Raw genomic sequence first — 95722 nt, forward strand, 5'->3', positions numbered from 1 at the left:
CCAGATCGACATAGCTGAACAGCGATCCGCTCGTCTCGTCCATCCCGCGCATCATCACCCCCGCCGTTACCGTGCTGAGGGTGAATCATGTTCTCAAACCGCTGTCGAGACAGGAGTATTTCAGCAGCCTGCTAAAGCCCCGCCGTTTCGAGGACGAGCGCGTTGACGGCGTTCATGTCGTAGAAGCGCAGCGCGAGGCGGCGCGATTCCTCCGCCATCAGCGGCATGAGGTCGGGCCGTTGCAGGAGCTGGATCATCGCGCGGACGAGCGCTTCCGGGTCGCGGACGGGCACCTTGTAGCCGTTCAGCCCCTGCTGCACGAAATCGCGGCAGCTCCGCGTGTCGGTCGTGATCATGGGCCGCCCGAGCGCCAGCGCCTGAAACAACGTCCGCGGCGCGCCATTGCCCCAGGAGGGGGCGACCAGCACATGACAGCGCGAGATGAGCGAGCCCGCGTCGTCGACCGGGCCGATATACTGCACGAATTCGCGGTATTGCTTCAGGATCGCGGTGCCGACCGGCGCGATCGCCTCGCCGGGCGTCGACGCAAGGAAGAACCGCGCGCGGCGCGCCTTGAGGCGCATGGTTTTCGCCGCCTCGCAATAATCGAGAAGGCCCTGAAGCTGATCGAGCGGCGCGGCCATCAGAAACAGCACGCCGCGATCGAGCGGCGGCAGCGGCCGCTGCACATGGCGGTGCAGATCTTCACCCCAGCCGCCAACCGCGACCGCCGGTTTCGACGGCGGAAGCAGCTTCGTGTCGTCAGCGAATTTCATGTCATGCGCGCTGTGGAACACCACCGCATCGCTCCATGAGAACACGGTGCGGAAAACGGTCTTCATCGCCTGCCGGTGGCTCCACGCGGACGCGCCCGCAGCCCCTTCCATGAAGGCCGGTCCGAAACTCGGCACCACCGTCACGACATGGGCGATTTTCGCCATCTTCGCCGCGGCGACGCTGACCATGCCGTTGCGCGCGGATTCGACGAGAAGCACGTCCGGCGCGAGATCGCCGAACAGGTTCGAGAGTTCGCGCATGCGCCGGTACTTGTCCCAGAGCGCGAGCTGCGGCGGCAGGGAATAGGCTTCCGCGCCGATATGCGAAAGGATGCGCATGTCGCTGTTCGCCAGGTCGGGCGCGAACGCGAAAACGCGGTGCCCGCGATTGACCATGTCGAGGATCAGGCCATGGCAGAAATTGATCAGCGCGCCAGCCGAGGACGCGGTCACGGCAACGCGCTTCCGATGTGAGGGCAGCGGCAGGTAGGGTTGCGCGGGATATGCGGCGTGTTCGATGGCGGAGAATTCGGCAGGAGGGAGATTTTCAGAAGCGAAACGCATCACTGGCAACGCACCGGGTCAAATGGCCTGTGCCGCCGATCATGCGGCCTGAAGCGTTGAATTTTAGTATGTTTGCGCCATTGCGTCAAAGTCTCAGGCGAGCTGAAACCGGGGCATCGCAGCGCGGGCGACGCTTTCGACGTGCGGGCCACGGGTGCGGCAACCGCCGCCTTTCGCCGTCGCGCCGCTACGAATCCGTTCTAATGCACAGCCGCCGAGGTCTCGGCGCCGGACGCGGCGAGCGCATCGCGCTTGATACGCTGCACCATCGATGCAAGCCCATTCGAGCGTTGCGGCGTCAGATGATCGTTCAGCCCAAGCGTCTTGAAAACGGCCCTCTCGTCCGTCGTGAGGATCTCGCGCGCAGTCCGGCCGGAATACATGGCCAGCACGACCGCGATCAGCCCCTTGACCAGATGCGCGTCGCTGTCGCCGCGCAGATCGATCACCGTGTCGGGACCGGAGCCTGTCGCCTTGCTGACAACCCACACCTGGCTCGCGCAGCCGCGTACCTTCGTGACGTCGTTGCGCTCGGCGTCGTCGAGCGGCGCAAGCGCGCGGCCAAGCTCGATCAGATATCGGTAGCGGTCCTCCCAATCGTCGAGGAAACCGAAATTCTCGACGAGTTCGTCGATTTTGGTTGAGCCGGTCATGAGTCTGTCCTCCGGGCGTTCGCCCAAAAATCGCTGGTGCTCCCTGATGCAAATATCTTGCCGCCACCGCGTTTTCGCAAGGCGACCGGCCTCAATAGGGCTTGATCAGGCGTTCGAGGTAATCGAGTTCGAGCATGGGCCGCGTCGGCTCGCCGAGACGCTTGCGAAGCTCGTCCATGATGGCGCGCGCGCGCTGGCCGCTCGATTCGTCGGGAATTTTCACGTCATCGCCCGAATTGTCGAGCGGGCCGTTCTGCTTGCGCCCCAGCGGGTCGCGGTTGGCCTGATTGCCCGCTCCCGTCCCGCCCGCCGATCGCATCATCTGCTCGGCAAGCGCGCGCGCGCCCTGCCTCAGGCTTTCGACCGCGCGCCCTTCGTCCTCGCCAGCCTCGCCGAACTGCTTCTGACGGAGCGAGCCGACGGCGTCGCCCATCGCCTCTTCCGCCTCGCGAAGCTTCTGCTGCACGGGATCTTTACCGTCGGCGTTCATGCCGGAAAGAAGCTCCTGCAACTGCTGCAGCAAGTCTTCCTGGCGCTGGTCGAGTTCGGCGGAGCTTTTCGGAGTGCCTCGCCCCTGTTTCTGCCCCTGCTGCGGCTGCGCGCTTTTCTCGTCGTCGCCGTTCTCGTCCTGATTTTGCTGCTGGCGGAATGTATCGTCGAGAAGTTGTTGCTGCTTGCGCAGGAGATCGGTCATCTCGTCGAGCTTCTGGAGGCTCTCGGCGTCCTCTTCCTGGCTCTGGCCGCTGCCCTGCGCGGTTTGCAGCGACTCGAGGATGTCGCGAAGCTGGTTCAGCATTTGCGCGGCGGCGTCGGCGGAGCCCGATTTCGCGAGGTTTTCGATCCTGTCGAGAAGCCGGGCGAGATCTTGCGGCGAGATCGTCTTTGCATTCGGCGAGGCGGCCGCCCGGTCGGCATTCTTGTTCTGCTGCTGCCGGAGCGCCTGCAAATAGCTGTTCAGCGCTTGCCGAAGCTCGGCCATCAGCTTCTGGATTTCCTCACGCGACGCGCCCCGTTCGATGGCGTCTTTAAGGCGCTCCTGCGCGGCGCGAAGCTCGCGCTCCGCCGCCGACAAATTGCCGTCCTCGATGCGAATGGCGACGTCCCAGAGTTGTCCGACCACGTCTTCGATGTCGGCGATGTCCGGATTGTTTTTCAATCGCCAGAACGTCGAGCGCAGGCCGAGATAAATCGGGGCGCTCGCCCCCTCGTCCTGAGCGGCGGCGGCCAGCGCGTCGAGATTGTCCGCGACGCGTGCCGTGTCGGCGGGGTTCTGTACGAGCGAACGGCGCTGGTCGATGGTGCCGCGCGCGAGCGTCTTGGTGAATTTCCGCTCGGGAAGGATCATGCCGCGCGGCGCACTCAACCCTTCACGCCCCACCTCGTCCTTCGCCGCGAGCGTGATGACCACCGGCAGGCCCGCCCATGGATGCGATGTCAGATCCTTGTAGGTCTTCGCTTCGGCGGCCTTCACCGGCGCATGCGGAAGCGAAAGCGGGAACACGGGCGGCTTGCCGATCTGCGGAAGGCTCGGCGGCGGGCCTTCCACGGCCTCGCTGTCCCTTTCGCCGACGGACGGGATGATGACCCGCTCCACGCGCGCTTCCGCGTTTGCGACGCCGTAATCGTCGTCCACCTTGTATTTCAGCAGCATGACCGCGCGCGGCGACACCTCGATCGGCCCGTGAAACGCGATCCGGGGCGCGCTGTCCGGAACGACGCTCAAGCGCCACGACCGCTCGGAGCCGAGCGTCCAGCCGATGGAAAGCGTCACATCCTCATCGATAGCGCTCGTATATTCGGCATAGGTGTCGGTCGACTGCGCGGTTGGCGTAACCGGCTGCTTGCCGCCGCCGGGCGACGCCAGCGCAACGCTATAGCCCTTCGCGTCGGAGCCATTGATCTTGACGGTGAGCGTAGAGCCCTGCGGTACGGGCACCGCGTCCGTTGCCGACGCGGTCGCGGTTAGCACGAACGGTTCCTTGCGCGTGTACGCTGGCGGGGAAATCCACGCGTCGATGCGCAAACCGTTCCCGATGAGGGGAAGATCGGGCACCGTGAAAGCGGCGCGGATGCGGTTCGGCAGGTTTTCCTGCGTCGATGCCAGCGCGCCGACGAGCAGGAGCACGAGCAGCGCGCGAAGGGCGAAAGGGTCGTAACGGTCGACACGGGGCCGAGCTTCGCCGGTCTTGAGCTTCGTGAGCGACCGGGCCGCGCGCGCTTGATGCGCCTCCCACAGCGCGCGCGTCGCGGGCGGGGCATCCTGCGAAAGTGTATCCTCAAAGGCCGTCAGCGGGCGATGATCGAGGGCCGAGGCGCGTTCGATCCGGTCGAGCGCGTCCTGCCGCGACGGAGGCCGCCAGAACACGAGCGGCACCAGCGACAAGACGAACCCCGCGCCGAAGCCCCACAAAAGGCCGAAATGCGCGACCGGCGGCAGCATCTGCCACACCTCGAACGCCGAGAGCAGCACGAAGACTCCGGCCACCGCGAGCGGCAGCCAGACGCGCGGCCACAGCTTTTCGAACAGCATCGCGCGACGCGCGGCGCGCACCTTCCGCCTCAGCAGGCGTTCCTCGGCGGACGGCGATGCCTCGATGCCGATCCCGGCCCCGGCCTCGTTTTCGGATTTGCTGCCTTGCGTCGTCATTCCAACACGATACCACAGGAAAGAAAGCGACCGTAAGGCCGTTACATCGGCTGGCGAAGCTTGATCGCGGCGGCGAGCGTGCCTTCGTCGAGATAGTCCAGTTCGCCGCCCACCGGCACGCCGCGCGCGAGACGCGTCACCTTCAGCGGCAAGCCATCCAACTCAGCCGCAATGTAATGCGCCGTCGACTGGCCTTCCACCGTTGCGTTGAGCGCGAGGATGATTTCGTTAACGCCGGGCGCCCGCGCGCGCTCCATCAGCTTCGCGAGCGTGAGGTCGTCCGGCCCGCGCCCGTCGAGCGGCGACAGCGTGCCGCCGAGCACGTGATAGCGGGCCCGCACGATGCCCGCCCGCTCCAGCGCCCACAGATCGCCCACCTCCTCCACCACGCAGATCGTGGAGGCGTCGCGGCCCGCATCCGCGCAGATGGCGCAGGGCTGCTGCGTGTCGATGTTGCCGCATTCCTTGCAGATGGCGATCTTCTCGGCGGCGATGCCGAGCGCGCGGGCGAGCGGCAGCAGAAGCTGCTCGCGCTTCTTGATGAGGTGCAGCGCCGCGCGTCGCGCCGAGCGCGGCCCGAGGCCGGGCAGCTTCGCGAGCAACGCGATCAGATCTTCGATTTCGGCGCCGGAGGATTTCTTTTGCGGTGGCAGCATGGCGATCAGATAACGAAGCCGCGCGCGATCCGCAACCGAAACGGCGCGGCTATTTCTCCGTGAGTTTCAGCTCGATGCGGCGGTTCTTGCGCAGATCGTCGTCGGTGAAGCCGCCCGTGAGCGGCTGATATTCGCCGAAGCCCGCCGCGACGAGCCGGTTCGGCGGCACGCCCTTCGACACGAGATATTTCACCACCGAGATGGCGCGCTGCGAGGAAAGCTCCCAGTTCGAGCGGAACGCTGCCGTCGAAATAGGGCGCACATCGGTGTGGCCGTCGATGCGGAGCACCCAGCTTATGTCGCGCGGGATCTTCGTTTCGAGGTCTTTCAGCGCGGTGACGAGCTTGTCGAGTTCGGCGTAGCCCAGCGGCGCGAGATCCGCCGAGCCGCTATCGAAGAAGATTTCGGACTGGAACACGAAGCGGTCGCCCACGACCTGAATGTCGTCGCGGTCGCCGAGCGACTTCTTCAACTCGCCGAAGAACGTCGAGCGATATTGCGAAAGCTCCTGCACGCGCTTCGCGAGCGCCACATTCAGCCGCTGACCGAGGTCCGCGATCTGCGTCTGGGCCTGCTTGTCGCGCTTGTCCGAATCTCCGAGCGAGTTTTCGAGCGCGGCCATCTGTTTGCGAAGCGCGAGGATCTGCTGGTTGAGAAGCTCCACCTGTGCCAGCGCCTGCGCTGTAATGCTCTTTTGCTCGTCGAGTTGCGTCGTGACGGCCGCGACGCGAGCATCGCCGCTCTTGGCCGAGTCGACCGACAGGAGGTTCGTCAGCCGCTTGTTTTCGGCGCTGGCGGAGGCGAGCGTCTCACGAAGCCCGCTCGTTTCTTCCATCGCGGTCTTCTTCTGCGAGCGTTCGAGCGAGAGGAGGTCGGCCATCTGCGCGATCTGGCGCTGAAGCCTGGCGAGCGCGCTGTCCTTGCCGCTCGCGTCCTGCGCCGCGAAATATTGCGCGACCATGAACAGGACCATGAGAAAGGTCACGACGAGAAGCAGCGTCGACAACGCATCGACAAAGCCCGGCCAATAGTCGACGGCGGGCGGGCGGCGGCGCTTCGAAAGGGCCATCGGGTGATCCTCCGGGGCTACCGGTCCACGGGGTCGCGGCGGGCGCGCGCGGCGATCTCGCGAAGCGCGCTGGCGAGGCGGTTCTGCTCCTTCAGCACGGCGGCGAGTTCATTCTGGCCGTGCGACTGCTCATCCACCCATTCGCGCAAGACCTTCTGTTCCGCGCGCATCTGCTGAACGAGCTTGTCGATCCCCTCCGACAGTCTCGCGAGTTGCTCGTTGTTCGCGCCGCCTCCGCGAATGAAGCCGTGCTCGATCTTCTCGGCGAGGTCGGAGATGCTGCGTTGCATGTCGAGCAGCGCGAAGCGGAACTGCGCCTGCGAGCCGGGCGCGTCGGCCGGGCCTTCGGAACGAAGCTCGGTGATGGTCGAGAGCCATTCTTCGAGTTCGTTGTAGAAGCGCGCCTGCGCCTGCCCGGCCTGGAGGTCGAGGAAGCCGAGGATGAGCGAGCCTGCGAGGCCGAACAGCGAGGCCGAGAATGCCGTCCCCATGCCGCGCAACGGCGCCTCAAGGCCGGTCTTCAGTTCCTGAAAGACTTCGGCCGTTTCCTTGCCTTCGGTGTTCAGCGCGGAAATGGTCTGGCCCACCGATCCCGTCGTTTCGAGAAGGCCCCAGAATGTGCCGAGGAGGCCGAGGAAGATGAGCAGCCCGACGAGATAGCGCGTGGTTTCGCGGCTTTCGTCGAGACGGGAGGCGATGGAGTCGAGGATCGAGCGCATCGCGACGGGCGAAATCGTGCCCTGTCCCTGCCGCCGCTTCAACAGCGTCGCCATCGGCGCGAGCATGGCCGGCAGGCGATCCGTCGCCACGGGATCGGAGAGGCGGAAATTGTTCACCCAGCGCACCTCGGGGAAGAGGCGGAATACCTGCTGGAAGGTGTAGAGGATGCCGAAGATCAGCACGCCGACGATCAGCGTATTCAACGGACGGTTGTGATCGAAATTTTCGATGATCTGCTTATGGATGATAAAGCCGATCAGCCCCGCGAGAATCAAGAAGAGAAGCATGCGGCCGACGAACCGCCCGGGGCCGGATAACGTCTTGTAGTAGGGTGATTTACTCATGATCAGCGTGTCCCGCGGTCGCGTCGATCCGTGCAAAACTCAAGCTTTTGGACGCCGTATACACCATTTGTGGAAGGCGCGGAATACAACTTCACACTGAACGGCACAACTTTTCTAAGCTTTAACGGCGATGCGTTTCAAAATCGCCGCATGGATCGACTCGTTGCCGCAAACGACGGTGCCGCTCTTCAGCATGTTCTGGCCGCCATCCGCGTCCGAAACGTAGCCGCCTGCCTCGCGCACGATGACGATGCCCGCAGCCATGTCCCACGGCTGGATGTTGCGCTCCCAGTAGCCATCGAAGCGCCCCTGCGCCACCCAAGCCAGATCGACCGACGCGGCGCCGGTGCGGCGGATACCGGCCGCATCGACCATGACGTTGTAAATCTCGTGCAGGTTCTGCTCCTGCCCCGGCTTGCCGCGATGGGCGATGCCGGTGGCGATGACCGCCGCGTCGAGGTTGTCGCGGGCGGCCACGCGCAGGCGGCGCGAGTCGTTAAAGAAAGCGCCCTTGCCGCGCTCGGCGGTGTAGAGATCGCCATTCGCCGGATTGTAGATGAGGCCCGCCACGAGTTCGCCATCGCGTTCGAGCGCGACGGAGATGGAAAACAGCGGAATGCCGTGCAGAAAGTTTGTCGTGCCGTCGAGCGGATCGATGATCCAGACGTGAGATTTGTCTGGCCCTTCGACGAAGCCGCGCTCTTCCATGAGGAAGCAGTAGCCATGGCGCGCCTTCGACAATTCCTCGTACAGGATCGTTTCGGCGCGATGGTCGGCGGCGGAGACGAAATTCGCCGGGCCTTTCACGCTGACCTGAAGATGTTCGACCTCGCCGAAATCGCGCGCGAGGCTGCGGCCCGCCTTTCGGGCGGCATTGATCATGATCGTCATCAGCGCTGATGCGGGCATGGCGAAAACTCCACAATGTCGACGGCGGGCTTGCCAGCCGGAAAATCGAAACCGATACGTTCGCGGAAGCATGGCACTTTCGCGTTGCGTCTTCGCGACAATGCCGGAGCCCGGCCCGAGGCCGCCCCGGCATTTGCGAAAAATCTGCCCGAAGGCGCTTGTGGCCCTATTCTACTCCGCGCGGCGGATATAGGCGATCTCGTTCGTATCGACGACGATCTTCTCGCCCGAGGAGATGAAGGGCGGGACCATGACACGCACGCCGTTTTCGAGCACTGCGGGCTTGTAGGAGGAAGCCGCCGTCTGGCCCTTCACCACGGGATCGGCTTCCACGATGGCAAGCGTCACCTGATCGGGCAGTTCGATGCCGATGGCGCGGCCTTCGTGCATCTCGACGATGACCTTCATGCCGTCCTGAAGGAAAGCGGAGCGCTCGCCGACGAAATCCTTCGCAAGCTCGATCTGCTCGTAGGATTCGGTGTCCATGAAAACGAGCATGTCTTCCTGAACATACAGGAACTGGAAGTCCTTCTGTTCGAGGCGGACCTTCTCGACCGTCTCGGATGAGCGGAAGCGCTCGTTGAGCTTCGAGCCGTTGATGAGGTTCTTGAGTTCGACCTGATTGTAGGCTGGGCCCTTGCCGGGCTTCACGGCTTGCGTCTTGACTGCAATCCAAAGGCTGTTGTTGTGCTCGATGACGTTGCCGGGTCGGATTTCATTGCCGTTGATTTTCATGGAAGCGCTCGCGCGTGAGAATTCGTTGCGAAAGGTGTGGCGGATGCGTTGGGGTTGTGTCAAGGCCAAGAGGACGAAACACCGCGTACGATGGATGCGCCCCCGGTTGCTGCTAGCAAGGCGCTTCACATATCCGAGCGCGCCGGACCCGAAGCGCTCACTCGCCCGCAGTCAGCTTCCGCCGCACTCCCCAACCCGCAAGCACGTCTTCAATCTCGGCTGCGACAAAATGCCTGGCTGCCGCCTGATCATATCCATCATGCAGCAGCGCGTCGTAATCGGTCAGCGCGTGGCGCACGAAAGCGACCATCGACAGCCACGCGGCCGTTTCCGGCGACGCCTTCGAAAGCCCCGCGCTGTCTATCGCATGATCCGCTATGGCGTTGAATTCAAACGACGGAATTTTCGGTGCGAGCCGCCTCAGCGCGTCTTCGACTTCTCGTCGCGATGCCATGCGAGCCTCGTCGGGCGGCGAGCGTTTTCGGCCCATATCGCACGAAACGCTCCCGAATGCACGTGCACCCTTCACAGAATTGACACGCGCATGTAGTATCCGCGTCAGTGTATAGAGCGACGTACGTGCGAGCGTGGCCCCGACTTAACGGCAATCGTTGAGGTAAGGTGAACGTGACAGCTTTCGCAGCGACCTCTTTAAGGTCTCCGCCGGACAGCTTTCCGGCTCTCGTGCTCAACGCGGATTTTCAACCGCTGAGCTACTATCCCCTGTCCCTCTGGAATTGGCAAGAGACGATCAAGGCGGTTTTTCTCGATCGCGTCAACATCGTTTCCTTCTACGACAAGGTTGTCCGCAGCCCGAATGCGGAAATCAGGTTACCCAGCGTCGTTTCGCTGAAAACCTTCGTGAAGCCAGCGCTTTATCCGGCATTTACGCGCTTCAATGTTTTCCTGCGCGACAAGTTCCAGTGCCAGTATTGCGGCTCTCCACACGATCTTACATTCGACCATGTCATCCCGCGTTCGCGGGGCGGCCTGACGCGCTGGGACAACGTCACCGCCGCCTGCGCGCCATGCAACCTGAAGAAGGGCGGCAAGATGCCCGCCAAGGCGAAGATGTTCCCGGCGCTGAAGCCATATCGGCCGACCGTCCACGAGCTTCATCGCAACGGGCGCTTCTTCCCGCCGAACTATCTGCATCAAAGCTGGCTCGACTACCTGTATTGGGATGTCGAACTGGAGCCGTAAGCGATCCTGTATCGCAACGAAATGCTTCCGGGCCGCCGCAAGGCGGCCTTTTTCCATAGCGCCAAGGCGCGATCGCCGTTCGAATGGATCAGCTTGCCGTGCCGGTCGTCATCGACGAGGCGACTTCAACGCGGGGCAGGGGCTCATCAGAGCCGCAACCCGCACTGCACGCCACCCCGGCGCGGTGAACGGCCCCACGCGGAAAAACGTCAGGCCGCCGCGTCCGCGAATTCCGGGATCTGGTCGAAATTCATGTAACGGTATATGTCGCCCGAGGCTTTGTTCACCGCCTCCACGTGCTCCATGTATTCCGCCATCGTCGGGATGCGGCCGAGCAGCGCGCCGACCGCCGCCAGCTCCGCCGACGAGAGATAAACCCGCGTATCGATGCCGAGCCGGTTCGGGAAGTTGCGCGTCGAGGTCGAAAGCGCCGTCGAGCCTTTGCGGATCTGCGCCTGATTGCCCATGCAGAGAGAGCAGCCGGGCATCTCCATCCGCGCGCCGGACTTGCCGAGCACGGAATAATAGCCCTCTTCCGTCAGGATGCGCGCGTCCATCCTGGTCGGCGGCGCGATCCAGAGCCGCGTCGGGATGTCGGACTTGCCGGCGAGGATCTTGCCCGCCGCGCGGAAGTGGCCGATGTTCGTCATGCACGAGCCGATGAACACCTCGTCGATCTTGTCGCCCGCCACTTCGGAGAGCGTCTTCACGTCGTCCGGGTCATTCGGGCAGGCGAGGATCGGCTCCTTGATGTCCGCGAGGTCGATTTCGAACACGGCGGCATAGTCCGCGTCGGCGTCCGGCTCGATCAGGTGCGGTGCGGCGATCCACGCTTCCATCGCGGCGATGCGACGTGCGAGGCTGCGCGCGTCTTCATATCCGTTCGCGATCATCCACCGCATGAGCGCGATGTTCGAGCGCATATATTCGATGATCGGCTCCTTGTTGAGCCGCACGGTACAGGCCGCCGCCGAACGTTCGGCCGATGCGTCGGTCAGTTCGAACGCCTGTTCAACCTTGAGGTCCGGCAGCCCCTCGATTTCGAGGATGCGGCCGTTGAAGACGTTCTTCTTGCCCTTCTTCTCGACGGTGAGCGCGCCCGCCTCGATCGCGGCGAGCGGGATCGCGTTGACGAGATCGCGCAGCGTAATGCCGGGCTGCATCGTGCCCTTGAAGCGCACGAGCACGCTTTCCGGCATGTCGAGCGGCATGACGCCCGTCGCCGCCGCAAAAGCCACGAGGCCCGAGCCCGCAGGGAAAGAAATGCCGATGGGGAAACGCGTGTGGCTGTCGCCGCCGGTGCCGACCGTGTCCGGCAGAAGCAGGCGGTTCAGCCACGAATGGATCACGCCGTCGCCGGGGCGCAGGGATACGCCGCCGCGCGTGGCGATGAAGCCCGGCAGGTCGCGATGCGTCGTCACATCGACCGGCTTCGGATAGGCCGCCGTGTGGCAGAAGGACTGCATCACGAGATCGGCGGAGAAGCCGAGGCAGGCGAGGTCTTTCAACTCGTCGCGCGTCATCGGCCCGGTAGTGTCCTGGCTGCCGACGGTCGTCATCCTCGGCTCGCAATACGTGCCGGGGCGAATGCCCGTGCCTTCCGGCAGACCGCAGGCGCGACCAACGATCTTCTGCGCGAGCGTGTAGCCCTTGCCGGTGTCGTGCGGCACGGCGGGGAGGCGGAACAATGTCGAGGCCGGAAGCCCGAGCGCCTCGCGCGCCTTCGCCGTGAGCCCGCGCCCGATGATGAGCGGAATGCGGCCGCCCGCGCGCACCTCGTCGAAGATCACGTCGGACTTCACCTTGAATTCCGCGATCACCTCGCCGTTCTTCAGCGCCTTGCCGTCATACGGGCGAAGCTCGACCACGTCGCCCATGTCCATGGCGGACACGTCGAGTTCGATCGGCAGCGCGCCCGCGTCCTCCATCGTGTTATAGAAGATCGGCGCGATCTTGGTGCCTAGGCACACGCCCCCGAAGCGCTTGTTCGGCACGTGGGGGATGTCTTCGCCCGTGAACCACAGAACCGAGTTCGTCGCCGATTTCCGCGAGGAGCCGGTGCCGACCACGTCGCCGACATAGGCCACGGGGTGGCCCTTGGCCACGAGCGCCGCGAGTTGTTTCAGGGGGCCGCGCGCGCCCGGCTCGTCCGGCTCGATGCCGGGGCGCGGGTTCTTCAGCATGGCGAGCGCGTGGAGCGGGATGTCGGGGCGCGTCGAGGCGTCGGGCGCGGGCGAAAGGTCGTCCGTGTTGGTCTCGCCGTTCACCTTGAACACCGTGACCGTGAGCGAGGCTGGCACTTCGGGACGCGACGTGAACCATTCCGCATCGGCCCAGCTTTGCAGCACGGCCTTCGCGTTGGCGTTGCCGCGCTCGGCCTGCTCCTTCACATCGTGGAAGAAGTCGAACACGAGCAGCGTCTTTTTAAGCGCGTCCGCCGCGACGGCACCCACTTCAGCATCGTCGAGAAGATCGATCAGCGGCTTGACGTTGAAGCCGCCGAGCATGGTTCCAAGTAGCTCCGTGGCCCGCGCCCGCGAAACGAGCGCGTTCGCCTCCTCGCCCGTCGCGACTGCGGCGAGAAACGCCGCCTTCACCCTCGCCGCGTCGTCAACGCCCGCCGGGACGCGATATGCGATGAGATCGAGGAGAAAAGCCTCATCGCCCGCCGGAGGGCTACGCAACAGCGCAACGAGGTCTTCCGTCTGCTGGCGACTGAGCGGCAGGGCGGGAATGCCGAGCGCGGCGCGTTCGGCGGCATGAGCACGGTAGGCTTCAAGCATGGTGTAGTCCTTGGAGGTCGGCGGCGGCGCGGTGCCTTTGTGAGGCAAGCTGCGTCATGAGGCAAGAGTTGCGAGCGCCGCGTTCAAGGTCGCGCTCGGCCGCATGGCGGCGGAGGCCCTCGCGAGGTCCGGGCGGTAGTAGCCGCCGATGTCCGCGGGGTGTCCCTGCGCCGCGGCGAGTTCGTCCACGATCTGCACTTCGTTCTCGGTCAGCGTCTTCGCGAGCGGCGCGAAAAGCGCTTGCAGCGCCGCGTCTTTCGTCTGCTCGGCCAGCGCCTGCGCCCAATACATCGCAAGGTAGAAGTGGCTGCCGCGATTGTCGATGCCGCCGATCCTGCGCGCCGGGCCCTTGTCGTTCTCAAGCACCTTCGCGGTAGCCTGATCGAGCGTTTCGGCGAGGATTTCCGCCTGGCGGTTGCGGTAGGTCTGGCCGAGATGTTCGAGCGAGACGCCGAGCGCGAGAAATTCGCCGAGCGAATCCCAACGCAGATAGCCGTCTTCCTGGAACTGCTGGATGTGGCGCGGAGCCGAGCCGCCCGCGCCCGTTTCGAACAGCCCGCCGCCGTCCATCAGCGGCACGATGGAGAGCATCTTCGCGCTCGTGCCGAGTTCGAGGATCGGGAACAGGTCGGTGAGGTAGTCGCGCAGCACGTTGCCGGTGACGGAAATCGTGTCTTCGCCCTTGCGGATGCGGGCGAGCGTGAAGCGCATCGCGTCGTCCGGCGACAGGATGCGGATGTCGAGACCGCCCGTTTCGTGGTCCTTGAGGTAATGTTGGACCTTCGCGATGACCTGCGCATCATGGCCGCGCTTCGGGTCGAGCCAGAAGATTGCAGGCAGGCCGCTCGCGCGGGCGCGGTTGACGGCCAGCTTCACCCAATCCTGAATGGGCGCGTCCTTCACCTGACACATGCGGAAGATGTCGCCGTGCTGCACTTCCTGTTCGAGGATGACGTTGCCGTCCTCGTCGATGGCGCGCACCTTGCCGTGGCCTTCCACGATCTCGAAGGTCTTGTCGTGGCTGCCGTATTCCTCGGCCTGCTGCGCCATGAGGCCTATATTCGACACGCTGCCCATGGTCTTCGGGTCGAACTGGCCGTGCTCCTTGCAGTCGTCGATCATCACCTGATAAATTGTCGCGTAACAGCGGTCGGGGATCATCGCCAGCGTGTCGGCGGTCCTGCCGTCAGCGTCCCACATCTTGCCGCCTTCGCGGATCATCGCGGGCATGGATGCGTCGACGATCACGTCGCTCGGCACGTGCAGATTGGTGATGCCCTTGTCGGAATTGACCATCGCAAGCGGCGGGCGCTTCGCGGACACGGTCTTGATGTCGGCCTCGATCTCGGCGCGCTTGTCTTCCGGGAGCTTGCCGAGCTTGGCGTAAAGGTCGCCGAGGCCGTTGTTCGGGTTGACGCCGATGTCCTTGAAGGTGTCGGCGTGCTTGTCGAACACGTCCTTGAAGTAAACCGACACAGCGTGGCCGAACATGATCGGGTCGGAGACCTTCATCATGGTCGCCTTGAGGTGCAGCGAGAGCAGCACGCCTTCAGCCTTCGCGGCCTCGATGGCGTCGGCGTAGAACGCGCGCAGCGCGTCGCGGCTGATGAAAGCGGCGTCGACAATCTCGCCCGCCTTGTAGCGCACCTTCTTCTTCAGGACATGCGTGTGCCCGTCTTCGCCGAAGAACTCGATCATGAAGCTGCCATCGGCGGGCAATGTGATGGATTTCTCGCTGCCGTAGAAATCGCCGCCGGCCATATGCGCGACATTCGTCTTCGTGCTTGCCTTCCACGCGCCCATCTTGTGCGGATGGTTACGGGCGTATTGCTTCACCGACGGAGCGGAGCGGCGATCCGAATTGCCTTCGCGCAGCACCGGGTTCACGGCCGAGCCGAGCACCTTCGCATAGCGCGCCTTGATTTCCCGCTCGGCGTCGGTCTTCGGCTCCTCGGGATAATCGGGGAGATCGTAGCCCTGCCCCTGAAGCTCCTTGATCGCGGCCTTGAGCTGCGGCAGCGAGGCCGAGATGTTCGGCAGCTTGATGATGTTCGCCTCGGGCTTCCTGGCAAGCGCGCCAAGTTCGGCGAGTGCGTCCGGCTGGCGCTGCGCGGGCGTCAAACTCTCCGGGAAATTCGCGATGATGCGTCCCGCGAGCGAGATGTCCTTCTCGACGACCGAAACACCGGCTGTCTTCGTGAACGCCTGAACGATGGGCAGGAGCGAATAGCTCGCAAGCGCCGGGGATTCATCGGTCTTGGTCCAGACGATTGTCGGTGCTTCGTTGGTCATGCTGTCAACCTCAGTCTATGGTTCCGGCCAAGCTTAACCGCTCCCCGGCCGAATATCACGAAACAAAGCCGTGGGGCTGGAGCGGAAAGCCTAAAAGTCATCTCGCCGCATGGACGTTTCCGAAAGTCGATGGCGGTTCGCCGCCATTCCGCTTTGGCATTCGCTAGCGCGACCGCTCATCCCGGGGGCTATGAATCGCCGCGTTCCGACCGAATGTATCATGATGTTGTCGCCCGCGACGATCCGAAATCGCGCGGGGAAATCAAGCCCGGCGGGCGCATTCTTGGCGTCAAGCGACGACGCACGGAAGACAAATGCTTGTGAGGCTCGTAATTGCACCATGTCAGCCAAATATGATAGGTTACATGTAACCGGACTATAGACATGCCATTATCTCCAAAGCCCAGGTCGTCTCGCATGAAGGTGCGCGAACATCGCGCGAGGCTTCGCGCGCTCGGCCTTCGGCCGATACAGATCTGGGTTCCGGATTTGAGGACACCCACCTTCAAGAAAGAAGCGCATCGCCAGTCGGCGGCCGTCGCGCGAAGCAGCAGCGCGGCTGACGATCAAGCCTTCATCGACGCCATCACCGACTGGCCGAATGAATGAAACGCGGTGAAATCTGGACCGTGTCTGGCGGTAAGGATTACGCGGGCAAGCCCCACCCCGCAGTCATCATTCAGGAAGACGCCTTCGACGCCACGGATTCGATTACGATCTGCGCCTTCACCTCCGACGAGACCGATGCACCGCTGTTCCGATTATCGGTCGAACCGAACACGGTCAACGGCCTCAGGCAGACCTGTCGCCTCATGGTCGACAAGATGACGACGATTCCGAAATCGAAGCTTGGCGCGCATATCGGGCGCCTCGCCGACGAAGATATTCTCCGTCTCAATCGGGCGATCCTGGTCTTCCTCGGCTTGACCACAGCTCACAGGGTGCGACGTCTCCCCGGAGATTGAACCGCAACGCCTCGTTCCGCTTCCGACGTGTCGGAAATCCGACAAACCGCATCGTCGATCCGCTTCAGATTTGACTTTTATCAAGCCTCGCAGCCACTTGCCGCGTTGGCACGGGCGTTGCTTGTGCCTTGTGCGATTGCAGTCAAGCAGAAGGGCTCCGCCGCATGATCTACCTTACGGAAGCCGCAGCAAACGCCGTTCGCTCCGCCATCAAGGGCGCGAACACGCCCATCGAAGGGTTGCGCCTCGCCGTGGACGCGGGGGGATGCGCGGGCTTCAAATACCTGATGGGGCTGGTGGCCGATCCGAACCCCGATGACATCGTCGTCGAAGAGCGCGGCGTGAAGGTATTCGTGGATCGCGGCAGCGTGCAGATGCTCGAAGGCACCACGGTCGATTTCGTGACCAGTGTGCAAAGCTCGGGCTTCACCTTCGACAATCCACAGGCAACGTCGAGTTGTTCCTGCGGCAAATCTTTCGGCTGACAGAGGGAAATCAAACTATGTTCGAAGTCATGGAACGCGCCGAAAGCGTCGAGCGCGACGCCCCAGCCGAAACGGCCGAGGAAACGAAACTGCGCCTCATCCGCGAAACCATCGAAGATCTGCGCCCGCATCTGAAGCGCGACGGCGGCGATTGCGAACTGCTCGGTGTCGACGGCAATGTCGTGAAGGTACGGATGACCGGCGCTTGCGTCGGCTGTCAGCTCGCGTCGGTCACTGTGCACGGCATTCAGGCGAAGATGATTGCAAAGCTCGGCTATCCGGTGCGGCTCATCCCCACGATGGGCGGCCACTAAAGCTTTAGAAAGAACGGGCAAATGCATCCGGTCTATCTGGATAACAACGCCACAACGCAGCTCGATCCGGCTGTATTGGCGGAGATGCTCCCTTTCTTCACCCAGCATTTCGGCAATGCGTCGTCCATCCACGGCTTCGGCAAGGAAGTCGGTGCCGCCATTCATCGTGCCCGCGAGCAGGTGCGCGCGCTGATCGGCGCGGCGCAAGGCCACGAGATTGTTTTCACCTCGGGCGGCACCGAGTCGGACAATGCCGCGCTTTTGTCGGCGCTGGAAACGCAGACCGGCCGCAGCGAGATCGTGACATCCGCCGTGGAGCATCCCGCGATCCTCGCGCTCGTTCAGTATCTCCAGCGCCATCGCGGCGTCACGGTGCATATCATCGGCGTGGACGGCAAGGGGCGCCTCGACATCGACGCCTATCGCGCGGCGCTTGGTCCGAAGACCGCCATCGCCTCGATCATGTGGGCGAACAACGAAACCGGCACGATCTTCCCGGTGGCGGAGCTGGCGCGGCTAGCTCACGAGGCGGGCGCGCTGTTCCACACCGACGCGGTTCAGGCCGTCGGACGCATCCCCGTCGACGTCAAGGCCGCCGATGTCGACATGCTGTCGCTTTCATCGCACAAGTTTCACGGCCCGAAAGGGATCGGCGCGCTTTACATCAGGAAAGGCGTCGTCTTTAATCAGCTCATTCGCGGCGGCAAGCAGGAGCGCGGACGACGCGCGGGCACCGAAAATACGCCCGGCATCGTCGGGCTCGGCAAGGCGGCCGAGCTGGCGCTGAAGCGCCTGCAAGGCGGTGACAGCGAGCGCGTGCGACAGATTCGCGACAGGTTCGAGGCTGCGGCTCTTGGTCGCATCGATGGTGCGTTCGTCGCCGGGGACATTGAGTGTCGCCTGCCGAATACGTCGAACATCGTTTTCGACAGGGCCGACGGCGAGGTAATCCTGCTGGAGCTGGATAAGGCTGGTATCGCAGCATCTTCCGGTTCCGCTTGCGCTGCGGGTTCGACAGAGCCCTCTCATGTGCTGCGAGCCATGAAGGTGCCTTACGCGGCCGCCTTGGGCGCGATCCGCTTCTCGTTTTCGCACACCAGCGCGGACGAAGACGCGGGGCGTGTCCTTGCAAATCTGCCCGCGATAGTGGAAAAAGCGCGTGAAGCCTCGGGCTTCACTGCATTGGGCGAAACGACGCAGGCTGGGCTCGGGGTTCGATAGGGGAGGGTGCGGTGTATCTGCCGGAAGAAGCGCGGGTTACGGATGGCAGGGAAGCGACCTGCCGGGTGGAAGCGAAACTCCGCGATGCGGGCCTGCGCCCGACGCGGCAGCGGATCGACCTCGCCAAGCTCCTTTTCAAGGAGAAAGACCGCCACGTAACGGCGGAGGAACTCCACGCGGAAGCCGTCTCCAACAAGATGGCGGTCTCGCTCGCAACCGTCTACAACACGCTGAAGCAGCTCACCGAATGCGGCCTTTTGCGCGAAGTGGCGATCGAGGGTTCGAAGAACTACTTCCACACCAAGATTTCGGATCATCAGCACTTCTATTTCGAGGAAGAAGGCCGTCTCGTCGACCTTGAGCCCGAGAACGAGGTCACGGTGACGGTTCCGAAGCTGCCGGAAGGCATGAAGGTCGCCCGTATCGACGTGCTCATCCGGCTGGTGAAGGCGCGCTGATCCCAGCGACATGGGCGGGGGGACGCTGTTGCAAACCTCGCCATCTTCGCTTCGTCCCAGGAGGTGCTCACGGCATTTCCTCTCGACGCAAACCTGTGGCGCAGCGGTTTTCATTCGCTCCGCAATCGGTAGAAGGGGGCATGCTGGCGTCGCAGCAAACGCAACCGCGTCAAACGGGTTCCGCTTTCCGCCGCCTTGATCTAGTTTGCGGACGTCCAAGCCCCGAGCCTCAACCCGTCCGGTTCCTCATGACACCTTTTCGCATCGCCGCGGCCGTGATCGCGGTCGCCTGCATCGCCTTCGGCCTCTGGCGGCTCGAAGGCGCCACGCATGGTCTCGCCGTGACGCAGATGCAGGCCGGTGATACGCCCGTCACCGTGTTCCGCTCGGAGACGCAAGCGAAAGGCCCGGTGGTGCTCATCGCGCACGGCTTCGCCGGATCGCAGCAACTCATGCAGCCCTTCGCGATCACGCTCGCGCGCAACGGCTACGTCGCCGTCACCTATGACAGCCTCGGCCATGGCCGCAACCCCGAGCCTATGCGCGGCGACATCACGAAGGTCGAAGAGGGGCCGACGCCGAGGCTTCTCGCGCAACTCGGCGAAGTGGCGTCACTCGCGAAGACGTTGCCCGAAAGCGACGGCCGCATCGCCGTGCTCGGCCATTCGATGTCGAGCGATATCGTGGTGCGCTTCGCGCAGGCGCATCCCGAGGTGGCGGCGGTGGTCGCCGTGTCGATGTTCTCGCCCGTGGTTACGCCGACGAGCCCGAAGAACCTCGCCGCCATCGACGGCGCGGCGGAATTCGGCATGCTGCATGACGAGGCGCGACGCGTCGTCGGCATGGTGTCGGGCGGCGCGGCCGAACCCGGCGTGATCTACGGCAGTTTCGCGGACGGCACGGCACGCCGCTTCACCCTGTCGCCGGGCGCGGAGCATATCGGCGTGCTTTACAGCGCGGCGAGCATGGAAGCCGCGTTGGACTGGCTGAACCGCGCGTTCGGCCTCAGCGGCAACGCGCCGGTCGAGGATCGCGGCACCGCCCTCGCGCTCCTGTTCTTCGGTGTGACGCTGCTGGCCTGGCCGCTCGCATCGCTTCTGCCGCGCGTATCGCCGACACCGCTCGGCGCGGGGCTGCCGTGGCGGCGCTTCTGGCCCGTCGCCGTCGCCCCCGCGCTGCTCACGCCGCTGATCCTCTGGAAAATGCCGACCGGATTTCTGCCCGTCGTGCTCGGCGACTACATCGCGATGCACTTCGCCTGCTACGGGCTTGTCACGCTCGCGGCGCTCTGGTTCACGACGCGCGGCGAGGGAATGACGCGGCCGCCTGTCAACGTGGCTTTCATCGTCTCGGCGGGGCTCGTCGCGGCCTACTGCATTCTTGCCTTCGGGCTGCTGCTGGATCGCTATGCGCTCTCGTTCTTCCCCATCGCGGAACGCCTGCCGCTCCTGTTCGCGGTGCTCGGCGGCACGATCCTGTTCTTCCTCGCGGATGAATGGCTGACGCGCGGCAGCGGTGCGGCGACTGGCGGCTATCCGGCAACCAAGGCGCTGTTTCTCGCTTCGCTGGCGCTCGCCGTCGCGCTCAACTTCGGGAAGCTGTTCTTCCTTATCCTGATCATTCCGATCATTTTCGTGTTCTTCGTCATCTACGGCCTGTTCAGCGGCTGGGTGAGCCGGCGCACAAACGATCCGCTCGTCGCCGGTCTTGCCAACGCGCTTGCCTTCGCCTGGGCCATTGCGGTGACGTTTCCGCTTGTCAGCCCGTAACCGATGGGCAAGGACGCTGCCCTATAACGGCTGCTATTGTGCACGATATCGCTTATGACAGGACTCGAGAAAACAGCGGCCGGTGGTTCGTTCATGAAGTGTCTCCCAATGCCCTCGGTGTCCGCGATATCCGGCTGGCTTGTTCTGTCCCTCTGCTTCGCGCTGTCGTGTTCACCCGCCCGGGCAAATGAAAAACCGGCCGAGGCGATCGAACTTGCCCCACATCGGGCGATATACGACCTCGTGCTCGAAAGAACCGGCGCCGGCTCCAACATCAGCGACATTCGCGGCCAGTTGATCTACGACTTCACCGGCTCCGCGTGCGAGGGATACAAGCTCAACACGCGGCTGGTGACGGAAATCTACGACCGCGAAGGCAAGCAGAGCACCACTGATACGCGCTCTGAAAGCGTCGAGGACGGAAAAGGCCGCCGGTTCCGCTTCAACACGTCGCAGTACATGAACAAGAGCCCGAAGCCGGTCGACGCCACGTCCGGGCTCGCAGTCCGCGCGTCGCGGGGCGGCCGTGAGAGCGTAAAGGTGACGCTTTACAAGCCGAGGAAAGGCTCGTTCACGCTTCCCGGAAACATCTATTTCCCGACGCAGCATTCCATCGCGGTCCTGAAGGCGGCAAAGGCCGGAGAAACACGGCTTCAGGCCGATTTTTTCGACGGCTCCGACAAGGGCACGAAAGTTTACGAGACAACCACCGTGATCGGCGCACCGCTGCAACTCGCCGCAAACTCGCAGTTGCCACACCTCAAGAATGCGGAGGTGCTGGACGCGATCCAGTCATGGCCCGTGGTCGTCAGCTATTATGAGCAGAACGGCAAGAAGGACGGCCTGCCGACCTACGAGGTCTCGTTCCGCATCTATGCCAACGGTGTCAGCCGGAAACTCATGCTCGACTACGGAGCGTTCGCACTCAGCGGCGAATTGTCGGCCATCGAATTCCTCCCACTCACGCCTTGCCGCTGATCTGAACAGCCGTTTCGCTCGATCGCTGGCGCGTCGCGGGATTTGCGGCGCGCTCCAAGACGCGTCGCTCTGAAACAGCCGCCCCCGCCTGTGCGTCTCACAGCCCTTGTTAAACCCCGCGATAACCATTGAGCGAGTTACCCACCGCGCGAAAAATCGAATTAAATGCGTGTTAAATCTTGTGCCTCTAACTTGCGTGGAGACGCCGCTTCCATGGAGGCGATGTCCGTATCGTCGGAGGTGTGTAATGCGTGCGAAGCTTGAAGAATTCTGGATGGACGAACAGGGCGCGGCCGCCATCGAACTTGGCCTGATCGCCGCCGGTTTTTGCGTGGCGCTGATCACGCTCGCGGGCCAGATGAACGACGAGGTGAAGATCATGTTCGAGCGCGTGCGCGAAATGCTGCGCTCGTTCAACACGCTGCAATAGCCCCGTTCAGGTGAGCGCGATGGACTCGTCCCTGACGTCGACGGTCGCGGCGGCCCTTCCCGTCTTGCTGGTATGGGCCGCCGCCGTCGATCTCCTGACGCGCGTGATTCCGAACAGGCTGGTGCTCGTGCTGGCCACATGCTTTGCCGTTTTCGCGCTCATCGCCGGGCTCGATGCCGCTCGCGTCGCCTCCCATGCCGGGTGTGCGCTTCTCGTTCTCGTCTGCGCCTACGCGCTTTACGCGGCTTCCCTTCTCGGGGGAGGCGACGCGAAGCTTCTGGCCGTGGCATCCCTCTGGATCGGCCCGGATGCGCTGCTTCCGTTTCTCGCGGGTACGGCTCTGGCGGGCGGGGTTCTGGCGCTCGTCTATCTCGCGGCCGATCTTGCGGGCGATGTGCTTCGCTCCGACGCGGTCACGCGCAATCACGCAACCGCGATCCCCTACGGCGCTGCCATCGCTGCGGGCGGCCTTGCCGTGATGCCGGACTGGCTTGCCTCAATTTAGCGGCTTTCTTGCACCGAAATTGTCGTTCTCCGCCGTTTTCGCGTCCGGATCGCGCGCCAGGACTCCTGCACGTTATAGGGGTGCATTTTTGCGGCCGATCCCCTATAGGTTCAAGGCATGACGATTTCCTACGAAACGATTCACGACGACATTTCCGAGCTTCTGGCGATCCATGGCAAGACCGCTATCAAGATCCGGGCTCTTCCCGGTGCAGAGCTTCGGGACGATTTCACACGCTTCGTAACGCCCGCGCAGGCCGCCTGGCTCGACGCCATAGGCTGGAAGGCGAAGCCCGGCACGCACGCGCTTCTGCCGGGCGAGAACGGGATCGCCGAAGTCGTGTACGCGCTTGGCGGCGAGGAGCCTTCTCCCGCATCCGCGCTTGCGCTCGGTGCGCTGCCCGCCATCTTGCCCGAGGGCACCTACGAACTGTCGGGCTTTCCCGGCGCGCCCGAAGACGCGGTCCTTGCGTGGCTTCTCGGCGCCTACGAGTTTCGCCGCTACTTCACGCGCGATCCGAAGCCTGTCCGCGCGCTCGTCCTTCCGCAAGGCGTCGACCGCGCGGCGGTGATCGCCCGCGCGCAGGCCGTGTGGTTCGCGCGCGAACTCATCAATAGTCCCGCCAACGATCTCGGCCCCTCCGACCTTGCCGACGCCTTCGCGAGTATGGGGCGCGCCTTCAAGGCCGAGGTGAAGATCCTTCGCGGAGCGGCGTTCCTCGAAAAGAACTTCCCGCTTCTGCAAACGGTCGGCCGCGCCTCCACGCGGGAGCCCTGCCTTGCCGAACTCCATTGGGGCAACACGAAGCATCCCAAGGTGACGCTCGTCGGCAAGGGGATCTGCTTCGATACCGGCGGCCTCGACATCAAGCCGTCGTCGGCGATGACGCTGATGAAAAAGGACATGGGCGGCGCGGCGAGCGTGATCGCTCTCGGCGCCATGATCATGGCCGCGAATCTGCCGGTGCGGCTGCGCATGCTGGTGCCCATCGCCGACAACCACATTTCGGGCAACGCATTTCGGCCGGGCGACATCATCAAGAGCCGCGCGGGGCTCACCGTCGAGATCGGCAACACCGACGCGGAAGGCCGCCTCGTGCTCGCCGATGCGCTCGCCTATGCCGACGAGGACGGCCCGGACCTGATGATCGACATGGCGACCTTGACAGGCGCGGCGCGCGTGGCGCTCGGCCCCGATCTGCCGCCGTTCTATACCGAGGATGAAGACCTCGCCGCCGCCGTTCACAAGGCGGGCGCGCATGTGGGCGATCCGTTGTGGCGCCTGCCGTTCTGGATGCCCTACGACCGCGACCTCAAGAGCAAGGTCGCCGACGTGAACCACATTTCGAACAGCCCGTTTGCCGGGTCGATCACGGCGGCGCTGTTCCTGAAGCGCTTCGTGAAGAATGCGCGCCGCTATGTCCACCTCGACATTTTCGCCTGGACGCCGCGCGCGCTGCCGGGCAAGCCGATGGGCGGCGAACCGCAAGGCGCGCGTGCCTTGTTCGAGGTGATCCGCAACGAATATGGGAGAGACGCATGACGCAGCTCGATCCTCGCCTCCACGCTTACCGGGAAGACCTCGCCGCCGCGTCGCTGCAAGACCGCGTGCGCGCGCAACGCTACGTTCACGGTGAGGTGCGGCAAGTTGCAGCGCCCTCCGCGCCTGTGCGTGTCGCGCCGAAATTCGAGGCCGAACAGGCGACCGAGGCGCTGTCAGGCGAACTCGTGACGCTTTATGAGGTCCGCGACGGGTTCGGCTGGGTACAGCTGCACGAGGACGGCTATGTCGGCTACATGCAGCTCGATGCGCTCTCCTCGCTGGTCGAGGACAACACGCACCGGGTCAGCGCGCGCCTCACCTATCTCTATCCCGTGCCGGACATGAAGCGCCCGCCGATCACGAAGTTGAGCTTCTCGTCGACCGTGCTGCCTATCAGTCGCGCGGATGGCCGCTTCCTTGAGCTGTCGCGCGGGGGCTATATCTTCGCCGACCATCTGGTGGGCATCCGCGAGCGCGCGCGCGAGTTTGTACGGGTGGCCGAGCGCATGGTCGGCGTGCCCTACCTCTGGGGCGGCAAGACTTCGCTCGGGATCGACTGTTCGGGCCTCGTGCAGGTTTCCTTGCAGGCGGCGGGCGTGCCCTCGCTTCGCGACACCGACATGCAGATGGCGAGCGCGGGCGAAGCGCTCGATCCGTCCAATCTCGACGCTATCCAGCGCGGCGACCTTATCTTCTGGAAAGGCCACGTCGCCATCGCGCAATCGCCGGACTGGATGATTCACGCGAGCGGCCATCACATGGAAGTTGTGGTCGAGCAGATCCGGCGCGCCGTGGAGCGTTACGCCGAAGCGGGAGCCCCGGTTCTCGCGATTATCCGCCCGAACCTTGAGACGAAATCTGCGCCTGAGCCGGAAATCGCCGCGCCTTCCGAAAGCCCTCGGGCGGCAGAGCCAGCGGCGCAGCCGCAACACGCTTCGGTCGCGGAACAGGGCAACGAAGCCGTTCGCGCAGCCCATGCCGCGAGTGCAGCTGCGGCCCCGGCTCAACCCATTGCCGCTCAAGCGCAACGCTCTGCAACAGCGCCTGTACCGCCTTCACCGCCGCGCGGCGAAAGGCAACGCGCCGCGCTGACGCAGGCGGTTGCCCCTCAGGCATCGGAACCGCATGCCGCGCCCGCGCAGGCGCAACTCGAATCCGCAGCCAAGCGCGCGGCGCAGGAACTTTCGCGGCGCGTGACGCAGGATGATGGACGGCAGGCGCAGGCTACCGGTCCGCGCGCGCTCGACGCCAAGAAGGACGGCGCTTGAGACACGCAAGCGGATCCGCCCCGGACGGGCGCGCCGCGGCCGCCGCAAGCGTCAGAATACCGGGAACGGGAAATATTTCGCGTTGATCTTCGCGTAGGTGCCGTCCTTCACGATGCCGTCGAGAGCGTCGTTGAAGCGCTTCACCAGCGCCTCATCGCCCTTCCGCAGCGCGATTCCCACGCCGGAGCCGAAATATGCCTCGTCGGCGAGTTCGGTCGGCGCGATCTCGCAGCATTGGCCCTCGGGGGTCTTCAGCCAGTCGTAGACGGCGAGCTTGTCATACAGCACGTAATCCACCCGCCCCGCTGAAAGGTCGCGATAGGCGTCGGCCACCGTGTTGTAAAGCCGCACGATGGAGCGGCGATATTTGTCTTCGAGGAAGGCCGAATGGTTCGTCGCCGTTTGCACGCCGACGGGCTTGCCGGTGAGTGCCCTTGGCGAAATGTCTGTCGCGTCGAAGCCCTTGCGCACCACGAACACGCTCGGCGAGCGGTAATAAGGCGTGGTGAAAGCCACCACCTTCTTGCGGTCTTCGGTGATGTTGAGCGACGCGACGATGGCGTCGTATTTCTTCGCGAGGAGCGCCGGCATGATGCCGTCCCAATCCTGCTCGGTAATCTCGCACTCGGCTTGCATCTTCGCGCACAGCGCCTTCGCGATATCGACATCGAAGCCCTGCACCTCGCCGCTCGCGTCGATGATACTGAACGGCGGATTCGTGCCTTCGGTCGCGATGCGGATTTTCGTTTGTGCGAAGGCGGAAAGCGGAAGGAGGCAGACGAGAATGACGAGCGCTAGAAGGCGCGAGAGCGGGGCTTTGACCATGGTTTCGCCGGGCGGTTAGAGTCCGTTGTCCTCTAACGTAGGCAGCGGAGTTTCGCGCGTAAAGCCGCCCGCGCGGAAAGCTTCGAGGAATTGAACGAGGCGCGGGCTTCGCGGCGCGGCGAACAGGTCGACGGACGGCCCTTCTTCCTCGATGCGGCCATCGGCGAGAAACAGGGTGCGGGCCGACACGTCGCGGGCGAATGCCATCTCGTGCGTCACGATGACGAGCGTGCGGCCTTCGTCGGCAAGCCGCCGGATCACGGCGAGCACTTCGCCCACGAGTTCCGGATCGAGCGCAGAAGTCGGCTCATCGAACAGGATCACATCGGGATGAACGGCGAGCGCGCGGGCGATGGCGGCGCGCTGCTGCTGCCCGCCGGACAGTTCGGCGGGGTAAGCATCGGCGCGGTGCGCAAGGCCTACCTTCTCCAACAGCGCGCGCGCTTCCTCGACGGCTTCGGCGCGCGACCGGCCATGCACATGGACCGGCGCCTCGATCACATTTCCGAGAACGGTCATGTGATGCCACAGGTTGAAGCTCTGGAAGACCATCGCGACGCGGCGACGCAGCCGCTCCACCTGCCGCGCTTCGGGCTTCTTGCCCGGTTCGATGCGCACATGCTCGCCGCCCGCGACGATCTCGCCCGCGTCCGGCGTCTCAAGCAGGTTGAGGCAACGCAGGAACGTGCTCTTGCCGGAGCCTGACGAACCGATGATCGAGATCACCTCGCCCTTCTCGGCGGCGAGCGAAATCCCCTTCAGCACCTGAACGGCGCCGAAACTCTTGGTGATGCCTCGTGCTTCGAGTGCGATCATGCGAGCCGTCCTTATGCCGGATTGTCGAGACTGATCATCCCCCTCTCGCCGTCATAGGCAAGCACTTCCGCATAGCGCGCCCAGTTGATGACGGTGTGAAGGGTGCGCTCGGCATCGTCCTCCGGCATGTTGTCTTCAAGCTCGTCCTGAAAGCGGATGATCGAGGCGCGGCGGCTCGAACGCTCCTCAAGGATGCGCCGGATATGAGCCGCGAGCGGTACATAGGCGAGAAGATGCTGCGCGAACTGCGCCTTGCGTTCGTCGACGCCCGCATCCACGAAGCGGCGGCCCGCGTCGGTGATCTTGAGGTCGCCTTCCGCGAGTTCGGCGAAGCGCAGAAGTTGCAGCGTCTCGGCGGCGGGGAACAGTTCGTCCACCTCCATTTGCGCGCGCTCGGCCAGCGGCGGCAGGTCTGCGCGGCCGTTGAACGGCGGCTCGGCCAGCGTTTCAAGCAGGCCCGCCAGCGTGTTCGTGGACACATCCGGCAGGCTCATGTTGATGCCGGAGCCGGGGAATATGCCTTCGCCGCGCGAGGGTGTGGCCGTGGGCTTGGCGGTCATGCGCGCATAGATGTCGTCCACCATGGCGCGGAAGGCCGGATCGACGCGATTTCTCGGCTGCGGCAGGTTCACCTTGATCTCGGCGATGACGCGGCCAGGGTTCGACGAGAAGACGAGGATGCGGTCGCTCATCAACACCGCTTCCTCGATGTTGTGCGTGACGAGCAGGATGGACTTTATCGGCATGCGGGCTTCCGCCCACAGGTCGAGGAGGTCCGTGCGGAGCGTCTCGGCGGTCAGCACGTCGAGCGCGGAGAAGGGCTCGTCCATCAACAGCACCTTCGGATCGACGACGAGCGCGCGCGCAAGGCCGACGCGCTGGCGCATGCCGCCGGACAGCTCCTTCGGATAGGCGTTCTCGAAGCCGTCGAGGCCGATGAGGTCGATGGCGGCCAGCGCGCGCTTCCTGCGCTCCTCGGCGCCAACGCCCTGCGCTTCGAGGCCGATTTCCACGTTTTCCTGTACCGTGAGCCATGGGAACAGCGCGAAGCTCTGGAAGACCATGGCGAGACCGTCGGCGGGGCCGGACACGCGCTTGCCTTCGACCAGGACTTCGCCTTCGCTCGGCGCGAGGAGGCCGGAGATGATGCGAAGCAACGTCGACTTGCCGGAGCCGGAGCGCCCCAGCAGCGCGACGATCTCGCCGCTGTAGAGCGTGAGATTCACGTCTTCGAGCACGAGCAGATTGCTGCTTGTGCCGCGCTTGTAAAAATGGCGAACATCCCGCACGGTGACGAGCGGCGTGCGGCCGTTGCTGCGCGGCGTGACGACTCCCATGGCCCTCTCCTGTTTTCATCCCGCGATCCACGGGGCGCATACGCCCCGCGAAGATAGTTCCGGAATCAAGGTCTCGCTTCAGGTTCAGATACGCAGACGGCGGTCGGCAAACCCGTACAACCGTCGCCACAAGACACGGTTGAGCACGACGACGAAAACCGACATCACGCCGACGCCGAGCACGACGCGGTGGAAATCGCCCGCAGCGGTCGCGTTTGCGATATAGGCGCCAAGGCCCTGAGCCTCCACCTTCGTATCGCCCCAGCTCACAGCCTCGGCGATAATGCTGGCGTTCCAGGAACCGCCGGACGCCGTGAGCGCGCCCGTCACGTAATACGGCAGGATGCCGGGCAGCATCACCTTGCGCCACCAGAGCCACCCCCTCACCCGGTATAACTCCGACGCCTCGCCAAGGTCGCGCGGGAACACGCTCGCGCCCGCGATCACGTTGAAGAGGATATACCACTGGGTACCGAGGATGATGAGCGGAGAAAGCCAGATGTTCGGATCGAGCTTCCATGCGACGATGCCCATCACCACGAATGGAAACAGCACGTTCGCCGGAAAGGCCGCGAGAAACTGCGCCAGCGGCTGGATGCGCTCGGCGAGTTTGGGGCGAAGGCCGATATAGACGCCGACCGGCACCCAGATAAGGCTGGCGATTGCGATCAGGATCATCACGCGCACGAAGGTGATGCAGCCGTCCGTCACAGCCTGAACGAGGTCGGAAAAGCCGAGCGTCGCGCGGATATACTCGACGATGGACCACAACGCCCAGACGACGACGCCCGCCAGCGCGATGTTGAACGCGATGTCGAGCGCCTTCCTCGCCACGCCTCCAACCTTCGGTTCGGGGATTTGCCGCGACAGCGTGCTTACGCCGCCGCCGAACAGGCCCGCGACCTTGCTTAGAAGGCCGTTGATGACCTGAATAAGCCGCGTGCGCCGCACAAGGTCGAGCACCCACGAGCGCGGCTGATCCTGCGAAGCGACGAGTTCCACTCGGAATTTATCCGACCACGCCACCACGGGGCGGAACAGAAGCTGGTCGTACAGCAGGATGACGACCGCCATCGCGCCGACCGCCCAGCCCACCGCCCCGATGTTCTTTTGCTCGATGGCAAGCGCGATGTAAGAGCCGATGCCGGGCAGCGTGACGGTCGTGTCCCCGACCGAGATGGCTTCCGACGCCACCACGAAGAACCAGCCGCCCGACATCGACATCATCATGTTCCAGACGAGGCCGGGCGTCGCGAAGGGCACTTCGAGCTTCCAGAAGCGCTGCCACGGCGTGAGGCGGAATTGCGCCGTCACCTCCTCCAGATCGCGCGGCACGGTCTTGAGCGACTGGTAGAACGAGAATGTCATGTTCCACGCCTGACTCGTGAAGATCGCGAAGATCGCCGCGAGTTCCGCGCCAAGCTGGCTACCGGGAAACAGGTTCAGGAAGAAGATCACGGTAAAGGTGAGGAAGCCCAGCACCGGGACCGATTGCAGGATGTCGAGCGCCGGAATGATGACGCGCTCGGCCTTGCGGCTCTTGGCGGCGAGCGGCGCGACGATGAAGGTGAACAGGAGCGAGAAGCCGAGCGCCGCGAACATGCGAAGTGTCGTGAGCAGCGCGTATTGCGGCAGATTTGCCGGATCGAGCGAGACGGGGTGCGCTTCGAGCCCCGTCAGCGGCTGCTGCATCGTCTTCGCGCCGTGCGCTATGGCGACGAGAACCGCGCCGACCGCCAGAAACACCACCACGTCGTAGCGATTCGGCCACGCCTGCGCGACGGTCGCGGAAATAGTGGCAATACGGCGGTTGCCGGCGGACTGTGGCGTCGTCATCATCGCGCCTCGCTTCCATGTTTGAGGCTGTCGGCTTCGGATCGAAGCGTCGCCCCCTGACCTTGCCTGATGGGTTCCGCCGACCGGGAGCCGGGAAAGTGACAGATGATTGCGTAGGAGGTGTCGCACACTCGCGCAAAAAGTGTGTGAAGCCGAAGCTTTTCTGGAAGGCGATGAATGCGCCGTGCTTTTCTGTCAACTCCGTATGTGCGCGATCCGTAGGGAGCGAGTGCGACGATGTGCGGAAAAGGCTGTCTTGTTGCAGCCGGAATCTCGTTGCCTTCTACCAGGGGAGACCGTCAGCCCAGTTGAATCTGCCATTTGCTTCGTCCTCGCTGTCCTCCCTCACATCAAATACCAACCTCAACTGCACTGGATTCAATGTTGTGTTGCTGGTGCTCAGGCGCAGGCGTTTGTTGAACGCGCGCAGCAAGATCGATCGACCGTTTCGCAAGAGCGCCAAGCGTTTCAACGAAAGGTGGGCGAGCCGCCTCGCCGCCGTGATGGCGATTGCGGTCGGTGTTTCCCTCACGGCCCACGGCTCGTTCGCCGCGCAAAGCGTGGCGCCGGCCTTGGCGATAAACCTCGCGGATAACGCACCCGACGACCTGACCGATGGTGCGGCTGATTCGTTCCCCCGCAAGCGTCTGGTCGTCCCGGTACGCCATCAAAGGCTGACATCCGGCAACAACGAGCGCGCCGAGGCAGGAAGAAACTTCGCCTCTCGCCTCAAGCGCAAGCAGGGCCGAAGCATCGCGCGCAAGAAGCGTCGCTTCCGCCAACAGCAGGCATGGCTTGTAAGGCAGCGGCGCATCATGAGGCAGAAGCGGGCGGCGGCGCGGGCACGCCAGTACGCGGCCGCGCGTCGTCATGCCGGGAAGCGGTACCGAAAAGCCCCGCGCAGGATTCGCGCGCTGAAATGAGGCTCGTCCGCCCGCGGCGAAGCAGCGGCCGACGCGGATAGGCGCAGCCGCTGATTTCGCTTGAAAGTTTTCGCGGGCCTCACCAAGGTTCTTGCTCGCCGCACAGGCGTTAAGGACAAGTCGAGACATGACCGGTACAGGCCAGCAATTCATCATCGTGGGCGAGCGGACGAATGTCACGGGCTCCGCCAAATTCCGCAAGCTCATCGAGGCAGGCGATTACGACGCGGCGCTTTCGGTCGCGCGCGAGCAGGTTGAAAGCGGCGCAAACGTCCTCGACGTGAACATGGACGAGGGTCTTCTCGACAGCGAGAAGGCGATGACGACCTTCCTCAATCTCATCGCGTCGGAGCCCGATATCAGCCGCGTGCCGGTGATGATCGATTCGTCGAAATGGACGGTGATCGAGGCCGGGCTGAAGTGCGTGCAGGGCAAGGCCATCGTCAACTCGATCAGCCTGAAGGAAGGCGAGGAGCCGTTTCTCGACCACGCGAAGAAGATCATGCGCTACGGCGCGGCCGCCGTGGTGATGGCCTTCGACGAGACCGGGCAGGCCGACACCGAGGCGCGCAAGGTCGAGATCTGCCGCCGCGCGTTCAAGCTTCTCACCGGGAAGATCGGCTTCGCCCCGGAAGACATCGTCTTCGACCCGAACGTGTTCGCTGTCGGCACCGGCATCGACGAACACAACAATTACGGCGTCGACTTCATCGAGGCGACCCGGCGCATCCGGCAGGAAATGCCGCTGTGCCACGTGTCGGGCGGCGTGTCGAACCTGTCGTTCTCGTTCCGTGGCAACGAGCCCGTCCGGCAGGCGATGCACACCGTGTTTCTCTACCATGCCATCAAGGCGGGCATGGACATGGGCATCGTGAACGCCGGGCAGCTCGGCGTCTACGACGACCTCAACCCCGAGCTTCGCGAACTCGCCGAAGACGTGGTGCTGAACCGCCGCGCGGACGCGACCGACCGGCTGCTCGAAGTCGCCGACCGCTTCAAGGGCGGCGGCTCGAAGAAGGCGGCGCCGGACCTTGCATGGCGCGAGCGCTCGGTGGCGGACCGGCTGAAGCACGCGCTCATTCACGGCATCACCGACTATATCGACGCCGACACGGAAGAAGCGCGCGCCGCGCTCGCCCGCCCGATCCACGTTATCGAAGGCCCGCTGATGGATGGCATGAACGCCGTCGGCGACCTGTTCGGCGCGGGCAAGATGTTCCTGCCGCAAGTGGTGAAATCCGCGCGCGTGATGAAAAAGGCCGTGGCTTATCTCATGCCGTTCATGGACGCGGAGAAGGCGGCGGGCGGCGAGGAGGCGCAGGCAGCGGGCCGCATCATCATGGCCACCGTCAAGGGCGACGTCCACGACATCGGCAAGAACATCGTCGGCGTCGTTCTCCAGTGCAACAATTACGAAGTCATCGATCTCGGCGTGATGGTGCCTCCGCAGCAGATCCTCGACGCCGCGCGCGAGCACAAGGCGGACGTGATCGGCCTGTCCGGCCTCATCACGCCGAGCCTCGATGAAATGGTGTTCGTGGCGTCCGAAATGGAGCGGCAAGGCTTCGAGGTGCCGCTTCTGATCGGCGGCGCGACCACGAGCCAGGTGCATACCGCCGTCAAGATCGCGCCGAACTACGCGCGCGGTCAGGCGGTCTATGTCACGGATGCGAGCCGCGCCGTGGGCGTGGTGTCGAGCCTGCTCGGCGGCGAGCGCGACGTCTATATCGGCACGATCCGCGAGACCTACAGCAAGGTGGCGCTGGCACATGAGCGCGGGCGCGCAGCGAAATCGCGCCTTACGCTTGAACAGGCGCGCGCCAATCGCTTCGATCCGGGCTGGCAGGGCTATGTGCCGCCGAAGCCCTCCTTCATCGGCGCGCGCGCGCTCGAAAACTATGACCTCGCGACGCTCGTGCCTTATATCGACTGGACGCCTTTCTTCTCGGCGTGGGAGATGAAGGGCACCTATCCCGGCATCCTCACCGACAACAAATATGGCGAGGCGGCGTCATCGCTCTATCGCGATGCGCAGGCGATGCTCGCCCAGATCGTCGAAGAACGCTGGTTCAGAGCGAACGCCGTATACGGCTTCTGGCCTGCGAACGCGCTCGAAGACGACGACATCGCCATCTATGCCGACGATAACCGAACGGAAACCGCCGCCGTCTTCCGCACGCTCCGCCAGCAGATCGCGCGCGACAGCGGCCGCGCCAACATCGCGCTGTCCGACTTCGTCGCGCCGCGAGCAACCGGCATCTCGGACTATATCGGCGGCTTCGCGGTCACGGCGGGAATCGGCGAGGACGTCATCGCGGAGCGCTTCTCGCGCGCGAACGACGACTATTCCCGCATTCTCGTCAAGGCGCTCGCCGACCGGCTGGCCGAAGCCTTCGCCGAGCATCTCCACGCGCGCGTGCGCCGCGAGTTCTGGGGCTATGCCGCCGACGAGTCGCTCGCGCCGCATGAGCTTCTCGCCGAGACTTATCGCGGCATCCGGCCCGCGCCGGGCTATCCCGCCCAACCCGACCACACCGAGAAGACGCCGCTGTTCGACCTTCTCGACGCGACACGCGCGACGGGCATCGCGCTCACCGAGAGCTATGCGATGACGCCGCCCGCTTCGGTGTCCGGCCTCTATTTCTCGCATCCCGAAAGCTATTATTTCGGCGTCGGCAAGATCGAGCGCGATCAGGTGGAAGACTACGCCCGCCGCAAGGGCTGGACGCTCGCCGAGGCGGAACGCTGGCTCGCGCCCATCCTCAATTACGAGCCGGGGCGCAATACGCTGACGGGCGAGGCGGCTTGATGGGCCGCCCACTCAGTCAGTGCGGACTTTCCGGATCAGGCCACTGAACAGCGCGACCGCCAAAATGCTCACAATCGCGCCGAAAGCGAGTTCCGCATAAACAACAAATTCGGTGGCTTGTTCGTACGTTTTGATAGAACCGATATACGGCAATGTAAGTGTGACCTCCTGCCTTACGGGCACCCAGCTTTTCTCCTGAAAAAGATCGATGACGGGAAGAAGAACGTTAAAGGAATATATATACGGATCGAAGCGTGGGTATTCCTTAACGTGTTTTTCGAGACACTCGTGCCATGTTCCCGGTTGTTTGCCAACTTGCTGCGGATGCACGCAAGTTCGCACCTCATATTGGAGCAAGACCTGTGAATCTCTGGGCGCGAAAGCGCCCTGTTCTCTTCCATAATCATAAAAAAAACCACATAGGATTGCGATCGGGATCATAAACCACAAGACGCGTAGCGGTCGGTAGCCGTATCCCATCAGCCATCCGGCTGTAACTGCAGAAAAAATTGCAGATAAGGCAGGGATCAACCTCCACCATTTAGCCCATCTGCTCCGATGCAGGCGCTTCTCGCGCTTAATTGCCAATACCCGAACGTCTTCCGGATGCCCCATGTTTTTCAGAACCTTGATCAGCTGTTCGAACGGTTGTGGCCGAAAGTCCTTTCCCATATGCCGCTTTGGCTGGCGATTTAACCACTCCATGCGCGTCTTTGCGTCTCGTGGAGCATCACCGCCTAGTCTTTCATAAGTAAACCCATCCATATGGATAACATTGGGCAACTCCTTATCTTTGGTAATTTGAGGCCAGCTTTGTTTGCTGTCCACCAGAAGGCGAACGGACGTCCCTTTCAGGTCTAGCGATCCGGCGAAAAAAGCTGGGGTTGCGTGCTCGTCATCTTCAGGTTCACCCGCCCTCGTTAGCTTGAGCGCTGCTCTTATGTCGGCGTTAACAAGCGACAAAGCATCCATTGCGACATTCTGTTCGTCGGATCCGAGATCTGTTCCTTTGATGCCCGGAATCACTCTGAATGCACCACCGACACAATTCATTGCCCCCGAAATTTTGGTGCCGTTGAATTCGACTTTCCCAACGCTTTCGAAGCCGCGGTTAAGATAGACATTCCCGCCGATTTGGGATCGCGAGAACCTCAGCGAAACCGGCGCTATTTCCGAGTTATGCTTGAATCTTCCCCCGCCGCAGTCCACATCGCCCCCGATGTCGGCTCCAGTGAATGTCAGTTCACCTGTGCTTGTTGCCGATCGAAAAACGACATTTCCGCCGATTCTGGCGCGGTAGGCGCTCAACGCGCGCACAGTATTTGTCTTCGGATCTTCTTCGGGAAACGACCCAAAATGCCCATTCTCGCAATCCAGAGATCCAGTAATAGTTGCATCGTCCATAATTACATTAAACTCAGTATTGATACCTTTAAGATATAGTTTACCGCCGATAAATGCGGTTTCCAATAGGATCGAGAATTTTTTGTCTTTATTGCCGTCTTCGTATTTTCTTATCGTGGAATTAGCAAAGCTTAGCGATCCTGTCACCTTGATACCAAAAAGATGCGCCCCTGAGTCGACTGTACTAGTCCAGACAAGAAGATCTCCGTTAACTTTCGCACCATATCCGCGAATCGCCTTGACGTAACAGCAATCGAGATGGATCGTTCCCGTTTCGGCGTCGGCAAAGGAAAGATCTCCGTTGATCGTGGTTTTCACCATATGCAGCGGTCTCAGCTTCGATACGCCATCAAGATTGATGGATCCTTCGATGTAACCTCCAGTTATTTGAACCCCGCTTTCGTGATTCCCTATCTGGAGAAGAAGCGCACGCACCAATTCGGCGCGGATCGTGTTATTTTGACCGGCTTGGTCGGGGCGTTCCTCTCCGAGTTCGCACCACTTCCCTTTTCTCGCGCATGCCAACAATTTCACTTCCGCCTGCGAACGAGGTTTTAAAGCGCTAAATGTGGACAAAATGCCCCCCCCCAACAAAATGCTTATATAAATGCCCTACCATCTTTTAACTCAGTATACGGAAACCTGCAACCTGGATCGGGAAAGTAGATGAGTAAGAGCACCTTAGCTTTCGGCCACTGGCCCTCGCCCATCACCGCCGAGGCTGTCGCGGCGGGCGCGCTGCGCTTCGGGCGCGTCGAGGCGAAGGACGGCGCGGTCTACTGGAGCGAAAGCCGCCCTGCCGAAAAGGGCCGCTCGCCCGTGCTGCGGTGGGCGGCGACGGACGGCGTTACGGAACTTCTGCCGCCGCCGTGGTCGGCGCGCTCGCGCGTGCATGAATATGGCGGCGGCGAGTTTACCGTGGCGGGCGGCGCGCTCTATTTCGTGAACGACGCCGACCAGGATCTTTTCGAAGCTCGGCTGACGCCGGAGGGCGCCGCCGCGCCGCGCCGCCTCACCGAACTGCCGGATACGCGCTTCGCCGACATGACGCTCGACGCGGGCCGTGAGCGGCTCATCGCCGTGGGCGAGACGCATCGCGGCGCTGGCGAACCTGTGAACGCGCTGTGGTCGATACCGCTCGATGGCAGCGGCCCGCGCGTCCTCGTCGAAGGGCACGACTTCTACGCTAGCCCGCGCATCAGCCCCGACGGCTCGCTTCTGGCATACCTCGCGTGGAAACTGCCGCATATGCCGTGGGACGCGGCGGAATTGTACGTCGCGCATCTCGCGCCCGATGGCGCGGTTTCCGGCGTGGTGAAGGTGGCGGGCGGCGGCGGCACGGCGTGCTTTCAGCCGGAGTGGACGGGCGAGGCTCTGCTCTTCGTTTGGGATACGGGCGGCGCGGGCAATCTGTGGCGCTGGATGGAGGCGTCCGCTCCGATCCGGATCACGCGGCTCGACGGCGATCTTTCGTTGCCGCTGTGGGTGTTCAATCAGGCGAGCTATGCGCTGCTCGGCGGCGGCAAGGCGCGGCTGTCCTATGTCGACAAGGGCGAGACGCGCGCGGCGCTGTTCGACCTTGAAACCGGCGCGCTTGCGCCGCTCGCCTCGCCGTTCACCTCGGTTGGCGCGGTATCGGCCGACGGCGACCTGACCGCGTTCGTTGCCATGGCCGACGACGAACCGCTGTGCGTCGTGGCCGAGGCGGGCGGCGCCGCGCCCGCTATCATACGTCGAAGCTCGATGCTCGCCATCGCCGCAGGCTTCATCCTGCCACCGCAGCGCCTTGAAATTCCGAGCCCTTCCGGCCCGGTCTACGGCCTCTATTATCCGCCCGCCAACCCGGACGCCCTTGGGCCGGACGGCGCGCAGCCGCCGCTCATCGTCAACCTGCATGGCGGCCCGACAGGCGCCGCGCAGCGGGGGATGAAGGCAAAAACGCTGTTCTACACCTCGCGCGGTTTCGGTTGGCTCGACCTCGACTATTCGGGCAGCGTCGGCTATGGCCGCGACTATCGCGACCGGCTCAAGGGCGCGTGGGGCGTTGCCGATGTCGCCGACACGGTCGCCGCGGCGGAATACGCGGCGGCGAGCGGCCTCGCCGATCCACGCGCGATCTTCGTCACGGGCGGCAGCGCGGGCGGCTTCACGGTTCTGATGGCAATCGCAACGTCAAACGCGTTTCGCGGTGCCGCGAGCTATTACGGCGTGGCCGATCTCATCGGCTTGCAGGAGACGACGCACAAATTCGAACAAGGCTATCTCGAAACGCTGCTTGGCGCGACGCTCAAAGCCGACCCCGACCTCTATCGCGCGCGGTCGGCGCTGACGCATGCCGACGCGATCGAGACGCCGCTGATCCTGTTTCAGGGCGCGGAAGACAAGGTCGTGCCGAAAGCGCAGTCGCTCTCCATCGCCGACGCGCTTCGGGCGAAAGGCGTGCCCGTCGCGTATCACGAGTTCGAAGGCGAAGGGCATGGCTTTCGGCGGGCGGAGACGATCACGACGTGCCTTGAGCTTGAGCTGGATTTCTATCGCGGGCTGCTCGTGGGGTGAGCGCAGTTTACGAAAGGTCGATCGCGTGGCGCTTCAGATCGGCGAGCGAAACGATGTCCAGCGCGTTCTGATGCGTGGCCGCCAGCACGACTTTCGGCGCCTTGCCCGCCGATAAAGCCTGTGCCCATCGCGCCGCGCACAGACACCAGCGGTCGCCCGCCTTGAGGCCGGGGAAGCCGAATTCCGGAACGGGCGTGGACAGGTCGTTTCCGGCCGCCTTCGAGAAGGCGAGAAACTCGTCGGTCATCACCACGCAGACGGTGTGCGATCCGACATCCTCGGGGCTCGTGTTGCAGCATCCGTCGCGGAAATAACCGGTCAGCGGCGACAGCGAGCACGGCGATAGCGGCTCACCGAAGACGTTTTTCTGCGGGTCCGGCCTTTGATTGAGCATGTCACGCACGATTCGCTCCGTGTGATGGGGACGAGGCATCGCACGCGCCGTCGATTTTGACTGGTTTCCTGCAGGCGGCTTCACCGATCTGATCGCGATTCCATCAGATCGGAACGGGCTCTAGCCGCTCTTCTTCCTCGTCGGTTCCAGCCTGACGAGAACGTCGATCCTGGCGATCTGCGTGCCCGCTGGCGGCTCCGGCAGATGTTCAACCTTGATATCGGCTGTATCGATATCGACAAGGGAGCCGTTTTTTTCGAAGAAAAAGTGAAAGTGATCGTTAATCTTGGTATCGAAATACGTCTTCGAGCTTTCGATGGCTACTTCGCGCAGGATGCCCGCTTCGACGAACTGGTGCAGCGTGTTGTAAACGGTTGCGAGAGAGACGGGCACACCGTTCCTGACCGCCTCGGCATGAATATCCTCGGCGGTGAAATGCCAGTCTCCTCGCCCGAAAAGCAACTCCGCGAGCGCGACGCGTTGACGCGTCGGGCGCAAGCCCGTGAGGCGCAATCTTTCTATGGGGAGTTCCGGTATATTGTCAGACATCACTTGGCATTCCGTCGCGATCCACCTTGTAGTATAGGTAGCGACGCCTTAACTCGCAAGCGCCGCCCAAGGCCCGGAAGGCCGATTGCAACGATGGCGTGGGGTTGCGAGCACCGAAAGGTGTGATAGTTACGGGATGTGACAGTTTAGCGACGGCCTGCCGCCGAGCAGGCATGATGACTATCTAAAGAGGAAATATGTCCGAGCGGCGCCACAGCTACGACTATGAGGACTTGCTCGCCTGCGGTCGCGGCGAACTATTCGGGCCCGGAAACGCACAATTGCCGCTTCCGCCCATGCTGATGTTCGACCGCATTACGAGCATCTCCGAAACCGCTGGAGAGCACGGCAAGGGGCATGTCATTGCCGAACTGGATGTCCGGCCGGACCTCTGGTTCTTCGATTGCCACTTCAAGGGCGACCCTGTGATGCCCGGTTGTCTCGGCCTCGACGGACTTTGGCAATTGCTGGGCTTCTTTCTCGGCTGGGGCGGATCGCCCGGTCGCGGCCGCGCTTTCGGTTGCGGCGAAGTGAAGTTCACGGGCATGGTCGTGCCGACGGTGAAGAAGCTCGAATATATCGTCGACCTGAAGCGCGTCATCCGCCGCAAGCTGACGCTCGGCGTTGGCGACGGCATTCTCAAGGCCGACGGCGCGATCATTTATTCCGCCAAGGATCTCCGCGTGGGCTTGTTTACCGACGCGAACGTAGGCATTGAAGCGGCGGCTGGCTGAGTCTCCGCGCCGAGCCTTTCAACAAATGCGACAACGTGGGGTCAAGACATGAGACGTGTTGCTGTCACGGGAATGGGCATCATCTCGTCCATCGGTAACAACACCCAGGAGGTGCTCGCCTCCCTGCGCGAAGGACGCTCCGGCATCGTCAAGGCGAAGGATTACGCCGAGCGCGGCTTCCGGTGTCAGGTGCATGGGGAGCCGACCATCGACTGGGAAGCCGCGGTCGACCGCAAGGTGCGTCGCTTCATGGGCGCGGGCGCGGGATGGAACTACATCGCGATGCAGCAGGCCATCGCCGACGCCGGTCTCCAGGACAAGGACGTTTCGAACGAGCGCACGGGCCTCATCATGGGGTCCGGCGGTCCGTCAACGCGCGCCATCGTTGCCGCCGCCGACACCACGCGCGAGAAGGGGCCTCGCAAGGTCGGGCCGTTCGAGGTGCCGAAGGCGATGTCGAGCACCAACTCGGCCACGCTCGCGACCCCGTTCCGCATCAAGGGCATCAATTATTCGATCTCGTCCGCCTGTTCGACCTCCGCGCACTGTATCGGCAACGCCGCCGAAATGATCGCGTGGGGCAAGCAGGACATCATGTTCGCAGGCGGCGGCGAAGAACTCGACTGGACGCTCTCGGTCCTGTTCGACGCCATGGGCGCGATGTCGTCCAACTTCAACGACACGCCCGCCAAGGCGAGCCGCGCCTATGACGCAAACCGCGACGGCTTCGTGATCGCGGGCGGCGCCGGCGTGCTCGTGCTGGAGGAACTGGAGCGGGCGAAGGCGCGCGGCGCGAAGATATACGGCGAACTCGTCGGCTTCTGCGCCAACTCGGACGGCTACGACATGGTTGCGCCATCCGGCGAAGGGGCGGCCCGCTGCATGCGCGTGGCGATGCAAGGGCTCGACCGCAAGGTCGACTACATCAACCCCCACGCAACATCGACGGTTATCGGCGACCTCAAGGAAATCGAAGCCGTCCGCGAAGTCTTCGGTTCGAAGGCGCCGCTGCTTTCCGCCACCAAGTCGCTCACCGGACATTCGCTCGGCGCAGCAGGTGTGCAGGAGGCAATCTATTCACTCCTGATGATGAATGACGGATTTGTGTGTGAATCCGCAAATATCGTGGAGCTTGATCCGGCTTTCTCGGATATGCCAATAGTTCGCGAGAGACTCGACAACGTCGAGCTGAACTGCGTGATGTCGAACAGCTTCGGTTTCGGCGGCACAAACGCGACGTTGATATTCAACCGGTACGACGCCTAGAGCGTCGGACGCATGCCGGATCAGGAAAGGCCACGATCTCATGACTGGGTTTGATGTTGCAAGGCCGGGGCCGTTGATGGCGGGCAAACGCGGGCTCGTCATGGGCGTGGCCAACGACCGGTCCATCGCCTACGGCATCGCGCGCGTGCTCGCCGGACAGGGCGCGGAAATCGCCTACACCTATCAGGGCGACGCCTTCGGCCGCCGCGTCATCCCGCTTGCCGAAAGCCTCGGCGGCAAGATCATCCTGCCGTGCGACGTGGTGGATCTCGCCTCCGTCGACGCGGTTTTCGACGTCCTCAGGGAGAAGTGGGGCAAGATCGACTTTCTGGTTCACGCGCTCGCCTTCTCCGACCGCAACGAACTGAAGGGGCGCTACGCCGATACGACGCGCGACAACTTCATCAACAGCATGGTGATTTCGTGCTTCTCCTTCACGGAGATCGCGAAGCGTGCTGCCGCGCTGATGACGGACGGCGGCTCTATGATCACGCTGACCTACGGCGGATCGACGCGTGTCGTGCCGCGCTACAACGTGATGGGCGTGGCTAAGGCGGCGCTCGAAGCGTCCGTTCGTTACCTTGCCGTCGATTTCGGTCCGCAGGCCATCCGCGTCAACGGTCTGTCGGCGGGTCCGATGCGCACGCTCGCTGGATCCGGCGTTTCGGATGCGCGCGTCATCTTCAATTACCAGAAGATGCATTCGCCGCTTCGTCGCACGCCAACACTCGATGAAGTGGGCGGTGCCGCTCTCTATCTTCTTTCCGGCCTTTCGACCGCTGTCACCGGCGAAACCCATTACGTGGATTCGGGTTACAACATCGTCGCCATGCCACGGCCCGAAATGATCAACGAGAAGGGGGAAGGGCTCGCCACTGAGGCCGGCGTTGCCCCGCAGCGGGAGCCGCGCGCCGCCGAATAAGGCCGCTCGCGTTTTCCGGAAAGGCATGCCGTGGCCATCACTTATCCGCTGACCGCAATCGATCCGTCGGACCGTGACCGGCTTCTGGCCGAAGCTACAGAGATCTTTTTTGCGACGGCGAACACCTCGGCCTTCAACTCGCCGATCGTGAAAACGGCGTTCTATCAGCGCTGGTTCGGCAATTATCTGGACCTCCAGCCGCTCTCCTTTTTCATCGCCCTCGACAATGAACGGCACGCCGTCGGCTATCTCGCCGGATGCCTCGACAGTTTCTCCGACGAATGCCGTCCGATCCTCGACGGGATGGCGTTCTACACGAAGAACTTTCGCGCCGCGCTTCAGGATTTCCCGTCGCACTTCCACATCAACGTGAAGCCGGGTCAGCAGGGCAAGGGCATCGGCTCGCTGCTCGTCGCGCGCTTCTTCGACCAGTGCATCGAGGCGGAATCGCCCGGCGTGCATGTGGTGACAGGCGCCAACTCGCGCGCCGTGCAGTTTTACGAGAGCTGCGGGTTCCGCCGGTTCTTCCCGCTGAAGGAAGCGAGCCCCGATCTCGGGCTTCTGGTGCATCGGTTCGAACCGCGTTAAGGCGCGTCCGCTCCGCCTATTTTTCCTTTTCCGCCGCGCCTTCACTGAGCGGGTGAAAGTCGAACACCGTCTGCCTCAGGCGATCTTCCATGACGTGCGTATAGATTTGCGTGGTCGAAATATCGGCGTGGCCGAGCAGCGTTTGAAGCACGCGCAGATCGACGCCCCTGTCGAGCAAATGCGTCGCGAAAGCATGGCGCAGCACGTGCGGCGAAAGCCGCTCCGCATCGAAGCCGAGGCGAGCGCCGAGCGCCTTCAGATCCTGCGCGAATTTCTGCCGCGTCAGATGGCCGTCCTCGCCCCATGACGGAAACAGCCATTTCGACGCCGAAGCCCCTGCGCCGCCTGCCTTGCCGTCAGCTGCCCGCGCGGTCTCATCCAGCGTCTTCAGCCAGCAATCGAGCACCGTGCGCGCCTTGGGGTTCAGCGGGATGATGCGCTCGCGCCCGCCCTTGCCCCTCACCGTGAGCATCTTGCGGTCGCCTAGAAAGGCGGCGCGCGGCAGCCCGACGAGTTCGGAGACGCGCAGTCCGGTGGCGTAAAGCAGTTCGAGCAGGCAGGCGAGGCGCAGCGCCCGGCGTCCGGCGGGCGTTTGCGGATCGCCAAACGCCGCCGCTTGATGCGCCGCGTCGAGCAGGAGGTCAACTTCGGCGACGGTGAGCGTCATCGGCAGCGTGCGCCGCGCCTTTGCGCCATCGATGAGCCGCGCGGGGTCGTCCTCGCGCACGTGCTCGGCGACGAGGAACAGCATGAACCGCTTGAGGCAGGACAGCTTGCGCGCGGCGGAATTGGCCGATAGCCCGGCCTCGGCGCGATCCGAGAAGAACGCTTCCAGATCGTCGCGCGGGCAAGCAGCAAAGGTTTCGCCGCGCGTTGCCAGGAAGCGCGACATCTCGCGCAGATCGGTCGCATAAGCCGCGACCGTGTTGGCCGATGCGCCGCGTTCGGACCTCATCATGGCGAGGTAGGCTGCGATCAGAGGCTCGTCGGCCGTCGAAGCATGGGAGCCCGGTGGCCGCCCCATGCTACTTGATCTTCGCGTCGCGGATCGACTTCGTCATCTCGTGCGGCGACGGCTCGAAAAAATTCGCCAGAACGAACATCGAGCCATAGAACAGCCCGGCGATCAGACCGACGATTGTCAGAAAGCGAAGAAGTGTCGGCATCTCTCCCTCCGGCTCGGTCGTTCTTTGGTCGTTCCCTATGGGCTGCCGTTCTTCGCGCCCGTTGTCAAGGATGCGATAGAAGCTTAAGTTGCGGCCCTGTTCTTCCATAAGCCAATAAGATGAGCGGTTCGTGACGTCGGAAAACGAAGCAGGCGGTTTGAAGCCGATGGCGAAGGCGGTTCGGCACGCTTTGGGGCGGCAGAGCGTTATTCTCATCGGCATGATGGGCTCGGGCAAATCGTCCATCGGGCGACGGCTGGCCATCGCACTGGACCTGCCCTTCCACGACGCGGACGCCGAGATCGAGACTGCCGCGGGCATGACCATTGAAGAGATGTTCCGCACCCACGGCGAAGGTTACTTCCGCGACGGCGAAGAGCGCGTCATCCGTCGTCTTCTGCAAAGCGGCCCGCAGGTGCTGTCGACGGGCGGCGGCTCGGTCATCTCGCCCGCCACGCGCGCCGAAATCGCCAGAGGCGGCGTGTCGATCTGGCTCCACGCACCGCTCGACCTTCTCCTCCAGCGCGTCTCGCGGCGGGACAATCGCCCGCTTCTCAAGACCGACGACCCGATGGCCGTGCTTCAGCGGCTTCTCACCCAGCGCGAGCCCTACTATGCCGAGGCTGATCTCAAAATCGAAAGCCGCGATGCGCCACACGAAGTCATCGTGGATGAAATCCTCGACCTGATCCTTACCTATCTGACAGCCAAAGAGGCCGGAGGCGGCGAAGCCCGACCGGCCGACATGCAAGGGAGCGAACCGTCATGACGGCACAAGTGAAGCCTTCCGCCCGCGTTGACGTAGAGCTTGGCGAGCGCAGCTATCCGATCCTCATCGGCAACGGCCTGATCGCGGGCGCGCCGCAATTTCTGGCGGAGACGCTGCCCGGAACGCGCTTCGCCATCGTCGCCGACGAGGCCGTGCGGGCTTACGCGGACCAGCTTGAGGCGGGGCTTTCGGGCACCGGCCTGCTGCTCGGCGCGACGATTTATGTTCCATCCGGCGAGGCGTCGAAAAGTTTCGCCTCGCTCGAACGCGTAACGGCTGCGCTGCTCGATCTCGGCGTGGAGCGCGACCATGCGGTGATCGCGCTCGGCGGCGGCGTGATCGGCGACCTCGCGGGCTTCGCGGCGGCGACGCTGAAGCGCGGCGTGCGCGTGGTGCAGGTGCCGACAACGCTTCTCGCGCAGGTCGACTCGTCGGTCGGCGGCAAGACCGGCATCGACACGCCGCACGGCAAGAACCTAGTCGGCGCGTTCCATCAGCCCTCGCTCGTGCTGATCGACCTCGACACGCTGAAGACGCTCCCGCCGCGCGAATTCCGCGCCGGTTATGCCGAGGTCGCGAAATATGGGGCGCTCGGCGACTCGGTGTTCTTCCGCTGGCTGGAAGACAATGCGCCCGCGATCTTCGAGCAGCACACCTATCCGCTGACCGATGCCGTCGAAACGAGCGTGCGCATGAAGGCGGAAATCGTCTCGCGCGACGAGAAGGAGGCGGGCGACCGCGCGCTTCTGAACCTCGGGCACACCTTCGGCCATGCGGTTGAGGCTTGGGCGGGTTATTCCGGCGATGTGCTCCACGGCGAGGCGGTCGCGCTCGGCATGGTGCTGGCGGCGCGCTTCTCGGAGGCGGAAGGCTTCTGCGCGCATACGGTGTCGCGGCGGCTGGAAGACCATCTGGCGGAAGTCGGCTTTGCCACCACCTTCGGCGAACTGCGCCAAACGCTCGGCCGCGCGCCCACGCTCGATGAGCTTGTGAGCTTCATGGAGCAGGACAAGAAGGTGAAGGACGGCAAGATGAACCTCGTTCTCCTGAGCGGCATCGGCAACGCCTTCGTGGCGAAGGACGTCGCGCGCGACAAGATCCGCGCTTTTCTCGCCGCCGAGTTGGAGCGATAGACGTTTGACGCGCGCTAAAGGCGCGCGTCCCTCTGCGCCTGGCGGACCTTCGTCCACTGCGACACTTCCCCGATTTTCGACGGGTGGACGTTCTTCCGGCGGCGACGGCTCGGAAGCGGCGACATGCCTTCATTCGCAGTCACGCCCTGCACCGGGCGGTTGAATTCCGCTGACCGCTTCATCGCAAGCGCGCGCCGCGCATTCGCGCCAAGCTCGGCCTTCGCCTCGAACTTGCGGTGGCGCTCGATCTCCTTGTTCACGCGCTTCAGCGCCTGCGCGAAGACCTGCCTCCTGCGGCGCGGCTGCTCGGATGTGCCGGGGAAACTTCCGCCGCGCGCCTCGCCCGTGCCCTTGGCCTCGCGCCGCTTCGCCTTCATGAGCGTCTTTTCCTTGTCGCGCATGTCGCGAAGCCGTTTCAGCGTGTCCTGAAGATCCTCGCGGGCCACCTCGCAGATCGCGGGATAATGCGTCGCGCGCACCAGCTCGCGCTCGTCATGGTTCAGCAACTGCAATTCGCTCTTGTAAGAGATGGCCATGGCTACTCCTCGACATAGGTGCAGCGAGGATAGCGGTTGTGTCTTACCCGTCCGTCACACACCTGCGGGGCGCTTGTCCGGCGGAGCCATGAAGGCGGGCGACACGGGCTCACGAATGGTCCGCTTCAGGATCGCGTCGATTTCGCGCTTCGCATCCTCGTCTATAGTCCAACCCACGACTTCGCTTACGGTTTCCACCTGCGACGGCTTTCGTGCGCCCCACAGCGCAATCGTCGGCCCTTGATCGAGCACCCAGCGCACCGCGAGCGCGAGCACCGACTTGCCGTAGCGGTCGCGCGCCAGCGTCTTCAGCGCCTCGACCGCAGCGAGATAATCGTGGAAGCGCTCGCTCTGGAACTTCGGATCGCTCTTGCGGAGATCGTCGCCATCGAACGCCGTATCGGCCGTCATGCGCCCGGACAGCAGGCCGCGACACAGCGCGCCGTAGGCGAGTACGGTAAGGCCGTGGTTCTTCGCGTAGGGCAGGACATCCGCCTCGATTTCGCGTTCGAAGAGATTATACGGCGGCTGCACCGCGTCGAGTTGCGCCGCCTTGCGGAAGGCTTCCATCTCGGCGGGTGCGTAATTGCTGACGCCGATGGCGAGGATTTTCCCCTCGCGCCGCAGCTCTTCGAACACGCGGGCCGTGTCCTCGAACGGCGTCTCGCGGTCGGGCCAATGCACCTGATACAGGTCGATGACATCCGTGCGAAGCCGCCGAAGAGAGTCCTCGATCTCGTGGCGGATGCGCTCGGGGCGGGCGTCGCGCCACACCTTGCCGTCGCGCCAGTTCAGGCCGCACTTGGTCGCGATCCGCACCTTGTCGCGCAGAGCCCCCTCGGCGAGCGCCTTGCCGACAATCTCCTCCGACCGCCCGAAGCCGTAAACCGGCGCAGTGTCGATGAGCGTGATGCCGCGGTCGATGGCGGCGCGGATTGTGGCGATGGACTGTGCCTCGTCCGTGCCGCCCCACATCCAGCCGCCGATAGCCCACGTTCCAAGGGCGACGCGCGAGGCTTCGATCCCCGATTTGCCGATTGCGATGGTTTCCATGATCCGTCTCCGCTTCCTTGTCCACCCAATGCACGCGCCGGAAAGCGTGTTCCGGGATCATTATAATCCGCCCGCCTGCGGACACTCCATGCAGACGGGCGAAGACCGCGCGCGAACACGGCGCGGCTTTATTCCTCGCGGATCGCGATGAAGGCAGCGAGCGCGGCTTCCACCGCATTGAAATTGTCGAGACAGACTTGCCATCCGTGCGGCACCGAGACCGGAAGCGGCGCGGCGAAAACTTCCGCGCGCATGGCATCGAGATCCTTCGCGGAGGCGGCGACCACGCGCGCCACATGAGCAACCCGATCCAGCAAGCCTTGGGGCGGTGGCTCCTCGCTCGTCCGCAGCGCCTCCTCAAGCGACTCAGCGAAAAGCAGCGCCGAGGCATAGAGCCGGATGGCGCGCCGGTCGTAGAGGGCAGCCATTTCTCGCACCTGCATGGCCACAAACCGCCCGCGCAAGGTCCAGCGAACGAGGCTTCGCGCGCGGTTGATGCCGGAATCGAGATTGACGAGCGTGGACTGAGCCTCGGTGAACAGGTTCGTCGCGGCTTCCGCCTTGCCTCGGTTCCGCTCGGAAATCGCCGCCTCTGCCTGTGCGAAGCCTTTGGCCAGCCGCCGCAGCAGCGATTTCGCCGCCACATCGATGAGGCGGACGGGGTTCGGCGTCATCAACACCTGGCTGAATATCAGGCCGACCGACGCGCCGACGAGGACGTCCAGCATCCGCGCCACGCCTGCCTTTTCCACACCGAACGACAACAGCAGCACCGTCGATATTCCCGCCTGGATCGGAACGACCGGCGCAAGCCCGAAGAGAGACGCAACCAGCAGGGCTGCGAAGGTCGCAAGCCCCATGCGCAGCAGAGATTCCATCGGCGGCAGGAGCAGCGCCAGTTCGCCGACGACGATGCCGGTCGCCACGCCGATCAGGAGCCCGATGGCCTGTTGTCCCCGACTTGGCAGCGCCGGAGCAAGGCAGATGATGGCCGTGATCGCGGCGAAAATCGGCGTCGGGTGGCCGAGGAGGCGGACCGACAGCACCCACGCGATGCATGCGGCAACGGCGGAGGCGAACGCGTCGCGCCAATTCTCGCTTGCGCGACGCGATAGCGTTTGCGTCCATGTCTGCATGATGTCGCTCCGTGGTCGGATACGCGGCCCCCAGAAATATCGCCGGTATCTCCTGTTGCGCGCCTAATGCCCGCTTCCGCTTTGCGCCGCCCGTTTTCACGCTATAGTTACGGCGAAGTCTGCATACTGCTCTCCCCGGCAACCCTCACGAATGTTCAAAGTCATGCGTCGATTTGATCTTCCGAGCCCGCGCCGCATTTTCCGGTCGGGTTCCGGCACAGCTTCCGCTTCGACGGCTCTTGTCGCCGCGCTCATCGGCATCGGACTGATGACCCAACCGGCGGACGCGCGGCGCCGTTCTTACCAGCCCGAACGTGAGGAACCGCGGAAGGTCGAAGATACGCAAAGCCGTGATCCGGTCGGGCCGCTCTATGGCGTCGTTTCGCTCGCCGATCAGCATGTGACCTTCTACGACGCGAAAGGCGTCTGGGCGCGAAGCCGGGTGTCGACGGGGCAGCGAGGCTACGCGACGCCCGCCGGTGTGTTCACGATCCTCGAAAAGAACCGCCATCACCGCTCCAACATCTATAGCGGCGCGCCCATGCCGTTCATGCAGCGGCTCACCTGGACCGGCGTCGCGCTGCATCTGGGCGTCGTGCCCAATCATCCGGCCAGCCATGGCTGCGTGCGGCTCCCCGCCGCCTTCGCGCAGCGGCTTTTCGCCGTGACGAGCCTCGGCCAGCGCGTGGTCATCGCGCCGCAGGACATCGCCCCGGTGGAGATTGCGCATGCGAAGCTCCCCGCCCCGAAGCTTCTGCCCCTGCCGGGGGTGGTCGATGACAGGACCACAGGCGCACCGGACGCAACGCCGGGTGTCGAGCCTGTCGCCTTATCGGCCGGAAAGACCGACGAGCCGAAACCGGAACTCGTGGCGCCGGACGAGTATGTGGACGCTCTGAAGGGCGCCGCGATGAAGAAAGGTAAAGCCGCCGCACAGGCAAGGAAGGCGGCCGTCGCGCTCGCGGGCAAATTGCGGGTGGAACTTCGGCAAGCCGACAGGACTGTCGCCGTCGCCGAAGCGAGGGTGAAGCGCGTGAACCGCGAGGTTGAGGCCGTCGCCCGCGCCTCCGAAAAGATGGACGTGGACGAAGCGATGGCGAAAGCCGTCGATCAGCGCGTGGGAGCGGTCGAGGCAAAACTTGCCGATGCGGAAACAGTGGCGGGCACCGCGCGTAACGCGCGCTCTGAGATCGAGCGCGAGCTGGTCTCCGCGCAGGAGGCCATTCGGGCAGCGGTCGCCGAAGGCGACGAGGCCATTCGGATGATGAGGGACGCAACGTCGCGCACCGTCCCGGTCTCGATCCTCATCAGCCGCAAGACGGGGCGCCTTTACGTGCGCCAGGGCACCGCCCCGCTGTTCGATATGCCCGTGACGATCAAGGACGTGGATCGCCCGCTCGGCACGCATCTTTTTATCGCGACCCGCGCGGGCGACAACAAGGCATCGCTGAATTGGGTCGGCATCACGCCACCTGCCGCCATCGAAGTTAAATATCGCAGGCATTCGAGCCGCCGCGGCCGCAGGGTCGAACCGCTTGAGCCGGAACGCGCCGCGCAGCCTTTCCCCGAAACCGCGGCCGCCGCGCTCGACCGCATCGAGATACCGGCGGACGTGAAGGATCGAATCGGCGAGCGGCTTTTTGTCGGCTCGACGCTCATTCTCTCGGATGTGGCGTCGAACGACGGCAAGTTTCCGATGGACTTCCAGATCCTCGCGCGCACCGTCGTGAGGGATTGAGAGGCGCGATGCCGAAGGTCGGCAACATTTTCGCCAACCTCCCCGTCATGGGGAGCGCGGAAGAAGACATCGCCGCGCTTCTCGACGTGCCGGGGCTTCGCGTCGAGCGCATCGTCTCGACCGGTCAGGCGAGCCCGCCGGGCTTCTGGTACGATCAACCGCGCGAAGAATGGGTCATGCTGCTATCGGGCGCCGCGCGGCTCCGGTTCGATGGCGAGGGAGAAGCGCGCGCGCTCAAGCCCGGCGACTTCGTTTTCATCCCGGCCCACCGACGCCACCGCGTGGACTGGACGTCGCCCGACGCGCCGACGGTGTGGCTTGCGCTGCATTTCGACGGCGGCGGCGAATCGAATCGTGCTCAGGCCCAAACAAAGGCATCGCCCGGACCTTGACGGATCTTGAGCGAAACACGCGCCCAACGCGCATCGCGCCGGTATGCAACCCGCAAAAGCCCCCGATACACGCCGACCGCTGTGGAGAATCCGTGGCGAAATGCCGCATATCACCCCATCGGCGCAATGCCGCTCACTTCGCATGTTAAGCGGGGAGGGCGAAGGGATGGAGGATTACCATGATGAGTGAAACAGCAGATCTATCGGCCACAGCGGCCGAGAAGACCAAGTCTGACGCCGTGCAGGAGCCAAGGAACTGGCCTCGCGCGGGTCTGTCACTTTTCTTTCTTGTTCTGTTCAGTATCGGTCAGAGCCTGTTTTTTGCGTTGGCTCTCGTGCAGATGGTCTGGTTTCTCGTCCAGCGGGCTCCGAACCCGTTCCTGTCTCGGTTCGGACCTAGCTTAGGTCAGTGGCTGGGTGACGCATCGCGGTTCATCTACCATGACACGGAAGAGAAGCCTTTCCCGTTCAAGGCCTGGCCGACTATCAACACTGACGCGTAAGCTTTGAAGAAGGCTGGTGTCCGTCCGCAGCTAAGTCGACACGGTGGACACCTCCTTGGAATAAGCGGGACAACCTCCTCCCTTCGCAATTCGAGGACTTTGCCCCGCTCCCCTGCCCCCTTCAAGCCGCTTCCCGCCTCCTCGAACAATTCTCCGTGGCCGCGCGTTGCCCCTCATGCGTTCGATATCCGGACGTGGCATGCTGTGAAGGCGACGCGAGACGCGCGCGCGAAAAGAGCCCGGAGGCCGACCATGAAGCTTCTCTTGAGGCGCGCTTCGGCGGGCTGGAGCGATCTTCCGCAACTCGTGCGCTTCCTCGGGCTGAACGCCGGGATCGGCATTCTGGCGGGCTGGCTGTTGCTCGCGCTCATCCTCGCGACCGACGTGAACGGCGTCGGAGCCCTCATCGCGACATCCGAGACACCGCTCCTGCCCATCGGCATGCTGATGGCTGGTTTCGCCATAACCTTCGGGGGCGCGGCTGCGGGCGCTGCCGTGATGATGATGGCTCACGACAGGGATGATGGCTGAAAGGGCGCTCTGCCTCGCGCAAGCTTTGAGCGCTGCGACGCCGATTGAGACACGCAATCGCCGCCGCGGACAGCAACCCAGCCCTGCCTAAATTGCATGCGTGGTATATGGCTGCACAGGACCATTAGCACCATTGATGCGCGGCCCCATGACGGTTAGAACAGGCGCAAACAAGACAATACCAAACTGCCGCTGCCTGCCGCATAGGATGCCCGCAATGTTCAAGAAGATCCTCATCGCAAACCGGGGCGAGATCGCCTGCCGGGTGATCAAGACCGCGCGCCGTATGGGCATCAAGACGGTCGCCGTCTATTCGGAGGCCGATCGCAACGCCGTTCACGTCGAGATGGCCGACGAGGCCGTCCTCATCGGCCCGGCTGCCGCCGCACAGTCCTACCTCGTTGCCGAGAAGATCATCGAGGCCGCGAAAAAGACGGGCGCGGAAGCCATCCACCCAGGCTACGGCTTCCTTTCGGAAAACGCGGGCTTTGCCGAGGCGCTGAAAGAGGCCGGTATCGCGTTCATCGGCCCGAACATTGAAGCCATCAAGGCGATGGGCGACAAGATCGAGTCGAAGAAGGCGGCGGCTGAAGCGCGCGTCTCGACTGTGCCCGGCTATCTCGGCGTGATCGAAAGCCCGGAGCAAGCGATCACCATCGCGAACGACATCGGCTATCCCGTGATGATCAAGGCGAGCGCGGGCGGCGGCGGCAAGGGCATGCGCATTGCGCGTTCCGCCGACGAAGTGCGCGAAGGTTTCCTCACCTCGACGGCGGAAGCGAAGTCGAGCTTCGGCGACGACCGCGTTTTCATCGAGAAGTTCGTCGAGAACCCGCGCCACATCGAAATTCAGGTGCTCGGCGACAAGCACGGCAACGTGGTCTACGTGTTCGAGCGCGAATGCTCGATCCAGCGCCGCAACCAGAAGGTCATCGAAGAGGCTCCGAGCCCCTTCCTCGACGAAGCCACCCGCAAGGCGATGGGCGAGCAGGCCGTGGCCCTGTCGAAGGCCGTGAACTACGAGAGCGCGGGCACCGTCGAGTTCATCGTCGACCCGGACAAGAACTTCTACTTCCTTGAGATGAACACGCGCCTTCAGGTGGAGCACCCGGTCACGGAGATGATCACGGGCCTCGACCTTGTCGAGCAGATGATCCGCGTCGCTTACGGCGAAAAGCTGCCATTCAAGCAGGAGGATCTCAAGATCGACGGCTGGGCCGTCGAGAGCCGCGTCTACGCCGAAGACCCGTTCCGCAAGTTCCTGCCCTCCATCGGCCGCCTCGTGAAATACCGCCCGCCGGTCGAGGGGCCGCGCCTCAACGGCACCATCGTGCGCAACGACACCGGCACGGAAGAGGGCGGCGAAATCTCCATGTTCTACGATCCGATGATCGCCAAGCTCATCACGTGGGGACAGACGCGCGAAGCCGCCATCAATGCGCAAGCCGCAGCGCTCGACGCATTTTACATCGATGGCATCGAGCACAATATTCCATTCCTCTCGGCGCTCATGCAGCATCCGCGCTGGCGCAAGGGCGATCTTTCCACCGGCTTCATCGCAGAAGAATACCCCGACGGCTTCAAGCATCGCGAGCCGGAAGGAGAGGAACGCGATATTCTCGCCGCCGTCGCAGCGTGGATCGACCATATCAATAACATCCGCCGCCGCCACATTTCGGGGCAGCTCCCGCATGCGGTCGGCCTGCGTCTCGGCGCGGCGCGTATCTGCAAGCTCGGCAATTTCGAGCAGCATGTCGTGCTGGCGGGCGACTACAAGAGCGGCACGACGGTCACTTTCACGGATGCCGAGGGCAATCCCGAGAAGACGGTCGGCTTCGAAACCCACTGGTGGTTCGGCAAGCCCATCTGGCACGGCAAGGTTGACGGCAAAGAAGTCTCGGTGCAGGTGCGCGTCATTCCGAACGGCTTCGACCTCTCCTATAACGGCGTGCGCACCAAGGCGTACGTCTACACGGCCCGCGAGGCCGAGATGACCGCGCTGATGCCCGAGAAGAAGGCGGCCGACACGTCGAAGAAGCTTCTCTGCCCGATGCCGGGCCTTGTGATTTCCATCTCGGTGGAAGAAGGCCAGGAGGTGAAGGAGGGCGAACAACTCGCCATCGTCGAGGCGATGAAGATGCAGAACGTGCTCAAGGCCGAGCGCGATGTGACGGTGACAAAGCTCCGCGCGAAGCCGGGCGACAGCCTCGCGGTCGACGCGGTGATCATGGAATTCGCTTGATCGAAGCCGCTTCCGGCGACGCAGAAATGCAAAAAGCCGCTCTTCGGAGCGGCTTTTTTACGCCGCTGGGGGTGCCCTGTTTTCGCGCCACGTCGTGAGAAGCCCATCAAGGGCGCCAAGGATTGTCCGGCGAATCCGGAATGCCGGACTGTCACCGATAAAGATGAGCGGAGATTTTGGGCGCGGCGAAAGAAATCAACGCGCGAGTCGGCGGCAATTCCGGCCGTCAGCCCCGGACGTTCACATGAACGGTCTGCGCGGAGCCGGACGATGCGCCGTTATCGTCGGAAACCAGAATGTCGAAGTTTGCCGTGCTGCTGTCGCCGCCGTCATGCATGAACATGACGCGGCCCGCTTCGATATCGGCTTGCGTGAAGCGGTCCACCGAAACGCCGGCATTCGCAGCAAGCGCCACGAAACCGTTCGACACGTTCGACACGCTGAAGGTCAATTCGTGGGCGCTGTCGTCCGGGTCGATCGCGGTGATGTCTTCCTTCGTGATCACGACGGAACGCCCGCGCTTCACGGTGATGTCGAGGTCGCCCGCGAGCTTCGGCGGCACATTGCGCAGTTCGGCCGAGAGATCCGCACCCATTTCCATCGCAAGCTGCCCGTAGCGGACATTGCCGCTAACGGAACCGGAACTGCGAATGCTGATGAGGTTCTTCACGAAAACTTCGCCCTGGACCGCCCCCGCGACATCGGCCTGATCGGTCTTCAGCGTGCCGAAAAACGTACCGCCCTGATGGACGAGAACGGATTCGGCGGCAAGCTCACCTTCGACATAGCCATGGATTTCCATCTGGCGGCAATTGCGGATCTTGCCCTTGATGATGGTATCTTCCTGGATGATCGCCTCGCGTGCCACTGCCGTCTCGCTCCTGCTGTGTCTGCTGTTGCGGCTTGTTACCGCGACGTAAGCTTCGCCGCACAATAGGCCGCCGAGCACAAGCGAAGCAATCGAAATTCGGGCTGACGCGAAATTGCGGGCGGGCTTGTTGCATCCGCACCGTGCGGGAAGGCCGAGACGACGAAGCGAGCTGATTGGTCCCTTCGGCCACAGCTTCGGGCAAGGTCCGAAGGTGCCGGGTTGAAAAGGCAGTCGAAGACCATTGAAAAATTGTACAAACGACTATTAATTGTTCACGAAAGTCTGTAAGAGGCGGAACGCATAGCCCATCGAATCGGCGCGTTACCGGTGGCTTACTTTCGCGCCATAAGCAAAAGTCCTGGACAGCATGGAAAACAGTAACGAAATCGAACTGACCTCATTCACCGCAGATGTCGTGGCAGCCTATGTCGCCAACAATGTGATCAGCGCCGACAAGCTCGCCGACTTTATCGGCTCGGTCTACGCGGCTCTCAGCAAGGCCGCCACACAGACCGCCGAACCCGCGAAACCGGAGCTGACGCCGGCAGTGCCGATCAAGAAATCGGTGACGCAGGATCACATCATCTGCCTTGAAGACGGCAAGAAGTTCAAATCCCTCAAGCGGCATCTGAAGACGCATTACGATCTTTCGCCGGAAGAATATCGCGAGAAATGGGGTCTGCCGCACGACTATCCGATGGTGGCGCCAGCCTACGCACAGGCGCGCTCCAACCTCGCGAAGAGCATGGGCCTCGGACAGCGCAACGGTGCCAAAGCCGGCGCGAAGCCTGCGTCGGCGCCCCCGGCGCCCAAAGCGGCGGCTCCCAAGGCGCGCGGCAGGCGTCCGCGAAACGCAGCTTGATCGTCCGGGCATTTGAGGCCTTCGGCGAAGGCCTCAAAGCGAGGCGAAACAGCCTGTCCCCGCGTGCGACGCGCTCGGAAACCGAGGCGTCGGGGCGGAAACACTAGCGCTGCGTGTATCCGAGCATGATCGGAGGCGCGGGCGTGTCTTCGACCCTGTCGGGCTGGGAGGCCAGCTTGCCGCCCTTGCCGGAGCGGTTTGTTTTCTGCAACGCGCCGGGGTCGGGCGTCGGAGCAGGTGCCTGCATCGATGTGCTGCCAAACTCATAGCGCACGGGCGGCGTACTACCTTGCGACTCGATGCGAGCGGCAAAGCCCTCACCCGATGCAGGTGCAGCGCCGGATGTCTGCGACCAACCCGGTTGCGTTGCCTGCATGCTCGCAATCGACATGGCCTTGCTAGCGGGAGTCCTGATCACCGGAGACGCAGACATGGACGCGAGCGAGCCGGTCTCGGACGGCTGCTGGGCGTTCGAGAATGTCGCGGCCGGTTGCGCGTAGCTTGGCGTAAAGGAGCGCATCGGCGGTTGCGGTGCCATGGTGGCCATCGCGACAGATGGGCTGGCTTGCTGCCCGGCGCCCTGCGCCCGGTTCAGGTTGGCCAGAAGCGTCTGCGGCACGCCATCGATGCCCGGAAGCATCCTTGGATCGACCTTTGCGAAGATCGGGCATGGGCCATCGGGCGCGGGATCGCCTGGAAGACCGGGAAACTGCACGTTCACCTGATATTGCTTGCCGCACACCTTGACGAGCGGCGGCTTGCCGGTGATCTCGAACGAATCGTAGCCCTCCTTGAGCCGCAGCCAGAACGGATACCACGGATTGTCGCTGTGCTTGGCCATGTTGGCGGCGGTCATGCGGAAAGGAAAAGCTTGCACGTGGAACTTCGTCTGGCCCGCGTCGAACGCCTCACGAGCGAGGATGTAGATCTCCTCGATATAGGCGTCGGTCATGGCATAACAGCCGGCCGACTTGCAATTGCCGTGCACCATCAGCGCTGAACCCGTATGGCCGTTCGCCTGATCGTGCACGTTCGGATAGCCGAGATTGAAGGCGAGGTAAAAATTGCTGCGCGGGTTCATCTGGCCGCGCGTGACGGTGTAGAAGCCTTCGGGAGCCTGCTTGTCCCCGGTCTGAATTTTCGGGCCGAGGGTACCGGACCATGCACAGATCGGGTAGGTGCGGAAATGCTGGAACCGGCCGTCCCTGAACTTCCAGACCTCAAGCTCCGACTCTTCCTTGAAGATGCGGATGAAGATCGGCGCGTCGGACCTCATGCCTTTGATGGCGAGCATGGCCTGGGTCGATGCAGGAAGCTGGCGCTCGGCCGGCGGCACCGCGTTCTCGGCATCGCCGCCGAACCCGAAGAGGTTGAGACACCCGGTCAGGCCCAGCAAAAGCGGAGCGACCGACGCAAAACGCAACGCAACTCTCATCAAGCCTTTCCTCTGCGCGGTGGCGCTGTCGGGTGAGCATCGGCCGTCTGGGTTAAAAAGAGGTTGCATCTCACGTGTACTTTTTAGCGCTCGCATCCTGAGGCTGCAGGCCTCCGATTCCTTTTCTGCAACAGAGACTTGGCCGTGGTATTGAGGCCAAAATGCGACACCTTGGTCGAGAGCCTAACGGGCGGCCGGCAAGGTACGGCCGATAGCGAGGAATTTGTCCTGCCGCTGCTTTCTGATGGCCTGTCCCTCCTGTGATTCGAATTCGGAAAGGGCGCGTTCGACCGCGTCGCTTACATTGCTGATGGCAGCCTCCCGGTCGCGATGCGCGCCGCCGACCGGCTCCGGGATGATCTGGTCGATCACACCGAGCTGAAGGAGATCCTGCGCAGTGATCTTCATGTTCGTCGCGGCATCGCGCGCCTTCGAACTGTCGCGCCAGAGGATCGAGGCCGCCCCTTCGGGCGAGATCACGCTGTAGATCGAATGTTCGAGCATCAGCACGCGGTTCGCTGCGGCAATCGCGATGGCGCCGCCGGAACCGCCCTCGCCGATCACGACCGCGACCATCGGCACCGACAGCGCCAGACAGCAATCGGTCGAGCGCGCGATGGCCTCGGCCTGCCCGCGTTCCTCCGCCTCGATACCGGGATATGCGCCCGCCGTGTCGACGAGGCTCACCACCGGGATGCCGAATCGGTCGGCCATCTGCATGAGACGCACGGCCTTGCGGTACCCCTCGGGCTTCGCCATGCCGAAATTGTGCCGCAGGCGGCCTTGCGTGTCCGCGCCCTTCTCGTGGCCCAGCACCATGACGGTGCGGCCGTTGAACTGGCCGAGGCCGCCGATGATGGCAAGATCCTCGCCGAAATAGCGGTCCCCGCCCAGCGGCATGAAGTCGACGATAAGCTCGCGGATGTAGTCGACGGAGTGCGGCCGCGCGGGATGGCGCGCCACCTGCGTCTTCTGCCAGGGATCGAGGCTCCTGTAGGTTTCTTCGAGCGCCGTCTGCGCCTTCTCGCGAAGCTTGGCGAGTTCATCCTTGATGGAAACGCCGCCTTCTCCTTCGCCGAGCGCGCTCAATTCCGCGATCTTGCTTTCGAGTTCGGCGATGGGTTTTTCGAAGTCGAGATAGGTGCGCATGGCCTTGGAGCTTGGAACGGAAGGGTGTGATTTCGCCCATTGCCTAGCATGGGTCGCCCGAGAGGGCTAGTGCGCGTTCCGGCGCTCCCCGTTCATTTCGCGGCACCGGGCGCATCGAGAACGCCATAGACGAGGCGCCATGTGACGCAGCCCCCGTGGCGGCGGTCGAATGCGGCCAGCGCGCGCCGAAGCGCCGTCGCCGACAGCGGCCGATAGCCGGGCCTCGGCTGGCGCGCGCCCGTGTCGCGCAGCGCCCTTATAAAGCCCGCCGCGTCTCCGTATTCGGCGGTGATGCTTTCCTCCCGCACGACGCCGTCGAGCGCGGGCATGTCGAGAAGGCCCACAGGCTCGCCAAGGCTTGCGAGCGTCTCGCGCCATTCGGGAAAATTGCCGGGGCCGATGGTGGCGAACACGACGCGGCCGCCGGGCTTCAGGAGCCGCCGCCAGCTTTCGAGGCTTCGGCGCGGGTCGTCGCACCATTGCAGCGTCATGCTCGATGCCACGAGATCGAAGCCGGTCGCGACTGCCGGGCAGTCGCCGTCCATCGCGGCGAACATCGTCTCCGCGCCCCGTTTGCTCTCCGCCGCGATGTTCTCACGACAGCGAGAAACCATGTCGGGGCCGATATCGGTGAAGAGGAAGCGGCCGCGAGGATAGCGCGCGATGAGACGGCGGGAAAAAAGCCCCGTGCCGCAACCGATTTCGAGAATGCGCGGCTCGCTTGCATCGGGCAGAAGCCCGGCAAGGCGCGCCGCGACCGTCTCCTGAAGCGCCGCGTTGGCGTCGTAGGTCAGGAGGCTCTCCGAGAAGCGGCGTGCGATTATGCCCTTGCGGGACATGGAATTCTCACCTGGATTTCTGCAAAGAGGCGCGCACAGTCGCAGGGAGGAGCGCGCCTTCCGCCCCTGTTTCCCCCTGACGTTGCCAAAGCGCAAGGCCTCTTGTGTTTCCTCATCGCTGAGAGCGCGGGGAGGGGAAGGACATCGCGCGCCGCTTCAGCCCCGAAATGACGCAACGAACTCTTTCCGTCGCCTCGCGGTTGAGATTGCATAGGGGCCGGTTTTCCATTTAATTTCACCTCATTTGCAGGGGGGTGTTTCGTGGATACTCGTATCGGTTCCATTGCCAACGACCTGAGAGCGGGACAGACCCCGCCCGAAGTCAGCGTCCGGACATTTCTCGGCTGGTTCGACGCCCAGCGCCGCCGTTACAGGATCGTTCAGAACATCCGCGACGAACTCGCAAAAGAAGGCGTGCGGACCGTTCCCGATTTCGAGACGGTCTGGATCGACGCGCCGATCAGGTTCGTCCTCTCCGAAGGGAACGGCGTTTTCGTCAATTTCGAGCCGACGACGCCCGGCCACACCGCGCAGAAGGCACCCGAGGCGACCCCGCCGGGCCGGTGGGAAACCTGCGAGGCAACCTACAAGGTCGGCAGGCTCGCCGCGGCGAACCAGGGCATCGTTTCCGTGCCGCCCGACCAGCCCGTCGCTCAGGCCGTCACGATCATGATGCTGCGCGGCTTCTCCCAGCTTCCGGTCATGACGGACGAGGAAACCGTGCTCGGCATGCTCAGTTGGCGGTCGGTGGGAACGCGCATGGTGCTGAACCGGCCCGCGCTCGTCGTCGGCGACGCTATGGAAGCGCATCACGAGGTGAGATCGGACGTCTCGATCTTCGACGCGATCCAGGCCATCGTGGCGAACGATTATGTTCTCGTGCGCGGCGCGGACGGCCGCATCACCGGCATCGTCACGGCGAACGATCTGAGCCTTCAGTTTCACGACCTGACCGAGCCGTTCCTGCTGCTTGGCGAAATCGAAAACCTCGTCCGCAACATGATCGGCAACGTGTTTTCCGCCGGGGAACTGAAGACCGCATGCAACCCGGCGGACGCCTCGCGCCTCGCTTTTGTGGAAACCGTCGCAGACCTTTCCTTCGGCGAGTATATCCGCCTTCTGCAATTGCCGCAGAACTGGGGACGGCTCGGGATCAACATCGAACGCGAGGTCTTCTGCCAGTCGCTGGACGCGGTGCGCAAGATCCGCAACGACGTGATGCATTTCGATCCGGACGGCATTGAGCCCGACGAATTGCAGCAGCTTCGCCGGTTCACACGCTTCATGCGGCAGCTTGCCAGCGCGCGCGCGTAGAAGCAGATCCAATCACGTTTATTTAACCGTCAGATCACGTGCGATAACGGCAGTGTTGGAACCGTTCGCTTCGAGCACAGGTTAAAGTCGGTTAGAATGATCCAAAGCGGCCGGTCGCGAAGCGGTCGGGAGAAAGGCTCTCACGGCACGAAAAAACGGCGTCCCGGCTGCTGGCCGAACCTGTTTGACTGGAGTGACCCTTGGCTTCGCATCCCCTCTCTCATCATGAAATTCTGGGCCTTGTCGCGCCCTTCACTCGGCGCGGCCTGCATCCGGACCTTCAGGCCACCGACAGACAGGAAAGACGACTTGTTTTCAAACGGCTCGAACGCGTCGGCGAAACCGAGGATGCGCCCTTTTACACCGAAACGCTCGAACTCCGCTGTGCTGCCAGCCACGCCACGCCACATAAGCTGACGCGCACAACCGTCTGCTCAACCGCGCCGGAAAAGTTCGAGGCGCGGCTCGAAATCGAGGGTCGCGACCTTGCCGACATGCTGGCCTGCATCGACACGGTGTCATCGGCGAACCACTTCCGCTTCGGACCGGGGTTCAGTATGGTGAAGTCTTGGCGGCTTCTTCGTGGCAGCGGCGAAACCGTCACCGGGCTACCCGCGACACAGAAAATCCTCACCCACATGTCGGCCACGCTTGGCGACCTCACCGTAACGGCAACCGCGCCGACAGTTAAGGCCGACCCTGAAACCATCATCGAGATCCAGCCGCCGAACGGCGCGCATATGCGCCTGCCTGACGACCTGCTGGCCGTGCTCGGCTGGAACTGGAGCCTCATCCGCAAGCGGTCCGACACGTGGCGCGGCATCCTGAAGACGTCCGGTCGCGAACCGGACCGCAGCCGCAGGGCCGAGTTGAACCTCGACAAGATGGTGGAGCATCTCGTCGAGACCTTCAGCGATGCGCCCGCGCGATTCCACGACAGGCTCTATAAGGCGCGCTGGGGCGTCGCGTTCCGTCGCTCGCTTCCCCTGCTGATCAGCCTCACTCTGATCGGGCTTGCGGCCTTGTCCTCACGGCTGGAACTGTCGGAGGACTCGGTCCTGCGCATGCTGATATTCAACGCGCCGCCGCTTCTCATGGCTTCGGTGTTTTGCATGCGCAGACTGCCGCTGATCGAAATTCCGCCGATGCCAAGGCGACTGAAAGCACCGCAATGGGTCATGGAACCGGCTTGATTCGGTTCGGACTTAAGTAGAACGCGGCTTTTCGGTCACGAAAATGGGGCAGGAAAAACGAAAAACTGGCCATCTCCGCCGAATGATCCGGGGAACAAGGCAACTACTTGCGCATTCACAAGTATACTGATCAATTTTGCGCCGAATGGTGAGGAATGGCCGGAAACCCGATGAATGTCCCCCCCGTCTCGATCGCGACCGCGAAGGCGGCCCTGATCGAGCAGTTCGCCAACCCCGTCCTGCGGCGCAGGGCGACGATGCTTTGGGGGACGCGCGGTGTGGGCAAATCCTCCATTATCCGCCAGGTGGCGGCCCATTACGGCGTGCCGCTTGTGGATCTTCGCCTCACCACCATCGAGCCGGTGGACATTCGCGGTGCGATCTACGCGGACGATTCGCTCGCGAAGACGGTGTGGTTTCCGCCGGAGTTCCTGCCCGGTCGCGACCAGCCGGAAGGCATCCTTTTCCTCGACGAACTGACCGCCGCCGACCAGCGACTGCAAATTTCGGCCTATTCTCTGATCCTCGACCGCCGCGTCGGGCATTATGAACTGCCGGACGGCTGGCAGGTGATCGCGGCGGGCAATGCCAGCTTCCACGGCGCCGTGTGTCACGACATGGGCACCGCGCTGGCGGATCGCATGTTTCACTTCCACGTGCAAAGCGTGATCGACGCCTTTCTCGAACACGCGATGGCCAACGATTTCGCGCCGGAGGTCATGGCCTATCTCAAGGTGCGCCCCGACAAGCTCGACGACACCGAGGCGCAGCTTTCAAACGATCATCTCATCGGCTCCAGCCCGCGCGGCTGGGAAGACATCTCGAATGTTCTGAAGTCGGAGATGTCGGAGCACGCGAAGCGCATTTTCGTGCAGGGACGCATCGGCGCTTCGAACGCCGCGGAATTTTTCGGAGTTCTGCGCGAAATCCAGGCGAGCATTGACGTCTTCAAGCTCATGGAAGCGAAGCCCGGCGCCGAGACGGTGGCACTGCTGCCACGTTCCCTCGACGGGCTCTACGGCATGACATATGGGCTTCTCGCGGCCTGCAAGGACAGTGACACCGTAACGCGCGCGCTCGAAATCATGGAACAGCTTCCGGAAATCCGGGCCGACATCCGCCTGCCGCTTCGCGAGGTGCAGACGCTCGCCATGGAACTCATCATGCAAAAGGCGCTGTCGAACGGCCTTGAGGGCGTGATCCTCGAAAGCCCGGCCTATGCCCGCTACGCCGAGGCGCGCGCCAAGGAACCGACCTATGCCTGACGGCAGCGCCTCAAGCGACTTCGGCGCGGGCAAGGGTCTGCCGCCCGGCCATCGCGGCACGCGAGCCATTCAGCGCATGGTGGAATTCGCCCCATCCACGGGGGGCCTCGCGCTGTGGGTGAAGCATCTCGATGTGTCGGACCCGGCAGCGCCCGTCGTCTCGACGGACGGAACCACGCTTCGCTACGGCCCGTCCTTTCCGGAAACGCCGCTTGCGGAGCAAGTGGGGTTTGTGGCTCACGAGGTGCTGCATGTCGCGCTGCGTCATCCGCAACGCTATCTTGAATTGCAGCAGCTTCTCGGCGATGTCGATCTCGACCTTTTCAACATCTGCGCCGACGCCATCGTCAACAGCTCGCTGTCGCATCTGACCTGGCTCAGGCTGCCGCGCCGCTCGGTTTATCTGGACGAGCTTCTGCGCGATACGCTCGGCATCCGCGAGGACGTGGAGAAATCGCTGCTCGAATGGGATGTGGAGCGGCTTTATCGCGCCATCGACGACCGTCAGCAGGCGGACAACGGCGGAAAGCGCGATCAGCGCCGGGAGAAGCAGGGCGGCTCAGAGGAAAGTCAGGACGGCAAGAACGGCCGCGAAACACAGCAGGGTCAACAGACGAAGCCCGACGAGCGGAAGGACGGCCCGAAGGCCGCGACGGCGCGCGCCATGGCCGCAGGTGCCTTGCGCGACCTCGTGCCCACACCCGATCCCGATTCCCCGCCCGAGGCCGAAGCGCAGGCCGCGCGGCTATGGAGCGAACGCATCGAGCGGAGCCACGCCAGCGACGGCATGCACTCGATGCTGCGCGCGCTCGTCGCCGACCTGCCGAAGATAAAAACCCCTTGGGAGCGCGCGCTTCGATCGCAACTCGCCCGCGCGCTGTCGAAGAAGCTCGATCTGTCATGGTCGCGCCCCGCCCGCTCCTATATCGCCAATCAGGGGCGCATGGGCACGCGGCGCATGCCGTTCGAGCCGGGCGTCAGCCTCGCGAAGCCCGTGCCGCGCCTCGTGGTGGTGGTGGATGTGTCGGGCTCGGTCGACGAAAAAATGCTCGACCGTTTCGCGCTGGAAATCGAGGCGATCACGCGTCGGCAGGAGGCCGGGCTGATGCTCATCATCGGTGACGACCGCGTAAGGAAGGTGGCGCGCTACGAGCCGGGCGTCTCAAACCTGCGCGAGATCGAGTTCGACGGGCGCGGCGACACCGACTTCACGCCGCTCCTCATGGAAGCGGACAAATACGCCCCCGACATCGCCGTGGTCCTGACCGACCTCGATGGCCCGGCGCGCTTCCGTCCGCGCTGGCCCGTCTTATGGGCCGTGCCGGAAGCCTTCGCGAATGCGGCGGCTCCCTTCGGCCGCAAGCTCGTACTGAGCTGATACGAGTTTTGCAGACAACCCCGGTTGATCAGCGCGCGGTTCTTCCGGCGTCCCCCGATTTCATGTAGAACGTCTTTAATCTCGGAGGGGCATCATGAACGGCTTGCTTGCAGCGGCGTCCGCCTTTTTCATTTTGCATCTTTTTCCATCGACCCCGCTCAGGCGCAGGTCGGTCGCCATCGCGGGGGAAGGTGCGTACACCGCAATCTTTTCGATCCTCTCGCTTGCCACGCTCTGGTGGGCAGTCACCGAGTTCAACGCCGCGGTTCCGGGCGAGAAGCTCTGGTCCATGCCCGCGTGGTGGATCTGGATCGCGGCGATACTGATCCTTTTCGCATACATCCTGATCGTCGGCGGCTTGGCGACGCCGAACCCCTCTTCTCCCGGCGCGGAGAAGGTGCTCGAAAAAGGCGACGCGGCGGGCGGTATTTTCGCGATCACGCGCCATCCCGTGATGTGGGGCATCGCCATTTGGGCCTTCGCGCACCTGCTTTCACAGGGGACGTGGCGCGGCGTTTTCTTTTTCGGGGCGCTCGCGGCTACCGCGCTGATCGGGAGTTGGCTTCAGCAACGCCGCAAACGGGCGACGGTGCCAGGCTGGGCCGATTTCGAGGCTAAGACGTCGTTCGTCCCCTTTGCGGCTATGGCGGATGGCCGCGCGCATCTCAGTTTCGCGCGACTCGGCTGGTGGCGCGTCGCAATCGGCGTTGCGCTCTGGGCGGCGGCGTTTCATTTTCACTCGTGGTTCGCCGGAGTTCCGACGATCCGCTGACGCGCAGAAACGCCGCCCCTGTCAAGGGTGGCGTTTTCATGCGCGATACGCTTCGCAATCACCAGCGGCCGAACAGCGAATCGAGAAAACCGCCCCGGAAGCTTGCATTGTTGCGCCATGTGCGCGGCGGCGCATCCGCCGCGTCGTCTTCCGCGTAACGCGAGCGGCGCTGAGTGGAAGCCATCTCAAGCTGGACGGGCGCCAAGTGGTCCTTGCCGCGCGAAATCTGCGACCACTTGCCATCGAGCGCCTGCGTGATGCGCCGTTCGTGGCCGTAAACGTCGGGGAAGGTGTGGAGCTTGCCCTGATCGTCCACAAGCGCGGTGAAATAGGTCGTGTGGATCGGGATCCGCCGTTCGATGTCGAACTCATTGTCGCTCCCGCCCTTGCGAAGCGCTTCGCGGACCTGCGCCGGTTCGAGCCCCTTGTCCTCCCTCAGGAGGATTTCAGCGAGGCCGATCGGGTTATGCACGCGCATGCAGCCGTGACTGTAAGTTCGCCGCGCCTTGTTGAACATCCACTTGTCGGGGGGATAGGCGTCGTGCATGAAGACGGTGTGCTGGCTCGGGAAGGAGAATTTCACCTTGCCCATCACGCTCTTGGGGCCGTTGGGCTGCACCACGTTGAAAATGCGGATGTCCGTTCGGTACCAGTTGATGCGTCGCCAGTCGACTTTCTCCCCATCCTTGTTGAGAAGTTCGAGCTGCCATTCGCGCATCATACCGCCGCCGCGCCGAAGGCTCGGCAGGATCTCGCGCACCTTGATGGATTCGGGAACGATCCATGTGGGATTGAAGGTGATCTTCTTCAGCGTGCGGGTGAAGACCGGCGTCTGCTTGTCGAGTTGTCCGGCGACGATGCGTTCCTTGCGGATCACAGCGCCATTCTTCACCACGCGTTGCATGAACTCCGGAATGTTGTTCCAGACATGGAGGTCGCCGAGGTCCGCCGGCATCCAGCGCCACTGCTCCATGTTTGCAAGGAGGCGCCTGGCGACGGCATTCTTCTTCTTGTCGCGCAGCGCGAGATATTTCTGGCGCAGTTTCTCGAACTGGGCATGCTGCGGATGAAGCTTGCGCAGATAGGCGTCCGGCTCGTCGGTAGCGGCGATACCATCGAGGATCGCTTCGGGCGTCAGGAGTTGCGGGCGCCGGTCGAGATAAGAGCTGAGTCGCTCGGTGGGATTGATGATGCGTCCGCCCCGCGCGAAGCGCGCATATTTCAGCACGGCGCGCGAAATGTCGATTTCGCCCGCGGCAATGAATTCCGGCTTCTGGTCGCCGACGCGCGTGGCGGCGGTTTGTTGGCTTTGATCGAGCCCTGAAGGAAGCGCGAAGTCGCGCGGATCGAGCCCGTAGTCGGCGGCGCGGGCGATTTCGGCGGCGACGCTCGCGGTTCTTGCAGTGGTCTCGCCCGACGCGGCAAGCCAGAGCGGGGCATAGCGGCGATTTTCATAGAAGGAAAGAAGCGCGGCGCGCTCGTTGCGTTCCTCATCGTCGGCACCGGTGGGGAGCGTAAGGAGCACCTGCCGCAATGCCTTACCCTGTGGCGTGAGCGGGGCCGGAGCGGCGGCCGCATCGATGGCTTGACGGTCTTCGGCGGTCGGCACCGCCGCGAGCGGTTCTTTTTCAGCGACCGAACCGTCGTTGGAAACGGCCTCCAACGGCGTTGCAGGCTCGGCCTGCTCCGCCTGTGAATACGCCGGCGACGCGAACGCTATCGCCGGAAAAACGAAGAACGCAAAGAAGAGCCGCCCCGTCATTCCAATACTCCCTGGACGCAGTGTTAGGGGCAAGATAGAGGTCGAAACTGGCGCGAAACCTGAGTTAACCGATCTTCATGAATGCGGGTTGTCCGGCGCGGCTTTTGCCGTTTGTCAAGTTGGCCGCGCGGCGGCGTTCGGATTTCGCCGCTCGTTGGCCAATGCGCAAGACTGCTTCAAGGGCGCCGGATGCTACACGTGATTCACATCCGCTGCTGGCATTCTCAGCAAATCTCAAGTTCGCTCCCCTGGGAAACGCATCCGCCAGGTCATTGAAGAAGCGATGAAGCCGTGACGGACTTGACCAAGAGCCATAAAGAAAGCCCAACCGGCGTTGGCTCGGCCGGCGAAGTCTTTATGGCCTTCCTCAAGCTTGGCCTTACCTCCTTCGGCGGGCCGATTGCCCATTTGGGCTACTTCCGTGACGAACTCGTGGAGCGGCGCAAGTGGATCGATGAAAAGGGCTATGCCGACCTCCTGGCGTTGACCCAATTCCTGCCGGGCCCGGCGTCGAGCCAGATGGGCTTCGCACTGGGGCTCTTGCGTGGCGGTCCGCTTGGCGCGTTTGCGGCTTGGGCGGCTTTCACGCTACCGTCTGCCATACTCCTGACCTTGTTTGCTTTCGGCGCAGCAGCGTTTGACGGTCCGATGGGAAGCGGCATCATCGTCGGCCTCAAGATCGCTGCCGTCGCCATCGTGGCGCAGGCGGTATGGGGCATGGCACGGAACCTGTGTCCCGACCGCGAACGAGCAACCATTGCGCTCGCAGCCGCGTTGATCGTCGTCCTTGTGCCGGACTTGCTCGCACAGGTGGCAGCGATCTCCATCGGTGCCGCGGCGGGTCTGCTGTTCTGCCGTAGTGACCATGAGGCCGTCGACAGCCACATCGCCTTTCCCGTTTCGAGGACAGTCGGTGTTGCCTCGCTTGCTCTCTTCTTCGTTCTGCTGTTCGGGCTGCCCATCGCAACCGTCGCCTCGTCCTCGCAGGGGCTGGCCGTCTTCGACTCGTTTTACCGAGCGGGTTCCCTCGTCTTCGGCGGTGGACACGTCGTGCTGCCGCTTCTCGAAACGGAGGTGGTGCGAAACGGCTGGGTCAATCAAGATCAGTTTCTTGCCGGCTACGGGGCGACGCAGGCCGTTCCGGGGCCGCTCTTCACCTTCGCCGCCTATCTCGGAGCGGTGTTGGGGCCGGAGCCCAACGGCCTCGCCGGGGCAGGCATTGCCCTCATTGCCATATTCCTGCCCGGCTTTCTGATTCTGCTCGGGGTCATTCCGTTCTGGGACAGCTTTCGCAAACGCGAAAGCGCGCAAGCCTCGATGCGCGGGGCCAACGCCGCCGTTGTCGGCATCCTTGGCGCCGCGCTCTACGATCCGGTGTTCACCGGTGGGATCACCGGGCCTTACGCCTTCGCCTTGGCGCTCACCTGTTTCGTGCTGCTTATGGCCTGGAAGGCACCCCCCTGGATCGTCGTGCTTGTCGCGGCGGCGGGCGGGATCGTGATCGGCCTCGCGCGTTGAACACGGGCGAAGCTCAGGCTTCCCTTCTGCGCATTTTGCGCTAAACACGCATGAAACTTTATCGATTATGGATCAGATCCCGTGCTGCGTTTTGTTCCGTTTCTGGCGTTACCGCTTCTCGCCGCCGCTTGCGCTCCGGTCGCGACTTCGATCCCCGCCGCGAATCAGTTTGTTCTGGTTGAACCGGAACGGTACAGGACGACAACGGAGCGGGAACTTGCGCAGCAATTCGCCGAAAACGACTGTAAGGCGAGAGCGCTCGCGGCAAGCGCGGCGGTTCAGAAAGCCGGACAGTCGGGCCATTCGCAGAGGGGCTCGCCTTCGGGCGACAGCTCCAATCTCGGGGCGACGATCCGCAACCGCCGCCAGTCGGATGAGATGCACGCGGCAACCTTCACGGCGTGCATGAACAAGGCCGGTTTTCTGCTGAAGCCTCCGGTTTGAGTCAGCGCCCGGCTTGAGCCGGTCGGATCGGCGAGCTACACGAACGTCTCAAACAGCCTGAGGGGGGACGATCGCGCGATCAGCAGCGGCGGAGGCGGTTTCGACCGCCGGCCAGCACCGATGCGCCACGCCTCCGAAAAGTGCCATCCCGCACCGGTGAGCGCCGGGGAAATTTCCCAAGTTCGTGAATTTTCGCGAATGCGCGTTTTCGTCATTGACGGGAGGCGCGCATTTCATCACCATGCGGCCATTTGCGGAGGGGCAAGTTTCAGCAAGTTCATCGGCGCATGTGAGAAGGAGAAGGCGTAAAACTAGCACAAGGGGGGAATGTCACGCAAGGGGTAAATGGAATGAACGACGGTATATCGCTGGAAATGCTCGCCTTCAATCTTAAGCTTTTGGGGCGAAGGAGTAGAAAGAAAGTCCTTATCAGCGCGGGCAAGGAGGACGACAAGGCAAGAATGCTTCCCGCGATCAAGCAATTTCTAAGCCTTGAAGTCGATGTTTTCGCTACGCCGGGCACACACAGATTTCTTACGCGCCACGGCATCCACACGGTCGAGATTCACAAGATCACCGACGGCCGCGCACCGAACATCCGCACGTTTCTGAACGAGAACCGCTTCGATCTCGTCATCAACGTTCTGACAGGCGACAACGACTACGACGAATCGTCCGACGCGAAGCTTATTCGGAAGCTCTGCATCGAAAACGGCATCCCGCTCATCACCGATTGCGATGTCGGCATCGAAACCTTGCAGCAGATCGTGCGCGACACGAACAAGGGCACGTTCCGCTACAAGCTCTCCGACAATTCCGAGCCGTGGAACCTTCGCCTGCACTTTATGGAAGCAGTCGAGAAGCTTGGCGGCTTCGCAAACCATCACGCCCATTTCGACAAGGCGTACCTCGTCAACATGGAGAACCTGCGACTCAGCCAGGTCGACATGCAGAAGAAGTGGGAAATCTACCGCTACCTCAAGGAAAACTACACCCACGACGATCTCGTCGAGCGCATCAGCCGCGGCCTTGAGACCATGATCGCGCAGGGCGTGACCTATTGCCGGACGATGGTCGACGCGGACTCGACCGTGGGCCTGCTGCCGATCAAGGCGGCGGTCGAGGTGAAGAAGCGCTATGCGGATCAAATTCACTTCGAAGTCGGCGTGCAGCCGTTGCAAGGCGTGCTCGACCCTGCGTCCTACGAGCAATACGCCGAAGCCTGCGCGATGGCCGACTATTGCGGCGGGCTTCCCTCGCGCGACCGACCTCGCCCCGAGGCCCATCTCGACATCATCCTCGACCTTGCCAAGCGCCTTGGCAAGCCGGTTGATGTGCATGTGGATCAGGAAAACAATCCGCTCGAAAACGAGACGGAGCTTCTCGCCGAGAAAACCATCGAGCATGGCATGCAGGGCCGCGTCTTCGGCGTGCATGCGATCTCGCTCGGCGCGAAGAGCGAGCGCGAGCAGGACCGCATCATACAGAAGATCCTCGACGCCGATATGGGCATCGTGATCTGCCCGTCGGCAGCCCTCAGCATGGCCCAACTGCCGATGACTGCGCCGCTTCACAATTCGATCGCGCCGTTCCCGAAGCTGCTTGCGGCGGGGGTGCGGACCTATCTCGGCGTCGACAACATCCACGACCTGTTCATGCCGATCGTGGATGGCGATGTGTGGACCGAATGCCGGGTGCTGATGGAGGCGTGCCGCTTCTACGACATCCAGCAGGTGGCGAAGTGGGCCTGCGCGCGGCCAATCGCTGCCGAACGCGTCGCCTCGCTCGCGGCGTAGGGTTCCGGCACAGGTGTGCGGTCGCGGGAGCCGCACCATAGGCTTCTGTGACTCTGTCACATACGCCGAAGCTCTCAGCCGCTAGGTTGAGCCGTGTTTACTTGGCCGGAGGATCGCTAATGACACTCGGAAAGAGTGCCTTCACTGCTTTTGCTGTTTTCCTGGGGCTCACCGCCCATGCCGTTGCGGACGAGCAGTCCGACGCGCTCGCGGCAGAGGCGCGCGGGATAATTGCGCAGTTCGCTGAAAAGCTGAAAAGCGAACTCACCGGCGCGATAAAGGTCGATGGACCTCTCAAGGCCATCGAAGTCTGTCACGTTGCCGCGCCGGCAATTGCGGCCGATTCTTCGGCCGGCGGGTGGGTCGTGGGCCGCACCGCGCTCAAACTTCGCAACCCGAATAACGCCCCGGACGAGTGGGAAAGGAGCGTGCTGGAAGACTTCGATGCCGCCAGGAGCAAAGGCGCCGACGTGACGAAGCTCCAACGCGTCCAGATTGTCGAGAAGGACGGGGCGCGGACGTTCCGCTTCATGAAAGCGATCCCGGTCGCTGAAATGTGCCTGACCTGCCACGGGGAAGTGATCAAGGAGCCCGTCAGGGAGAAGCTCACCGAGCTTTACCCGCAAGATCGCGCGACGGGATACAAGGAAGGCGATATTCGCGGCGCATTTACACTATCGAGACCGATGCAGTAAGGGTCGGGATCGATGGAACGGTGGCGATGGCCACCGTTCTCGCCATGTCCCGGCCGTGATCGCGCGGAGAAAATCCGAACGGCGGCGCGAGGCGCGCAAAAGCCACCACAAACAGGCTCTCATGAATAAGGGGGCCGACTAATGCTCAGAAGGGCTTCAACCGGTTTGATGCCTCAAGTCCGAGCCGATTGCCTTTGAGCGGCGATCTGAACCTGCGTGCATATCCAGGGGTAGGTTTTCTCCAGCCCTCTGACCAGTGGCTCCGTCGGTCGCCAGCCCAGTCGCTGCTCGATCAGTTCGTTGTCGGAATTCCGTCCGCGTACGCCGAGCGGGCCCGGCACATGGTTGAAGTTGAGCTTCTTTCCCGCGACCCTCATGATCATGGCGGCCAAGCCGTTGATGCTCACCATTTCGTCGGAGCCGATGTTCACCGGCCCCATGAAATCGGAGCGCATTTGACGAATTGATCCCTCAAGACACTCGTTGATGTAAAGGAACGAACGGGTCTGGTTGCCGTCACCCCAGATCTCGATGTTGCCGCCATCGTCAGCCATGGCAACCTTCCGGCACAGCGCTGCCGGTGCTTTCTCCTTGCCGTCGTTCCAGGCCCCCTCGGGTCCGAAAATGTTGTGATACCGAGCTATGCGCACCTCCATTCCGTAATTCCTGTGGAAGGCCATATACAACCGCTCGCTGAACAGCTTTTCCCAGCCGTAATCGCTATCGGGCGCTGCGGGATAAGCCGTGTCTTCCTTGAGGCTCACATTGGAAGCGTCGCGCTGGCTGTATTCCGGATAGATGCACGCCGAGGAGGAGTAAAAGATGCGCCGCGTGTTGCGCCTGTGACAGGCCTCCAACACGTTCAAATTGATGAGCGCCGAATTGTGCATCACAGCGGCGTCGTTCTCGCCACTGAATATGTAGCCGGCGCCGCCCATGTCGGCCGCGAGTTGATAGACCTCATCGAAGCGGCAATCGACGGCTTCGCGTGCAACGACCGGATCGCGCAGGTCCCCGTTGATGAAATCATCGGCCTCCGTCTCGCTGAATTTCGGGTATTTCAGGTCCACGCCTCGAACCCAGAACCCCTCCTTTTTGAGGCGCTTCACGAGGTGACTTCCTATGAACCCGCCAGCTCCGCAGACCAATGCTCTTTTTGTCATAAGGTTTCCCCTTGCCTATTCATAATATGAACGGCTTATCTCGCGTGTTGAATGAATTGATAGTGCCCTCCACGTGCTGACGGTCCCGGTTTCGACCATGATCAACATGCAAGGCATTCATCCTGTTCAATAGCTAGCTTTCCGAGATACTCTAACGCTTGAAACGCGGCCGCCACATTACCAACCTCCACCTGACGATAGCGCCCGTTTGCGCTTTCCCTGCAAATCCGGTCTACGTCGGACCGTTTGCTTCCGATGAATATGACAGGCTTTCCCGACTGAACGCATCCATACACCTTTGAGGGCAGCACGTAGCCGACGAAGCTGTCCGACAAGGTGATCAGATGCGCGTCTGGTGTCACGAGAAGGCTCGCCAGCCGATCCAGGGAAACAGGCTTCCCGCGCACGAATGGGAGGCCCAGGTCCGTCAGCATGTCCGCCACCTGCTGGGCATTGCTTCCCACCGCATTGAGCCACAACAGCACATTCGCTTTTCCCTGGCTGTGATGCCGCCGGTAGGCCTCGACGAATGTCATATGATCGTGGGCGACCCCCCAATTTCCCGAATAGAGGAGCAGAACCTTTCCGGTCGCCTCGGGCGGCCGCTCCAGCGGGACCGTGTCCGCTCTGATCTCCACCGGCGACGGGTCAGGCTTGAAGCGCATGCGCTCTCTCGGTATCCCGATCTCGGCAAGGCGTTCGCCCTGATCGTGCCCGAGGATCTCGAACATATGCACGCGCCGCCGCCAAAAGAGCGTTGCGCGATAGACCAGATCGAGAGAACGCGATGAACGGCCGCGCTCGGCTATCGCACATTCGGGGTGGAAGTCGGTGATGCGATAGATCAGCTTCTTTCGCAAGATCAGATTTGCCGGCGCGATCCAATGGAGGAACAAGGGCGGACTGCCCGTAAAGAGAATCGACTCCGAGGCGCGCATGAGCCGCCAAAGGCGGAAGACAAGACGCGTATTGGTGCCCGCCGTCCAGAAAATCCGCCGCAAGGTTCGCGTCTTGTCATAGGGCTTGGCGGCAAGCTTGATCTCCCGATAGCGCCCGTTACCGATCTCTTCGCTGGTATCGCTGTCGCCCTGAGTTGAAAGTCCGGCGAGCGTCACGTCGAAACCTTCCGCCGCCAGTTTCCTCGCGAAAATCACGCTATACTGACCCACCGCGCCGAAATCCGGCGGCAGCCAATCGCAGATGTAAAGCAGCCGATGTCGGCGCTGATCTTCGCGAGTCGAGCGTACCGCCGGTGGATTACCCGGTTGAGCGATGTGGTCGATCCTGCTGAACATTATCGGAGTGGTTCCCCCATGTTCTCCACGGCAAAGCCTTGGGATGTCTCTACACCAAAATTTTAACTCATTCCATTTTCGATAATCTCTTTTCCAATGAGAAATAAGATATCAACAGGGCGCCTTCGAAAGGGCGAACCATTCTCCCGAGCCTAACCTTGGCGGAGAATGGGCCACGCGGAAAGTTGACCGGTGGTTAACGCGCGCAACTTGCGCGAAGCTTGCGCTGTGCGACCCGAAAGGCGCAGGCGCGGCGCGCTGTCCGCTATCAAGAACTTTCTATCTGCCGGGTGGTTGACAGCGCACGGGCCACGGGCGACTTAAGACGTGCTGACCGATGCATGCGGGAGAGACCAGCCCAGGCTGGCGCCGAAGGAGCAACCGCCCCGGAAACTCTCAGGCAAAAAGGACCGCGCGCAGACAGCACTCTGGAAAGCAGTCGCCCGAAAAGGCGGCTCACCGATGGGGTAAAGACCGGCCTTCCGCTTCGGCGGCCGAGCCGGTGAAATCTCTCAGGTTCCGTGACAGAGGGGGCGATGACCGCGCAAGCGGAGCCCTCGAATACACGGAGACGCCAGCCATGAGCGCTGCCCCCGCCGCCACAATTCACGAAACCGCGCCGCCGTTGCGGCAGACGCCGCTCGCCGCGCTGCACCGGGAGCTTGGCGCGAAGCTCGTCGCGTTCGCGGGATACGAGATGCCCGTTTCCTATGCAACCGGCATCGTGAAGGAGCACACGCATGTGCGCGAGCGCGCGGGCTTCTTCGACGTGTCGCATATGGGGCAGGCGCGGATTACGGGGCCGGACTTTGAAACGGTAGCCGTTGCGTTCGAGCGCCTCGTTCCCGGCGACATCGCGGGGCTGAAGCCGGGCCGGATCCGCTACACGCAACTTCTCAACGACGAAGGCGGCATCATCGACGATCTGATGGCGACGCGCGAGGCGGACGGCCACAGCCTTTTCCTCGTGGTGAACGCGTCGCGCAAGGAGATCGATTTCGCGCACATCGCCGCCCATCTGCCGCCGTCAGTCACGCTCGCGCCGCTGCCGGATCGCGCGCTTGTCGCGTTGCAGGGCCCGGACGCCGCGCGCGTGCTTGCGCGACAAATGCCCGAGGTGAGGGCGCTTGCGTTCATGAAGGCGGCCCCGTTCGACTGGCGCGGCAAGGCGGTTTTCGTCTCGCGCTCCGGCTATACGGGCGAGGACGGCTTCGAAATTTCCGTGCCCGCCGCAGTCGCCGAAGCCTTCGCGCGCAGCCTGCTCGCTCACCCCGAAGTCGCGCCCATCGGCCTTGGTGCGCGCGACACGCTGCGCCTCGAAGCGGGCCTGCCGCTTTACGGGCAGGACATGGACGAGACGACCTCGCCCGTGGAAGCCGCGCTCGATTTCTCCATCGGCAAGCGGCGTCGGCGCGACGGCGGCTTCATCGGCGCGGAACGCGTTCAGCGTGAGTTGGACGAGGGTCCGGCGCGCGTCCGCGTGGGGCTTCGCCTTGATGGTCGCTCCGCCGCGCGCACGCACATGAAAATCGCCGCCGAAACGAGTGAAACCGTGGGCGAAATCACCAGCGGCGCCTACACGCCGACCGCCGCCGCGTCTATCGCCTTCGGCTATGTGCCGCCGCGCTTGAGCAACGATGGCACGTCGGTTGCTGTTGAAATCCGGGGAGCGTTTCAGCCCGCGCGTGTCGCGGGTCTGCCCTTCGTGCCACATCGTTACGTTCGCAAAGCATAAGGTCACAAGCCATGACGCTCATCAAATACACCGAAGACCACGAATATATCAGCGTCGAGGACGGTGTCGGCACGATCGGCATTACGGACTACGCGCAGGGTAAGCTCGGCGACGTGACCTTTGTCGAACTGCCGAAAAAAGGCGAGAAAGTGAAACAGGGCCAGCCCATCGCCGTGGTCGAGTCGGTCAAGGCCGCGAGCGACATCTATTCGCCCGCCAGCGGCGAAATCGTCGAGATCAACGAGACGCTGAACGACCAGCCGGACCTCATCAATCGGGAGCCCGAAGCGGGCGCGTGGCTCTACAAGCTCGCGCTGTCGAACACCGCCGAACTCGACAAGCTCATGGATCGGGACGCTTACCTCGCCTATGCGAGCGCGGAGGGCTGATGCGCTATCTTCCCCACACGGACGCGGATCGCCGCACCATGCTCGACGCCATCGGCGTCGCCGACATCGACGCGCTGTTCGCGGCCGTGCCCGAGGGCTCGCTTCGGGACGAGTTGCCCGACCTGCCGCGCGCGCAGAGCGAAATCGCCGTGGAGCGCGCGCTCTCTCGGCTCGCCGCCCGCAACGTGCCCGCATCGTCGGTGCCGTTCTTCGCGGGTGCGGGCGCGTACAAGCACCACGTCCCGGCGACGGTGGATCATATCATCCAGCGTTCGGAGTTCATGACGGCCTACACGCCCTACCAGCCGGAAATCGCGCAGGGCACGCTGCACTATCTGTTCGAGTTTCAAACCCAGGTCGCGGCCCTGACCGGCATGGAGGTGGCGAACGCCTCGATGTATGACGGTTCGACGGCGGCGAGCGAGGCCGTGCTGATGGCGCATCGCGTGACGCGGCGCGGCAAGGCGGTCGTCGCGGGCGGCGTGCATCCGCATTATCGCGCGGTGATCGAGACGGTTTCGCGGCTCGGCGGCTTCGAGGTCGATGCGCGCGCGGTCGATCCCGCAACGAGCTTCGACGCGGACGCCGACAACGGCACCTCCTGCATCGTCGTGCAGATGCCGGATGCTTTCGGCCGCGTGGCCGATCTCTCCGCGCTTGCCGACAAGGCACATGAAGCAGGCGCGCTGCTCGTCGTCGTGGTCACGGAAGCGGTGTCGTTCGGCGCGCTGAAATCGCCCGGTGCGATGGGCGCGGATATCGTCGTCGCGGAAGGCCAGAGCATCGGCAACGGTCTGAACTTCGGCGGCCCGTATCTCGGCCTGTTCGCGACGCGCAAGAAATTCGTGCGCCAGATGCCGGGGCGGCTCTGCGGCGAAACCGTAGACCATGACGGGCGTCGCGGCTTCGTGCTCACGCTGTCCACGCGCGAACAGCACATCCGCCGCGAGAAGGCGACGAGCAACATCTGCACGAACTCCGGGCTTTGCGCTCTGGCGTTTACGGCGCATCTGACGCTGCTCGGCGAGGCGGGGCTGCGGAAGCTCGCGCGCGTCAACCACGCGAGTGCGGTGGCGCTGGCGAAGGCGCTGGAACGCGTCGAGGGCGTGGACGTGATCACGCCCGCGTTCTTCAACGAGTTCACGATCCGCACGCCGAAACCCGGCGCAGCGGTGATCGATGCGCTGGCCGACCGAGGCGTGATCGGCGGCGTGCCGGCTTCCCGCCTCTGGCCGGACGAGCCGACGCTCGCGCATACCATCGTCGTCGCTGCGACGGAAACGACAACCCCTGACGACATCGCCGCCTTCCGGGCCGCGCTCGAAGAGGTGCTCCATGGTTGAGATGCCGAAAGTGATCCTTCCCGCCGCCGAAGCGGCCGCGCCGCAGACCACCTTCACCGGCAATCGCGCCCTTCAGATCGAGGAGCCGTTGATTTTCGAGATCGGCTCGGCGGAAACGTCCGGCGTCGATTTCGAGGAACCGGCGGAGACCGAAACGCGCCTCGGCGGCCTTGAGCGCACCGATGCCATCGGGCTGGCGGGCCTCTCGGAACCCGAGGCGATGCGCCATTATGTGCGCCTCAGCCAGAAAAACTACTCCATCGACACCGGCATCTTTCCGCTCGGCTCATGCACGATGAAGCACAATCCGCGCCTCAACGAGAAGATGGCGCGGCTGCCCGGCTTCGGAGACATCCATCCGCTTCAGCCGGAAAAGACCGTGCAAGGCGCGCTCGCGCTTATGACGGAGCTGTCGCGCTGGCTGCTCGAACTGACCGGCATGCACGCCATCGCCCTGTCGCCCAAGGCCGGCGCGCATGGCGAGTTCTGCGGCATGGCGGCGATCAAGGCGGCGCTCGAAGCGCGTGGCGAGGCGGAAACGCGCCGCGTGGTCTTGGTGCCCGTCTCGGCGCACGGCACCAACCCGGCGACGGCGGCGCATCTCGGCTTCACGGTTCGCGCGGTCGAAGCGGGGCCTGACGGCACGGTCGCCGTGGACGCCGTTCGCGCGGCGCTCGGGCCGGACGTCGCGGCGATGATGCTGACGAACCCGAACACCTGCGGGCTGTTCGAGCCGCATATCCGCGAGATCGCCGACGCGCTGCACGAAGCGGGCGCGTATCTCTATTGCGACGGCGCGAATTTCAACGCCATCGCGGGCAAGGTGCGCCCCGGCGACCTCGGCGCGGATGCGATGCACATCAACCTGCACAAGACGTTCTCGACGCCGCATGGCGGCGGCGGTCCGGGTGCCGGGCCGGTGGTGCTGTCGGAAGCGCTCGCGGCTTACGCGCCGGTGCCGTTCGTGCGCCGCGATGGCGATGCGATCCGGCTTGTAGAACACGTGGGCGACGCGCCGGAAGGTGCCGCGCCGTTCGGCCGTCTCGCCGCGTTCCATGGCCAGATGGGCATGTTCGTGCGCGCGCTCGCCTATATGATGAGCCACGGCGCGGACGGCATCCGCCAGGCGTCGGAAGACGCGGTGCTGAACGCGAATTACGTGCGCGCGCGGCTCGCCGACGTGCTGACGCTGCCGTTCCCCGAGGGCGCGATGCACGAGGTGCTGTTCGACGACCGCTTCCTGAAGGGCACGGGCGTCTCGACGCTCGACTTCGCGAAGGCGCTGATCGACGAGGGTTTTCACCCGATGACGGTGTATTTCCCGCTTGTCGTTTCCGGCGCGATGCTCGTTGAGCCGACCGAATCGGAATCGAAGCAGAGCCTCGACCAGTTCATCGACGCGATGCGCGCGCTGGCCCTCGCGGCGAAAGCGGGCGATGTGGCGCGCTTCACGGAAGCGCCGCGTTTCGCGCCGCGCTCGCGCCTCGACGAGACGCGCGCCGCCCGCGAGTTGGTGCTGAACTATCGCGAGAAGGCGGCGGTGTGATCCGCCGTCATCTTACTTCGCCGCGATGTTCTGTGACTTGTTGATCAGATAGCTCACGAATGAGGCGCATGCTCCGATCATGAGCATCGCGTCCGCCTCGTCTACCTTCGCCTCGGCTTTGTTCGCTACGGTGGCCATCTCTCCTTGTGCATCAAGGTATTCGCAAAGGCTGGTCAGGGCTTTGATGGGCGCCGGGTGCAAAGCGCTGTCGCTTTCGAGCCTCTCGAAAGCATCGCGCGGCGAGTTCGTGCGGCACACAATGCATGCTGTGGCATAAACCGCCAGTTTCGCCTCCCTGATGCTCTGAGCAGGTCGCCTCGAAACAAGGGCATCTGCGGCGTTTCTCAAATACAAGCGAGCGTCCGTAAACCTGTCGCCGGCAAGGCTTTCGAAGACGCGATTGACCACGCTCATTTCTTCATCCGAAGTAACCGGGAACAGGGTTTTTCCGTCTTCGAGCAGGCGATAGGCCGAGCCCCCTTGTTCGAGGCAGGCGGTAACGCATGCGGGGTCGAGTGGGCTGGAACGGTGGCGCAAAAGCCACTGAAGAAAGCCGTAAAACTCCGCCCAGCCGCCATCAACGAAAATACTCTTTATTTTTTTGACATTAATATCCCAAGAGTTATCGAACTCATCCGCCATCCCGAAGTCAAGCTCGACTTGCTTGTCTAGCAGAACCCCCCGCCACGGATCAGAGAAACACTTCTCGTTGCTGCGGGAGAAAGGAGGATAGTACGCTGACTTGCTCATGGAAGCGTAAATATGCCGCCAAAGCAGCGCCCTGAGCTGAGGCGTGACCTCGCGCAGCCTGGCCGCTTTCGAGACTGGCTCCAGCCCTTCGGCTTGGGCGAAGGTGAGATCCCTTCTCAGTTCATATAGATTGGTAGCCATTCCACAATCCCCCTGCAATCTAGAGAGGATATTAGGCTAATCGCATAATTAAGTAGTTAAAGAAAACATCACACCCCGCCAGGTGCGATGCCAAAAACAAACGATCCGAGAACGTTATTCAGCCGCGAGCTTCGTATAGCCGAGATGCGCGTTGAGCTTGACGAGCAGGTCCGTCGACGCCTCGACGATGTTCGTGCCGGGGCCGAAGATCGCCACCGCGCCGCCCCTGTAAAGCGCGTCGTAATCGTCCGGCGGGATGACGCCGCCCGCCACGATGAGAATGTCGGGTCGCCCCTGCGCCTCAAGCTCGCGCTTCAATTCCGGCACGAGCGTAAGATGGCCCGCCGCCAGCGACGACACGCCGACGATATGCACGTCGTTTTCCACCGCCTGACGCGCCACTTCGGCGGGCGTCGCGAACAGCGCACCGATGTCCACGTCGAAGCCGAGGTCCGCGAACGCCGAGGCGATCACCTTCTGACCGCGGTCGTGGCCGTCCTGGCCGACCTTCGCCACGAGCAGGCGCGGTCGGCGTCCGTCTTCCTTCTCGAACGCCTCGCACATGGCGATGACATGCGGAACCTTGTTCTCCATCGAGCCGACCTCCGCTCGGTAAACGCCCGAGATGGCGCGTGTTTCCGCCCGGTGGCGGCCATAGATCTTTTCGAGCGCGTCCGAAATCTCGCCGACGGTGGCCTTCGCGCGGGCCGCCTCGACCGCGAGCGCGAGCAGATTGCCGCCGCCGCTCGCCGCCGCGTTGGTGAGCGCTTCGAGCGCCGACGCCACCGCCGCGCCATTGCGCTCCGCGCGCAGCCGTTCCAGCTTCTCGATCTGGGCGGCGCGCACCGCCGAATTGTCGACCTTCAGCACCTCGATTGGCGCTTCGTTCACCGGCTGATATCTGTTCACGCCGACGATGATCTGCTTGCCGCTGTCGATGCGAGCCTGCGTGCGCGCGGCCGCCTCTTCGATGCGCAGCTTCGGAACGCCCGCGTCGATGGCCTTCGCCATGCCGCCGAGGCGCTCGACCTCCTCGATATGCTCCCACGCCTTCTTCGCAAGCTCATAGGTGAGCCGCTCGACATAATAGCTGCCGCCCCACGGGTCGATGGTGCGCGTGGTGCCGGTCTCGTATTCGATGAAAAGCTGCGTGTTACGCGCGATGCGGGCTGAGAAGTCGGTCGGCAGCGCGAGCGCTTCGTCGAGCGCGTTGGTGTGGAGCGATTGCGTGCCGCCATGCGTTGCCGCGAAGGCTTCGACGCAGGTTCGCGTCACGTTGTTGAACACGTCCTGCGCGGTCAGCGACCAGCCGCTCGTCTGGCAATGCGCGCGAAGGCTCATCGACTTCGACGATTTCGCGCCCTCAGCCTTCATGAGGCGCGCCCACAGCGCGCGGGCCGCGCGCATCTTGGCCACTTCCATGAAGTAATTCATGCCGATGGCCCAGAAGAACGACAGACGCGGCGCGAATGCGTCGATGTCGAGACCGGCGGCTTTGCCCGCGCGGGCGTATTCCACGCCGTCGGCCAGCGTATAAGCGAGTTCCAGATCTGCCGTCGCGCCCGCTTCCTGCATGTGATAGCCGGAAATCGAGATCGAATTGAACTTCGGCATGTTCTGGGACGTGTAGGCGAAGATGTCCGAGATGATGCGCATCGAAGGCAGGGGCGGATAGATATAGGTGTTCCGCACCATGAACTCTTTGAGGATGTCGTTCTGGATCGTGCCCGAAAGCTGCTTCGGGGAGACGCCCTGCTCTTCGCCCGCCACGATGAACAGCGCGAGGATCGGCAACACCGCGCCGTTCATGGTCATCGACACCGACATTTCCGACAGCGGGATGCCGTCGAACAGCGTGCGCATGTCGTAGATCGAGTCGATGGCCACGCCCGCCATGCCGACGTCGCCGCGCACGCGCGGGTGGTCGCTGTCATAGCCGCGATGGGTGGCGAGGTCGAAGGCGATGGAGAGACCCTTCTGGCCCGCCGCGAGGTTGCGGCGATAGAAGGCGTTCGAGTCCTCGGCGGTCGAGAAGCCCGCATATTGGCGAACCGTCCAGGGTTGCTGGACATACATGGTCGGATAGGGGCCACGCAGGTACGGGGCGAGACCCGGATAGGTGTTCAGGAAGTCGAGGCCGTCGATGTCCGCAGGCCCATAGACGGGCTTGAGCTGGATGCCTTCCGGCGTCTCGGCGGGCGCGCCGCAAGGGTCGCCAGCAAGAGTCGGCGTCTGCCACTCGATCTTCGAGAAATCCGGCAACGGAGAATCAGTCATCGTTCGCTTCCAAGTGTCCGTCGATCGACGCAGCCATCAGCTTTTCTGACGCGCATTCGTCGACCGATGCATATTAAGACGCCTCGCTCCGGCAATGCCAAACAAGCGGGGCCTTCGAAATTCGTAACCTCAGGCTTCGTCGAACGCGCCGAAGTTCTCATCCTCCGCCTCGAGACCGGCAGCTTCCGCCAGTTCCTCGACGCGCAGGATATGCTGCGCCTCTTCGAGAATGGCGAGAGCATTGCAGCCCTCATAGACAAGTCGGTCCACTGCTGTCCTGTCGTGAGGATCGAGCGACGAAAGAAGCGAAGCCGGGCCGGCGAGATAGACGAGGCTCGCGCCAGCACGCTTCAGAGCGGCGGCGGCTCCGGTAACCTCGGCGTATGCCGCGTTGGAAGAACACAGGCAGGCGATGGGCGCGGGGCTTTGCTTGAATGCGGTCGCGAGCTTTTCGATATCGGTGAAGCCTTTTTCGGGCAAGACGGCCTCGATGCCGCCCGCCGCGAAGAAGCTCTGCACCCAGAGCGAACGCGCGCGGTAGTCCGACGGCGAGCCGAGAAGCGCGAGAAATACGGGAGGGCGGGAGCCGATGCTGGCGAGAGCGAAGTCGGCGCGCTGGCGCAGCACTTCGAAGGGTTCGGCGTCGCGTCGGGCCACGTGGAGAGGGCCACCCGCCATCAGGTCGCTGACGACACGCGAGACCGAACGCAGTTCGGCGAGCGGCACGCCACGCGCAGCGGCGGAAACGAGCGCCGCGAAGCGTTCGCCCGCGCCGGCGGCGGGAAGCGCGGAGTCGACGGTCGGATGCACTTCTTCCAGGATGACGGCGGTCGGCTCTTCGACACCGATCCTCTCGTTGAGGTTCGGGAAGACCGAAACGCCGGTGATCCTTTCCTTGCGGTGTGCGATGGCGCGGTCGCGCTTCTCGGCCGTCTGACGCAGGCGAGCCGCGACGAAGCCGCTTTCAAGCGCCTTCAAGAGACCGCCCTTGGCTTCCACCTCGCGGAACAGCGCCCAGGCCGACGCGGCGAGCTTTTCCGTCAACGCCTCGACATAGGCGGACCCGGCTGCCGGATCGGCGACGGCCGAAAGCCACGCCTCGCTCTGAAGCACAAGCCCGGTGTTGCGCGCGATGCGCCGCGAGAGAGGCGTTGCCTCGGTCGCAGCTTCGTCGAACGGGTAGACTTCGATCGCGCTTGCCCCGCCTATGGCCGCGCCGAACACGCACGCGGTCGCGCGCAGCATGTTCACCTGCGGATCGTAGGCGGACAGGATGCGCGGCGGCATCTTCGCATAAAGAAGGATATGCTCGTTCGGCGCGAGCCCCGCCGCCTCATGGGCGCGCGCCCAGAGCAGCCGGATCGCCCGGAACGACGCGATGGTGAGGAACAGGTCAGCGGATGCGCACAGCTTGAAGCCGATGGCTCGCGATGCCTGTTCCGGCGATAGCCCGGCCGTTTCCAGCGCGCGCCAGTAGGCGACGGCCGCGGCGAGCGTGAAGCCGAGTTCCTCCACCGCGGAACCGCCAGCGCCATTCCAGGCGCGGCTCGATGCGAGGAAAGGCGTGACGTGCGGAAAGCGGTCGCGGATGGCAAGCGCTGCGTCGACCGTATCCGCCAATGCGGCTTTGCGGTCGGCCGGAACGTCGCCCGAGATGGCGAAGGCGGTGATCGGGTCGAAGCCCGCCGTGCCCACGATGGTCTCGTCGGCCTTCGCCAGAAGCAACGCGGCGTCGGCGGGGGAGCTTCCCGGCGCGAGGAAGACCGGCACACCGGCACCGGCGACAGCCTTCAGCTCGGCCGCCTTGCGAATGACGGGTCCGGTATCGAGGTCGAGGCTCAGGGCCGTCGCCCCGTTCGCCAGATCGTCGGCCAATTGCCGCTCGGCGTCGGCAAGCGAGGCGCCCGCAACAGGCTGCACGACAAGCCAGCCGCGCTGGCCGTGCCGCGCGGCCGACGTGGCGGCGCCGGTATACAGCGGCGACGTCGCGAAGCCTTCGTAAAGCTGATTTTCGAGCACGCGGAAAGGTGCGCCCTTCAGCGCCTTGTCCACGATGGCGCGCCAGTCCGCTTCGGACGCTGGCGGAAATTCTTTGGCAAGTGCGAAATGTTCCATGGCGGCGCATGATAGTGATGCGTTCCGTCTCAGTCCACAGCCAGAGGACCGATTTTTTGCCTTTTTCCGGGGCGCGACACCGCGCCTTAAGGCCGCGTTCGCGACAATCCCGTTTCGGAAGCGCGAGCCGGAGAGGGAACCTATGCCGCATCGCGAAACGAGGCTGCTAACCAGGCGCCGGCGGCAGGATTGCACCCCCGGATTGCCCGTTCGCGAACATTCGATTCCACGCTGTTGTTGAATCGTCGCCCGCTTCCTTTATAACGCGACGAAACCCGAGCGCCAGAAGTATGCCCAAACGCACAGATATAGACTCCATCCTCATCATTGGGGCTGGCCCGATTGTTATCGGCCAGGCCTGTGAATTCGACTATTCCGGCACGCAAGCCTGCAAGGCGCTGCGTCAGGAGGGGTATCGAATCGTTCTCGTGAATTCGAACCCCGCCACGATCATGACCGATCCTGATCTGGCCCACGCCACCTATATCGAGCCGATAACGCCCGACATGGTGACGAAGGTGATCGAGCGTGAACGGCGCGAGCATCCGGATGAGCGCATGGCCTTGCTGCCCACCATGGGCGGCCAGACGGCGCTCAACACCGCCCTGAAGCTCGCGCGTGACGGCGTGCTCGACCGCTTCGGCATCGAGCTGATCGGCGCGAATGCCGACGCCATCGACAAGGCAGAGGATCGCCAACTTTTCCGCGAGGCGATGCAGAAGATCGGCCTTGCCACACCGAAATCGCGGCTTGCGCAAACCCTTCAAGAGGCTATCGACGCGCTCGAACACGTGCCGTTGCCCGCGATCATTCGCCCGTCCTTTACGCTCGGCGGCACCGGCGGCGGTATCGCGTACAACCGCGAGGAATATCTCCATATCTGCGAGCGCGGCCTCGCAGCCTCGCCGACGACACAGATCCTCGTCGAGGAATCCGTCCTCGGCTGGAAAGAGTACGAGATGGAGGTTGTCCGCGACAAGAAGGACAACTGCATCATCATCTGCTCCATCGAGAACGTGGACCCGATGGGCGTGCATACGGGCGATTCGATCACGGTCGCGCCCGCGCTGACGCTGACCGACCGCGAATATCAGCTGATGCGCAACGCCTCCATCGCGGTTCTGCGCGAGATCGGCGTCGAAACCGGCGGCTCGAACGTGCAGTTCGCCGTGAACCCGGAGGACGGCAAGCTCGTCGTCATCGAGATGAACCCCCGCGTGTCGCGGTCGTCCGCGCTTGCGTCCAAGGCGACGGGCTTTCCCATCGCCAAGGTGGCCGCGAAGCTCGCCGTCGGCTACACGCTCGACGAACTCGACAACGACATCACCAAGGGCGCAACTCCCGCCTCCTTCGAGCCGACCATCGATTACGTCGTCACAAAGATCCCGCGCTTCGCGTTCGAGAAATTCCCCGGCGCGCCGACGACGCTCACCACGTCCATGAAGTCGGTCGGCGAGGCGATGGCCATCGGCCGCACCTTCCACGAGAGCCTGCAAAAGGCGCTCCGCTCCCTTGAAACGGGCCTCACGGGCCTCGACGACTACCTTCTCGAAGGACTCGGCAAGGGCGACGACAAGAACGTCATCCGCGAGGCGCTCGGCACGCCGTCGCCCGACCGGCTCCTCAAGGTCGCGCAAGCGCTTCGCATGGGGGTCGATCACGAGCAGATCCATGCATTGTGCCGGATCGATCCGTGGTTCATCCAGCGGCTTCAGGAAATCGTGGACGTGGAGGCGAAGGTTCGCGAACATGGACTGCCGCAAACCGAGCGCTCCTTCCGCGAATTGAAGGCCATGGGCTTCTCGGACGCGCGGCTTGCCGCGCTCGCGGGGCTCACGGAAGCCGAGGTCGCGGAGAAGCGCAGCGCGCTCAAGGTGTTCCCCGTCTACAAACGGATCGACACCTGCGCGGCGGAATTTCCCTCGCCGACGCCCTACATGTATTCGACCTACGAGGCCCCGCTTGCCGGACGCGAGATGTGCGAGGCCGCCCCGACGGACCGCGAAAAGATCATCATTCTCGGCAGCGGCCCGAACCGCATCGGCCAGGGCCTGGAGTTCGACTATTGTTGTTGTCACGCGGCCTTCTCCTTGTCGAACGCGGGCTACGAGACGATCATGGTCAACTGCAATCCGGAGACCGTCTCGACCGACTACGACACCTCCGACCGCCTCTATTTCGAGCCGCTGACACCGGAAGACGTGCTCGCGATCATCGAAAAGGAAGCGTCGAACGGCAAGCTCAAGGGCGTGATCGTGCAGTTCGGCGGGCAGACGCCGCTGAAACTCGCGCAGACGCTCGCCGACCGCGGCGTTCCGATCCTCGGCACTTCGCCCGACGCCATCGACCTCGCCGAGGACCGCGACCGCTTCAAGGCGCTCGTGGAGAAGCTCAACCTGCGCCAGCCGCAGAACGGCATTGCCTATTCCATCGAGCAGGCGCTCGCCGCGAGCGAGGCAATCGGCTTCCCAATCGTGGTGCGGCCTTCCTACGTGCTCGGCGGACGCGCCATGGCTATCATTCCGCACGTCGCCGCGCTCAAGGATTATTTCGATACGACGCTCGCGGCCTTCGTGCCGCCGGACGTGCATCATCGCTTCGGGGGCAATCGCCACGCGGAAGTGAACGCCGTGCTGGCGAAAAACGCGCTCCTGCTCGATTCCTATGTGCGCGATGCGACCGAGGTCGATGTCGACGCCATCTCGGACGGTACGGACGTGTTCATCGCAGGCGTGATGGAGCATATCGAGGAAGCGGGTGTGCATTCGGGCGACAGCGCGTGCTCGCTCCCGCCACATTCGCTCTGCGAGGCCACCCTGCGCGAGCTTGAGCGCCAGACCGCCGACATCGCCCGCGCGCTGAACGTGGTCGGGCTGATGAACATCCAGTACGCGGTGAAAGATGGCGATGTCTACGTGCTGGAGGTGAACCCGCGCGCGAGCCGCACCGTGCCGTTCGTCGCGAAGGTGATCGGTTATCCGGTCGCGGCCATTGCAGCACGCGTCATGGCGGGCGAGAAGCTCGCCGACCTGAACCTCAAGCACCGCGCCAAGGTGCAGCATGTGGGCGTGAAGGAAGCCGTGTTCCCGTTCGAGCGCTTCCCGGAGATCGATCCGGTCCTCGGGCCGGAAATGCGCTCAACCGGCGAGGTCATGGGCATCGACAAGACCTATGCCGTTGCCTTCGCGAAGGCGCAGCTCGCCAGCGGCAGTCGTCTGCCGACGGCCGGAACGCTGTTCGTGTCGGTGAAGGAATCGGACAAGCACCGCATCGTTCAGCCCGTCCGCGACCTCGTCGAGATGGGTTTCAAGGTGCTCGCCACGCGCGGCACCGCGCGCCATCTCGAAGCGCAAGGCATCCCCTGCATGCGCATCAACAAGGTGCTCGAAGGGCGCCCGAACATCGTGGACGCGATGAAAAACCGCGAGGTCGATCTTGTCTTCAACACGACGGAAGGAGCCAAGGCGCTGGCCGACAGTTCCACGATCCGGCGTACAGCGTTGATGTACAAGATCCCTTACTACACGACCATCGCGGGCGCGCTGGCTGTCACAAAATCAGTTGCGGCAATGCGCGCAGGCATCCTTGAAGTTCAGCCTCTGCAGAAATATATCGCCTAAACTATGTGTGCCGGTACCGGAGGGCGGTCCGGCGCGCATTGCTTTTTGTCGAATTCCACTATCAGATGGATGAACGGTTCCGGGGAACTTTCTCCGGACCTGGGGAGAATTGGGGATGAGCGAAAAAGTGCCGATGACTGCCCAGGGGCATGCAGCGCTTGAGGCCGAGCTTAAATATTTGAGGAGCGTCGAGCGTCAGCGCATCATCAAGGCAATCGCGGAGGCACGGTCGCATGGCGACTTGTCCGAAAATGCGGAATATCATGCCGCGAAGGAAGCGCAGGGCATGAACGAGGCGAAGGTGGCGGACCTCGAAGACAAACTCAGCCGTGCCGAGGTGATCGACATCTCCAAGCTTTCCGGCGAGACTGTGAAATTCGGCGCGACGGTGACGCTCATCGACGAGGACACCGAGGAAGAGGTGAAATATCAGATCGTCGGTGATCTCGAAGCCGATGTCCGGAACGGCAAGGTCTCCATCGGTTCGCCGATTGCGCGCGCGCTCATCAGCAAGAAGGCGGGCGACTCGGTCGAGGTGAACACGCCGCGTGGCGCGAAATCCTACGAAATTCTGAAAGTCGCGTTTCTCGGTTGAGCCGTGAAGGTTTCTCGCGCCGACCAAAGCCGAAGATCCGCACTACAGTCTGCCAAAGCCGCCGTTAAAGGCGGCTTTTTTTGCGCCGAAGCGGGAAAACGCTCCGCAAGCGCGTACGCAGGGCCACGCGCGCCATTCGCCGCATGAGCGCTTCGCTGAAATAAACGCCCCACCTCAATCTCGGCCTTAATAGAATTTTCTACTACTGCGGTGCCATCGGCAAATCGATCTTTATTTATTGCCATGACGTTTGAATGCGTTTTTTGCGTGTATGGTGGCTCCTACAAACCGGGCTCCGGCTGACTTGCCTCGCGAAAGCGCTGAATACATCATGTATGCACCTGCTGAAGACTTACACCGTCCTGTCGATCGCGAGAACGTTGCCGAAGCGTTGAATAGCGCTTTGTCCGGTATTGACGACTTGGCGATACGTATCTCCGCTCTTGAAAATGCTGTCGATGGGCGAATTCTATTCTCGACTAGCCTCGGAATTGAGGACCAGGTTCTCCTGCACGCCATCGCCAAGGCGCGTTCGCGCATCGAGGCGTTCACTCTCGACACGGGCCGGCATTTCCCGGAGACCTACGACGTCCTTTCGCGCAGCGAGCGCGTTCTCGGCACGCGCATCCGCGTCGTCTTTCCCGATGCGGACGACGTCGAGGAGCTTGTCGCGCGGGACGGGATCTTCGGCTTCCGCTATTCGGTCGAGCAGCGGAAGGCGTGCTGCCACGTCCGCAAGGTTTTGCCCCTAAAGCGCGCGCTCGAAGACGCGGCGGGATGGGTGACGGGCGTTCGCCGCGAGCAGTCCACGACGCGGGGCGACACGCCCTTCGCGGCTTTCGACGCGCAGCAGAACCTCATCAAGATCAACCCCATCGCCGACTGGACGCTCGAACAGGTGGAAGCCTACGTCGCCGAGCACAAGGTGCCGGTGAATGCCCTGCACGCGCACGGCTTCCCGTCCATCGGCTGCCAGCCCTGCACGCGCGCCGTCGCGCCCGGCGAAGATATCCGCGCGGGTCGCTGGTGGTGGGAAGACGAAAACCGCAAGGAATGCGGCCTGCACAACCGCCCCGGCGGTTCGAGAAACCTTTAATCCGCTTCGAAAGACGTTCCATCCGATGACGAAACCCTTATCCCACCTCGACCTGCTTGAAGCGGAAAGCATTGCAATCCTTCGCGAGTCCGCCGCGCAGTTCAAAAAGCTCGTATTCCTTTATTCGGCGGGCAAGGACTCGACCGCGCTTCTTCATCTCGCGCGCAAGGCATTCTGGCCGCAGAAGCTGCCCTTCCCGCTGCTTCATGTCGATACGACCTGGGAATTCAAGGAAGTGATCGAGTTTCGCGATCGCACCGCCGAGCGCTTCGGCCTCGATCTTCTTGTGCATATCAACGAGGACGGCGTCGCGCGCAACATCAACCCCGTCGACTATTCCCCCTCGGTTTATACCGACGTGATGAAGACGGTGGCCCTCCGTCAGGCGCTCGATAAATATGGCTTCGACGCAGCCATCGGCGGCGCGCGTCGCGACGAGGAAGCCTCCCGCGCGAAGGAACGCGTCTTCTCGCTGCGTTCGCCGGGCTATCGTTGGGATCCTCGCAAGCAGCGCCCCGAGATGTGGAACATCCTCAACGGCCGTCTGGGGCAGGGCGAGACGATGCGCATTTTCCCGCTGTCGAACTGGACCGAAAAGGATGTGTGGCGCTACGTCGCCCGCGAAAAACTCGACGTGGTGCCGCTTTATTTCGCCAAGGAGCGCCCCGCCATCGAGCGCGACGGGCAGGTTTTCGTCATCAATGACGACCGGCCGTTCTTGCGGCCCGGCGAGACACCGCGCCTCATCAAGACGCGCTTTCGCACGCTCGGCTGCTGGCCGGTCACGGCTGCCGACAAATCCGACGCCTCCGACATCGACTCGGTGCTGGCGGAAACGCTCGCCGCGCGCAATTCCGAGCGGCAGGGGCGCCTTATCGACCACGACACAATCGGCGCGATGGAGCGCAAGAAGGAAGAAGGATACTTCTGATGCGCTTTGACCCATCCGATGCGTTTACGAGCGCAGAACCCGCGTCCGAAATCGAAGCCTACAGGAAGCCCCCCGTGACAGAGCGCAAGACCGCGCCAGAATTGAACGGCATCGTTCGCCTTCTCACCTGCGGTTCGGTGGATGACGGCAAATCCACGCTCATCGGCCGCCTTTTGTGGGACGCCTCTCCGCTTTACGACGATCAGCGCGAAAAGCTCCTCAAGGAGACGGCGAGCCTCCACGGCGCGAGCCGCCCGGACTTCAGCCGCCTCGTCGACGGTCTCGTCGCCGAGCAGGAGCAGGGCATTACGATTGACATCGCGTGGCATTATTTCGACACGCCGCATCGCCGCGTCGTGATCATCGACTCGCCGGGACACGAGCAATATACGCGCAACATGGCGACGGGCGCCTCGCACGCCGATGTTGCGGTGCTCCTCGTCGACGCGCAGGCGGGCATCAAGCGGCAGACGCGCCGCCATCTCGCGATCCTCGACCTCGCGGGCGTTCGCAAGGTCGTGCTCGCCGTCAACAAGATGGACCTCATCGGCTGGAACAAGGAGCGCTTCGACGCCATCGTCGACGACTTCGTCAATTCCGTCGCGCGCTTCCCGAGACTGTCGTGGATCGCGATCCCCGTCTCCGCGCTGAACGGCGACAATGTGGCGACGCGCTCGCAGGCGATGGATTGGTACAAGGGGCCGACCTTCGTGGAGCATCTCGAAACGGTCGGCGCCCGCGAGGACAATGCGCATGAGTCGTTTCGCATGCCGGTGCAGCTCGTGCTGCGCGACGGCAAGGGTTTTCGCGGCTTTGCGGGGCGCATCACGGCAGGGACGATCCATGTCGGCGACGCCGTGTCCGACGCGATCTCCGGTCGTTCGAGCACCATCGCCAGCATCCGCACCATGGACGGCGACCTCGAAGCGGCGCGTAGCGGCCAGTCCGTGGTGATCGAGCTTGCCGACCATATCGATGTGAGCCGTGGCAGCGTGCTGACAACGGAAAAGGGCGAGGTGCGGACCGGGCGCGGGCTTGAAGCCCGCATCGTCTGGCTTGCGAACGAACCGTACTCCTCCACTCAGGGCTATCTGCTGCGGACGGCCACGGACATGGTTCCGGTGGCTTCGCTAAAGATCCTCGGTCGCCTCGATCTCGACACGCTGGAGCTAAGTGAGGCCGCCACGCTTGAGCCGAACGGCATCGCCGAGGCACGCATAGACCTCGCGCGCGCCATCGCTGCCGACCGCTTCACGGACCATCGCGGCACGGGTACGTTCATGCTTGTGGACGCGGTGACGGGCGCAGCAGTGGCGGGTGGCGTCATCCGCGAGGTGAGCGCCGGTGCCGCCGCCGAAAAGGGCGCGTTCCTGCTGTCGAGCGAGCTTTTGTGGCGGGGCCTCTGCTCCGATCTTGCCGAAGACGATACCGACGGCGAGTTCCGCCGCCGCGCGAACGAGGTAGCGATCATTCTGCGCGCGGCCGGGGTTTCCGTGGAGTTCGCGGCTTAAGCCGCGAGCGGCGCCATCTTGCCGGGCGCGGCAACCGATGGTTTATCGGCCTCGCAAAGGTCGGCGGCGCCACGCTTCTGGATCACGTAGTTGAGCCCCACGCTCTGGCGGAGGCATTCGAGGCCGTAATAGGCACGAGCCTTTTCGGCCGCCTCGCGGTGTCCCATGCGGCGTTTAAGCCGCAAGGCGCAATAGGCGCCAACCGATTTGAGGCGGAAAACGCCCCGGATCGCAGAGGCAATCGCCACGCGCGCGAACCCGAACGGGATCGGGTAAAGGAGCACCTGAAGGTGATAGTCTATGCCGAACCGGCGGCCGCCCGCAATGCTCACGAGTTCGAGTCCGTTCTTCTCAGCATAATGCCGCAACGGCATGTGGGAAAGGTGAGAATAGGAGATTTCGTGGAAGCACTCCATGAAGGCGGCGTAGCCGACGAAGAGCCCGCCGGGCTTCAGGATGCGCGCAATTTCCGCGAAAGCGGCGCCGACGTCCTCGACGTGCTCCAGCACGGCATCCATGATCGCGATATCGAAACTGGCGTCAGCAAATGGCAGGCTTTCGGCGCGGCCTACGACGGTGTGGGCGCCCCCGTCGAACGGTTCCACGCCGACCCACGTCCCGCCACCCGCCTCGACGATGGCGCGATTGCGTCCATAGCCGCAGCCGATGTCGATGACAGATTTACCGGCGCAAATCTGTTTCAGGTCGTAATTAGGCCGATTGATGAAAACCCGGCAGCCGGGCAACAGGTCATCAAGCCTTAACCGTCGCACTCCCTTGCTTGTGGGTTGCGAGGCTGCGACTGGTGCCGAATGTCTCCCACCCGAAGAGCGATTTTCGGGCGACATCAGTTGACCGTGCACTCTGCTTGTCTCCTCGATCGTGGCCTCCGGATATCAATGGCGGCGCCCGCGTCACTTCGGGGAATGCCGCGCATTTCGGCGCCTACGTTTTGTCCGGCTGGGTGCATGCGCGCTACCAATAGGTGTGTTAATAACAACTAATCGCAAAAGTGGCAATGATTTTCAGGAACGCCAGATCAGAGCCCTAGGTCGCAAACCCATAAAAGGGATTCCCGCATCGGGCGCGCTGTGATTCTGCTCTCCAAACGAGGGAGTTTCTCATGGCGCGCAAGACAGATGGGAGGGTTTTCAACCGCCGGCAAGGCGTGTTGGACCCATAAATAAAGAAGCGGTCGGAGCGCCAAAAACCACGCATCGGGGCTTGCGGGCGCCTCGCTGATCGCTATAGTGCGGCGTCGCGCTGCTTCGGCTTCGGTTTGTCGGCGCGTCTGGAGAGGTGGCCGAGTGGTTGAAGGCGCACGCCTGGAAAGTGTGTAGGCGGGAAACCGTCTCGAGGGTTCGAATCCCTCTCTCTCCGCCATTTTTTTTCGCGAAGGTTCCGTAAGCGCCCGTCTTAATTCATTTTTTTGCCGTAGCGCGAATTGTTCAGCGCTGTTTCCCCCTAATGTGCTATACATTTCGATGCACAATTCGGGAGAGGCGCAGCTGTGAAGGACACAACCATTTTCAAGCGGGCCGATACGTGGCAACTCCGCCGCCGCGTGCCCGCGCGCTATGCCCCCGTCGAAGAGCGCAAAGTGATCTGGCTCAGTCTTCACACCGATTCGGAGAGCGTGGCGCGCCGCAAGGCCGCTGCTGCATGGGTGCAACTCGAGGAGGCCTGGGAGGCCCGTCTCGCGGGCGACACGAACGATGCGGAGAAGCGTTACGCCGCCGCCCTCAACCTTTGTGGAATGCGCGGCTTTCGCTACCTGCCTGCCGAAAAGATCGCGGCCTTGCCGGAGGAAGAGCGCATCCGGCGCGTGGAAGCCGTCGCTTCCGGCAAGCCGGAACGCTTTGAAGCGGCGGCTTTGCTCGGCGGCGTGGCGAACCCGCCGCTCACGGTGACGCGCGCGCTCGATCTCTATTGGACGCTTGCCAAGGATCGAACCTTGGGCAAGAGCGAGGACCAGCTTCGCCGCTGGAAGAACCCGCGCATGAAGGCCGTAAAGAACTTCGCCCATGTGATCGGCGCGAAGCCACTCGCCGAAATCACCGCCGACGATGTGCTTAACTTCCGTGAATGGTGGATCGAGAAGATTGAGGCCGAAGACCTGTCGCCCAGCAGCGCGAACAAGGATTTTACCCATCTCGCGGACATGGTGCGCACGCTCAACCGCATGAAGCGGCTCGGCCTGCCGGACCTGTTTCGTGGCGTGGCGCTCAAGGAAGGCGCCAAGCGCACCAGGCCTCCGTTCTCAACCGAATGGATAAGGATGCGCCTCATCGCTCCCGGAGCGCTGGACGGCCTCAACACCGAAGCCCGCTGCATTGTGCTGGGCATGGTCAACACCGGCTACCGGCCAAGCGAGGCGGCGGGATTGCTGCCGGACCATATCAGGCTCGAAGGCCCGATCCCCTTCATCTCGATCGAACCTGTAGGGCGGCAACTCAAGAACGAGACGAGCAAGCGTATCATCCCGCTCGCGGGCGTGTCGCTCGAAGCGTTCCGGGAGTGCAAACAAGGCTTTCCACGTTATCGAAATTCCAGTGCGACGTTGAGCGCAACGGTGAACTCATATTTCCGGGAGAATGGTCTGCTCGAAACGGAAGATCACAGCCTCTATTCCCTTCGCCATTCTTTCGAGGATCGGTTAATCGCCACGCACGCGGACGAGCGCATTCGGCGCGACCTGTTTGGGCACGCCTATAACCGCGAGCGCTACGGCAAAGGCGGAAGCCTCGAACGCTTGCGCGAAACGATTTTGGCGGCAGCGCTTTGAGCGACTTCGCGGGCGCGTTCCCACGCCTTCACCTTTTCCATGTCGCGCTCGAAGGCCATGAAGACGGGCAAGAGCGCGGGGTTCTGAGTTGCGAGCCGTGCAACCTTAGCATGGGCTGCCTTCAGACGCTCAATATCCTTGAGGGTGCGCATTCACACTCCCACGTTGCGGGCGAACCGTCCGAATTCGTCACGGCGTACCGCTCCAGATGACCCAGACATGTTGCAGCTTGCAGCCTTCAAAGCGCTGCGTGTGCGTTGCACGCGCCTCAGGCCCACGCCGAGCCCTCGACTTGGTGTCTCGTGAGAAGCGCGCCATTGCCCCTTTTTGGAAATGCCTTGGGCAGGGAGGAAAGGATGCAGAGAGACATGCGGCCTCATCGAACCTTCCTTTCAGGATTATAAACGGGGCAATCAAGGATCAGCTCTCGCCCCGTCCGCACCTCGACGCCGAAGACTTTTGCGGTGAGGTCAGCGCCATGCGCCCGCGCAAAGGACGTAATCAGCTCATCCCAGTACAGCGCCTGGCCAGACGCCGTAGCCGGATAGGGTCGCCCGAAGACAGCCACGGCCGCGGCATGGATCCGTACGAATTCGTTCGAAGTGCCGGGTTCTGCCACCTCGCTTGGTGGCTTGGCGCGGGCTCGTCTCCTGGGCTTGCCACGCGCCAAGGGCTTGTGCCCTGCTGAAGCAACCGCGAGGGCATCCACGCCGATAGACTGAAGCCACAGCAATTCAGCCACCGGCCCAAGCGGCGAAGCCAGGTTCAGACAAACGCGGCACAGTGGCAAGGCCCAGACCGGTTTTCGCGGGGGTATTCGGATTTTCAATGCGTGAAGGGCGATTGCCGGGTGCTTTCGGCACGCAACGCAGCCACCTTCTGTCGGGGCACGACGAGGCGGCGCTTGTCGCGCGCCTGCGGGCGAAACGCGTCCCTTGGAAGCAGAAACTCTGCCTATCATGCTGGCAACTCCAAGACACAGTACGAAGCAAGAAGCCAACTGCCTGATACGCTCTAGGCTTGCCTAAGTTTGTCTAAAAAGCAAAAAATCAAAATCGTCTAAAAAAGGGCAATTGTGGCAGGACTCGCCTCGAGCAAAAGCCGCTGTTTGGGATACGGTGCCGCGAATAAGCTGGAGAAAAGTTTACCTGACGGGCGCGGTCCTTGAGGGCGGCTGAGCCCAGGGCGCAGCGGCAACGAGCCGGACGTTGGGGCCAAGAACCAGAGGCGGGAGTTCGAGACAGCCGGTGTTGATGGTGAGTTGGCGGGGCGGCACGAACAGCCTCAACAGCAGAAGCTGTCTCGGCGGTGATCCGACGACGACCGCTGCGAAGGAAACCACCGTAGGCGTCTCACCCTCATCGAGGAGGCGCAACGTCAAGAGATCGCCAGGAAAAACGCCGCTGTCGGACAGAACGCGAGAGCGAACTTCATAGACCTGGCAGGAGGGATCGCGGCCAAACCTCTTATAACTGCGATCGAGCGCGATCAGATCGTCATCGAGACCGCTCTGCCCCTCGGCCGCCAAAGCCGACGCCCACGCACGCGCAAGTCTCATAGGCCGCTTTTCCGCTTCGTTGCCCTAGGTCACCGACTCGTAAGCCCGCAGCCAGATACGGACTGACGCAAGCTTGACGGATGCGAGGAAATTGTCGTCGCGCTTGTCGTAGCGGGTTGCGACGGCTCGGAAGTG

General features: G+C 63.2%; 83 protein-coding genes, 1 tRNA gene, 1 pseudogene and 1 riboswitch. Of the genes and pseudogenes, 49 read left to right on the forward strand and 36 right to left on the reverse strand.

Annotated features, from left to right (window positions below):
• Positions 1–131 precede the first annotated feature (131 nt).
• The 9 genes from KKP04_RS11575 to KKP04_RS11615 form a co-directional block, all read right to left on the reverse strand.
• On the reverse strand, positions 132–1340 hold the full coding sequence (locus KKP04_RS11575; RefSeq protein WP_215031270.1) for a glycosyltransferase: 1209 nt from the start codon (positions 1338–1340) through the stop codon (positions 132–134).
• 200 nt (positions 1341–1540) lie between these two features.
• Positions 1541–1993 (reverse strand): SufE family protein, encoded by a 453-nt coding sequence (locus KKP04_RS11580; protein ID WP_215031272.1) that lies wholly within the window; start codon positions 1991–1993, stop codon positions 1541–1543.
• A gap of 91 nt (positions 1994–2084) precedes the next feature.
• The gene (locus tag KKP04_RS11585; RefSeq protein WP_215031274.1) at positions 2085–4640 is read right to left on the reverse strand and encodes a TIGR02302 family protein; all 2556 of its coding nucleotides are present in this window, start codon (positions 4638–4640) and stop codon (positions 2085–2087) included.
• A 41-nt stretch (positions 4641–4681) separates the two neighbouring features.
• Positions 4682–5296 carry a recombination mediator RecR gene (recR, locus tag KKP04_RS11590; protein ID WP_215031277.1) on the reverse strand — a complete coding sequence of 205 codons (615 nt, stop codon included), beginning with the start codon at positions 5294–5296 and terminating at the stop codon, positions 4682–4684.
• 49 nt (positions 5297–5345) lie between these two features.
• Positions 5346–6365: a peptidoglycan -binding protein gene (locus tag KKP04_RS11595; protein ID WP_215031280.1), complete on the reverse strand. Its 1020-nt coding sequence runs from the start codon at positions 6363–6365 to the stop codon at positions 5346–5348.
• Positions 6366–6382: 17 nt separating this feature from the next.
• Positions 6383–7429, reverse strand: coding sequence for a flagellar motor protein MotA (locus KKP04_RS11600; protein WP_215031283.1), 1047 nt, complete (start codon positions 7427–7429; stop codon positions 6383–6385).
• Between the two features lie 114 nt (positions 7430–7543).
• Complete coding sequence (locus KKP04_RS11605) at positions 7544–8338, reverse strand: inositol monophosphatase family protein (protein ID WP_215031286.1); 795 nt, start codon at positions 8336–8338, stop codon at positions 7544–7546.
• Positions 8339–8509: 171 nt separating this feature from the next.
• A complete protein-coding gene (efp, locus tag KKP04_RS11610) occupies positions 8510–9073 on the reverse strand; it encodes an elongation factor P (protein ID WP_215031289.1) in 564 nt (187 codons plus the stop codon).
• 157 nt (positions 9074–9230) lie between these two features.
• Positions 9231–9527 (reverse strand): DUF2293 domain-containing protein, encoded by a 297-nt coding sequence (locus tag KKP04_RS11615; protein ID WP_215031292.1) that lies wholly within the window; start codon positions 9525–9527, stop codon positions 9231–9233.
• A gap of 173 nt (positions 9528–9700) precedes the next feature.
• On the opposite strand from KKP04_RS11615, the gene KKP04_RS11620 reads away from it, so the two are divergent.
• Positions 9701–10276: an HNH endonuclease gene (locus KKP04_RS11620; RefSeq protein WP_215031295.1), complete on the forward strand. Its 576-nt coding sequence runs from the start codon at positions 9701–9703 to the stop codon at positions 10274–10276.
• Positions 10277–10485: 209 nt separating this feature from the next.
• Here KKP04_RS11620 and acnB read toward each other — a convergent pair whose 3' ends face one another.
• Both acnB and KKP04_RS11630 read right to left on the reverse strand, forming a co-directional pair.
• Positions 10486–13107, reverse strand: coding sequence for a bifunctional aconitate hydratase 2/2-methylisocitrate dehydratase (acnB, locus tag KKP04_RS11625; RefSeq protein ID WP_251134068.1), 2622 nt, complete (start codon positions 13105–13107; stop codon positions 10486–10488).
• 6 nt (positions 13108–13113) lie between these two features.
• A complete protein-coding gene (locus KKP04_RS11630) occupies positions 13114–15351 on the reverse strand; it encodes an NADP-dependent isocitrate dehydrogenase (protein WP_215031298.1) in 2238 nt (745 codons plus the stop codon).
• Between the two features lie 417 nt (positions 15352–15768).
• Between KKP04_RS11630 and KKP04_RS11635 the strand changes: the two genes are divergently transcribed.
• From KKP04_RS11635 to KKP04_RS11690, 12 genes are all read left to right on the forward strand, one after another.
• Positions 15769–15960 carry an antitoxin MazE family protein gene (locus KKP04_RS11635; protein WP_251134069.1) on the forward strand — a complete coding sequence of 64 codons (192 nt, stop codon included), beginning with the start codon at positions 15769–15771 and terminating at the stop codon, positions 15958–15960.
• Positions 15957–16316 (forward strand): type II toxin-antitoxin system PemK/MazF family toxin, encoded by a 360-nt coding sequence (locus tag KKP04_RS11640; RefSeq protein WP_215031304.1) that lies wholly within the window; start codon positions 15957–15959, stop codon positions 16314–16316. Before KKP04_RS11635 ends, KKP04_RS11640 begins: the two co-directional genes overlap by 4 nt.
• A gap of 164 nt (positions 16317–16480) precedes the next feature.
• Positions 16481–16801, forward strand: a complete 321-nt coding sequence (locus KKP04_RS11645) for an iron-sulfur cluster assembly accessory protein (RefSeq protein ID WP_215031307.1) — start codon at positions 16481–16483, stop codon at positions 16799–16801.
• Positions 16802–16818: 17 nt separating this feature from the next.
• Complete coding sequence (locus KKP04_RS11650; protein WP_215031312.1) at positions 16819–17115, forward strand: NifU family protein; 297 nt, start codon at positions 16819–16821, stop codon at positions 17113–17115.
• A gap of 21 nt (positions 17116–17136) precedes the next feature.
• A complete protein-coding gene (gene nifS / locus KKP04_RS11655; protein ID WP_215031315.1) occupies positions 17137–18336 on the forward strand; it encodes a cysteine desulfurase NifS in 1200 nt (399 codons plus the stop codon).
• 11 nt (positions 18337–18347) lie between these two features.
• Positions 18348–18794, forward strand: coding sequence for an iron response transcriptional regulator IrrA (irrA, locus tag KKP04_RS11660; protein WP_215031318.1), 447 nt, complete (start codon positions 18348–18350; stop codon positions 18792–18794).
• 248 nt (positions 18795–19042) lie between these two features.
• On the forward strand, positions 19043–20563 hold the full coding sequence (locus KKP04_RS11665; protein ID WP_215031321.1) for an alpha/beta hydrolase: 1521 nt from the start codon (positions 19043–19045) through the stop codon (positions 20561–20563).
• A 108-nt stretch (positions 20564–20671) separates the two neighbouring features.
• Positions 20672–21541 carry a cell envelope integrity EipB family protein gene (locus KKP04_RS11670; RefSeq protein WP_215031324.1) on the forward strand — a complete coding sequence of 290 codons (870 nt, stop codon included), beginning with the start codon at positions 20672–20674 and terminating at the stop codon, positions 21539–21541.
• Between the two features lie 247 nt (positions 21542–21788).
• The gene (locus KKP04_RS11675) at positions 21789–21971 is read left to right on the forward strand and encodes a Flp family type IVb pilin (protein WP_013420206.1); all 183 of its coding nucleotides are present in this window, start codon (positions 21789–21791) and stop codon (positions 21969–21971) included.
• Positions 21972–21990: 19 nt separating this feature from the next.
• Positions 21991–22476, forward strand: coding sequence for a prepilin peptidase (locus KKP04_RS11680; RefSeq protein WP_215031326.1), 486 nt, complete (start codon positions 21991–21993; stop codon positions 22474–22476).
• A 117-nt stretch (positions 22477–22593) separates the two neighbouring features.
• Positions 22594–24018 carry a M17 family metallopeptidase gene (locus KKP04_RS11685; RefSeq protein ID WP_215031329.1) on the forward strand — a complete coding sequence of 475 codons (1425 nt, stop codon included), beginning with the start codon at positions 22594–22596 and terminating at the stop codon, positions 24016–24018.
• Positions 24015–25286 carry an NlpC/P60 family protein gene (locus KKP04_RS11690; RefSeq protein ID WP_215031331.1) on the forward strand — a complete coding sequence of 424 codons (1272 nt, stop codon included), beginning with the start codon at positions 24015–24017 and terminating at the stop codon, positions 25284–25286. The genes KKP04_RS11685 and KKP04_RS11690 overlap by 4 nt, the downstream gene beginning before the upstream one ends.
• A gap of 51 nt (positions 25287–25337) precedes the next feature.
• Here the strand turns inward: KKP04_RS11690 and KKP04_RS11695 are convergent, their stop codons facing one another.
• The 4 genes from KKP04_RS11695 to KKP04_RS11710 form a co-directional block, all read right to left on the reverse strand.
• Complete coding sequence (locus KKP04_RS11695) at positions 25338–26111, reverse strand: transporter substrate-binding domain-containing protein (protein ID WP_215031333.1); 774 nt, start codon at positions 26109–26111, stop codon at positions 25338–25340.
• A 15-nt stretch (positions 26112–26126) separates the two neighbouring features.
• Positions 26127–26927 (reverse strand): amino acid ABC transporter ATP-binding protein, encoded by an 801-nt coding sequence (locus KKP04_RS11700; protein WP_215031335.1) that lies wholly within the window; start codon positions 26925–26927, stop codon positions 26127–26129.
• An 11-nt stretch (positions 26928–26938) separates the two neighbouring features.
• Positions 26939–28264, reverse strand: coding sequence for an AAA-associated domain-containing protein (locus KKP04_RS11705; protein ID WP_215031337.1), 1326 nt, complete (start codon positions 28262–28264; stop codon positions 26939–26941).
• A gap of 84 nt (positions 28265–28348) precedes the next feature.
• The gene (locus KKP04_RS11710) at positions 28349–30100 is read right to left on the reverse strand and encodes an ABC transporter permease subunit (RefSeq protein WP_215031518.1); all 1752 of its coding nucleotides are present in this window, start codon (positions 30098–30100) and stop codon (positions 28349–28351) included.
• A gap of 308 nt (positions 30101–30408) precedes the next feature.
• On the opposite strand from KKP04_RS11710, the gene KKP04_RS11715 reads away from it, so the two are divergent.
• Positions 30409–31023 (forward strand): hypothetical protein, encoded by a 615-nt coding sequence (locus KKP04_RS11715; RefSeq protein WP_215031339.1) that lies wholly within the window; start codon positions 30409–30411, stop codon positions 31021–31023.
• 127 nt (positions 31024–31150) lie between these two features.
• Positions 31151–33832 carry a methionine synthase gene (gene metH, locus KKP04_RS11720; RefSeq protein WP_215031341.1) on the forward strand — a complete coding sequence of 894 codons (2682 nt, stop codon included), beginning with the start codon at positions 31151–31153 and terminating at the stop codon, positions 33830–33832.
• A gap of 12 nt (positions 33833–33844) precedes the next feature.
• On the opposite strand, the gene KKP04_RS11725 is transcribed toward metH, so the two are convergent.
• Entirely contained in the window at positions 33845–35812 is a 1968-nt protein-coding gene (locus KKP04_RS11725) for a hypothetical protein (protein WP_215031344.1), read from the reverse strand.
• A 90-nt stretch (positions 35813–35902) separates the two neighbouring features.
• Here KKP04_RS11725 and KKP04_RS11730 point away from each other — a divergent pair, with 90 nt between their 5' ends.
• Complete coding sequence (locus tag KKP04_RS11730) at positions 35903–37792, forward strand: prolyl oligopeptidase family serine peptidase (protein WP_215031347.1); 1890 nt, start codon at positions 35903–35905, stop codon at positions 37790–37792.
• 7 nt (positions 37793–37799) lie between these two features.
• Here KKP04_RS11730 and KKP04_RS11735 read toward each other — a convergent pair whose 3' ends face one another.
• Both KKP04_RS11735 and irrA (KKP04_RS11740) read right to left on the reverse strand, forming a co-directional pair.
• Positions 37800–38186, reverse strand: coding sequence for a DUF2237 family protein (locus KKP04_RS11735; RefSeq protein ID WP_215031520.1), 387 nt, complete (start codon positions 38184–38186; stop codon positions 37800–37802).
• 120 nt (positions 38187–38306) lie between these two features.
• On the reverse strand, positions 38307–38735 hold the full coding sequence (gene irrA / locus KKP04_RS11740; protein ID WP_215031350.1) for an iron response transcriptional regulator IrrA: 429 nt from the start codon (positions 38733–38735) through the stop codon (positions 38307–38309).
• A gap of 197 nt (positions 38736–38932) precedes the next feature.
• On the opposite strand from irrA (KKP04_RS11740), the gene fabA reads away from it, so the two are divergent.
• Genes fabA through KKP04_RS11760 form a run of 4 tightly spaced genes read left to right on the forward strand, consistent with a single transcriptional unit; the run spans position 38933 to position 42245 of the window.
• Positions 38933–39469 carry a 3-hydroxyacyl-[acyl-carrier-protein] dehydratase FabA gene (gene fabA / locus KKP04_RS11745; protein WP_215031353.1) on the forward strand — a complete coding sequence of 179 codons (537 nt, stop codon included), beginning with the start codon at positions 38933–38935 and terminating at the stop codon, positions 39467–39469.
• A gap of 48 nt (positions 39470–39517) precedes the next feature.
• The gene (gene fabB / locus KKP04_RS11750; RefSeq protein WP_215031356.1) at positions 39518–40735 is read left to right on the forward strand and encodes a beta-ketoacyl-ACP synthase I; all 1218 of its coding nucleotides are present in this window, start codon (positions 39518–39520) and stop codon (positions 40733–40735) included.
• 40 nt (positions 40736–40775) lie between these two features.
• Positions 40776–41657 carry an enoyl-ACP reductase FabI gene (fabI, locus tag KKP04_RS11755; protein ID WP_215031359.1) on the forward strand — a complete coding sequence of 294 codons (882 nt, stop codon included), beginning with the start codon at positions 40776–40778 and terminating at the stop codon, positions 41655–41657.
• Between the two features lie 30 nt (positions 41658–41687).
• Positions 41688–42245 carry a GNAT family N-acetyltransferase gene (locus tag KKP04_RS11760; protein WP_215031362.1) on the forward strand — a complete coding sequence of 186 codons (558 nt, stop codon included), beginning with the start codon at positions 41688–41690 and terminating at the stop codon, positions 42243–42245.
• Positions 42246–42261: 16 nt separating this feature from the next.
• Here the strand turns inward: KKP04_RS11760 and KKP04_RS11765 are convergent, their stop codons facing one another.
• Positions 42262–43269: a tyrosine recombinase gene (locus tag KKP04_RS11765; RefSeq protein WP_215031365.1), complete on the reverse strand. Its 1008-nt coding sequence runs from the start codon at positions 43267–43269 to the stop codon at positions 42262–42264.
• A 1-nt stretch (position 43270) separates the two neighbouring features.
• Entirely contained in the window at positions 43271–43411 is a 141-nt protein-coding gene (locus tag KKP04_RS11770; protein WP_037234637.1) for a hypothetical protein, read from the reverse strand.
• Positions 43412–43541: 130 nt separating this feature from the next.
• Between KKP04_RS11770 and KKP04_RS11775 the strand changes: the two genes are divergently transcribed.
• Both KKP04_RS11775 and aroB read left to right on the forward strand, forming a co-directional pair.
• Entirely contained in the window at positions 43542–44180 is a 639-nt protein-coding gene (locus KKP04_RS11775; protein WP_371818779.1) for a shikimate kinase, read from the forward strand.
• On the forward strand, positions 44177–45313 hold the full coding sequence (aroB, locus tag KKP04_RS11780) for a 3-dehydroquinate synthase (RefSeq protein WP_215031368.1): 1137 nt from the start codon (positions 44177–44179) through the stop codon (positions 45311–45313). The genes KKP04_RS11775 and aroB overlap by 4 nt, the downstream gene beginning before the upstream one ends.
• Before the next feature lie 14 nt (positions 45314–45327).
• On the opposite strand, the gene KKP04_RS11785 is transcribed toward aroB, so the two are convergent.
• The 3 genes from KKP04_RS11785 to KKP04_RS11795 form a co-directional block, all read right to left on the reverse strand.
• The gene (locus KKP04_RS11785; protein ID WP_215031372.1) at positions 45328–45849 is read right to left on the reverse strand and encodes a hypothetical protein; all 522 of its coding nucleotides are present in this window, start codon (positions 45847–45849) and stop codon (positions 45328–45330) included.
• A gap of 54 nt (positions 45850–45903) precedes the next feature.
• Positions 45904–46902, reverse strand: a complete 999-nt coding sequence (locus tag KKP04_RS11790) for an aldo/keto reductase (protein WP_215031375.1) — start codon at positions 46900–46902, stop codon at positions 45904–45906.
• Between the two features lie 128 nt (positions 46903–47030).
• Entirely contained in the window at positions 47031–48038 is a 1008-nt protein-coding gene (locus tag KKP04_RS11795; RefSeq protein WP_215031377.1) for an aromatic acid exporter family protein, read from the reverse strand.
• Positions 48039–48201: 163 nt separating this feature from the next.
• Between KKP04_RS11795 and KKP04_RS11800 the strand changes: the two genes are divergently transcribed.
• The 5 genes from KKP04_RS11800 to KKP04_RS11820 all read left to right on the forward strand — a co-directional run bounded on the left by KKP04_RS11800 (position 48202) and on the right by KKP04_RS11820 (position 53444).
• Positions 48202–49776: a L,D-transpeptidase family protein gene (locus KKP04_RS11800; protein ID WP_215031378.1), complete on the forward strand. Its 1575-nt coding sequence runs from the start codon at positions 48202–48204 to the stop codon at positions 49774–49776.
• An 8-nt stretch (positions 49777–49784) separates the two neighbouring features.
• Positions 49785–50168 (forward strand): cupin domain-containing protein, encoded by a 384-nt coding sequence (locus tag KKP04_RS11805; RefSeq protein WP_215031380.1) that lies wholly within the window; start codon positions 49785–49787, stop codon positions 50166–50168.
• A 179-nt stretch (positions 50169–50347) separates the two neighbouring features.
• A complete protein-coding gene (locus KKP04_RS11810; RefSeq protein WP_215031383.1) occupies positions 50348–50671 on the forward strand; it encodes a DUF4389 domain-containing protein in 324 nt (107 codons plus the stop codon).
• 252 nt (positions 50672–50923) lie between these two features.
• Entirely contained in the window at positions 50924–51202 is a 279-nt protein-coding gene (locus KKP04_RS11815; RefSeq protein ID WP_215031385.1) for a hypothetical protein, read from the forward strand.
• Positions 51203–51419: 217 nt separating this feature from the next.
• Positions 51420–53444 carry an acetyl/propionyl/methylcrotonyl-CoA carboxylase subunit alpha gene (locus KKP04_RS11820; RefSeq protein WP_215031387.1) on the forward strand — a complete coding sequence of 675 codons (2025 nt, stop codon included), beginning with the start codon at positions 51420–51422 and terminating at the stop codon, positions 53442–53444.
• A gap of 226 nt (positions 53445–53670) precedes the next feature.
• Here the strand turns inward: KKP04_RS11820 and KKP04_RS11825 are convergent, their stop codons facing one another.
• Positions 53671–54312, reverse strand: a complete 642-nt coding sequence (locus tag KKP04_RS11825) for a polymer-forming cytoskeletal protein (RefSeq protein WP_215031389.1) — start codon at positions 54310–54312, stop codon at positions 53671–53673.
• 370 nt (positions 54313–54682) lie between these two features.
• Between KKP04_RS11825 and KKP04_RS11830 the strand changes: the two genes are divergently transcribed.
• Positions 54683–55177 (forward strand): MucR family transcriptional regulator, encoded by a 495-nt coding sequence (locus KKP04_RS11830; protein ID WP_215031391.1) that lies wholly within the window; start codon positions 54683–54685, stop codon positions 55175–55177.
• Positions 55178–55280: 103 nt separating this feature from the next.
• Here KKP04_RS11830 and KKP04_RS11835 read toward each other — a convergent pair whose 3' ends face one another.
• The 3 genes from KKP04_RS11835 to KKP04_RS11845 all read right to left on the reverse strand — a co-directional run bounded on the left by KKP04_RS11835 (position 55281) and on the right by KKP04_RS11845 (position 58600).
• Positions 55281–56612 carry a murein L,D-transpeptidase family protein gene (locus KKP04_RS11835; RefSeq protein ID WP_215031393.1) on the reverse strand — a complete coding sequence of 444 codons (1332 nt, stop codon included), beginning with the start codon at positions 56610–56612 and terminating at the stop codon, positions 55281–55283.
• 183 nt (positions 56613–56795) lie between these two features.
• Positions 56796–57761, reverse strand: a complete 966-nt coding sequence (locus KKP04_RS11840) for an acetyl-CoA carboxylase carboxyltransferase subunit alpha (RefSeq protein ID WP_215031396.1) — start codon at positions 57759–57761, stop codon at positions 56796–56798.
• 92 nt (positions 57762–57853) lie between these two features.
• Positions 57854–58600: a methyltransferase gene (locus tag KKP04_RS11845; protein WP_215031399.1), complete on the reverse strand. Its 747-nt coding sequence runs from the start codon at positions 58598–58600 to the stop codon at positions 57854–57856.
• Between the two features lie 261 nt (positions 58601–58861).
• On the opposite strand from KKP04_RS11845, the gene KKP04_RS15775 reads away from it, so the two are divergent.
• The 5 genes from KKP04_RS15775 (at position 58862) to KKP04_RS11870 (ending at position 64522) form a co-directional block, all read left to right on the forward strand.
• Entirely contained in the window at positions 58862–59914 is a 1053-nt protein-coding gene (locus KKP04_RS15775; protein ID WP_215031409.1) for a CBS domain-containing protein, read from the forward strand.
• A 200-nt stretch (positions 59915–60114) separates the two neighbouring features.
• Entirely contained in the window at positions 60115–61107 is a 993-nt protein-coding gene (locus tag KKP04_RS11855) for a hypothetical protein (protein ID WP_215031412.1), read from the forward strand.
• A 155-nt stretch (positions 61108–61262) separates the two neighbouring features.
• Positions 61263–62372, forward strand: a complete 1110-nt coding sequence (locus KKP04_RS11860) for an AAA family ATPase (RefSeq protein WP_215031415.1) — start codon at positions 61263–61265, stop codon at positions 62370–62372.
• Positions 62365–63750, forward strand: a complete 1386-nt coding sequence (locus KKP04_RS11865; protein WP_215031418.1) for a VWA-like domain-containing protein — start codon at positions 62365–62367, stop codon at positions 63748–63750. Before KKP04_RS11860 ends, KKP04_RS11865 begins: the two co-directional genes overlap by 8 nt.
• 94 nt (positions 63751–63844) lie before the next feature.
• Positions 63845–64522: an NnrU family protein gene (locus tag KKP04_RS11870; RefSeq protein ID WP_215031421.1), complete on the forward strand. Its 678-nt coding sequence runs from the start codon at positions 63845–63847 to the stop codon at positions 64520–64522.
• 58 nt (positions 64523–64580) lie between these two features.
• Here KKP04_RS11870 and KKP04_RS11875 read toward each other — a convergent pair whose 3' ends face one another.
• On the reverse strand, positions 64581–66284 hold the full coding sequence (locus KKP04_RS11875) for a L,D-transpeptidase family protein (protein WP_215031423.1): 1704 nt from the start codon (positions 66282–66284) through the stop codon (positions 64581–64583).
• Positions 66285–66641: 357 nt separating this feature from the next.
• On the opposite strand from KKP04_RS11875, the gene chrA reads away from it, so the two are divergent.
• From chrA to KKP04_RS11895, 4 genes are all read left to right on the forward strand, one after another.
• Positions 66642–67802: a chromate efflux transporter gene (gene chrA / locus KKP04_RS11880; RefSeq protein ID WP_215031426.1), complete on the forward strand. Its 1161-nt coding sequence runs from the start codon at positions 66642–66644 to the stop codon at positions 67800–67802.
• Between the two features lie 81 nt (positions 67803–67883).
• Positions 67884–68246: a hypothetical protein gene (locus KKP04_RS11885; protein ID WP_215031429.1), complete on the forward strand. Its 363-nt coding sequence runs from the start codon at positions 67884–67886 to the stop codon at positions 68244–68246.
• A 350-nt stretch (positions 68247–68596) separates the two neighbouring features.
• Positions 68597–70042, forward strand: a complete 1446-nt coding sequence (locus tag KKP04_RS11890; RefSeq protein WP_215031431.1) for an amidohydrolase family protein — start codon at positions 68597–68599, stop codon at positions 70040–70042.
• A 119-nt stretch (positions 70043–70161) separates the two neighbouring features.
• A complete protein-coding gene (locus KKP04_RS11895; RefSeq protein ID WP_215031434.1) occupies positions 70162–70737 on the forward strand; it encodes a DUF3365 domain-containing protein in 576 nt (191 codons plus the stop codon).
• Between the two features lie 173 nt (positions 70738–70910).
• On the opposite strand, the gene KKP04_RS11900 is transcribed toward KKP04_RS11895, so the two are convergent.
• Positions 70911–71900 carry an NAD-dependent epimerase/dehydratase family protein gene (locus KKP04_RS11900; protein WP_215031436.1) on the reverse strand — a complete coding sequence of 330 codons (990 nt, stop codon included), beginning with the start codon at positions 71898–71900 and terminating at the stop codon, positions 70911–70913.
• A 101-nt stretch (positions 71901–72001) separates the two neighbouring features.
• The gene (locus tag KKP04_RS11905; protein WP_215031439.1) at positions 72002–73015 is read right to left on the reverse strand and encodes a hypothetical protein; all 1014 of its coding nucleotides are present in this window, start codon (positions 73013–73015) and stop codon (positions 72002–72004) included.
• 514 nt (positions 73016–73529) lie between these two features.
• Positions 73530–73618, forward strand: a riboswitch (glycine riboswitch).
• Positions 73619–73775: 157 nt separating this feature from the next.
• Between KKP04_RS11905 and gcvT the strand changes: the two genes are divergently transcribed.
• The 4 genes from gcvT to gcvPB are packed head-to-tail and all read left to right on the forward strand — an operon-like array spanning position 73776 to position 78208.
• Positions 73776–74930 (forward strand): glycine cleavage system aminomethyltransferase GcvT, encoded by a 1155-nt coding sequence (gene gcvT, locus KKP04_RS11910; RefSeq protein WP_215031442.1) that lies wholly within the window; start codon positions 73776–73778, stop codon positions 74928–74930.
• Positions 74931–74941: 11 nt separating this feature from the next.
• Positions 74942–75319: a glycine cleavage system protein GcvH gene (gene gcvH / locus KKP04_RS11915; protein WP_215031445.1), complete on the forward strand. Its 378-nt coding sequence runs from the start codon at positions 74942–74944 to the stop codon at positions 75317–75319.
• The gene (gcvPA, locus tag KKP04_RS11920) at positions 75319–76662 is read left to right on the forward strand and encodes an aminomethyl-transferring glycine dehydrogenase subunit GcvPA (protein ID WP_215031448.1); all 1344 of its coding nucleotides are present in this window, start codon (positions 75319–75321) and stop codon (positions 76660–76662) included. The genes gcvH and gcvPA overlap by 1 nt, the downstream gene beginning before the upstream one ends.
• Positions 76655–78208 carry an aminomethyl-transferring glycine dehydrogenase subunit GcvPB gene (gene gcvPB / locus KKP04_RS11925; protein ID WP_215031451.1) on the forward strand — a complete coding sequence of 518 codons (1554 nt, stop codon included), beginning with the start codon at positions 76655–76657 and terminating at the stop codon, positions 78206–78208. Before gcvPA ends, gcvPB begins: the two co-directional genes overlap by 8 nt.
• Positions 78209–78220: 12 nt before the next feature.
• Here gcvPB and KKP04_RS11930 read toward each other — a convergent pair whose 3' ends face one another.
• The 3 genes from KKP04_RS11930 to KKP04_RS11940 form a co-directional block, all read right to left on the reverse strand.
• Positions 78221–79099 (reverse strand): hypothetical protein, encoded by an 879-nt coding sequence (locus KKP04_RS11930; protein ID WP_215031454.1) that lies wholly within the window; start codon positions 79097–79099, stop codon positions 78221–78223.
• Between the two features lie 114 nt (positions 79100–79213).
• On the reverse strand, positions 79214–81376 hold the full coding sequence (scpA, locus tag KKP04_RS11935; protein WP_215031457.1) for a methylmalonyl-CoA mutase: 2163 nt from the start codon (positions 81374–81376) through the stop codon (positions 79214–79216).
• Positions 81377–81505: 129 nt separating this feature from the next.
• Entirely contained in the window at positions 81506–83491 is a 1986-nt protein-coding gene (locus tag KKP04_RS11940) for a methylmalonyl-CoA mutase family protein (RefSeq protein WP_215031460.1), read from the reverse strand.
• 290 nt (positions 83492–83781) lie between these two features.
• Between KKP04_RS11940 and carB the strand changes: the two genes are divergently transcribed.
• The 5 genes from carB (at position 83782) to KKP04_RS11965 (ending at position 91244) form a co-directional block, all read left to right on the forward strand.
• On the forward strand, positions 83782–87111 hold the full coding sequence (gene carB / locus KKP04_RS11945; protein WP_215031473.1) for a carbamoyl-phosphate synthase large subunit: 3330 nt from the start codon (positions 83782–83784) through the stop codon (positions 87109–87111).
• A gap of 115 nt (positions 87112–87226) precedes the next feature.
• Entirely contained in the window at positions 87227–87706 is a 480-nt protein-coding gene (gene greA, locus KKP04_RS11950; RefSeq protein ID WP_215031476.1) for a transcription elongation factor GreA, read from the forward strand.
• Between the two features lie 421 nt (positions 87707–88127).
• The gene (locus tag KKP04_RS11955) at positions 88128–88802 is read left to right on the forward strand and encodes a phosphoadenylyl-sulfate reductase (RefSeq protein ID WP_251134070.1); all 675 of its coding nucleotides are present in this window, start codon (positions 88128–88130) and stop codon (positions 88800–88802) included.
• Between the two features lie 25 nt (positions 88803–88827).
• Positions 88828–89733: a sulfate adenylyltransferase subunit CysD gene (gene cysD / locus KKP04_RS11960; protein ID WP_215031481.1), complete on the forward strand. Its 906-nt coding sequence runs from the start codon at positions 88828–88830 to the stop codon at positions 89731–89733.
• On the forward strand, positions 89733–91244 hold the full coding sequence (locus tag KKP04_RS11965) for a sulfate adenylyltransferase subunit 1 (protein WP_215031494.1): 1512 nt from the start codon (positions 89733–89735) through the stop codon (positions 91242–91244). Before cysD ends, KKP04_RS11965 begins: the two co-directional genes overlap by 1 nt.
• Here KKP04_RS11965 and KKP04_RS11970 read toward each other — a convergent pair.
• On the reverse strand, positions 91241–91990 hold the full coding sequence (locus KKP04_RS11970; protein ID WP_251134071.1) for a class I SAM-dependent methyltransferase: 750 nt from the start codon (positions 91988–91990) through the stop codon (positions 91241–91243). The two genes, KKP04_RS11965 and KKP04_RS11970, sit on opposite strands and share 4 nt — an antisense overlap.
• 547 nt (positions 91991–92537) lie before the next feature.
• Here KKP04_RS11970 and KKP04_RS11975 point away from each other — a divergent pair.
• From KKP04_RS11975 to KKP04_RS11985, 3 genes are all read left to right on the forward strand, one after another.
• Positions 92538–92627, forward strand: a tRNA-Ser gene (locus KKP04_RS11975).
• A 127-nt stretch (positions 92628–92754) separates the two neighbouring features.
• Positions 92755–94029, forward strand: a complete 1275-nt coding sequence (locus KKP04_RS15955; protein WP_215031507.1) for a DUF6538 domain-containing protein — start codon at positions 92755–92757, stop codon at positions 94027–94029.
• Complete coding sequence (locus tag KKP04_RS11985; RefSeq protein ID WP_215031510.1) at positions 94026–94241, forward strand: hypothetical protein; 216 nt, start codon at positions 94026–94028, stop codon at positions 94239–94241. The genes KKP04_RS15955 and KKP04_RS11985 overlap by 4 nt, the downstream gene beginning before the upstream one ends.
• 932 nt (positions 94242–95173) lie before the next feature.
• Here the strand turns inward: KKP04_RS11985 and KKP04_RS11990 are convergent.
• Positions 95174–95587, reverse strand: a complete 414-nt coding sequence (locus tag KKP04_RS11990) for a hypothetical protein (RefSeq protein WP_215031513.1) — start codon at positions 95585–95587, stop codon at positions 95174–95176.
• 24 nt (positions 95588–95611) lie between these two features.
• A pseudogene (locus tag KKP04_RS11995) lies at positions 95612–95722 on the reverse strand (IS5/IS1182 family transposase); the annotation flags it as partial.

The organism is Rhodomicrobium sp. Az07 (assembly GCF_018619475.1).
Lineage (GTDB): Bacteria > Pseudomonadota > Alphaproteobacteria > Rhizobiales > Rhodomicrobiaceae > Rhodomicrobium.

What these genes read in the sequence shown, in the direction of transcription:
- KKP04_RS11575 (WP_215031270.1), bottom strand. Translation starts at nt 1,340, where the DNA reads ATGCGTTTCGCTTCTGAAAATCTCCCTCCTGCCGAATTCTCCGCCATC.
- KKP04_RS11580 (WP_215031272.1), bottom strand. Translation starts at nt 1,993, where the DNA reads ATGACCGGCTCAACCAAAATCGACGAACTCGTCGAGAATTTCGGTTTC.
- KKP04_RS11585 (WP_215031274.1), bottom strand. Translation starts at nt 4,640, where the DNA reads ATGACGACGCAAGGCAGCAAATCCGAAAACGAGGCCGGGGCCGGGATC.
- recR (WP_215031277.1), bottom strand. Translation starts at nt 5,296, where the DNA reads ATGCTGCCACCGCAAAAGAAATCCTCCGGCGCCGAAATCGAAGATCTG.
- KKP04_RS11595 (WP_215031280.1), bottom strand. Translation starts at nt 6,365, where the DNA reads ATGGCCCTTTCGAAGCGCCGCCGCCCGCCCGCCGTCGACTATTGGCCG.
- KKP04_RS11600 (WP_215031283.1), bottom strand. Translation starts at nt 7,429, where the DNA reads ATGAGTAAATCACCCTACTACAAGACGTTATCCGGCCCCGGGCGGTTC.
- KKP04_RS11605 (WP_215031286.1), bottom strand. Translation starts at nt 8,338, where the DNA reads ATGCCCGCATCAGCGCTGATGACGATCATGATCAATGCCGCCCGAAAG.
- efp (WP_215031289.1), bottom strand. Translation starts at nt 9,073, where the DNA reads ATGAAAATCAACGGCAATGAAATCCGACCCGGCAACGTCATCGAGCAC.
- KKP04_RS11615 (WP_215031292.1), bottom strand. Translation starts at nt 9,527, where the DNA reads ATGGCATCGCGACGAGAAGTCGAAGACGCGCTGAGGCGGCTCGCACCG.
- KKP04_RS11630 (WP_215031298.1), bottom strand. Translation starts at nt 15,351, where the DNA reads ATGACCAACGAAGCACCGACAATCGTCTGGACCAAGACCGATGAATCC.
- KKP04_RS11635 (WP_251134069.1), top strand. Translation starts at nt 15,769, where the DNA reads ATGAAGGTGCGCGAACATCGCGCGAGGCTTCGCGCGCTCGGCCTTCGG.
- KKP04_RS11640 (WP_215031304.1), top strand. Translation starts at nt 15,957, where the DNA reads ATGAAACGCGGTGAAATCTGGACCGTGTCTGGCGGTAAGGATTACGCG.
- KKP04_RS11645 (WP_215031307.1), top strand. Translation starts at nt 16,481, where the DNA reads ATGATCTACCTTACGGAAGCCGCAGCAAACGCCGTTCGCTCCGCCATC.
- KKP04_RS11650 (WP_215031312.1), top strand. Translation starts at nt 16,819, where the DNA reads ATGTTCGAAGTCATGGAACGCGCCGAAAGCGTCGAGCGCGACGCCCCA.
- nifS (WP_215031315.1), top strand. Translation starts at nt 17,137, where the DNA reads ATGCATCCGGTCTATCTGGATAACAACGCCACAACGCAGCTCGATCCG.
- KKP04_RS11665 (WP_215031321.1), top strand. Translation starts at nt 19,043, where the DNA reads ATGACACCTTTTCGCATCGCCGCGGCCGTGATCGCGGTCGCCTGCATC.
- KKP04_RS11670 (WP_215031324.1), top strand. Translation starts at nt 20,672, where the DNA reads ATGCCCTCGGTGTCCGCGATATCCGGCTGGCTTGTTCTGTCCCTCTGC.
- KKP04_RS11675 (WP_013420206.1), top strand. Translation starts at nt 21,789, where the DNA reads ATGCGTGCGAAGCTTGAAGAATTCTGGATGGACGAACAGGGCGCGGCC.
- KKP04_RS11680 (WP_215031326.1), top strand. Translation starts at nt 21,991, where the DNA reads ATGGACTCGTCCCTGACGTCGACGGTCGCGGCGGCCCTTCCCGTCTTG.
- KKP04_RS11685 (WP_215031329.1), top strand. Translation starts at nt 22,594, where the DNA reads ATGACGATTTCCTACGAAACGATTCACGACGACATTTCCGAGCTTCTG.
- KKP04_RS11690 (WP_215031331.1), top strand. Translation starts at nt 24,015, where the DNA reads ATGACGCAGCTCGATCCTCGCCTCCACGCTTACCGGGAAGACCTCGCC.
- KKP04_RS11695 (WP_215031333.1), bottom strand. Translation starts at nt 26,111, where the DNA reads ATGGTCAAAGCCCCGCTCTCGCGCCTTCTAGCGCTCGTCATTCTCGTC.
- KKP04_RS11700 (WP_215031335.1), bottom strand. Translation starts at nt 26,927, where the DNA reads ATGATCGCACTCGAAGCACGAGGCATCACCAAGAGTTTCGGCGCCGTT.
- KKP04_RS11705 (WP_215031337.1), bottom strand. Translation starts at nt 28,264, where the DNA reads ATGGGAGTCGTCACGCCGCGCAGCAACGGCCGCACGCCGCTCGTCACC.
- KKP04_RS11710 (WP_215031518.1), bottom strand. Translation starts at nt 30,100, where the DNA reads ATGACGACGCCACAGTCCGCCGGCAACCGCCGTATTGCCACTATTTCC.
- metH (WP_215031341.1), top strand. Translation starts at nt 31,151, where the DNA reads ATGACCGGTACAGGCCAGCAATTCATCATCGTGGGCGAGCGGACGAAT.
- KKP04_RS11730 (WP_215031347.1), top strand. Translation starts at nt 35,903, where the DNA reads ATGAGTAAGAGCACCTTAGCTTTCGGCCACTGGCCCTCGCCCATCACC.
- KKP04_RS11735 (WP_215031520.1), bottom strand. Translation starts at nt 38,186, where the DNA reads ATGCTCAATCAAAGGCCGGACCCGCAGAAAAACGTCTTCGGTGAGCCG.
- irrA (WP_215031350.1), bottom strand. Translation starts at nt 38,735, where the DNA reads ATGTCTGACAATATACCGGAACTCCCCATAGAAAGATTGCGCCTCACG.
- fabA (WP_215031353.1), top strand. Translation starts at nt 38,933, where the DNA reads ATGTCCGAGCGGCGCCACAGCTACGACTATGAGGACTTGCTCGCCTGC.
- fabB (WP_215031356.1), top strand. Translation starts at nt 39,518, where the DNA reads ATGAGACGTGTTGCTGTCACGGGAATGGGCATCATCTCGTCCATCGGT.
- fabI (WP_215031359.1), top strand. Translation starts at nt 40,776, where the DNA reads ATGACTGGGTTTGATGTTGCAAGGCCGGGGCCGTTGATGGCGGGCAAA.
- KKP04_RS11765 (WP_215031365.1), bottom strand. Translation starts at nt 43,269, where the DNA reads ATGGGGCGGCCACCGGGCTCCCATGCTTCGACGGCCGACGAGCCTCTG.
- KKP04_RS11770 (WP_037234637.1), bottom strand. Translation starts at nt 43,411, where the DNA reads ATGCCGACACTTCTTCGCTTTCTGACAATCGTCGGTCTGATCGCCGGG.
- aroB (WP_215031368.1), top strand. Translation starts at nt 44,177, where the DNA reads ATGACGGCACAAGTGAAGCCTTCCGCCCGCGTTGACGTAGAGCTTGGC.
- KKP04_RS11785 (WP_215031372.1), bottom strand. Translation starts at nt 45,849, where the DNA reads ATGGCCATCTCTTACAAGAGCGAATTGCAGTTGCTGAACCATGACGAG.
- KKP04_RS11790 (WP_215031375.1), bottom strand. Translation starts at nt 46,902, where the DNA reads ATGGAAACCATCGCAATCGGCAAATCGGGGATCGAAGCCTCGCGCGTC.
- KKP04_RS11795 (WP_215031377.1), bottom strand. Translation starts at nt 48,038, where the DNA reads ATGCAGACATGGACGCAAACGCTATCGCGTCGCGCAAGCGAGAATTGG.
- KKP04_RS11800 (WP_215031378.1), top strand. Translation starts at nt 48,202, where the DNA reads ATGCGTCGATTTGATCTTCCGAGCCCGCGCCGCATTTTCCGGTCGGGT.
- KKP04_RS11805 (WP_215031380.1), top strand. Translation starts at nt 49,785, where the DNA reads ATGCCGAAGGTCGGCAACATTTTCGCCAACCTCCCCGTCATGGGGAGC.
- KKP04_RS11810 (WP_215031383.1), top strand. Translation starts at nt 50,348, where the DNA reads ATGATGAGTGAAACAGCAGATCTATCGGCCACAGCGGCCGAGAAGACC.
- KKP04_RS11815 (WP_215031385.1), top strand. Translation starts at nt 50,924, where the DNA reads ATGAAGCTTCTCTTGAGGCGCGCTTCGGCGGGCTGGAGCGATCTTCCG.
- KKP04_RS11820 (WP_215031387.1), top strand. Translation starts at nt 51,420, where the DNA reads ATGTTCAAGAAGATCCTCATCGCAAACCGGGGCGAGATCGCCTGCCGG.
- KKP04_RS11830 (WP_215031391.1), top strand. Translation starts at nt 54,683, where the DNA reads ATGGAAAACAGTAACGAAATCGAACTGACCTCATTCACCGCAGATGTC.
- KKP04_RS11835 (WP_215031393.1), bottom strand. Translation starts at nt 56,612, where the DNA reads ATGAGAGTTGCGTTGCGTTTTGCGTCGGTCGCTCCGCTTTTGCTGGGC.
- KKP04_RS11840 (WP_215031396.1), bottom strand. Translation starts at nt 57,761, where the DNA reads ATGCGCACCTATCTCGACTTCGAAAAACCCATCGCCGAACTCGAAAGC.
- KKP04_RS11845 (WP_215031399.1), bottom strand. Translation starts at nt 58,600, where the DNA reads ATGTCCCGCAAGGGCATAATCGCACGCCGCTTCTCGGAGAGCCTCCTG.
- KKP04_RS11860 (WP_215031415.1), top strand. Translation starts at nt 61,263, where the DNA reads ATGGCCGGAAACCCGATGAATGTCCCCCCCGTCTCGATCGCGACCGCG.
- KKP04_RS11865 (WP_215031418.1), top strand. Translation starts at nt 62,365, where the DNA reads ATGCCTGACGGCAGCGCCTCAAGCGACTTCGGCGCGGGCAAGGGTCTG.
- KKP04_RS11870 (WP_215031421.1), top strand. Translation starts at nt 63,845, where the DNA reads ATGAACGGCTTGCTTGCAGCGGCGTCCGCCTTTTTCATTTTGCATCTT.
- KKP04_RS11875 (WP_215031423.1), bottom strand. Translation starts at nt 66,284, where the DNA reads ATGACGGGGCGGCTCTTCTTTGCGTTCTTCGTTTTTCCGGCGATAGCG.
- chrA (WP_215031426.1), top strand. Translation starts at nt 66,642, where the DNA reads ATGGCCTTCCTCAAGCTTGGCCTTACCTCCTTCGGCGGGCCGATTGCC.
- KKP04_RS11890 (WP_215031431.1), top strand. Translation starts at nt 68,597, where the DNA reads ATGAACGACGGTATATCGCTGGAAATGCTCGCCTTCAATCTTAAGCTT.
- KKP04_RS11895 (WP_215031434.1), top strand. Translation starts at nt 70,162, where the DNA reads ATGACACTCGGAAAGAGTGCCTTCACTGCTTTTGCTGTTTTCCTGGGG.
- KKP04_RS11900 (WP_215031436.1), bottom strand. Translation starts at nt 71,900, where the DNA reads ATGACAAAAAGAGCATTGGTCTGCGGAGCTGGCGGGTTCATAGGAAGT.
- gcvT (WP_215031442.1), top strand. Translation starts at nt 73,776, where the DNA reads ATGAGCGCTGCCCCCGCCGCCACAATTCACGAAACCGCGCCGCCGTTG.
- gcvH (WP_215031445.1), top strand. Translation starts at nt 74,942, where the DNA reads ATGACGCTCATCAAATACACCGAAGACCACGAATATATCAGCGTCGAG.
- gcvPA (WP_215031448.1), top strand. Translation starts at nt 75,319, where the DNA reads ATGCGCTATCTTCCCCACACGGACGCGGATCGCCGCACCATGCTCGAC.
- gcvPB (WP_215031451.1), top strand. Translation starts at nt 76,655, where the DNA reads ATGGTTGAGATGCCGAAAGTGATCCTTCCCGCCGCCGAAGCGGCCGCG.
- KKP04_RS11930 (WP_215031454.1), bottom strand. Translation starts at nt 79,099, where the DNA reads ATGGCTACCAATCTATATGAACTGAGAAGGGATCTCACCTTCGCCCAA.
- scpA (WP_215031457.1), bottom strand. Translation starts at nt 81,376, where the DNA reads ATGACTGATTCTCCGTTGCCGGATTTCTCGAAGATCGAGTGGCAGACG.
- KKP04_RS11940 (WP_215031460.1), bottom strand. Translation starts at nt 83,491, where the DNA reads ATGGAACATTTCGCACTTGCCAAAGAATTTCCGCCAGCGTCCGAAGCG.
- carB (WP_215031473.1), top strand. Translation starts at nt 83,782, where the DNA reads ATGCCCAAACGCACAGATATAGACTCCATCCTCATCATTGGGGCTGGC.
- greA (WP_215031476.1), top strand. Translation starts at nt 87,227, where the DNA reads ATGAGCGAAAAAGTGCCGATGACTGCCCAGGGGCATGCAGCGCTTGAG.
- cysD (WP_215031481.1), top strand. Translation starts at nt 88,828, where the DNA reads ATGACGAAACCCTTATCCCACCTCGACCTGCTTGAAGCGGAAAGCATT.
- KKP04_RS11965 (WP_215031494.1), top strand. Translation starts at nt 89,733, where the DNA reads ATGCGCTTTGACCCATCCGATGCGTTTACGAGCGCAGAACCCGCGTCC.
- KKP04_RS11990 (WP_215031513.1), bottom strand. Translation starts at nt 95,587, where the DNA reads ATGAGACTTGCGCGTGCGTGGGCGTCGGCTTTGGCGGCCGAGGGGCAG.